104 protein-coding genes and 5 pseudogenes (1 of these 109 only partly in view) are annotated in these 110,526 nt (G+C 69.4%); 66 read left to right on the forward strand and 43 right to left on the reverse strand.

Features of this window, described 5'->3' with window-relative positions:
* Nucleotides 1-180: 180 nt before the first annotated feature.
* The 16 genes and pseudogenes from ACW7G5_RS11785 to ACW7G5_RS11860 all read left to right on the forward strand — a co-directional run bounded on the left by ACW7G5_RS11785 (nt 181) and on the right by ACW7G5_RS11860 (nt 10,249).
* Nucleotides 181-417, forward strand: coding sequence for a DUF6500 family protein (locus tag ACW7G5_RS11785; protein WP_457004765.1), 237 nt, complete (start codon nt 181-183; stop codon nt 415-417).
* A 554-nt stretch (nt 418-971) separates the two neighbouring features.
* The gene (crcB, locus tag ACW7G5_RS11790) at nt 972-1,349 is read left to right on the forward strand and encodes a fluoride efflux transporter CrcB (protein WP_457004767.1); all 378 of its coding nucleotides are present in this window, start codon (nt 972-974) and stop codon (nt 1,347-1,349) included.
* Between the two features lie 728 nt (nt 1,350-2,077).
* Nucleotides 2,078-2,770, forward strand: coding sequence for a hypothetical protein (locus ACW7G5_RS11795; protein ID WP_457004769.1), 693 nt, complete (start codon nt 2,078-2,080; stop codon nt 2,768-2,770).
* A gap of 57 nt (nt 2,771-2,827) precedes the next feature.
* A complete protein-coding gene (locus ACW7G5_RS11800) occupies nt 2,828-3,154 on the forward strand; it encodes a hypothetical protein (RefSeq protein ID WP_457004771.1) in 327 nt (108 codons plus the stop codon).
* Nucleotides 3,155-3,230: 76 nt separating this feature from the next.
* A complete protein-coding gene (locus ACW7G5_RS11805) occupies nt 3,231-3,677 on the forward strand; it encodes a hypothetical protein (RefSeq protein ID WP_457004772.1) in 447 nt (148 codons plus the stop codon).
* A 163-nt stretch (nt 3,678-3,840) separates the two neighbouring features.
* Nucleotides 3,841-4,137 carry a type II toxin-antitoxin system RelE/ParE family toxin gene (locus ACW7G5_RS11810; RefSeq protein WP_457004774.1) on the forward strand — a complete coding sequence of 99 codons (297 nt, stop codon included), beginning with the start codon at nt 3,841-3,843 and terminating at the stop codon, nt 4,135-4,137.
* 2 nt (nt 4,138-4,139) lie between these two features.
* Nucleotides 4,140-4,436 carry an addiction module antidote protein gene (locus tag ACW7G5_RS11815; protein ID WP_457004776.1) on the forward strand — a complete coding sequence of 99 codons (297 nt, stop codon included), beginning with the start codon at nt 4,140-4,142 and terminating at the stop codon, nt 4,434-4,436.
* Between the two features lie 149 nt (nt 4,437-4,585).
* Entirely contained in the window at nt 4,586-4,846 is a 261-nt protein-coding gene (locus tag ACW7G5_RS11820) for a DUF6429 family protein (RefSeq protein WP_457004778.1), read from the forward strand.
* Between the two features lie 1,054 nt (nt 4,847-5,900).
* On the forward strand, nt 5,901-6,455 hold the full coding sequence (locus tag ACW7G5_RS11825; RefSeq protein WP_457004779.1) for a DUF6933 domain-containing protein: 555 nt from the start codon (nt 5,901-5,903) through the stop codon (nt 6,453-6,455).
* A 158-nt stretch (nt 6,456-6,613) separates the two neighbouring features.
* Nucleotides 6,614-7,015, forward strand: a complete 402-nt coding sequence (locus ACW7G5_RS11830; RefSeq protein ID WP_457004781.1) for a hypothetical protein — start codon at nt 6,614-6,616, stop codon at nt 7,013-7,015.
* A 156-nt stretch (nt 7,016-7,171) separates the two neighbouring features.
* Nucleotides 7,172-7,429, forward strand: coding sequence for a type II toxin-antitoxin system prevent-host-death family antitoxin (locus tag ACW7G5_RS11835; RefSeq protein WP_457004783.1), 258 nt, complete (start codon nt 7,172-7,174; stop codon nt 7,427-7,429).
* Nucleotides 7,417-7,737 (forward strand): type II toxin-antitoxin system RelE/ParE family toxin, encoded by a 321-nt coding sequence (locus ACW7G5_RS11840; RefSeq protein ID WP_457004785.1) that lies wholly within the window; start codon nt 7,417-7,419, stop codon nt 7,735-7,737. The genes ACW7G5_RS11835 and ACW7G5_RS11840 overlap by 13 nt, the downstream gene beginning before the upstream one ends.
* Before the next feature lie 448 nt (nt 7,738-8,185).
* A pseudogene (locus ACW7G5_RS11845) lies at nt 8,186-8,296 on the forward strand (IS5/IS1182 family transposase); the annotation flags it as partial.
* Nucleotides 8,297-8,653: 357 nt separating this feature from the next.
* Entirely contained in the window at nt 8,654-9,139 is a 486-nt protein-coding gene (locus ACW7G5_RS11850) for a hypothetical protein (protein WP_457004786.1), read from the forward strand.
* Nucleotides 9,140-9,173: 34 nt separating this feature from the next.
* Nucleotides 9,174-9,692, forward strand: coding sequence for a hypothetical protein (locus tag ACW7G5_RS11855; protein ID WP_457004787.1), 519 nt, complete (start codon nt 9,174-9,176; stop codon nt 9,690-9,692).
* Nucleotides 9,674-10,249 carry a hypothetical protein gene (locus ACW7G5_RS11860; RefSeq protein ID WP_457004788.1) on the forward strand — a complete coding sequence of 192 codons (576 nt, stop codon included), beginning with the start codon at nt 9,674-9,676 and terminating at the stop codon, nt 10,247-10,249. Before ACW7G5_RS11855 ends, ACW7G5_RS11860 begins: the two co-directional genes overlap by 19 nt.
* A gap of 51 nt (nt 10,250-10,300) precedes the next feature.
* Here ACW7G5_RS11860 and ACW7G5_RS11865 read toward each other — a convergent pair whose 3' ends face one another.
* From ACW7G5_RS11865 to ACW7G5_RS11875, 3 genes are read right to left on the reverse strand one after another with little or no spacing between them, the layout of a single operon-like run.
* Complete coding sequence (locus tag ACW7G5_RS11865; protein WP_457004790.1) at nt 10,301-12,022, reverse strand: M28 family metallopeptidase; 1,722 nt, start codon at nt 12,020-12,022, stop codon at nt 10,301-10,303.
* A 31-nt stretch (nt 12,023-12,053) separates the two neighbouring features.
* Entirely contained in the window at nt 12,054-13,199 is a 1,146-nt protein-coding gene (locus ACW7G5_RS11870; protein WP_457005091.1) for a serine hydrolase domain-containing protein, read from the reverse strand.
* Between the two features lie 15 nt (nt 13,200-13,214).
* Nucleotides 13,215-14,009, reverse strand: a complete 795-nt coding sequence (locus ACW7G5_RS11875) for a rhomboid family intramembrane serine protease (protein WP_457004792.1) — start codon at nt 14,007-14,009, stop codon at nt 13,215-13,217.
* 146 nt (nt 14,010-14,155) lie between these two features.
* On the opposite strand from ACW7G5_RS11875, the gene ACW7G5_RS11880 reads away from it, so the two are divergent.
* Nucleotides 14,156-15,322 carry a class I SAM-dependent rRNA methyltransferase gene (locus ACW7G5_RS11880; protein ID WP_457004794.1) on the forward strand — a complete coding sequence of 389 codons (1,167 nt, stop codon included), beginning with the start codon at nt 14,156-14,158 and terminating at the stop codon, nt 15,320-15,322.
* Between the two features lie 66 nt (nt 15,323-15,388).
* Here ACW7G5_RS11880 and ACW7G5_RS11885 read toward each other — a convergent pair whose 3' ends face one another.
* Nucleotides 15,389-15,742 (reverse strand): DUF488 domain-containing protein, encoded by a 354-nt coding sequence (locus ACW7G5_RS11885; protein ID WP_457004796.1) that lies wholly within the window; start codon nt 15,740-15,742, stop codon nt 15,389-15,391.
* Between the two features lie 102 nt (nt 15,743-15,844).
* Between ACW7G5_RS11885 and rmuC the strand changes: the two genes are divergently transcribed.
* Nucleotides 15,845-17,167, forward strand: a complete 1,323-nt coding sequence (rmuC, locus tag ACW7G5_RS11890; RefSeq protein WP_457005093.1) for a DNA recombination protein RmuC — start codon at nt 15,845-15,847, stop codon at nt 17,165-17,167.
* A gap of 65 nt (nt 17,168-17,232) precedes the next feature.
* Here rmuC and ACW7G5_RS11895 read toward each other — a convergent pair whose 3' ends face one another.
* The 6 genes and pseudogenes from ACW7G5_RS11895 to ACW7G5_RS11920 form a co-directional block, all read right to left on the reverse strand.
* Nucleotides 17,233-18,375, reverse strand: coding sequence for an MlaA family lipoprotein (locus tag ACW7G5_RS11895; protein WP_457004798.1), 1,143 nt, complete (start codon nt 18,373-18,375; stop codon nt 17,233-17,235).
* Between the two features lie 17 nt (nt 18,376-18,392).
* Nucleotides 18,393-18,692 carry an STAS domain-containing protein gene (locus ACW7G5_RS11900; protein WP_457004800.1) on the reverse strand — a complete coding sequence of 100 codons (300 nt, stop codon included), beginning with the start codon at nt 18,690-18,692 and terminating at the stop codon, nt 18,393-18,395.
* A complete protein-coding gene (locus ACW7G5_RS11905; RefSeq protein ID WP_457004801.1) occupies nt 18,676-19,344 on the reverse strand; it encodes an MlaC/ttg2D family ABC transporter substrate-binding protein in 669 nt (222 codons plus the stop codon). Before ACW7G5_RS11905 ends, ACW7G5_RS11900 begins: the two co-directional genes overlap by 17 nt.
* Nucleotides 19,341-19,883, reverse strand: coding sequence for an outer membrane lipid asymmetry maintenance protein MlaD (gene mlaD, locus ACW7G5_RS11910; RefSeq protein WP_457004803.1), 543 nt, complete (start codon nt 19,881-19,883; stop codon nt 19,341-19,343). The genes ACW7G5_RS11905 and mlaD overlap by 4 nt, the downstream gene beginning before the upstream one ends.
* A gap of 137 nt (nt 19,884-20,020) precedes the next feature.
* A complete protein-coding gene (locus ACW7G5_RS11915; protein WP_457004805.1) occupies nt 20,021-20,770 on the reverse strand; it encodes an MlaE family lipid ABC transporter permease subunit in 750 nt (249 codons plus the stop codon).
* Nucleotides 20,771-20,847: 77 nt separating this feature from the next.
* A pseudogene (locus tag ACW7G5_RS11920) lies at nt 20,848-21,678 on the reverse strand (ABC transporter ATP-binding protein); the annotation flags it as partial.
* 209 nt (nt 21,679-21,887) lie between these two features.
* Between ACW7G5_RS11920 and ACW7G5_RS11925 the strand changes: the two are divergent.
* From ACW7G5_RS11925 to ACW7G5_RS11950, 6 genes are all read left to right on the forward strand, one after another.
* On the forward strand, nt 21,888-22,130 hold the full coding sequence (locus tag ACW7G5_RS11925; RefSeq protein WP_457004807.1) for a hypothetical protein: 243 nt from the start codon (nt 21,888-21,890) through the stop codon (nt 22,128-22,130).
* Nucleotides 22,127-25,558: an exodeoxyribonuclease V subunit gamma gene (recC, locus tag ACW7G5_RS11930; protein WP_457004809.1), complete on the forward strand. Its 3,432-nt coding sequence runs from the start codon at nt 22,127-22,129 to the stop codon at nt 25,556-25,558. Before ACW7G5_RS11925 ends, recC begins: the two co-directional genes overlap by 4 nt.
* On the forward strand, nt 25,555-29,244 hold the full coding sequence (locus ACW7G5_RS11935; protein ID WP_457004811.1) for a UvrD-helicase domain-containing protein: 3,690 nt from the start codon (nt 25,555-25,557) through the stop codon (nt 29,242-29,244). Before recC ends, ACW7G5_RS11935 begins: the two co-directional genes overlap by 4 nt.
* Nucleotides 29,245-29,348: 104 nt before the next feature.
* Nucleotides 29,349-31,157 (forward strand): exodeoxyribonuclease V subunit alpha, encoded by a 1,809-nt coding sequence (gene recD, locus ACW7G5_RS11940; RefSeq protein WP_457005094.1) that lies wholly within the window; start codon nt 29,349-29,351, stop codon nt 31,155-31,157.
* 144 nt (nt 31,158-31,301) lie between these two features.
* Nucleotides 31,302-31,511 (forward strand): hypothetical protein, encoded by a 210-nt coding sequence (locus ACW7G5_RS11945; protein ID WP_457004813.1) that lies wholly within the window; start codon nt 31,302-31,304, stop codon nt 31,509-31,511.
* Between the two features lie 5 nt (nt 31,512-31,516).
* Entirely contained in the window at nt 31,517-31,909 is a 393-nt protein-coding gene (locus ACW7G5_RS11950; RefSeq protein ID WP_457004815.1) for a barstar family protein, read from the forward strand.
* Between the two features lie 77 nt (nt 31,910-31,986).
* On the opposite strand, the gene ACW7G5_RS11955 is transcribed toward ACW7G5_RS11950, so the two are convergent.
* Nucleotides 31,987-33,426 carry a flavin-containing monooxygenase gene (locus ACW7G5_RS11955; protein ID WP_457004817.1) on the reverse strand — a complete coding sequence of 480 codons (1,440 nt, stop codon included), beginning with the start codon at nt 33,424-33,426 and terminating at the stop codon, nt 31,987-31,989.
* Nucleotides 33,427-33,872: 446 nt separating this feature from the next.
* On the opposite strand from ACW7G5_RS11955, the gene ACW7G5_RS11960 reads away from it, so the two are divergent.
* The 6 genes and pseudogenes from ACW7G5_RS11960 to ACW7G5_RS11985 all read left to right on the forward strand — a co-directional run bounded on the left by ACW7G5_RS11960 (nt 33,873) and on the right by ACW7G5_RS11985 (nt 38,515).
* Entirely contained in the window at nt 33,873-36,728 is a 2,856-nt protein-coding gene (locus ACW7G5_RS11960; protein WP_457004819.1) for a VIT domain-containing protein, read from the forward strand.
* 33 nt (nt 36,729-36,761) lie between these two features.
* A pseudogene (locus ACW7G5_RS11965) lies at nt 36,762-36,928 on the forward strand (DUF1905 domain-containing protein); the annotation flags it as partial.
* Nucleotides 36,929-37,119: 191 nt separating this feature from the next.
* Nucleotides 37,120-37,305: a hypothetical protein gene (locus ACW7G5_RS11970; protein ID WP_457004821.1), complete on the forward strand. Its 186-nt coding sequence runs from the start codon at nt 37,120-37,122 to the stop codon at nt 37,303-37,305.
* A gap of 88 nt (nt 37,306-37,393) precedes the next feature.
* Entirely contained in the window at nt 37,394-37,612 is a 219-nt protein-coding gene (locus tag ACW7G5_RS11975; RefSeq protein ID WP_457004823.1) for a polyprenyl synthetase, read from the forward strand.
* Nucleotides 37,613-37,635: 23 nt separating this feature from the next.
* Nucleotides 37,636-38,019 (forward strand): YchJ family protein, encoded by a 384-nt coding sequence (locus ACW7G5_RS11980; RefSeq protein WP_457004825.1) that lies wholly within the window; start codon nt 37,636-37,638, stop codon nt 38,017-38,019.
* Between the two features lie 19 nt (nt 38,020-38,038).
* Entirely contained in the window at nt 38,039-38,515 is a 477-nt protein-coding gene (locus ACW7G5_RS11985) for a hypothetical protein (protein ID WP_457004827.1), read from the forward strand.
* 202 nt (nt 38,516-38,717) lie between these two features.
* Here ACW7G5_RS11985 and dcp read toward each other — a convergent pair whose 3' ends face one another.
* The 4 genes from dcp to htpG form a co-directional block, all read right to left on the reverse strand.
* Complete coding sequence (dcp, locus tag ACW7G5_RS11990) at nt 38,718-40,871, reverse strand: peptidyl-dipeptidase Dcp (RefSeq protein WP_457004829.1); 2,154 nt, start codon at nt 40,869-40,871, stop codon at nt 38,718-38,720.
* An 88-nt stretch (nt 40,872-40,959) separates the two neighbouring features.
* Nucleotides 40,960-41,787, reverse strand: coding sequence for a type II toxin-antitoxin system RelE/ParE family toxin (locus tag ACW7G5_RS11995; protein WP_457004830.1), 828 nt, complete (start codon nt 41,785-41,787; stop codon nt 40,960-40,962).
* A 190-nt stretch (nt 41,788-41,977) separates the two neighbouring features.
* Nucleotides 41,978-42,412, reverse strand: a complete 435-nt coding sequence (locus ACW7G5_RS12000) for a DUF3597 domain-containing protein (RefSeq protein WP_457004832.1) — start codon at nt 42,410-42,412, stop codon at nt 41,978-41,980.
* Nucleotides 42,413-42,539: 127 nt separating this feature from the next.
* A complete protein-coding gene (htpG, locus tag ACW7G5_RS12005; protein ID WP_457004833.1) occupies nt 42,540-44,498 on the reverse strand; it encodes a molecular chaperone HtpG in 1,959 nt (652 codons plus the stop codon).
* 234 nt (nt 44,499-44,732) lie between these two features.
* On the opposite strand from htpG, the gene ACW7G5_RS12010 reads away from it, so the two are divergent.
* The gene (locus ACW7G5_RS12010; RefSeq protein ID WP_457004835.1) at nt 44,733-48,188 is read left to right on the forward strand and encodes an amidohydrolase family protein; all 3,456 of its coding nucleotides are present in this window, start codon (nt 44,733-44,735) and stop codon (nt 48,186-48,188) included.
* A 124-nt stretch (nt 48,189-48,312) separates the two neighbouring features.
* Here the strand turns inward: ACW7G5_RS12010 and ACW7G5_RS12015 are convergent, their stop codons facing one another.
* Nucleotides 48,313-50,211 (reverse strand): DUF885 domain-containing protein, encoded by a 1,899-nt coding sequence (locus ACW7G5_RS12015; RefSeq protein ID WP_457004837.1) that lies wholly within the window; start codon nt 50,209-50,211, stop codon nt 48,313-48,315.
* A gap of 167 nt (nt 50,212-50,378) precedes the next feature.
* Between ACW7G5_RS12015 and folE the strand changes: the two genes are divergently transcribed.
* Entirely contained in the window at nt 50,379-50,978 is a 600-nt protein-coding gene (folE, locus tag ACW7G5_RS12020; RefSeq protein WP_457004838.1) for a GTP cyclohydrolase I FolE, read from the forward strand.
* Between the two features lie 111 nt (nt 50,979-51,089).
* On the forward strand, nt 51,090-51,329 hold the full coding sequence (locus tag ACW7G5_RS12025) for a hypothetical protein (protein ID WP_457004839.1): 240 nt from the start codon (nt 51,090-51,092) through the stop codon (nt 51,327-51,329).
* Between the two features lie 10 nt (nt 51,330-51,339).
* Here ACW7G5_RS12025 and ACW7G5_RS12030 read toward each other — a convergent pair whose 3' ends face one another.
* The 5 genes and pseudogenes from ACW7G5_RS12030 to ACW7G5_RS12050 all read right to left on the reverse strand — a co-directional run bounded on the left by ACW7G5_RS12030 (nt 51,340) and on the right by ACW7G5_RS12050 (nt 53,545).
* Entirely contained in the window at nt 51,340-51,675 is a 336-nt protein-coding gene (locus ACW7G5_RS12030) for a hypothetical protein (protein ID WP_457004841.1), read from the reverse strand.
* 104 nt (nt 51,676-51,779) lie between these two features.
* The gene (locus tag ACW7G5_RS12035; RefSeq protein ID WP_457004842.1) at nt 51,780-52,196 is read right to left on the reverse strand and encodes a barstar family protein; all 417 of its coding nucleotides are present in this window, start codon (nt 52,194-52,196) and stop codon (nt 51,780-51,782) included.
* Nucleotides 52,193-52,468 (reverse strand): annotated as a pseudogene (locus ACW7G5_RS12040) (ribonuclease domain-containing protein); the annotation flags it as partial. The gene ACW7G5_RS12035 and the pseudogene ACW7G5_RS12040, both read right to left, overlap by 4 nt.
* A gap of 118 nt (nt 52,469-52,586) precedes the next feature.
* The gene (locus tag ACW7G5_RS12045) at nt 52,587-52,931 is read right to left on the reverse strand and encodes an I78 family peptidase inhibitor (protein WP_457004844.1); all 345 of its coding nucleotides are present in this window, start codon (nt 52,929-52,931) and stop codon (nt 52,587-52,589) included.
* Between the two features lie 128 nt (nt 52,932-53,059).
* Nucleotides 53,060-53,545 (reverse strand): MgtC/SapB family protein, encoded by a 486-nt coding sequence (locus ACW7G5_RS12050; protein WP_457004845.1) that lies wholly within the window; start codon nt 53,543-53,545, stop codon nt 53,060-53,062.
* Between the two features lie 208 nt (nt 53,546-53,753).
* On the opposite strand from ACW7G5_RS12050, the gene ACW7G5_RS12055 reads away from it, so the two are divergent.
* The gene (locus ACW7G5_RS12055) at nt 53,754-55,010 is read left to right on the forward strand and encodes a lytic murein transglycosylase (RefSeq protein ID WP_457005096.1); all 1,257 of its coding nucleotides are present in this window, start codon (nt 53,754-53,756) and stop codon (nt 55,008-55,010) included.
* A 9-nt stretch (nt 55,011-55,019) separates the two neighbouring features.
* Here ACW7G5_RS12055 and ACW7G5_RS12060 read toward each other — a convergent pair whose 3' ends face one another.
* From ACW7G5_RS12060 to ACW7G5_RS12080, 5 genes are all read right to left on the reverse strand, one after another.
* Nucleotides 55,020-55,235 carry a helix-turn-helix transcriptional regulator gene (locus ACW7G5_RS12060; RefSeq protein ID WP_449280116.1) on the reverse strand — a complete coding sequence of 72 codons (216 nt, stop codon included), beginning with the start codon at nt 55,233-55,235 and terminating at the stop codon, nt 55,020-55,022.
* Nucleotides 55,236-55,268: 33 nt separating this feature from the next.
* The gene (locus ACW7G5_RS12065) at nt 55,269-55,886 is read right to left on the reverse strand and encodes a hypothetical protein (RefSeq protein ID WP_457004846.1); all 618 of its coding nucleotides are present in this window, start codon (nt 55,884-55,886) and stop codon (nt 55,269-55,271) included.
* Between the two features lie 161 nt (nt 55,887-56,047).
* Nucleotides 56,048-57,493: an Hsp70 family protein gene (locus tag ACW7G5_RS12070; protein WP_457004848.1), complete on the reverse strand. Its 1,446-nt coding sequence runs from the start codon at nt 57,491-57,493 to the stop codon at nt 56,048-56,050.
* Nucleotides 57,494-57,626: 133 nt separating this feature from the next.
* Entirely contained in the window at nt 57,627-58,073 is a 447-nt protein-coding gene (locus tag ACW7G5_RS12075; RefSeq protein WP_457004850.1) for a hypothetical protein, read from the reverse strand.
* Nucleotides 58,070-58,663, reverse strand: coding sequence for an RNA polymerase sigma factor (locus tag ACW7G5_RS12080; protein WP_457004852.1), 594 nt, complete (start codon nt 58,661-58,663; stop codon nt 58,070-58,072). Before ACW7G5_RS12080 ends, ACW7G5_RS12075 begins: the two co-directional genes overlap by 4 nt.
* Nucleotides 58,664-58,768: 105 nt before the next feature.
* Here ACW7G5_RS12080 and ACW7G5_RS12085 point away from each other — a divergent pair, with 105 nt between their 5' ends.
* The 6 genes from ACW7G5_RS12085 to ACW7G5_RS12110 all read left to right on the forward strand — a co-directional run bounded on the left by ACW7G5_RS12085 (nt 58,769) and on the right by ACW7G5_RS12110 (nt 63,043).
* Nucleotides 58,769-59,095, forward strand: coding sequence for a hypothetical protein (locus ACW7G5_RS12085; RefSeq protein ID WP_457004853.1), 327 nt, complete (start codon nt 58,769-58,771; stop codon nt 59,093-59,095).
* Nucleotides 59,096-59,129: 34 nt separating this feature from the next.
* Nucleotides 59,130-60,026, forward strand: coding sequence for an aspartyl protease family protein (locus ACW7G5_RS12090; protein ID WP_457004855.1), 897 nt, complete (start codon nt 59,130-59,132; stop codon nt 60,024-60,026).
* A gap of 47 nt (nt 60,027-60,073) precedes the next feature.
* The gene (locus ACW7G5_RS12095; RefSeq protein WP_457004857.1) at nt 60,074-60,694 is read left to right on the forward strand and encodes a DUF938 domain-containing protein; all 621 of its coding nucleotides are present in this window, start codon (nt 60,074-60,076) and stop codon (nt 60,692-60,694) included.
* Between the two features lie 249 nt (nt 60,695-60,943).
* The gene (locus ACW7G5_RS12100; protein ID WP_457004859.1) at nt 60,944-61,852 is read left to right on the forward strand and encodes a hypothetical protein; all 909 of its coding nucleotides are present in this window, start codon (nt 60,944-60,946) and stop codon (nt 61,850-61,852) included.
* A gap of 54 nt (nt 61,853-61,906) precedes the next feature.
* Nucleotides 61,907-62,683, forward strand: coding sequence for a hypothetical protein (locus ACW7G5_RS12105; protein ID WP_457004860.1), 777 nt, complete (start codon nt 61,907-61,909; stop codon nt 62,681-62,683).
* A 123-nt stretch (nt 62,684-62,806) separates the two neighbouring features.
* A complete protein-coding gene (locus tag ACW7G5_RS12110) occupies nt 62,807-63,043 on the forward strand; it encodes a hypothetical protein (RefSeq protein ID WP_457004862.1) in 237 nt (78 codons plus the stop codon).
* A gap of 87 nt (nt 63,044-63,130) precedes the next feature.
* Here the strand turns inward: ACW7G5_RS12110 and ACW7G5_RS12115 are convergent, their stop codons facing one another.
* Entirely contained in the window at nt 63,131-66,835 is a 3,705-nt protein-coding gene (locus ACW7G5_RS12115; RefSeq protein WP_457005097.1) for an indolepyruvate ferredoxin oxidoreductase family protein, read from the reverse strand.
* A gap of 290 nt (nt 66,836-67,125) precedes the next feature.
* Here ACW7G5_RS12115 and ACW7G5_RS12120 point away from each other — a divergent pair, with 290 nt between their 5' ends.
* A complete protein-coding gene (locus tag ACW7G5_RS12120; RefSeq protein WP_457004864.1) occupies nt 67,126-67,764 on the forward strand; it encodes a tetratricopeptide repeat protein in 639 nt (212 codons plus the stop codon).
* A gap of 23 nt (nt 67,765-67,787) precedes the next feature.
* Here the strand turns inward: ACW7G5_RS12120 and ACW7G5_RS12125 are convergent, their stop codons facing one another.
* Entirely contained in the window at nt 67,788-68,441 is a 654-nt protein-coding gene (locus ACW7G5_RS12125) for an ankyrin repeat domain-containing protein (protein WP_457004865.1), read from the reverse strand.
* Nucleotides 68,442-68,537: 96 nt separating this feature from the next.
* Nucleotides 68,538-70,070 carry an Mbeg1-like protein gene (locus ACW7G5_RS12130; RefSeq protein ID WP_457004867.1) on the reverse strand — a complete coding sequence of 511 codons (1,533 nt, stop codon included), beginning with the start codon at nt 70,068-70,070 and terminating at the stop codon, nt 68,538-68,540.
* A 168-nt stretch (nt 70,071-70,238) separates the two neighbouring features.
* Between ACW7G5_RS12130 and ACW7G5_RS12135 the strand changes: the two genes are divergently transcribed.
* On the forward strand, nt 70,239-71,282 hold the full coding sequence (locus ACW7G5_RS12135; protein WP_457004868.1) for a hypothetical protein: 1,044 nt from the start codon (nt 70,239-70,241) through the stop codon (nt 71,280-71,282).
* 124 nt (nt 71,283-71,406) lie between these two features.
* On the opposite strand, the gene ACW7G5_RS12140 is transcribed toward ACW7G5_RS12135, so the two are convergent.
* From ACW7G5_RS12140 to ACW7G5_RS12150, 3 genes are all read right to left on the reverse strand, one after another.
* Entirely contained in the window at nt 71,407-72,195 is a 789-nt protein-coding gene (locus ACW7G5_RS12140; protein WP_457004869.1) for an ankyrin repeat domain-containing protein, read from the reverse strand.
* 54 nt (nt 72,196-72,249) lie between these two features.
* A complete protein-coding gene (locus tag ACW7G5_RS12145; RefSeq protein WP_457004871.1) occupies nt 72,250-73,914 on the reverse strand; it encodes a hypothetical protein in 1,665 nt (554 codons plus the stop codon).
* Between the two features lie 91 nt (nt 73,915-74,005).
* Complete coding sequence (locus ACW7G5_RS12150) at nt 74,006-75,493, reverse strand: AAA family ATPase (protein WP_457004873.1); 1,488 nt, start codon at nt 75,491-75,493, stop codon at nt 74,006-74,008.
* A gap of 109 nt (nt 75,494-75,602) precedes the next feature.
* Between ACW7G5_RS12150 and ACW7G5_RS12155 the strand changes: the two genes are divergently transcribed.
* From ACW7G5_RS12155 to ACW7G5_RS12200, 10 genes are all read left to right on the forward strand, one after another.
* Nucleotides 75,603-76,238: a nucleotide-binding protein gene (locus ACW7G5_RS12155; RefSeq protein WP_457004874.1), complete on the forward strand. Its 636-nt coding sequence runs from the start codon at nt 75,603-75,605 to the stop codon at nt 76,236-76,238.
* Nucleotides 76,239-76,283: 45 nt separating this feature from the next.
* Nucleotides 76,284-76,760: a SixA phosphatase family protein gene (locus ACW7G5_RS12160; RefSeq protein WP_457005098.1), complete on the forward strand. Its 477-nt coding sequence runs from the start codon at nt 76,284-76,286 to the stop codon at nt 76,758-76,760.
* A complete protein-coding gene (locus tag ACW7G5_RS12165; protein ID WP_457004875.1) occupies nt 76,751-77,371 on the forward strand; it encodes a YceI family protein in 621 nt (206 codons plus the stop codon). Before ACW7G5_RS12160 ends, ACW7G5_RS12165 begins: the two co-directional genes overlap by 10 nt.
* Nucleotides 77,368-79,260 (forward strand): phospholipase D family protein, encoded by a 1,893-nt coding sequence (locus ACW7G5_RS12170; protein ID WP_457004876.1) that lies wholly within the window; start codon nt 77,368-77,370, stop codon nt 79,258-79,260. The genes ACW7G5_RS12165 and ACW7G5_RS12170 overlap by 4 nt, the downstream gene beginning before the upstream one ends.
* A 131-nt stretch (nt 79,261-79,391) precedes the next feature.
* Nucleotides 79,392-79,601: a hypothetical protein gene (locus ACW7G5_RS12175; protein WP_457004878.1), complete on the forward strand. Its 210-nt coding sequence runs from the start codon at nt 79,392-79,394 to the stop codon at nt 79,599-79,601.
* Between the two features lie 75 nt (nt 79,602-79,676).
* On the forward strand, nt 79,677-80,111 hold the full coding sequence (locus ACW7G5_RS12180) for a hotdog fold thioesterase (RefSeq protein ID WP_457004880.1): 435 nt from the start codon (nt 79,677-79,679) through the stop codon (nt 80,109-80,111).
* Between the two features lie 47 nt (nt 80,112-80,158).
* A complete protein-coding gene (locus ACW7G5_RS12185; protein WP_457004882.1) occupies nt 80,159-80,959 on the forward strand; it encodes a lysophospholipid acyltransferase family protein in 801 nt (266 codons plus the stop codon).
* Nucleotides 80,956-81,948, forward strand: coding sequence for a YheT family hydrolase (locus ACW7G5_RS12190; RefSeq protein ID WP_457004884.1), 993 nt, complete (start codon nt 80,956-80,958; stop codon nt 81,946-81,948). Before ACW7G5_RS12185 ends, ACW7G5_RS12190 begins: the two co-directional genes overlap by 4 nt.
* Nucleotides 81,949-82,008: 60 nt before the next feature.
* Nucleotides 82,009-84,078 (forward strand): tetratricopeptide repeat protein, encoded by a 2,070-nt coding sequence (locus tag ACW7G5_RS12195; protein WP_457004886.1) that lies wholly within the window; start codon nt 82,009-82,011, stop codon nt 84,076-84,078.
* 31 nt (nt 84,079-84,109) lie between these two features.
* Nucleotides 84,110-84,724 (forward strand): YbhB/YbcL family Raf kinase inhibitor-like protein, encoded by a 615-nt coding sequence (locus tag ACW7G5_RS12200; RefSeq protein WP_457005100.1) that lies wholly within the window; start codon nt 84,110-84,112, stop codon nt 84,722-84,724.
* A gap of 149 nt (nt 84,725-84,873) precedes the next feature.
* Here ACW7G5_RS12200 and ACW7G5_RS12205 read toward each other — a convergent pair whose 3' ends face one another.
* Nucleotides 84,874-85,734 (reverse strand): META domain-containing protein, encoded by an 861-nt coding sequence (locus ACW7G5_RS12205; RefSeq protein ID WP_457004888.1) that lies wholly within the window; start codon nt 85,732-85,734, stop codon nt 84,874-84,876.
* A gap of 67 nt (nt 85,735-85,801) precedes the next feature.
* Nucleotides 85,802-86,599: an undecaprenyl-diphosphate phosphatase gene (locus ACW7G5_RS12210; protein WP_457004890.1), complete on the reverse strand. Its 798-nt coding sequence runs from the start codon at nt 86,597-86,599 to the stop codon at nt 85,802-85,804.
* Nucleotides 86,600-86,874: 275 nt separating this feature from the next.
* On the opposite strand from ACW7G5_RS12210, the gene glnA reads away from it, so the two are divergent.
* Nucleotides 86,875-88,284: a type I glutamate--ammonia ligase gene (glnA, locus tag ACW7G5_RS12215; RefSeq protein WP_457004892.1), complete on the forward strand. Its 1,410-nt coding sequence runs from the start codon at nt 86,875-86,877 to the stop codon at nt 88,282-88,284.
* A gap of 106 nt (nt 88,285-88,390) precedes the next feature.
* Nucleotides 88,391-89,146, forward strand: coding sequence for an N-acetylmuramoyl-L-alanine amidase (locus ACW7G5_RS12220; RefSeq protein ID WP_457004893.1), 756 nt, complete (start codon nt 88,391-88,393; stop codon nt 89,144-89,146).
* A 42-nt stretch (nt 89,147-89,188) separates the two neighbouring features.
* Here ACW7G5_RS12220 and ACW7G5_RS12225 read toward each other — a convergent pair whose 3' ends face one another.
* The gene (locus tag ACW7G5_RS12225) at nt 89,189-93,478 is read right to left on the reverse strand and encodes a polymorphic toxin type 46 domain-containing protein (RefSeq protein ID WP_457004895.1); all 4,290 of its coding nucleotides are present in this window, start codon (nt 93,476-93,478) and stop codon (nt 89,189-89,191) included.
* A gap of 182 nt (nt 93,479-93,660) precedes the next feature.
* On the opposite strand from ACW7G5_RS12225, the gene ACW7G5_RS12230 reads away from it, so the two are divergent.
* From ACW7G5_RS12230 to ACW7G5_RS12245, 4 genes are all read left to right on the forward strand, one after another.
* Nucleotides 93,661-94,746, forward strand: coding sequence for a two-component system sensor histidine kinase NtrB (locus ACW7G5_RS12230; protein ID WP_457004897.1), 1,086 nt, complete (start codon nt 93,661-93,663; stop codon nt 94,744-94,746).
* A complete protein-coding gene (gene ntrC / locus ACW7G5_RS12235) occupies nt 94,743-96,191 on the forward strand; it encodes a nitrogen regulation protein NR(I) (RefSeq protein ID WP_457004899.1) in 1,449 nt (482 codons plus the stop codon). Before ACW7G5_RS12230 ends, ntrC begins: the two co-directional genes overlap by 4 nt.
* Before the next feature lie 71 nt (nt 96,192-96,262).
* Nucleotides 96,263-96,799 carry a superoxide dismutase family protein gene (locus tag ACW7G5_RS12240; protein ID WP_457005102.1) on the forward strand — a complete coding sequence of 179 codons (537 nt, stop codon included), beginning with the start codon at nt 96,263-96,265 and terminating at the stop codon, nt 96,797-96,799.
* Nucleotides 96,800-96,814: 15 nt separating this feature from the next.
* Nucleotides 96,815-97,441 (forward strand): superoxide dismutase family protein, encoded by a 627-nt coding sequence (locus ACW7G5_RS12245; RefSeq protein WP_457004901.1) that lies wholly within the window; start codon nt 96,815-96,817, stop codon nt 97,439-97,441.
* Nucleotide 97,442: 1 nt separating this feature from the next.
* On the opposite strand, the gene ACW7G5_RS12250 is transcribed toward ACW7G5_RS12245, so the two are convergent.
* A complete protein-coding gene (locus tag ACW7G5_RS12250; RefSeq protein ID WP_457004902.1) occupies nt 97,443-98,372 on the reverse strand; it encodes a hypothetical protein in 930 nt (309 codons plus the stop codon).
* A gap of 77 nt (nt 98,373-98,449) precedes the next feature.
* Here ACW7G5_RS12250 and ACW7G5_RS12255 point away from each other — a divergent pair, with 77 nt between their 5' ends.
* The gene (locus ACW7G5_RS12255) at nt 98,450-99,727 is read left to right on the forward strand and encodes an acetyl-CoA C-acetyltransferase (protein WP_457004904.1); all 1,278 of its coding nucleotides are present in this window, start codon (nt 98,450-98,452) and stop codon (nt 99,725-99,727) included.
* A gap of 19 nt (nt 99,728-99,746) precedes the next feature.
* Here ACW7G5_RS12255 and ACW7G5_RS12260 read toward each other — a convergent pair whose 3' ends face one another.
* The 3 genes from ACW7G5_RS12260 to ACW7G5_RS12270 form a co-directional block, all read right to left on the reverse strand.
* The gene (locus ACW7G5_RS12260; protein WP_457004905.1) at nt 99,747-101,021 is read right to left on the reverse strand and encodes a heme biosynthesis HemY N-terminal domain-containing protein; all 1,275 of its coding nucleotides are present in this window, start codon (nt 101,019-101,021) and stop codon (nt 99,747-99,749) included.
* 82 nt (nt 101,022-101,103) lie between these two features.
* Entirely contained in the window at nt 101,104-102,165 is a 1,062-nt protein-coding gene (locus ACW7G5_RS12265; RefSeq protein ID WP_457004906.1) for a uroporphyrinogen-III C-methyltransferase, read from the reverse strand.
* A 22-nt stretch (nt 102,166-102,187) separates the two neighbouring features.
* A complete protein-coding gene (locus ACW7G5_RS12270; protein ID WP_457004908.1) occupies nt 102,188-102,964 on the reverse strand; it encodes a uroporphyrinogen-III synthase in 777 nt (258 codons plus the stop codon).
* A gap of 69 nt (nt 102,965-103,033) precedes the next feature.
* Between ACW7G5_RS12270 and ACW7G5_RS12275 the strand changes: the two genes are divergently transcribed.
* The 6 genes and pseudogenes from ACW7G5_RS12275 to ACW7G5_RS12300 all read left to right on the forward strand — a co-directional run.
* Nucleotides 103,034-103,492: a YiiD C-terminal domain-containing protein gene (locus ACW7G5_RS12275; protein ID WP_457004910.1), complete on the forward strand. Its 459-nt coding sequence runs from the start codon at nt 103,034-103,036 to the stop codon at nt 103,490-103,492.
* A gap of 31 nt (nt 103,493-103,523) precedes the next feature.
* Nucleotides 103,524-103,958, forward strand: a complete 435-nt coding sequence (locus ACW7G5_RS12280) for a hypothetical protein (RefSeq protein ID WP_457004912.1) — start codon at nt 103,524-103,526, stop codon at nt 103,956-103,958.
* 90 nt (nt 103,959-104,048) lie between these two features.
* Complete coding sequence (locus ACW7G5_RS12285) at nt 104,049-104,489, forward strand: rhodanese-like domain-containing protein (protein WP_343256070.1); 441 nt, start codon at nt 104,049-104,051, stop codon at nt 104,487-104,489.
* A 56-nt stretch (nt 104,490-104,545) separates the two neighbouring features.
* A complete protein-coding gene (gene secB / locus ACW7G5_RS12290) occupies nt 104,546-105,088 on the forward strand; it encodes a protein-export chaperone SecB (protein ID WP_457004914.1) in 543 nt (180 codons plus the stop codon).
* A 21-nt stretch (nt 105,089-105,109) separates the two neighbouring features.
* Complete coding sequence (locus ACW7G5_RS12295; RefSeq protein WP_457005103.1) at nt 105,110-106,138, forward strand: NAD(P)H-dependent glycerol-3-phosphate dehydrogenase; 1,029 nt, start codon at nt 105,110-105,112, stop codon at nt 106,136-106,138.
* 29 nt (nt 106,139-106,167) lie between these two features.
* Nucleotides 106,168-106,263: pseudogene (locus ACW7G5_RS12300) on the forward strand (DUF481 domain-containing protein); the annotation flags it as partial.
* A 17-nt stretch (nt 106,264-106,280) separates the two neighbouring features.
* Here the strand turns inward: ACW7G5_RS12300 and ACW7G5_RS12305 are convergent.
* From ACW7G5_RS12305 to ACW7G5_RS12320, 4 genes are all read right to left on the reverse strand, one after another.
* Nucleotides 106,281-107,015: a hypothetical protein gene (locus ACW7G5_RS12305; protein ID WP_457005118.1), complete on the reverse strand. Its 735-nt coding sequence runs from the start codon at nt 107,013-107,015 to the stop codon at nt 106,281-106,283.
* 565 nt (nt 107,016-107,580) lie between these two features.
* A complete protein-coding gene (locus ACW7G5_RS12310; RefSeq protein WP_457004916.1) occupies nt 107,581-108,147 on the reverse strand; it encodes an Ax21 family protein in 567 nt (188 codons plus the stop codon).
* 201 nt (nt 108,148-108,348) lie between these two features.
* A complete protein-coding gene (locus tag ACW7G5_RS12315) occupies nt 108,349-108,813 on the reverse strand; it encodes a tRNA (cytidine(34)-2'-O)-methyltransferase (RefSeq protein ID WP_457004918.1) in 465 nt (154 codons plus the stop codon).
* A gap of 51 nt (nt 108,814-108,864) precedes the next feature.
* Entirely contained in the window at nt 108,865-109,578 is a 714-nt protein-coding gene (locus ACW7G5_RS12320; RefSeq protein ID WP_457004920.1) for an SDR family oxidoreductase, read from the reverse strand.
* Between the two features lie 115 nt (nt 109,579-109,693).
* Here ACW7G5_RS12320 and ACW7G5_RS12325 point away from each other — a divergent pair, with 115 nt between their 5' ends.
* On the forward strand, nt 109,694-110,526 hold the start of the coding sequence (locus ACW7G5_RS12325; RefSeq protein WP_457004922.1) for a M16 family metallopeptidase. The gene runs 2,032 nt beyond the window's last position; 833 of the gene's 2,865 nt are visible here — the first part of the coding sequence; the start codon lies at nt 109,694-109,696; its stop codon lies beyond the right edge, outside the window.

A 110,526-nucleotide genomic window follows, 5' to 3' on the forward strand; every position in this document is an offset into this window, starting at 1 on the left:
GTGGTCGGATGCCCGGCAATGAGACGTATCCCGTCGTCGTTCACTGCTTATCTTATGGCAGCAATGCCTAACAATTCATTCAAGCCGACACCGCTTCGCGGCGCGGCTTAATTCTGGCGTTAGGCCTCATCCAAAATTTTGTGCGGCCCGCAGCCAAACCACAGGACCTGTCATAACAGCATGAATCATGCTTTGAGAGCTAAGATTATCCAAGTCTGCGATAGCAAGATCTTCGCAAAAGGGCCCAACGTTGGCCTGTCTTTCTACGCGTTTTTCTCAAACAAGAATGATGACCCCACCGCACTAATGGATGCTGCCAAGTGGTGGATACTTGAGAACAAGCTTGATCACTTTGAAAAAGCGGTCAAAATCCGGGCGCTGGCTATGGGCGACCAGCCACCATGCACTGAGGCCTAACAGTTCGTTCAAGCCGAAACCGCTTCGTTACGGCAAAGGCATGGCAGAAAAAGATTGCCATGCCTTTGCCTCCACTACGCAGTTCGGCTTAACTCGGGCGTTAGCGCCCATGGCATCTGCGGACTACATCGTGTTTCTTGGTCTCGTTGCAGGAGGGCTCTTCTTGATGCTCCTTCCGTGCTTCGTGGCACTGCTATTCGCCTGCCTCGGCCCTTTGCCAAGGAAGTTCCTGTTTGCTCTTGCTTGTGCCGTAGTGACATACGGCCTCACTGTAGTAGTTCTTGTCGTCCAAGCTCCGCTACTTGCGGCATCGACGCACTTGGCTCCGACCTGGGCACACTTGGGGCACCATCGCCTAGCCAACGCTGTTGGGGACTCTGCGCAGTATCTTGGCTACGCAACCACACTTGTTCCGGTCGTGCTTACAGTGCTGGTCCCCCTATGGCTCAGGAAGCATTGGGTGGCATTGCTCTCGGCGGTGGGCGCTAACAATTCATTCAAGCCGACACCGCTTCGCGGCGCGGCTTAATTCAGGCGTTAGGCCTCAAACACATATGAGCGCGTACTTGTGGGTAGGACTCGGCGGTTTCATCGGATCGGTGGCCCGTTACGCTGTGGCCGTCGGGTTAGGTGCTGCGCCGGCGGGGCGCTTTCCGTGGGCCACTTTCGCTGTCAATTGTTTGGGCTGTCTGCTGATCGGCCTGCTCGCAGGCATTCTTTCCAAGACATCCGTCTCTGAGCCGGTTCGCCTGTTCCTGGTCACCGGTATCCTCGGTGGCTTCACTACCTTCTCGGCGTTCGGGCTAGAGTCGCTCACCCTCCTGCGGCGCGGAGAAACCAGCCTTGCCCTGCTGTACATTCTTGGCAGCGTACTCGTGGGCATTGCTGCGGTCTGGCTAGGTCTTCGTTTCACCAGCGGAGCTGAGGCCTAACAATGCGTTCAAGCCGAAGCCGCTTCGTTCCACCAACCACATGGCAGGTAAAGCTTGCCATGTGGTTGGCTCCACTACGCGTCTCGGCTTAACTTAGGTGTTAGCTGCCTCGAGAGTTCCCTGTGACTTCATTTGAACTTCTAGACAAAGTGGCTGATTCATACACACCGTTGCTCGGTGTCGTCTGGCTCGCGCTCGTTAGCCAGTCGGCATTTTTTCGGCAATGGCGTCAGGCGTTCTGGCGACTTGCCCTCGGCTTGTTCGCGCTTGTTATCGCCTATTCCTTCATGTGGGCTGACAACGCGCTCTTGTGGTGGCCCTCCGTCGGACTCGATTACAGCACTCACTCCGCGGTTGCACTCGCTCTAGCAGCGGCTATTGGCACCAGCTCTCCTAGACTGCGGCTTCCTGTGGCTGCGACTTTAGTGGCGTACTTGCTTCTCATGCTCTATCAGCAGTACCACACAGTTGCAGACATCGCCTCCACATCGGCAGCGGTGGCTGTACCCCTTGCGGCTCTTGTGTATGTCCTGCAGGGTCGCGTTGAGGCAGCTAACAATTCATTCAAGCCGAAGCCGCTTCGCGGCTCGGCTTAATTCAGGTGTTAGCTGCTCAAACATATGCGCACTTTCCTAATCTTATTGCTCTTGTTCCTTCTCGCCGGAACGGCGTGTAGCCCTAGAGCACCTGATAAGGAAGCGGAGAGGGTGCTCTTTGTAGGCAACAGCTTGACCTACGTAGGAAATTCGCCTGCCGTCTATTCTGCACTCGCAACTGCGAACGGCCATCCAACTGAAAGCGACATGATCGTCCGCGGTGGAGCGACGCTTACTCAACGCGTGTCTGACGGTTCAGTAGAAAAGGCTCTGTCGCAACGGGCCTATGCCGTGCTGGTGCTTCAAGAGCGAGGAGGCGACTTTACGTGCTCGTTCGGTCCGGACTCATGTGTGGAGTCCCGCTCAGCGTTGGAAGAGCTAGTGAGCTTGGCGGAAAAAAAGGGGCTGAAGGTTGTTCTGCTTGGCACCTATCAACCTCATCCTAATTCATCAAAGAAAATTGTAGAAAAGGAGTCGGCGGCTGCGAATGAAGCCGGGATCGCCTACGCCGAGGTTTCTGAGAGGCTGCAGAGGCTGCGCGAGGCTGAGCCGGATCTCGGCTGGTTCGCTGAGGATGGGATGCACCCCGGAAGGGAGCTCGCGCTACTGAATGCAATGCTGATATATCAGGCATTACATGGCACCTGGCCAGCTGCCCAGCCACTGCAAGTTAAGAGTCCAATTTACGGGACCACAAGCGGGCTGGATGAGCGGCTGAGGCGAGCTGGAGATCCGGCTCCGCTGCCGGAGACACCCAGCGAGGTGACCTACTCATCTGATACGTTAAAGCGGTTGCTTCGCGTGATCAGTAGCGCAGGCAGCTAACAATTCATTCAAGCCGATGCTGCTTCGCGGCACGGCTTAATTCAGGCGTTAGGCCTCATGTTCAAGAAAATCGCACTCATAGTCATTGTGCTACTACTGGCATTGGCCCAGAGCTACTTCATTTACGCCGTTCAACACGGTGCTGGGGGCGCCTTCACTAGTGCGTGGAGTAGCTTCAATCTCACTCAATCAGGCTACTCGCAGCTTGTATTTCTTACCATCAAGTGGTGGTGGGCCTTGCCCGTGTTTTGCCTGGTTCTGGTCGGCATTGCCGTCTGGAGGCCCAAGATACGGCACGTCACTCTTGCGCTCACCTTCAGCTTTATTGGCACCATAGCTTTGTACTGGTCTGCATATGCCCCCTCTTTGCTCATCCGCGTATGAGGCCTAACAATTCATTCAAGCCGAACGCCACAAGTCGCGTCGGCTTAACTTAGGTGTTAGGCCGCTGAGGAACTACATGGCCAGTCCAACCAACAAGCTTCTGGTAGTCGGCGCCGCCCTTAGCGGGATCGCGGCGCTGATGCATCTGGCGTGCCTTGCAGTAGGCGCTCCGCTGTTTCGGCTGTTGGGCGCTGGAGAGCAAATGGCACAGCTGCACTTGGCCGGCCACTGGTATCCCACCGTCGTTACCCTGGTCATTGCTGCCGTCCTTGCTGGGTGGAGTGCTTACGCTCTCTCCGGTGCCGGTGTAATTCGCCAGCTGCCGTTGCGGCGTGCCATTCTCTCCGCAATCACGACCATCTACATTGTTCGGGGCGTCGCATTCGTGCCGGTCATGGCGCACTTCCCCGGAAACAGCATGACGTTCTGGGTTGTGAGTTCTTCCATCTGCCTACTGATCGGCCTCGTCCATCTTGTGGGCCTTCGGCAGTCTTGGGGCAGGCCTTCTGGCGGTGCGGCCTAACAATGCGTTCAAGCCGAAGCCGCTTCGTTCCGCAAAGCACATGGCAGATACAGCTTGCCATGTGCTTTGCTCCACTACGCGTCTCGGCTTAACTTAGGCGTTAGGCCTGACACCGAGCATCTTCGCAGCTTGACAGTACGTATCCGAAGGGATACGGTGCGCCATGAGCATATTCCTTCGCACGTCGGAGTTCGACGCGTGGCTGAAAGGGCTACGGGATCCGATGGCAACAGCTCGCATCGCGGCGCGCATCCGCTCCGCAGAAGGGGGCAATTTCGGTGACTGCGCCCCGGTTGGAGACGGCATCTCCGAGATGCGGATTCACGTTGGTCCTGGATACCGTTTGTACTACTGCCGGCGCGGCGATGTTACCTATCTGCTCCTCTGCGCAGGGGACAAATCGTCCCAGCCGAAGGACATCCTGAAAGCCAAGACTCTCCTCAAGAGTCTGGAGAACTGACCATGAAGAACATCGCCGCTTTTGATGCCGCCGACTATCTCGACAGCGACATTGTCATTGCTGAGTACCTAAATGCCGCGTTGGAAGATGAGAATCCCAACGTGTTTCTTCAGGCAATCGCTGACGTTGCAAAGGCTCGAGGTATGAGCAAGCTGGCCAAGGACACTGGGCTTGGTCGTGAGAGCCTGTACAAGGCTTTGGCTCCGGGCGCAAAGCCACGGTACGACACCGTACTCAAGCTGATTCGCGCGCTTGGTGTCGAGCTGCATACAACGCCGGCTCATGCAAGTCAGGCCTAAAAATGCGTTCAAGCCGAAGCCGCTTCGTTCCGCAAAGTACATGGCAGGTACAGCTTGCCACGTGCTTCGCTCCACTACGCGTCTCGGCTTAACTTATGCGTTAGGCCGGAGGCGTTGCGCGCCCTTCGAAGCAGGCTTAGTCTTCAAACATGGCTTACGATCAGTCCCGAATTGATGAGGCGATCTTGGCGCTTCTTGCAGCCCACCTCTTCGACACGAACAGTTCCTGGAAGGGTTATGACTTCAGCGTCATGGACCGCCTCCACGAGGCTGGCTACCTGTTCAATCCGGTGGGCAAGCAGAAGTCGGTGCAGCTCACGGAAGAAGGAATGGAGCGCGGGCTAGAGCTTGCCAAGAAGCTCTTCGGAACCGCTGAAGGTCAGAGCACTGGTCAGCACCCCGGTGCCTAACAATGCGTTCAAGCCGACGCCGCTTCGCGACGCGGCTTAATTCAGGCGTTAGCGCTCATGAGACAGTTCGCGATCCTTATATTGCTCTTCACAGCATCAGGCGTCGTACTTTCAGCTGAACGCTGTTCGGTCACAGAGCGGGAATTGATGGGCGCTTGGAGTAGGAGCAGCGATTCAGGCTTCTTCGAGGATTTTCTACTGGAGTCGGACGCTAGCGGACGCACCTTCAGTTCATGGCTTCACCAAAGACCAGAACTCTCTGGAGCCACATGGGGCCTAGAGGACTGCCGGTTAGTCGTCACTCCTCAACGCGGCGAGTTGGCCCCATTTCGGCTGAAAGTCCTTGCGCTCCAACGAGGCAAGTTGCGGTTGTATGATGAGTCAGATCACGTGGGGTCCATCTATGTACGTATCCCGGATGAGCCCTAACAATTCGTTCAAGCCGAAACCGCTTCGTTACACCAAAGGCATGGCGGGTCCAGCCAGATCCAGGCTGGCCTTACACACATCGATTCCTGCTGCCGTCATCCCGATTCTCCGCTACAGTCGAGTGGTCGAGAGCATCGCGCCCGAGGCCCACGCTTATCGGTTCGAGGGCAACCTCGAGCAACTGTTCGGGCGCAGGGCGCGAGATCCGGGTGCGGCCCCTGCTAAGTTACGGTGGTGCTACACCGAGGCGTTATCGGGCGCACACGCCGGGCTCTCGGCTCTTAGGCTAGGGGAAACTCAAGACATAAGGTGTTAGGCCCCACACCACACTTTCATTGGAAGCTCTACCAAAATGAAACTCAAGAGTTGCTTTACTGTGGTCGCTGTACTGATAGCTGGATGTTCTGTACTTCAAAACGGCGGGCCAACGGAGGGCCACGAGACTCATGGTGCTGGGCAAGGACATGAGAATTGTGAGCTGGCCAGAGAGCGATCCAACCAAATGGCTATCGACCTCTGGTGCAAGTAGATCGCTATTCGATCCGGCGGGCCCTCACAATTCATTCAATCCGAACCCGCTTCGCAGGTCGGCTTAATTCAGGCGTTAGGCCGTATATGACACGTCATGGCTGATCTAATCGTTACGCGCGCCATAGCTGCGAGAGCTCGTATCAAACGAGATCACTTGGGCGAAGCTCAGGCGACCGACGTGCCGCTTGGCAATTGGTACGTTACGTTCCTGCCAATGGCAGAGCGGAACGCCTTTGTGTATATGAGTAGTCGCACTCAGCTGAGCTTCCTCATGCTGGAGGGAGAGCGCCTCACGGCCGAGAAGCTGTTCATAAGCTTAGTTCGGGGCATTTCCCTAGTGCTTGAGCTCGCTGGTTATCCGGAGCATGTGCGGGAGCGAGTGATGAACGGGTATCGCTCTGTTGCTTTTGCGAGAGCGTCTGATCTTTCCAAGCTCGGCGTACTGACCAACTGCGCACTCGATTATGAGGGCTTCATTGAGCAGGATGGCGGCTTGAACCGCTGCAGTCTTGACCAGCTGGTAATTGACATGAACTCCCGCCCGGCCAAGAAGCTAGGGTTCAGTACGCCGCTTGAAGAGACCGCCAAGGCGCTTGGCGTGCGGCCTAGCAAATCATTCAAGCCGATGCCGCTTCGCGGCACGATTTAATTCTGGTGTTAGGCGCGCTCGAGGCCATGGAGGCTTACTTGAAGAACTCTTGTTTCAGAACAATTGCCACGGCTGCTCTGATAGTCGTTCTTGTTGCAGGCTGTAAGACTCGGCCTACGGTTGGAATGCAAATGGTTCTTCCTCCCATGGCGGAGGTCATGGATGTTCCGAAGGACAAGACCTTTCTTATGGCGTCCGCGGTGACACAGCCCTTGCCAGAATATCCTTCCGGGGTGCAGCGCGGCGCCAGTGCGAACGTATGCATAGAGTTCGTGATTGACGAGAACGGTGCCGTCGCCTCCGCAACCCCTCTCTATGATCTTCCCGAGTGTCCCGTACCACAGGAAGAACTAGACCCACATTTTATTGGCTCTGCCGTAGAGGCAGCAGGTCGCTGGCGGTTCCTGGCGGCAGCGATATGTACGTTCCCGGAAGGGGTTGAGGCGACGGATGATTGCTCTGGCGACCAGGTTGTAGTGACTACTGTTGCAATAAAGATTGCTTATGTATTTGCGTTCCAGAGTGGTGGGCGCGTCACTGTGGTCGCAAGGCGCGCCTAACAATGCGTTCAAACCGACGCCGCATCGGGGCGCAAACCACATGGCAGGTAGAGCGTGCCATGTGCTTCACGCCGCGCTGCGGCGCGGCCTAATTCAGGCGTTAGGCCTTTGCTCTCGGCTCTTGCGCAGCTCGAAGTGATACTATAGTGTCACTTTATGCGTACGGAACTCGTCACCACCCTCAAGCGCCAGGCGACCGAGCTCCTCTCTGATATCGAGCGGGACAAGAAGCCCATTCTCATCACGCAGCATGGCTTGCCGAGTGCATACCTCGTGGACGTTGAGAGCTTTCAGCTCATGCAGCAACGCATGACCGTGCTCGAGGGAATTGCTCGCGGCGAGCAGGCGATTGCAGAAGGCCGTGTTGCAACTCACGCACAAGCCAAGAAGCGCCTGGCCCGATGGCTGAAATAGTCTGGTCGGAGCCTGCGCTGAGCGACCTGGATGCTGTTGCCGACTACATTGCGCTGGAGGACCCAGTCGCTGCCTCGGAGCTGGTCAAACGCGTCTTCGCTCATGTCGAGCAACTTGCTGATCATCCAGAGAGCGGCAGCCGCCCCCCAGAGCTTGGGCGGTCACGGTATCGTCAGGTTGTGGAGCCGCTCTGTCGCGTCTTCTATCGCTACGATGGCCACAAGGTATTCATCCTGTACGTCATGCGTGCGGAACGATTGCTTCGTAAGGGGAAGCTGGCATCTCGTACTCGGCAGGCAAAGGCCTAACAATGCGTTCAAGCCGACACCGCATCGGGGCGCAAATCACGTGGCAGGTCCAGCTAGCCATGTGCTTCACGGCCCGCTGCGGCGCGGCTTAACTCTGGCGTCAGCGCTCAATGATTCGACTTGCTTGGCCTGCAACATTTGTTCTTGCCGCCGCCTTTCTCTTTGGGTGCGCGTCTGGTCCTGGAAGCCAAAGCGATGTACTTGCTACGCTACAACCCGGCGCGCCGTTCAGTCAGATAGCGGACACCCTTGAGAAATCCGGATGGAGTACGGACGGCTCGGAGATCACTTGTGGTCAAGGCTACGACGCAATCTGCTTCAAGTCCTTCGCGACAGAGAGTTCGGCTGTTTGCATAGTATTGAATCCCACACCAACCGAGCCGGAATTCGCCAGCTATTCGGCGGGTGAGTGCTAACAATTTCCTAGGGAAGGCCTCAAAAATTCCCTGTGTTCCTGGCGGAGATGGAAGAGGTGGTGCCCTGGAAGGGGCTCGTGAGGCTGATTGAGCCCTTCTACTGCGCTGCAGAACGGGGTCGCCGGCCGTATCCGCTGAAGACGCGGCGCGCTGCGGTAGCGATTGCCTCGGCATTGTTGCGGTCGTTCCTGGCCGAACGGTACTTTGCTCGTTCAAGCCGATGCCGCCTCGCAGTCCTGACGAGAGCGTGCTTCAGGCGCGGGTCGAGAGGGTTACCCGCTTCAAGCGGTCCTGCGGGCGCGGTGAGGCCATATTGGTCATGGCGATCGTCGTGTTGGTTGCGTGGCTGATCCATGCTCCGTCAAGTACTCTCGCGGATTCATTCTGGTGTCAGGCCGCCATGGAGGGCTGCGCGACTGTCTCGATTCGCATCGACTACTGAGTGCCCGGATCGAGCCATTTCCGCGATTTCCGCCGTGGCAGTCGTGTGTGGCGTTGTCTTGCTCCTCATCTTCGCCGACCAGGCTGAAAGAGCAAAAATTGGCACCGAGAGCGCATCATTGCAAGTCGTATGGATTGAGAGAGACGACGCTCCAGACAAAGCAAGCGAAATTCCTGCTTCTTCCGGAGCTGCGGATCGGGAAACAAGGCCTGAAGTGACGGGTCTGAAGGCGCAAGTATCGGCTGAACAAGGCTACGCAGGGATCGACGAGGTTGGTGAGTCAGTGGAGCAGAGCCAGCTCGATCTTTCCCTGCCAACGGCCACGATGGAGTTTCGCCACGGAGTGCTCGAGCGACCGGAGAGAATGGAAAGGGAGTCTGTGATCCAGGTTGTTTTCCAAGACCGCTCGCTCGGTGGCACACTGCAGAGAATGACGCATCGCGGGATATGCGGGGAGCTGAGCCGCGCTTTGATGAGTCAACCGGAGAGCTATGAGGCAATTGAGCGCTCGATGGTGCGACACAATTGCAAAGTTCAGAATTGACCAGCCTGTCAGGCAGCGGCCAAACGATGCATTCATGCCGGAGTTGCATCGCTACGCCGGCAATTCGGCAGGAAAGGCTTGCCATGTCGCCGGCTACGCGCTGCAGTTCGGCTTAACTCAGGTGTCAGGTTTCATGAAGAAAATCCGGCCATTTGTAGCAGTAGCACTTGTTCCGGGAGTCGTCTTGTTCCTGGCATTCGTGGGGTATACGGCGGGCGATGTCTACATGCGTGGCAATTGTGACCAACAGAAATTCGGGTGCCTTGGAAACATCCAGTTCGCTGCGTTCGCTGCTGGGGTCATGCTGATCTGTTCGTTTTCAGGTCATCTGCTCGTTTGTTCAATCTTGCGCAAGGCGGTGCGCGAGCTGCGGGGGCGGCGCCTCGTTTGGGTGGTGGCAACGCTAAGTCTTGGCCAAGGCGCGCTGATCGCTTCGGTCGATCGCTTCCCCGGCGGATCGGTCCCAGGCATGATGGCGGCTTGGGCGGCTATCTCCGCGTTCATGGCGCTCATTGCTCTTTCCGCAGCCCGTACATGGCCGCCTGCCGATTGATCCAGGCCGGCACCCGTTTCGCGGCGCAGCCGGCCCGGGTGACTGTCTGGCCGATGCCTGACAATGCGTCCAACCGGTCCAAAATGGGAAATTTCATGCACTTCGCAAAATCAGCTTCAATAGCCGCGCTTCTGCTGGCGAGCAACCTGGCGATTGCCGGTGAGTATTCCGAGCGTCTGTCAGGGTGTCTTGTGGCGTCCGTCACTGCCGAGGACAAGACCGCTCTTGTCCGCTGGATATTCGGCGCGGTCGCCAGTCATCCAGAGGTGGTGGATATCTCGGGATTGACGCCTGAGTCCTGGGATGAAATATCCAGAAGCAGCGCATCGGTATTCGAGAAGTTGATTGCCGACAAGTGCGCGAGTGAATCCCGCGACGCAATTCTCAATGAGGGAATGGCCGGGTACAAGAGTGCGTTCGAGACCCTTGGAGCAACGGCGGTAGGCGGGCTGATGACCGATCCTGCCGTTACAAAGGCAATGGCGGACCTGGACAGTCATCTGAGCGAAGAGAAACTGATGAAGGCGCTGATGACCGGGATACCACAGGGCGAGTGACGTGGTCCGCCCTGGGGCCGGGTGAGTTCCGTCGGGGTGAGCAGGAAGGCCCTATTGACCGGCGCGCTCGCCGGTCTTTTGCGCCGGGGTCCCGTGGGCCGCGTCGCGATGGCCGAAGAAATCGCCTTCGTTCCATGACGGTCGCTCATCGGCGGCCGCGATATGCCAGGCGGTGCGTGCCGACACGCGCGCCAGGCGGGCGGCGTCGTCGTAGTGGATCGGCAGGTCGGCCTGGTCGCAGGGGCGGTGGTAGCAGTTGCGCATGAACCAGGTGGCGGAGACCTTGGGATCGCGCTCGGGGTCGGCGGCTTCGATGCCGGCGTCGAGATAGACGGCGGGAATGCCTTCGCGCACGAAGGAGAACTGGTCGCTGCGCACGAACACGGCTTCTTCGGGGAAGGGGTCGGGTGAGACCTTCACGCCGATCTCGCGGGCGGCAAGGTCGACCACGGCCTTGAGCGACGAGTGCTCGACGCCGATCGGCACCACGTCGCGGCTGGGCGCGGTGAGCACGGGCATGTCGATGTTGATGTTGGCGACCAATGCATCGCGCGGGACGGTCGGGCGGCTGGCGAACCACTGCGAACCGAGCAGGCCCTGCTCTTCGGCGGTAACGGCGACGAACAGCTGCGAGCGGCGCGGTCGTGTGTCGCCGGCGGCGAGTTCGCGGGCGGCCTCGGTCATGATCGCGATGCCGAGGGCGTTGTCGATGGCGCCGTTGTAGATCGCATCGCCGTCGACTTCGATGCCAAGGCCGACGTGGTCGAGGTGGGCGGTATGCACCACGTATTCGTCGGCGAGGACGGGGTCGCTGCCGCGAAGCATGCCGACGACGTTGCGCGAGTCCAGGCGTTCGACCCGGGTTTGTACGGCGAGCGACAGCCGCACGGGGAGGTCGAAGCCTCCTGGCGTGCCGGTGCGGGCAGCGTTGGCGAGCTGGGCAGCGCTGCGCTCGCCGCCGGCGAACAGGGCGTCGGCGGCGGCGGCGCTGACGCGCGTCACCACGTCGAGGCCGGGCCAGGTGTCGATACCGTGGCCGTCGGCGTCGCGCAGGCGCATGGAGGGCCGCTCCCAGCCAGCGGCGCCGCGGGTCCAGGGCGATCGCACTTCGTCGGCGGCGGTGCCGACCAGGACCACGCCCACGGCGCCACGTTCGGCCACGCTGCGCAGCTTCTCGTGGAGGGAGCTGTTGAATGCGCGGCGGGTGTTGTCGAAGCGCTCCGGCGCGCCGCCGAAGACCACCGCGATCTTGCCGCGCAGGTCGAGCCCGGCGAAGTCGTCGTGGCCAAGCTCCGGCGCGTGGATGGCCTGGCCGACGAACACCGCCGGGGCCTCGATCGCGGCATCGGGGCGGTCGAAGTTCGCCATCGGCAGGAATTCGTCCTGGAAGGCCAGCGAGCGCGACTGGCCCTCGAGGTGGATCTCGAGCCGTGCGCCCTGGGAGGCGATGGTGGCGCGCAGCAGCGGCACGCGCTGGAACCAGCCGCCGTCTTCGCCGCCGGGGACAAGGCCGGCTTCCGCGAAGCGCGCGGCGACGTATTCCGCGGCAAGGTCGTGGCCCGGGGTGCCGGTCTCGCGGCCCTGCATGTGGTCGTCGGCAAGGGCGCGGACGTCGGCTTCGATGCGGTTGGCGGCGGGATCCCGCGAACGTTCGGCGGACGTTGTTGGCGCCGCGCCGGCATCAGGCGCCGGGTCGCGGTTGCAGGCCGGCAGCGCCAGCAGCAGGGTGAGGACGAGGGCGGCCGGCATCATGCGGCGGGCGTCGAAGGACATGGCGTGGCCTGTTGTTGCCGGGGGCGCAAGCCTAGCGCGTGGTGGCGGACCCGCGCAGCCAGGCGTCGCCGATCGCGCGGGCGGCGGCGTAGGGTTCGGGGCCGTTGCGGTTGGTCAGCATGAGCACGGTCAGGCGCTGCGCCGGCCAGCGCAGGATGACGTTGCGGGAGCCGATGGTCTCGCCGGAATGCCACATCAGGTCGCCGTCCAGGCGCCAGCCGTAGCCGTAGGCGGCGACGTTTTCCTCATCGGTGGGCGTGGTGGTCTGCGCGGAGAACGCCAGCGCGCGCGAGGTGTCGGACAGCAGGCGGTCGTCGTACAGGGCGGCGTCCCACTTGGCCAGGTCGTCGATGGAGGAATAGATGCCGCCGTCGCCGAGCACGGCGCTGGTGGTGGACTGGTCGGTGCGGGCCCAGCCGTCGCCGCTGGCGCTGTGGCCGTAGGCGCGGTTGGCGGGTGCGTTGACGCCGTTGACGAAGGCCAGGCTGCTATCCATGCCCAGCGGCGTGAAGATGCGCTCGCGGAGGAAATCGGGGTAGGACAGGCCGGAGGCCTTTTCGACCACGAGGGCGAGCAGGGCGTAGGCGCTGTTGCTGTAGCGGTAGGCAGTGCCCGCAGGGAAGTAGGGCGGGGCGGGGGTGACTGCAGCTGCGACCCGGGCTGCGCAGGGCGCGCCGGTGGCCAGCAGGCACGGCACGTCGGCATCGCGGACCTGGCCTTCGAAATCGGCGGCCATGATGTCTTCGTAGTCGTGCAGGCCGGAGGTGTGGCTGAGCAGGTGGTGCAGGGTCACGCCGTCGGCATTGGCGGGAAGCTCCGGCAGCCAGCGGCGCACGGGGTCGTCCAGGCGCAGGCGGCCGTCTTCGGCCAGCAGCAGCACGGCGGCGGCGGTGAACTGCTTGCTCAGCGAGGCCAGGCGGAAGTTGGTGGCGGGGGTGACCGGGGCGCCGGCGGCGAGGTCGCTCAGGCCGACGCCGCGGCGGACCACGGGCTCGCCGTCGCGCAGCACCAGCAGGGCGGCGCCGGGGACGTCGCCGGTGTAGGGCCGCAGCCGGGCGTCGACTTCGGCCATGGTCGTGTTCTCCGTGGCGTCGTTCGCGGCGGTGGCGGCCGTGGCGGTGGCGGTGGCGGTGGCGAAGGGCAGGATCGCCAGCAGGAAAAGAGTCGTGGGGCGGATGTCCATGCCCGGAGTCTATCGTCGATCGCGCGGCGGGAACTGCAGGATGGTGCCCTGCTCCGCTTCGGGCGACTCGGGACGATTCCACAGGACCGGTACGTCTTCGGGGGTGTCGGGCTCGAACTGTCCACGCTCGGCGGCGGCGCGTTCGGCGTCGGCGGCGGCCTGTTCTTCCTCAAGCTCCCAGCTGTAGCGCTTGCGCGGTGCGGCGGGATCGAGGCGACGGAACAGCCAGGCCGCGACGATGCCGCCGATGGCGCCGCCCAGGTGCGACTGCCAGGACACGCCGGGCTCGCGCGGGAGCACGGTCAACAGCATGCCGCCGTAGAACATGAAGCCGATCATGGTGGCGGCGATGGCGGCGCGGTCGCGGCGCAGCACGGCCAGCGTCATCACCAGGAACATCAGGCCGTGGGTCACGCCGCTGGCGCCCAGGTGGTACGAACCCGGCGCGCCCAGCAGCCAGGCGCCGAGGCCGGAGCCGAGCCACATCAGCGGCAGGCCGCGCAGGGTGGCGCGCGGGTAGACCCAGCCGGCCAGGGTGCCGAGGAACAGCACCGCGACGCCGTTGGCGACCAGGTGTTCCAGCGAGCCGTGCAGCAGGGGGGCGGTCAGCAGCCCGAACAGGCCGGCGGCGCTGCCGGGGGCGACTGCGAACGCGCGCGCACTGAAGCCGGCCTGGGCGGCGTAGACGATGGCCAGCACGGCGACGAAGAGTGCCGATGCTCCGGCGGCGCGGCGGAAGCGGCGCCAGTCGGCGACGCGCTGGGCAGCGGAATCGGGCGGATGGTCGTCGTGGGGCAGGTGCATGATCCGAAGCATGGCGGCGGATGGCGGCAACGCAAGGGCTGCGGGGAGCGTGGAGAGTGGAGACCCTTGTCCGCACATCGCCCGGCGGCGGTCCGGCAGCGGCGCGCCGGGGCGTCGCCATCGGAGCGACCCGGTAGAATCGCGCCATGAACGAAGCCCTCCCCGTAGTCCGCCTGCGCAACGCCTGGCGCTCAAGCCACCCGTGGATTTTCCAGAAGCTGGTGGAGAAGCCGACCCCGCGGCCCAAGCCCGGCACCATCGTCGACGTGGTCGGCATCGACGGCGAGTGGATCGGCCGCGGTTTCTACAATGGCCATTCGCGGATCGCGGTGCGGATCCTGGAGACGCAGCTGGAGGTGGCGGTCGACGCCAGCTGGTTCGCGCGGAAGATCGCCGAGGCGGTGGCGCTGCGGCGCGAGGTGCTTCGCCTGGACGAGGTGAGTGACGCCTGGCGCGTGGTGCACAGCGAGGGTGATGGGCTGAGCGGCCTGGTGGTGGATCGCTACGCCGACCTGCTGGTGCTGGAGTACTTCTCGGCCGGGATGTTCCGCCATCGCGAGTGGATCATGGCGGCGCTGCGCGAACAGTTCCCGGGCTGCCGCTTCCACGCGTTTGCGGACGAGCACGTGCAGAAGCAGGAAAGCTTCGACTTCCACGGCACGCCGGGCACGGAGCCCGCGATCATCAGCGAGCACGGCATCCGCTTCCGCGCCGATCCGGCGGGGGCGCACAAGACCGGCTTCTTCGCCGACCAGCGCGAGAACCGCGAGTGGCTGAGCCGGCAGGTCGCCGGCAAGCGCGTGCTCGACCTGTGCTGCAACACCGGCGGCTTCGCGGTGTATTCGGCCGTGCGCGGCGCCAGCGAAGTGACGGGCGTGGACATCGACGCCGACGTGATCGAACTCGCCAAGGGCAACGCGAAGTTGAACGGCGTGCGCCCGCGCTTCGTGCAGGCCGACATCTTCCCGTGGCTGCGCGACGCGTCCAACGCCGGCGAGCAGTACGACGTGGTGATCCTGGATCCGGCGAAGATGACCCGCGACCGCGAGCAGGTGATCCCGGCGCTGAAGAAGTATCTGGACATGAACAAGCTGGCGCTGTCGGTGGTCAAGCCCGGCGGGCTGCTGGCGACGTTCTCGTGCACGGGGCTGGTGGCCGAGGACCAGTTCCTGGACATGCTGCGGCGGGCGGCGTTCTTCTCCAACCGCACGGTGCAGGTGCTGAAGGTGTCCGGCGCCGGGCCGGACCATCCGTTCATGGCGAACGCGCAGGAGTCGCGATATCTGAAGGCGGTGTTCTGCCGGGTGCTGTAGGGCGCGACCACCCGGAAGCGCGTCCTGCAGGAGCAGCCATAGCTGCGGTCGCAGCTGTAGCTGCTCCTACGGGGATTTGCCGAGGTATTCGGCGAGGGCGACGGCGTTGTTGTGGGCTTCGTCCTTCGCGGCGTAAAGCAGGGTGGCGTTCTTCCCGTGGCCAAGGGCCTTGCGCAATTCGGCCAGTCCGTCGGGGTTGTCGTCGAGCTCGGCGAAGTAGCGGCGCTTGAACCCGGTCCATTTCGCCGGGTCGTGGTCGAACCAGTCGCGCAGCGCATCGCTCGGGGCGACCGATTTCACCCAGGGCACGCCGTCGAGGTCGGCCTTCGATTTGCCGCGCGGCCACAGGCGGTCGATGAGCACGCGGTGGCCTTCGTGGCTGCTGGAGTCGGCGTAGACGCGGCGGACGTGGATCTGCATGTGGCCTCCGTCGCAGGGGATGCGACCTGGCCCGGCTACACTGCTCCGATGGATGTTCAGACCTTGTTGATGCTGGTATTGGCGGCGGTGGCGGTGGCCATCGTGTTGCTTGTGGTGCTGTTGCTGCGGCGCCCGGAAGCGGCGCTGGTGGCGCTGCGCCAGGAGCTGGAAGAGGTGCTGCGGGCTGAGCAGCGCGACGGGCGCGGGGAGCTGCGGCTGCAGCTCGACAGCCTGGGCATGGCGCAGGGCCAGCGCATCGATGGCTTTGGCGCCCGGCTGACCGAGTTCAGCGCCCGCACCGACCAGCGCCTGGACGTGCTGCGCGAGGCGCTGGGCGAGGACGCGCGCAAGGCGCGCAGCGAGGGCGCGGAGGCGCAGCAGCGCTTCGCCGACCAGCTTGGCCAGCGGGTGACCGAGCTCACCCAGCGCAACGAGCAGCGCATCGGCGAGATGCGCGCCACGCTGGAGTCGCAGCTGAAGTCGTTGCAGGCCGACAACGCGCAGAAGCTCGAGCAGATGCGCGAGACCGTCGATGAAAAGCTGCAGACCACGCTCGAGGCGCGCCTGGGCGCGTCGTTCAAGCTGGTGTCCGAGCGCCTGGAACAGGTGCAGCGCGGCCTGGGCGAGATGCAGGAGCTGGCCGCCGGCGTCGGCGACCTCAAGCGCGTGCTGGGCAACGTCAAGACCCGCGGCATCTTCGGCGAGGTGCAGCTGGCGGGGTTGCTGGAGCAGGTGCTGACCATCGAGCAGTACGAAACCAACTGCGCCACCGTGCCCGGCAGCGGCGAGCGCGTGGAGTTCGCGATCCGCCTGCCCGGCTCGCAGCCGGGCCAGCCGGTGCTGCTGCCGATCGACGCCAAGTTCCCGCGCGATGACTACGAGCGCCTGCTCGACGCGCAGGACCGTGCCGATGCCGATGCCGCCAAGCAGGCCGCGACCGCGCTGGAGCGCCAGGTGCGCCTGGAGGCCAAGCGCATCCGCGACAAGTATCTGGCGCCGCCGCACACCACCGACTTCGCGCTGCTGTTCCTGCCCACCGAAGGCCTGTACGCCGAAGTGCTGCGCCGCCCTGGGCTGTTCGAAGCGCTGCAGCGCGACTTCCGCGTGACCATGGTTGGACCGACCACGCTGCTGGCGCTGCTCAACAGCCTGCAGATGGGCTTCCGCACGCTGGCCATCGAGCAGCGTTCAAGCGAGGTCTGGCAGGTGCTGGGCGCGGTGAAGAGCGAGTTCGGCAAGTTCGCCACGGTGCTGGAGCGCGCGCACGGGCAGCTGGACACGGTGCAGAACAGCATCAAGCAGGCCGGCGTGCGCACGCGCGCGATCGAGCGCCAGCTCAAGGGCGTGGAGTCGCTGCCGGGGGCGGCGGCGCAGGAGTTGTTGGGGGAGGAGATTGGCGCGAACGGGGACGATCCGGTGGCGTGAATCGCCGCTATAGCGGCTCCTACAAAAGCCGGGCCGGTCAACAGCCGGGCGAGTCAAAAGCCGGGTCAGTTCGGGGACGAGCCGGGAATGATGGGCATCACGTCCACGGGGACGGTGGGGTTGGCTTCGTCGTCGAGCAGGTAGTCGGGGAGGTCGTCCTGGCCCTCGCGGATGCGGTCGCCGTGGATCTGGTAGTTGCGGCGCTGCATCCAGGCGTCGCGCACCAGGGCGTACTCGTCCTCCGCGCCTTCGCGCAGGCGGTCGACGGCGAACAGCTGGGTGCGCAGGTCGACCAGCTGCAGGCCCTGCAGGCCGATGCGCACGGCGTCGTCGTCGACCTGGCGCAGCGGCGAGACCTGGCCATCGCCCACCAGGCCGAAGACGTCGCGCACGGTGCGCGGGCCGAACAGCGGCAGCTCCACGAAGCGCGAAGACTCCCAGCCCCAGACGCCCAGGGTCTGGCCGAAGTCCTCGCTGCGGTTGGGGATGTTCATGCGCGAAGCGGGGTCGAACAGGCCGGCGACGCCGAGGGTGGCGTTGACCAGGAAGCGGCCCAGCGACTGCCCGGCTTGCTTGGGCTTGCCCTGCAGCAGCGCGTTGAGAGCGCTGACCGGCTGGCCGAGGTTGTTGAAGAAGTTGCCGACGCCCAGGCGCACCGGACGCGGCGCCACCTTCATGTAGGCGCGCGCCAGCGGCTCGGCGACGGTGCGATCGATCGCCATGTTGAAGCCGTGCACGCGGCGGTTCCAGCCTTCCCAGGGGTCGTAGCTCGCGCCCGGAAGCTGCGCGGGCGTGGGCAGGGTCGGGTCGGCGATCGGATCGTAGACCTGGGTGCCGTACAGGGCGGCGTAGTCGAGTTCGGCCTGGGTGGGTGCGTTCGGAGTGGGGCCGTCGGCTTCGAAGCCGTCCCGGGCCGCGTTGACCGCGCCGGAATCGACATCGGAATTGGCACCCGGGGATGCGGCGGCGGCGTCGCGCGCGGCACCGTGGACGGCCGGCAGCCCGTCGCCTGCGGCCGGATCGGGCACGATTGCGGATTCCACCGGCGCTGCCGGTTCGACACCCGCCGCCGGCGAACCAGCGGCCCCGACGGCCTCGATTGGCGCGTCGGCGCGCGACGCCGTCCCGGCGCAGGCGGCCAGCATCGAGACGGCGAGTGCGAGCGCGATGGCGCGCAGTCGGTGATTGGATTGGCTGTCCGTGCGCATATGTGCTCGTCCTTTATTCAGGAGGCGAAGCCGAGCGACGCGTCCAGCCGATAGGCTGCGCGCAGGTCGGCCAGACCGGGCGGCGCGCCGGACACGTCGATGGCGCCGCCGTGTCCGGTGGCATGGCCCAGCGCGGACAGCAGGGCCAGCCCGGCGCTGTCGAGCCGGGTGACCGCTGTGATGTCCAGACTGCGCGCGCCCGCGACCTGCGCGGCCGCGGCGCGCCACAGGGCGGGCACGGCTTCGCGCACGACGGCGCCGCTGACGCGCAGCGCGTCGCCATCGCGTCGCACGCTGGCCTCAGTTGCTGCCGGCATCGGCCTGCACCCGGCCGGCGCTCAGGTCGGCCGCCACCGCGCGGATCGACTTGCGCGACAGCGGGGTGTCGAACTGCTGGCGGAAGGTCTGCACGAAGGACACGCCTTCGACCATCACGTCGAACACGCGCCAGCCGTCGGCCGTCTGGCGCATCAGGTAGTCGACTGGAATCGGCTCGCCGCCGGAGCGCAACATCTCGCTGGAGACCTTCACGCCCAAGCCGCGCGGCAGCGGCGTTTCCGACTTCAGCCGCACCCGGAGCTGGGTGTTGAAGTCGAGCAGCGAACTGCCGTAGCGGCGCATCAGGCTTTCGGCCAGCGCGTCGGCGAACACCTTGACGTCGGCGTCGCTGGCGCCGCGGCCGTGGCGGCCCAGCACCTGGCGCGCGGAGTAGTCGCGGTCGAACATCTGGTCGAATTCGCTGGTGATGAAGGCCTGCAGCTTGCCGCGGTCGGCGGTGAACTCGGCGCGGCGCGACTCAAGCGTCGACAGCACGCGCTGGCTGTTGTCGAGCACCAGCTTGCTGGGCGATTCGCCCTGGGTGGCGGCGGCTGCGGGCTTGGCGGCCGGGGCCTGGGCCAGCGCGGAAAACGGCGCCGTGGCGAGGATGGCCGAGGCCAGCACGAGGGGAAGCAGGGGGCGGACGGTCATGGGGTGGTCTCCGTGGGGGACGGGGTGTCGTCGGCGGCGGGTGCCGCGCCGGTGTCGCCACCGGCAGCGCCATCATTGCCACCGCCGCTGAACATGTACTTGCCGACCATCTGCATCAGGTCGACGGCGGGCTGGGTGTAGACCAGTTCTTCGCCGGGCAGGAACACTTCCATGTCGCCGCCGGGCTGCAGGCCAACGTAGCTCTCGCCAAGCAGGCCGCCTGTGAGGATCTGCGCCGAGGTGTCGATCGGGATCTCGTTGAAGCGGTTGTCGATCGCCAGGGTCACGATGGTGTCGAACTTCACCGGATCAAGGTCGATCGCCGAGACGCTGCCGATCGTCACGCCGCCGACCTTGACCGGTGCGTTGGGGCGCAGCTGGCCGAGATTGGTGAAGCGCGCGGTCAGCTCGTAGGTATCGCGTGCGAAGCCGAACTTGCCGTTGGTCGATGCGACCGCCAGCACCAGCACGGAGGCGAGCGCCAGCAGCAGGAAGGCGCCGACGGCGAACTCGAGTCTTGGGCCACGGGATGTGTTCATTGGGACACCTTTAAGAGCTTTTTTTTGCCACGGATTTACGCGGATGAACGCGGATTAAAAACAGAATCTCTGCATGGGCTTTTGCCTTATCCGCGTTCATCCGCGTAAATCCGTGGCAAATATGCTTTTCACGCGGCTCATCGGAACAGCAGCGCGGAGAGGACGAAGTTGAACATCAGGACCAGCAAGGAGGCGTTGACGACGGCGCGGGTGGTGGCGACCGAGGTGCCTTCGATGGTCGGTTCGGCGTGGAAGCCGACGTAGGCCGCGACCAGGGCCGCGGTGCCGCCGAAGACGGCCGACTTCATGAACGCGACCAGGAAGTCGGAGCGGAAATCGACCACGTCGCGCATGGTCTGCCAGAAGGTGCCGTTGTCGACGCCGAGGATCTGCACGGCTTCGAACCAGCTCGCGGTCAAGGCCAGGCTGACGAAGAACGCGGTCAGCAGCGGCACGCAGATCACCGCCGCCCAGAAGCGCGGGGCGACGGCTTTGGCGATCGGGTCGATGGCCATCAGGCCCAGGGCCTGGATCTGGTCGGTGGCGCGCATCAACGCCAGTTCCGCCGCGATCGACGAGCCCGCGCGGCCGATGAACAGGAGCGCGGTCAGCACCGGCGCGAGCTCGCGGTACAGGCCCAGGCCGATCAGCACGCTGACCTGGTTGGAGGCGCCGTAGGTTTCCAGCGCGCGGTAGCCGAGCAGCGTCAGCGACAGGCCGACGAAGGCGCCGCCGACGGCGATGATCGGCAGCGAGCGCGCGCCGATCTTGTAGATCTCGCGGACGAGTTCGGTGAAGAAGTCGCGGGTGGGCTTCGATGCCGCGATCACCGACAGCGAGAACAGGCCGGCGCGGCCCAGCGAGCGGGTGCTGGAGATGATGGGCATCAGCGGGCCTCGGCGTCGGGACGGGGCGTGGCGGGTGTCGCCGGCGAGGCCGACCCGGCGTGCGTGGCGGCCGGGTACGCGCTCGCCCTGTCCCTGCGTGCGGACGCTTGGTCGGACGTGGTCGAGGCCGGGTCGAAGGCGATCGGGCCGTCGGGCTCGCCGCGCAGGAACTGGCGCAGCAGGGGATCGTCGCTGGCCTCGAGTTCGGCCGGCGTGCCGGTGAAGACGATGCCGCGGTTGGCGGTCACCAGCACCTGGTCGGCGATCGGCAGGGTCTCGCGCACGTGGTGGCTGACGATGATGCTGGTCAGGCCGAGCGTGGCGTTGAGGCGCGCGATCAGGCTCATGATCACGCCCGAGGCGATCGGGTCGAGCCCGGTCAGCGGCTCGTCGTAGAGCATCAGCGGCGGGTCCAGCGCGATCGCCCGGGCCAGCGCCACGCGGCGCGCCATGCCGCCGGAAAGCTCGCGCGGATAGAGATTGGCGGCGGTGCGCAGGCCCACGGCGTGCAGCTTCATCAGTACCAGCTGCTCGATGACCGGTGGCGGCAGCTTGGTATGCGCGCGCAGCGGCAACGCGACGTTCTCGCCGGCGGTGAGGTCGGTCAGCAGGCCGTTGCCCTGCAGCAGCACGCCGATGCCCTTGCGCAGCTCGAGCAGTTCGCGCTGGCGGCGGGGCACCGGCTGGCCGAACACTTCCACGGCGCCTGCGGCCGGCACCAGTTCGCCGGTGAGTGCGGCGAGCAGGGTGGACTTGCCGCTGCCCGAGGGCCCGAGGATCGCAGTGATGCTGCCGCGCGGGACCACCAGGTCGATGCCGTCGAGGATCGTGCGCGCACCGCGGTCCAGGCGCACGCCGGAGAGGCGGACGGCGGGGACGGGCGATGGCGTGGGCGATGCTGGAGGCATGGGCTCGGGGCGGGGGACCGGGGACGGGTAAAACCCGTGAAGCTTCGCGTGCTGTGGCTGAACAGGGGCAGCACCGGGGCGGTCGGACATTATCGCCGATGCGGTCCGGGGGCGCGCGTGGACTCGGGCGCCCTCCGAGGCTCGCTCGCTTTTGTAGGAGCCTGCGACCAGGCTCCGGCATCATGGCCGCCTGGAGCAGGGGAGCTGGAATGGGCGAGCAGAGCCTGGTGGCACACCTGCGCAAGGAGTTCCGCCTCGACTGGGACGGCGTGCACGGCGCGGCGCACTGGGCGCGCGTGCGCTTCCACGGCGGATCGAACGGGCGTGGCGGTGGTCGACACGTGGGAGCAGGTATTGAGCCGGTACGCGCGAAGGGTTCCGCGCGCTGCGCTGCGGTGCCGTCAGGATCTCGCGCGATGCGACGCCATTGCGGCAGGATGGTCGGCCAATGACCGACACGCCCGACTTCCGCCTCTATCACTCCAATGCGCTGGATGTGCTGGCGGGGCTGCTGGCGGCCGAGCTGCGCACGCCGGCGCCCGGGCAGGGCCTGCTCGAGCCCGACGTCATCCTGATCCCGCAGCCGGCCATGCGCCGCTGGCTGCAGGCGACGCTCGCCCAGGCGCACGGCGTCGCCGCGAACCTGGAATTCCTGACCCCGGGCGAGTTCGTGCAGCGCGCGCTGGATGCCAACGTGCCGGGGCGCGGCGACGATCTTGATGCGGCCGCGCTGCGCTGGCGCATCCACGCTGCGCTGGCGGATCCGGCGCTGCTGCGTGAGCGCGCGCTGCAGCCGATGCGCGCCTACCTTGAAGCGTCGCCCGATCCGCTGAAGGCCTGGTCGCTGGCCGGCGAGCTCGCGCAGGCCTTCGAGAAGTACAAGGCCTGGCGCCGCGAATGGCTGCTGGCCTGGGAGGCAGGCGAGGCGCCGCGCGATCCGCAGGCCGCGCTGTGGCGGCGGGTGGCGGGCGGCACGGAACACCGCGCGCGGCGCATCGATGCCTATCTGCGCGGCTTTGCCGACGTCGATGCGCCGCCGCCGTCCGGACTGCCCAAGCGCCTGTTCGCCTTCGCCATCCTCAACGTCTCGCCCGACGTGCTGCGCGTGATCGCGACCGTGGCGCGCACCGGCACGCTGCATCTCTATGTGCCATCGCCGAGCCGCGACTACTGGGGCGACCTGCAGCGCGTGCGCGGCGGCGACCCGGATGCGGCCGCCGGCGAGAACCCGCTGCTGCGCGCCTGGGGCGCGGCCGGGCGCGACTTCATGGCGGTGCTGGGCAACTACGAAGTGGTGCATCCGGACGTCGAATTCCGCGGCGATGCCGATCCCGGCGAGGGCGGCGGCGCGCTGCAGGGCAGCCTGCTGCGGCAGCTGCAGTCGGACCTGTTCCACCGCCGCCCGTCGCCGCCGTTGGTGCCGACCGCGGACGATGCCCGCGCCCGGTTGCCGGCGCTGCGCCACGACGATCCCAGCCTGCAGGTGCACGCCTGCCACACCCGCCTGCGCGAGCTGCAGGTGCTGCACGACCAGCTGCGCGCGCTGTTCGAGGATCCACGCTTCGACCCGCCGCTGGAGCCGCGCGAGGTCGCGGTGCTGGCGCCGGACATCGATCCCTACCTGCCGTATCTGGATGCGGTGTTCGGCGGCCGCGGCCGCGCCGATTCCATTCCCTATGCCGTTGCTGACGCCAGCCCGCTGGCCGGCGAGCCGCTGGCCGAGGTGTTCCTGCGCCTGCTGGCGCTGCCGGTAGCGCGCTTCGGCCTGGTCGAAACGCTCGACCTGCTGGCCAGCCCGCCGCTGGCCGAAGCCGCCGCGCTCGATGCCGCCGCGTTCGCCCGCCTGCACGCCTGGCTGCACGCCGCCGGCGCGCGCTGGGGCCTGGACGCCGCACACCGCGCGCGCCTGGATGCGCCGGCCGACGATGCCTACACATGGGCCTTCGCGCTCGACCGCCTGCTGCTCGGGCACGCCACCGGCAGCGATGCCCCGATCATGAGCCCCGATGGCCAGGTGATCGCGCCGATGCCGGAGCTGGAAGGCAGCGCGCTGGACGCCCTCGACACCCTGGTGCGGCTGCTGCGCGTGCTCGCGCGCCATGCCCGCGTGCTCGATGAAACGCTGACCCCCGACGGCTGGCGCGAGCGCCTTCTGGGCCTGCTCGATGCGCTGCTGCCGCAGCCGCCGTCCTCGCCCGCGACGCGGCGCGCGCTGGACCGCCTGCGCAGCCTGGTCGACGACTTCGCCGCCGATGCGCGCCACGCCGGCGTCGACACCCCCGTGCAGGCCGAGGTGGTGCGCGCGCACTTCAGCGCCGCGCTGTCCGAAGCCGACACCCGCGCGCCGCTGCTCACCGGCGGCGTCAGCATCGGCCGCATGGTGCCGATGCGCCTGCTGCCCTTCCGGGTGATCTGCCTGCTGGGCATGGACGACGGCGCCTTCCCGCGCCGCGATCCCGCCGGCGGCCTGGACCGGCTCACCGCGGACCTCGCCAGCGGCCAGCGCCGCCAGGGCGATCGCTCAACGCGCGATGACGACCGCTTCCTGTTCCTGCAGCTGTTCGCCGCCGCGCAGGACGTGTTCTACGTGAGCTACCAGGGGGCGGACCCGCGCGATGGCAGTGCGCGCGAGCCATCGGTGCTGGTGGCGGATCTGCTGGCGGCCGCGGATGCGCAGCACGCGCCGGAGGCGAAGGCGGGTGAGGCGCTGGTGCTGCGGCATCCGCTGCAGCCGTTCTCGCCCGCCGCGTTTGGCAGCGATGAAGAGCCGCGGCGCTTCTCGTACCACGCGCAGTGGTGGCCGGCGGCGGCGCAGCCTTCGCAGAAGCGGGTAGCGCTGCCGGCGTGGTTTGGCGATCAGGCGCTGGCGGCGCCGGGTGCGGGCGACGACAGCGAGGACAGCAGCACGCTGGCGCTCGACCAACTGCGCCGCTTCCTGCAGGCGCCGGCCGAGGTCTTCCTGAAGCAGCGCCTCGGCCTGCGGCTGGCCGAGGTCGAACAGGTCGATGAGGACGTGGAGCCGCTGCTGGCGCCGGGCCGTGGCTTCACACGCCAGCTGCTGCAGAAGGCCGTGTTCGACGCCGTGCTGCGCGGCGATGACGATGCCACCACGCATGCGCTGCTGCGCGCGCGCGGGCTGCTGCCGTCCGGACCGCTGGGCCGCCGCACCCTGGAAGGTGTGCGCGGCCAGGTGGATGCGTATGCGGCGGCGTTCGGGGAGTGGCGCGGCGCCGCACAGCCCGATGCCCCGCGGCTCGAGGTCGCGATCGATGGCGTGACGCTGCAGGGCGGCGGTGTCGCTGCCGGCAGCCTGACTCTGCACGGTCGCATCGCCGATGCGTATCCGCAGGGCCTGGCGCGGGTGCGCTTCGACCCGCCCGCCGGACAGTCCGCGATCCGCAATGGCCTCGACTGGCTGCTGGCCAGCGCGGCGGGGCAATCCATGCCGCTGATCGAATTCCACGACGGCGGCGAATCCGGCGTCGGCCCGCACGTCCGTGCGCCGCTGGACCCCGAACAGGCACGCGACGTCCTGCGCATGCTGATCAACCTGCGCAGCAAAGGCCTGCGCCGACCGCTGCCGTTCGCGCCCTACAGCGGCTGGGAGCTGTTCCGCGCCGACCGCCTCGAACGCGGCCTGGATCTCGCCGCCAAGCGCTGGCACGGCAGCGACCGCAGCTGGGGCGAAGGCACTGGCGAGGCGCTGCGGCTCGCCCTGCGCGGCCGCGATCCGTTCACCGACGAGGCCACCCAGGTCGCGTTCGTGGACCTGGCGATGGCGATCTATTCCGCGGTGGTGACAGGCAACGTCTACGGCGGCACCGACGTCGGCGCGCTGCGCGACATCGCCGCCGCGCTCGACCTGGAGGACGCGGAATGAGCGCGGCGCGCGATCCCTACCTCGACCTCGCGCTCGACGGTGTCCACGCCATCGAGGCCTCCGCCGGCACCGGCAAGACCTTCACCCTGGCCACGCTGGTGGTGCGCCTGGTGGTGGAGCGCGGCCTGCGCGTGGGCCAGGTGCTGGCCGTCACCTTCACCGAAGCCGCCACGCAGGAGCTGCGCAGCCGCATCCGCGCGCGCCTGCTGCTGGCCGAGCAGTTGGTCGGCGCCACGCTGGCGGCGGATGCCTCGCCCGAAGCAAAGCTGACCCACGCCGTGCTCGAAGCGCACCTGGCGCACGGCAGCGAATCCGCCGACGCCCTGCGCCGCCGCCTGCACGCCGCCGCCAACGACATCGACCTCGCGGCCATCTTCACCATCCACGGCTTCTGCGCCCGCGTGCTGCGCGACCACGCGCTGGAAGTCGGCCAGGCCTTCGATGCGCCGGAGCTGCTCACCAGCGATACCGCCCTGTACGAGGCCATCGCCGCCGACCTCTGGCGCTCGCACGGCAGCGCCGCCGACGCCGCCGACGACCTGCTGGCGCTGTGGCCGGGCGGCCCGCAGGCGCTGGCCGTCGATCTCGCCCCGCTGGTGCGCGAACCCGTGCTGCGCCCGGCTTTGGCCGAACTGCCCGATGATCCGGCGCCGCGGCTGCACGCCAGCGGCGAAGCTCTGGCCACTGCATTCCGCGCGCACGGCGATGATTTCCGCGCGTCGCTGGTCGACGCCGTGGAAGGCAAGATCCTGCACGGCGGCAGCTACAAGACCGCCTGGATCGCCGAGCTGTTCGATGCCCTGCAGCAGTGGTGCAGCGCCGACCAGCGCGGCACGGCGTTCGAACACTCCAAGCTCCCGCAGCTGACCCGCGACACCCTGCTGCTGCGCACCAGCAAGGCCGGTGCCGGCCGCACCCCGGATTCGCCGATCTGCGATGCCGTGCCGGATTACCTTGAAGCGCTCACCGCGATGGCCGAGTGGAAGGACGCCCGCTGCGTCGAACTGCTGCACCGCCTGCGTGACGACGCCCGCCAGCGCGTGGCCCGCGCCAAGCAGCAGCAGCGCGTGCAGACCTATGACGACCTGATCGACCGCGTCGCCGACGCCATCGACGGCCCGCAGGCCGCGGAGCTCGTCGAACGCCTGCGTGCGCAGTACGCCGTGGCGCTCGTCGACGAGTTCCAGGACACCGATGCCCGCCAGTGGCGCATTTTCGACCGCGTGTTCGGCGCCGCCAGCGCCGCGCTGCACGGCCAGGCACCGGCGCTGTACGTCATCGGCGATCCCAAGCAGGCGATCTACGGCTTCCGCGGCGGCGACGTCGAGACCTACCTCGCTGCGCGCGCGACAGCCGAGGATGCGCCGCCGCTGTCGCAGAACTTCCGCTCGCGGCCTTCGGTGCTGCGTGCGGTGTCGGCGCTGTACGCGCAGGCGCAGGCGGCCGCCGATGGCGACACACAGACCGATCAAGCCAAGCGCATCCCGCCGCCCTTCATCGATAGTCGCATCGGCTTCCGCGAGGTCACGCCGGGCGGCGTGCGCAGCGACGACGATTTCCTGCGCCACGGCGCGCCGGCGCCGGCGCTCACCGTGTGGCAGGCGCCGCTGCCGCAGGACACGGACAGCAAGGGCAAGCTCAAACCCTTCAACGCCGGCCCTTCGCGCGAACTCGCCACCCGCGCCTGCGTCGCCGCCATCCACCGCGTGCTCACCGATGCGCGCGACGGCCACGCCAGCATCGAAGGCCGCCCCGTGCAGCCCGGCGACATCGCCGTGCTGGTGCGCTCGCACAACGAGGCCACGCGCATCCGTCATGCGCTGGCGATGGCCGGCATCCCCGCGGTCGCCGCCGGTAAGCAGAGCCTGTTCGCCACGCCCGAGGCGCGCGACCTGCACGCGCTGCTGCTCGCCCTGCTGCACGGCGCCGACGACGGCCGCCTTCGCATGGCGCTGTCCACGGTGCTGGTGGGCCTGGACGCCAACGCGATCGCCGCGCTGGATGACGATGGCGAAGCGCTGCGCGCCTGGCAGCTCACCGCGCTCGCCTGGCGCGACCGCCTGCAGCGCGGCGGCCCGCTCGCGCTCATCAATGAGCTGTGCGCCGAACACGCCGGCCGCCTGCTCGGCCTGCTCGACGGCGAGCGCCGCCTCACCAACACCCTGCAGTTGGCCGAGCTGCTGCAGGACGCGCAGGCGCGCGCGCTCGGCCTGCACGGCCTGGTCGACTGGCTGGCGAACGCCATCGCCGACGCCAATGCCAACGACGAGAGCCAGCTGCTGCGGCTGGAGTCCGACGCCAAGCGCGTGCAGGTGGTCACCCTGCACAAGAGCAAGGGTCTGGAATACCCGCTGGTGTTCATGCCGTTCGCGGCCATCGGCGCGCCCACGCGCAGCCCCGGGCAGCGCGCCGTGGTGAACGGCGAGGGCGGCCGCGCGCTGCACTGGAAGCTGCTGCCGTCGCGCTCCGGCTGGGAAGCCGCGAAAGATGCGTGGACCCTCGCGCAGCGCGCCGAGGACGCGCGCCTGCTGTACGTCGGCCTCACCCGCGCGCGCCACGCGCTGTGGCTGGCCAGCGGGCTCTTCAGCAACCACGACAAGTCGCCGTTGCTGCACATGGTGGCCAAGCCCGACGCGCTGGCCGCGGCGCTCGGCACCGCGGTCGCCATCGACGACAGCACGCCGCCGGCCACGCTGCCGTGGCTCGCGCCGCAATCCACCGACGCCGTGCCGCCCGCGCGCATCGCCACGCGCGCGCTCGCCAGCGACTGGTGGGTCTACAGCTTCACCCAGCTCGCCAACGCCGAAGGCCAGAGCGATGCCTCGGCCAGCGCCACCCAGCCCGCACCCGGCGGCCAGGACGAGCCTGCGGTGGATGCCGATGCCGAGCTTGCGTCGGGCGCCGACCCGGCCGCCGATGCCGACGTCTTCGACCCGCGCTTCGCCGGCACCCGCTTCGGCGTGGTGCTGCACGACGTGCTGGAACACACCGACTTCGCGCGCTGGTCCGCATGGACGCCCGGCGCGCCCGCGCCCGGCCCCGACGACGCCAAGCTGATCGCCGACCGCCTGCGCGCCGGCGGTTACCCGGCCGAGGACATCGACGACGGCATCGGCGTGCTCACCCCGCTCATCGGCCACACGCTCACCGTGGCCCTGCCCGAAGGCGTGCGCCTCGCAGACGTGCCCGCGGACCGGCGCCGCCCGGAGATCGAGTTCCAGTTCGCGCTCGCGCCCACGCGCGTCGACGCGCTGCTCGCGCTGCTGCACCGCCACGGCCTGCTCACCGCGCGCCAGGGCTTCGGCGCCCGGCGCCGGCTGGAGGGCCTGATGACCGGCCTGATCGACCTCACCTACGTGCACGACGGCCGCTGGTACGTGCTCGACTACAAGTCCAACCGCCTGCCCGGCTACGGCCCCGCGCAGCTGGAGGAGGCCATGGCACACAGCGAGTACGACCTGCAGGCGCTGATCTACACGCTGGCGCTGCACCGCTGGCTGCGGTTCCGGCTGGGTGACGGGTATGACTACGCGCGGGACTTTGGCGGGGCGCGGTACGTGTTCTGTCGGGGGCTGGATTCCTCTCGCGAAGACGAAAAGGGGGTGCAGGCGTGGCGGTTCACGCCGGAGCTGGTTGATGAACTTGATGCGTTATTTGCTGGCCAGGCCACGGAGGCTGCGGCATGAGTACGCTTCCGCTCTTTCCGGAGGGGCAGGCCGGCGACGCGACAGCCACCGCCCCTGACGGGCGCGATGCGCCGCCGCCGGAGCAGGCGCACGACACCCGTCGCTTGGGCCTGCTGCAACAACTCGCCAAAGCCGGCGCGCTGCGCACGCTTGACCACGCACTGGCACAGAGCCTGCGCCGCTTGGATCCGGACACGCAGGACAGCGTGCTCGCAGCGGCGGCGCTGGCCTCGCTCGCGGTCGCATCCGGCCACGCCGGCTTCGACCCCGCGAAGCCGCAGCGCCTGGTCGATGCCGCGATCGACTGGCCCACGCCCGAGGCCTGGACGGCGGCGCTCGAAGCCTCGCGCTGGGTCGCCCGCCCTGACGCTGGCGATGCCGAATCCGCCGCCGACGCCCCGCTCGTGTACGAACACGGCCTCGTCTACCTGCGCCGCTACCGCGAGTACGAGCGCCGCCTGGCCGACGGCCTGCGTCGCATCGGCCGCGCCGTGCCGCATGCAGGCGCGGCCGGCGATGGCGACGACGTGCAGGTCCCCACGCAGCTCGCGCCCCTCTTCGCCCAGCTCTTCCCCGAAGCCGCCACCAGCGACGACCCCCAGTCCCGCGCCGCCGCCGCCGCGCTCCGGCACAGCCTGCTGCTGGTCACCGGCGGCCCCGGCACCGGCAAGACCACCACCATCACCCGCATGCTGGTGCTGCTGGCAGCGCAAGCGCTCGAAGCCGGCGCCGCGCCGCCGCGCATCGCCCTGGCCGCGCCCACCGGCCGCGCCGCCGAACGCATGGCCGAAAGCGTCCGCAACGCCGTGCAGGCGCTGCCCGCGCTCGGCGTCGACCCCGCGCTGTGCGCGCAGCTGCCCACCACCGGCACCACGCTGCACCGCCTGCTCGGCACCATCCCCGACTCCCCGCGCTTCCGGCACCACACCGACAACCCGCTGCCGTTCGACGTGGTGGTGGTGGACGAAGCCTCGATGATCGACCTGCCGCTGATGGCCAAGCTGGTCGAAGCCGTGCCCGACGGCGCGCGCCTGGTCCTGCTCGGCGACCCCGACCAGCTGCCCTCGGTGGAAGCGGGCGACGTGCTCGCCGGCATTCTGCGCGCCGCCCAAGCCACTGCCCCCGGCGCTACCTTCCCGGCCCGGCACGTCCACCTCACCCGCGGCTACCGCCAGAGCGCGGCGCTCGACCTCGCGCCGCTGGCTGCTGCTGTGCGCGAAGGCGACACCGCCACTGCGCTGTCACTGCTGCGCGGCGATGAGCTTGCCGGCGTGCATTTCCACGAAGGCAACGCCGACCCGCTGCAGTCGCATCGCGAGCATCTGCTCGCGCACTGGGCCTCGCTCGCCGATGCCAGCGACCCCGCCGACGCCCTCGCACGTGCCGGCCGCCTGCGCATCCTCACCGCCGTGCGCGAAGGGCCGCAGGGCGCACGTGGGCTCAATGCGCGCATCGAGGAGATGCTGGCCGGCACGCGACGCGGCGCCGGCCCTGCGTCCGCCGCAAGCCGCTACTTCCACGGTCGATTGCTGCTGGTGACCGAGAACAGCTACCGGCATCGCCTGTTCAATGGCGACATCGGCATCTGCCTGCGCGACGGCAGCGGCACGCTGATGGCGTGGTTCCCGGGCGACGATCCGCAGAACCCACGACCGTTCCATCCGGCTGCACTACCCGCGCATGACAGCGCGTTCGCAATGACGGTGCACAAGGCCCAGGGGAGCGAGTTCGACGAGGTGTGGCTGGTGCTGCCGGAGCGCTTCAACCGCGTGCTCTCGCGGGAGCTGGTGTACACCGGTATGACCCGCGCACGTCGCCAGCTGCATGTGGCAGGGCGGGCGGACGTCATCACCGACGCGCTGGCGCAGCACGCGGGGCGGTGGTCAGGGTTGGGGTGGCGCTTGCAACATTAGTCCGTAGCGCGGCGCCACCGGTCGGGCCCGCTACGCGCGATATCACGTCTGCACAGGATCATCCGCCCGGGCTTGTCCGCTAGAATTCCAGCGTGCTCGCCAGACGGGGCCGGTGCTGCATCTTCAACGGGAAGCGGGGGATACATGCGCGTCAGGGAAAGCACTATCGAGCAGGAGCTGATCGAAAAGCTCGGCGAGCTCAAGTACACGCTGCGGCCGGATATCCGTGACCGCGCGGCGCTGGAACGCAATTTCCGCGAGAAGTTCGAGGCACTCAACCCCGTCGATCCGGTGCATTACTCTTCGATAGACCGAGGATGTCCAGCGATGGTTGCGCGAGATCAGGTTCTCTGATTCCCATGTCTGCATCGGTGACCCTCGACGGCAACCGCATCCACGACATCCCGTCGTTCTACGCCGAGATCAACCGTGTCTTCATGACCGGCGTCGACTGGCAACTCGGTCCCAGCCTCGACGCTCTGCACGATATGCTCCATGGCGGCTACGGCGTGCTCGAAGGCGAGGCGCCGGTGACGCTGGTCTGGACACACTTCGAGGCAAGCCGCGTTGCGCTCGGCATCGACACCACTCGCCAGTACCTGCTCGCAAAGCTCGAGCAACCGGGGCGCTTCGACTTCGACCGCATCCGTCGCCAGCTCGACGCGCTCGAGGCCGGGGAGGGCCAAACCTATTTCGAGATCGTGCTGGAGATCATCGGGGCGCATCCGAACATCACTCTGGTCACCGCTTGATGCCGTGCGCCGGCTGCCTCGCGTCGAGCGACTTCGCCGTGTGTCGGCTCAGGCGATGGTCCCACCCGACCGGTGGCTCACTTGGCTCGCACCACTTCACGACCGTGCTCGGCGCTGCCGCGGATCATGCGCATCCTCGGCACCTGCTTCACCTCTAGCTGGTCTTCCAACCCGCGCGAATCGTCAAGAAACGCCTGCAGCGAATCATCCATCGCCTCCATCCACCGCGTGTGGTGCCGCGGCGCCAGCGTGCCGGTGATCGTGGAGCGGTAGCTCTTGTCGCGGTAGTCGAGGATGCCGGCCTGCTTGTCGCGCTGCCACTCTTTGAGCATGTCGGCCATCTTCTCGATCGCGAACTCGGGGTAGTCGGTGCGGTCCACGAGATCGCGCACGTAGGCCGCCTGGAAATCGATGTCGTCGTCGGCGCCGGCGCATGCGTTCTCGCGCGCGAACCAGGCGTCGCTGTCGGCGCGCATGGCCTCGGTGTCGGGCAGCGCGGTGCGGCCCAGGATCGCATCGCGCGCAAGCCAAGCCTGAGCGTCGAACATGTTGAACGTGTAGTACTGGTCCTGCATGCCCAGGTAGACCAGCTTGGGGTTGTCGATCCAGAACACGCCCTTGAACAGCTCCCGCGGGTACAGGCGGTTGCTGGTGCGCAGGGTCAGGTCGTCGGGCAGGAAGGGGAAGTGGTGCTGGTAGCCGGTGCACAGGATGATCGCGTCCACGTCCTGGCTGCTGCCGTCGACGAAGTGAGCGGTATTGCCTTCCATCCGCGTCAGCAGCGGGCGCTCGCTGAAGGCCTCCGGCCAGTCGTGGCCCATCGGCGCGCTGCGGTAGCTGAAGGTCACCGACTTGGCGCCGTACTTGTAGCACTGGGTGCCGATGTCCTCGGCCGAATAGCTGCTGCCAACCAGCAGCAGGTCCTTGCCGGTGAACTCGCAGGCGTCGCGGAAGTCGTGGGCGTGCAGCACGCGGCCGGGGAACTGCGACAGGCCCTCGAACGCGGGCGCGTTGGGCGTGGAGAAATGCCCGGTGGCCACCACCACCCAGTCGAACTCCTCGCTCACCATGCGGTCGTCCTTGAGCTCGCGCACGGTGACGGTGAACTTGCCGGTCTCTTCGCTGTATTCGACCGCGTGCACGGCGGTGTTGAAGCGGATCTGGTCGCGCAGGCCGCTGCGCTCGATCCGCCCCATGATGTAGTCGCGCAGCACGGGCCGCGGCGGATACGAGGCGATCGGGCGGCCGAAGTGCTCCTCGAAGCTGTAGTCGGCGAACTCCAGGCACTCCTTGGGCCCGTTCGACCACAGGTAGCGGTACATGCTGGCGTGCACCGGTTCGCCATGCTGGTCCAGGCCGGTGCGCCAGGTGTAGTTCCACATCCCGCCAAGGTCGGACTGCTTCTCGAAACAGACGATCTCGGGGACGTCGGCACCCGCGCGGCGGGCGGCATCGAAGGCGCGAAGCTGGGCCAGGCCGCTGGGGCCGGCGCCGAGAACGGCGATTCGCTGGGTCATGCTTGGTGTCACTCCTTGGTGTGTCGCGCCGGCAGACAGGCACGCGGACGCCCGGTTGCAGCGGGCTGCACCCGATGGACCGCTGGAAGAAGTACGTCGGAGCTCCGACCGGAGCCTGGCTCCGTTCCTGCCGATACCGGGCATGGCGTTCGCGCGGGGGACATCGCCAATGGCGGCCCAAGTGGGCCGAACTTCGTCGAATACGAAGCTAATTGACGGCAAAATGCGCGAAACTGCGGCGATTCTAGCACAGCGCAGGGGCCACTCCCCGGCGCGAGTTGAAGCGCCTCGCCCGACGCGGCGTGGCGCAACGCGCATCACCTGGTCGATGCCATGGCGTTGTCGCCCCGAATTGCGCCGACCCCACCGGGTCCGGCTATTGTTGCGGCCAGCGCCACCCCGGAGGGCGCGGTCAACCGACCGCGCGGGGTAGGCAAGGGGATCGCATGCGGTACTTCGCGCTGTTCGTGGCCGTGCTCTCCGGGCTTTGCATCGGGTCATCGCCCGTGCAGGAACCCGTCCGTCGCATCGCGCCCATGGCCATGCAGGCCGACCATGCCGAGGTCCCGGTCCGGCTTGCGTCGGCGGCGATCGCGGTGGATGCCGCGGCCGGCATGGCGCAGACGACCATCGACATGACCTTCCACAATCCCAACGCGCGGGTGCTGGAGGGTTGGCTGGAGTTCCCGCTGCAGCCGGGCCAGAGCGTGGTCGGGTTCGCCTTGGACATCGACGGCCGGATGCGCGATGCCGTGCCGGTCGAGAAGGAGCGCGCCCGCCAGGTGTTCGAATCCATCGAGCGCCGCCAGGTCGATCCGGGCCTGCTGGAGCAGACGCAGGGCGAGTTCTTCCGGGTGCGGGTCTATCCGCTTCCGCCGCGTGGGGAGCGCCGCGTGCGGGTCATCGTGTCCGAAGCCCTCCGGCGCGACAGCGCGGGGTGGTCGACAACCGTGCCGCTGCAGTTCGCGCGCGAACTGCCGGAGGTGCAGGTCACCGTGCGGTCCGCTGAAGCGCCGGTTGTCACCGGCACCGTGCGCCCGGCGCGTGTCGCGAGCAGTGCCGGCGAGCACCGCATCGCGGTCGCGCGCGGCAACACGCGTCCCGGCCAGGGCATCACGCTGCAGTTCCCGGGCGCGGCCGCGCCGCGCTTCCACAGCCAGCGGCATGGCGACGGCACGTACTTCGTGGCCGAGGTCCCCGCCGGTGGCGCCGCGGTGGAACGCCGGCTGCCCGGCTCGGTCGGCCTGCTCTGGGATGCCTCGATGTCCGGGGCGCGGCGCGCGCATGATCTCGAGTTCGCGCTGCTGGATGCCTACTTCCGCAAGGCGGGCACGGTCGACGTGCAGTTGGTCCGGCTGCGCGATGTCGCGGATCCGGTCGAGCGCTTCCAGGTCCGCAACGGCGACTGGTCGGCATTGCGTCGTGCGCTGGAAGGCACGGTGTACGACGGCGCGACGCGTCCCGATGGCTGGCGACCGGATCCGGGCGTCGGCGAGTACCTGCTGTTCGGCGACGGCCTGTTCAACTACGGCGCGTCCGGATTCCCCAGCCTCGGTGCCACGCAGCGCCTGTTTGCCGTGCACGCGGGCGGCGGCGGCGACAGCGCACGGCTGCAGGCATTGGCCGAGGCCAGCGGCGGCGCCTTCATCGGCATCCGCGACAGCGCCGCACTGGCGGCGGCCGAACGCGAACTCCTTCATGACGCGCCCCGGCTGACGACCCTGGAGGGCCTTGGCGTGACCGACCTGGTCGCCGCGTCCATCCACGCGCGCGACGGGGTGTTCCGCATCGCAGGGCGCCTGGCCGACGCCCAGTCCGCGCTGCGACTGCAGGTCACCGACGCCGCGGGCCACCACCGGTCTGTGGACGTTCCGCTCGATACCCTCGTCGAGGGCCATCTCGCGGCGCGCGTCTGGGCGAGCTACAGGCTCGCCGCGCTCCAGTCCGACCCGCGCCGGCACCGTGCCGCCATTGCCGGACTGGGCAAGGACTTCGGCATGGTGACGCCGCAGACCTCGCTGCTGGTGCTCGACGACGTGGAGGACTACGCCCGTTACGACATCCAGCCTCCCGCGGAACTTCGCGAGGCGTTCGCGCGGCTGCAGGGCGAGCGGCAACGCACGCGTTCGGCGGGACGGCAGCAGCGGCTCGACGCCATCGCCGAGGACTGGAATGCACGCGTGGAGTGGTGGGAAGCCCCGTTCCCGAAGGACGGCCGGGGTCCGTCCAGCGCGTCGGCGGAGTCTGAAGAGCCGCCCGTGGTGTTCGACGACCCCTCGCCGGTCGACACGCCCGCGCCGCCGCCGGCCCCGTCCGCATCGGCCGCATCGTCGGTCCTCGATCGGATCGAAGTCACGGGCTCGCGGCTCGAAGAGGGCGACGAGGCCGCGTACGGCGCATCCATCACGCTGGCGCCCTGGCGCTCCGACGCGCCCGCGGCGCGACGCCTGCGCCAGCTCCCCGCCGACCAGGTGTATCCGCACTACCTCGACGAGCGCGCGCGCAACGCGTCGGGGACGGCGTTTTACCTCGACGTCGCCGATGTCCTGTTCGAGAAGAAGCAACCGGCGCTGGCACTGCGCGTGCTGTCCAACCTGGCCGAGATGGACCTCGAGAACCGCCACGTGCTGCGCGTACTGGCCTATCGCCTGATGCAGGCCGGGCAACCGAGCCTCGCCGTCGACGTGCTTGAGCGCGTGCAGGAGATGGGTGGCGAGGAGCCGCAGACGTACCGCGACCTCGGGCTTGCGTACGCGGCGGCAGGCCGACCGCAGGAGGCGATCGAGCGCCTGTACGAGGTCGTCGAGGGCGAGTGGGATCCGCGCTTCAGCGGAGTGTCGGAAATCGCGCTCGCGGAGCTCAACGGCATCGTCGCTACTTCCCGGTCGCCGCTCGACACGTCGTTCGTCGACCGCCGCCTGCTTCGCAACCTGCCGCTCGCACTCAGGACGGTGCTGAGCTGGGACAGCGACAACAGCGACATGGACCTGTGGGTGACCGATCCCGATGGAGAGAGGGCGTACTACGGCAACCGCCTGACCTACCAGGGCGGACGCATGTCGCAGGACTTCACCGGCGGGTACGGGCCCGAGGAATTCGCCCTTCGCAAGGCCAGGCGGGGCTCGTACAAGGTCGAGGCGAACTTCTTCGGTGACAGCCAGCAGCTCGTGACCGGCGCCACCACGCTGCAACTGTGGCTGTCCACCAACTTCGGACAGGCGAACCAGCACGACCGCACCGTGACGCTCCGGCTGACGGACGTGCGCGAGACCGTGCTGGTCGGGGAATTCGAAGTGGAATAAATTTTCGGCCAGAGAGAGGAAGGCGTGCTTGGCGCGAGCGCCAAGCTCCCGACCCGCAGCCAGGTAACGGTGGAGGGCACCTTCGCCTCGGCGCCGTTCCAGGCTACCTTGGAGCCGGATGGCCAGGACAGCCACTGGCTGAAGTCGACAAGGCACTGATCGAAGCCGCCGGGGTGCAGCCCGGCGACTCCGGCTCGCTCCACTAGGCGTCGTCGGCCATCGTCGCCAGCTTGCGGCCGATCACGGCGCAGTAGTGCAGCGGGTTGCCCTCGATCGAGATTCGGTTTGATGTTGAACGCGATCCAGCCGCCGTCGGCGATCAGGTTGAAGGCGCGGTGGAACGCTGCCACCAGGCGCCGACACACGCTTCGCCGACAACGGCGCCGAGCGCATGCAGGGGTTGGTCACCGAACCTTATGCCGCGTTCGCGAACCTGGTCTTCGAGGGCCTGTCGCAGGTCGAGGCGGGGACGCGTCCGGAGGACGTTGCGGACGCGGTGTGGCAGGCCGCGAACGATACGTCGGCGCGCCTGCATTTCCCGGCGGGTACCGATGCGGTGCGGGCACTGCTGGGCTGAGAGCCGCCAGAACGGCTCCGCCACCCGCCGCGTCGCCACTTCCGCGCATGCCTCACAATGCACCGTCCCACGCACGATCAGGAATGTCATGGACGTTGAAGCTCTCCTCCGCGCGGCCCTCTGCGAAGCCGGCTATGGCCCCGATGCCATCGGTTCCGCGATGCCGCAGATCATGCGGATCCTGCATGCAGAGGACGTACGCATCGAAGCCGGCCGCACTCTGTCGCGCAAGGAGCGCGATTACGTGCGCGTGCAGCTCGAGCTGGGCCTCGATGTGTCGGAGATCGTGGCCGGCCTCAAGCGCTGATTTGCGCGACCCCCCTACACACCATGTCCCAACCTTGCCCCTGCAACCCCTCGACGACCTACGCCGCCTGCTGCCAGCCCTCGCACGACGGCGCTCCCGCCGCCACCGCCGAGGCGCTGATGCGCTCCCGCTACAGCGCCTACGTGCTTGGCCTGCGTGATTACCTCGCGGCCACCTGGCATCCCGCCACGCGGCCGGATCCGTTCGAGCTGGACGACACGCCGGGCCTGCGCTGGCTGGGACTCGAGGTCAGGCGCCACGCCGCGCTCGGCGACGACACCGCCGTGGTCGAATTCGTCGCCCGCTACAAGACCGGTGGCGCACCCGCGCTGCGTCTGCACGAGGTGAGCCGGTTCGAACGGGTGGACGGGCGGTGGCTGTACGTCGACGGCGAGTTTCCGCAGTAGTCATTGGCCCAATCCGCGCATGCTGGTCGCGGTGGTCACCATGCCCGACGGGGAATGGCGGAGGGTCATGGTGGACGACACGTTGGTGCCACGCGCGGAGATCCCGGCAATGGATGATGTCCTCTGCACGGACGGGGTCTGCGGAGTGGAATTCCGCCCGAACCGGACATGGCAGGTATCCCTGGGCAGCTGGTGGAGCGCGGGGTCCTGGCGCATGCGGACCGTGACTTTTACGTTCCGGTTTGAAGGCGACTGCATGCGGCTGGTCGGCTATGACGAGAGGGATCTGCACCGGGGGGCCGGCGAGATCATGGAGACCAGCGTGAACTACCTCAGCGGTCGCGCGTGGATGCAGCCCGACCACATCGGTGGCGAGGAACCGGGTCCGAAGCAGTGGACCCGGCTCGCTTCCAGGGAGCGTGTCTGCATCGCCGACGTGGGCCATGGCCTGTCGTTCACGCCGGGCCTGCTGGAACCGGCGCGGATGCCGCAGTAAGACGCTGCCGGCTTCGGTCTAATGGTGTCTGAGCGTCGCGCCGCGTGGCTTCACCCACGGCCTGAAATACCTCATGGCGACAGAGTGATTCCAGCGGAGCCGGTACAGCACGCCGGTGATGTACCGGCTTCGTTGATCGCGGCTGTAGCCGCTCCCACAAAAGAAAAGGCCCCGGCCGGATGTTGCCGGGGCCGTGGGTGGCTCAGTTCAGGCCGCGGTGCTCGAGGAGGGGCTCCACGCTCGGCTCCTTGCCGCGGAACTCGCGGTAGGCCTCGGCCAGATCCCGCGAATGCCCGATCGACAGGATCTTCTCGCGGAACACCTGGCCGTTCTCGCGCGTCAGCCCGCCGTTCTCGCGGAACCACTGGAACGCGTCGTGATCCAGCACCTCGGCGCCGAAGTAGGCGTAATAGCCGGCCGCATAGCCGCCGCCCCAAATGTGGCTGAAGTAGTTGGTGCGGTAGCGCGGCGGCACCGCCGCCAGGTCCACCTTGTACTTCGCCAGCGCTTCCTTCTCGAACGCGTCGACGTCCTTCTTCGCGTCACTCGCCGGCAGCGTGTGCCATGCCATGTCCAGCAGCGCCGCCGACAGGTACTCGGTGGTCGCGTAGCCCTGGTTGAAAGTGCGCGCGCGCACCATCTTCTCCACCAGCGCCTGGGGCATCGGCTCGCCGGTCTGGTAGTGCTTGGCGTAGTTGGCGAACACCTTCGGATCCAGCGCCCAGTGCTCGTTGAACTGCGAGGGGAACTCGACGAAGTCGCGCGGCACGTTGGTGCCGGCCACGCTCGGGTACGTGGTCTTGGAGAAGATGCCGTGCAGGGCGTGGCCGAACTCGTGGAACAGCGTGGTGGTGTCGTCGAAGCTCAGCAGGGCCGGCTGGCCTTCGGCCGGTTTGGTGTAGTTCTCGACGTTGTAGATCACCGGGATGTCGCCGGTCAGGCCGTTCTGCTCGACGAAGTTGCCCATCCACGCGCCGCCCTGCTTGCTCTCGCGCTGGAACGGATCGAGGTAGAACAGCGCCAGCTGGGTGCCGTCGGCGTCGAAGATGTCGAACACGCGCACGTCGGGGTGGTAGACCGGGAGGTCCGTGCGCTCCTTCGCGGTGATGCCGTAGAGCTGCTCGGCGGCGAAGAACACGCCGTCCTTCAGCACGCGGTCGAGCTCGAAGTAGGGCTTGATGGCTTCGGCATCGAGGTCGAACTCGGCCTTGCGCACCTGTTCGGCGTAGAAGTCCCAGTCCGCCGCGCCGGCGGTGAAGCCGCCGCCCTGGGCGTCGACCAGGGCCTGGATCTTCGCAAGCTCGGCGTTGGCGCGCGCGGTGGCCGCGGGCACGGTGTCGGTCAGGAGCTTCAGCGCAACCTCGGGGGTGCCCGCCATCTGGTCGGCGATGCCGTAGGCGGCGTAGCTGGGATAGCCCAGCAGCTCGGCCTTGCGCGCGCGCAGTTCGGCCAGGCGCTGGATGGTGGCGCGGGTGTCGTTGGCGTCGCCCTTTTGCGCGCGCGCAAGGGAAGCGGCCATGACCTGCTCACGCACGCCGCGGTCGGTCAGCGATGCCAGCACCGGCTGCTGGGTGGTGTTCTGCAGCACCAGCAACCACTGGCCGTCCTTGCCGTCGGCCTTCGCGGCCTCGGCGGCGGCGGCGATCGTGGCCTCGTCCAGGCCGTCGAGCTTGGCGACGTCGTCCACCAGCACGCCGCCGGCCTTGGTCGCGGCCAGCAGCTTGTTGGAGAAGGCAGTGGTCAGCGAGGACTCTTCGCTGTTGAGCTTGCGCAGCTCGGCCTGCTTGTCGGCATCAAGCTCGGCGCCGGCGCGAACGAAGCTGTCGTAGGTGTGCTCAAGCAGGGTCAGCTGCTCGGTGGTGAGGCCGAGCTCCGCGCGCTGGTCATGCAGGGTCTTCACCCGCGCGAACAGCGCGGGATCGAGGTGGATGGCGTCGCCGTGCTCGGCGAGCTTCGGCGCCAGGGCTTCCTCGGCCGACTGCAGCGCCGGGTTGGTGTTGGCCGAGGTCATGGCGAAGAACACCGACGCGGCGCGCGTCAGCAGGGTGCCGCTGCGCTCCAGCGCCTCAATGGTGTTGGCGAAGTCCGGCGCCGCGGTGTTGTCGGCGATCCCGCGCACCTCGGCCAGGTGCTGGCGCATGCCTTCTTCGATCGCAGGCTGGTAGTGCGCGTCCTCGATGCGGTCGAACACCGGTGCCTGGAACGGCAGGGTGCTGGCGGCGAAAAGCGGATTCTCGCCCTGGGCGGGGGCGGCGGGCGTGGCGGCGGTAGTCGGCATCGGCGGCTCGGTGGCGGTGCGGTCGCAGGCGCTCAGGGCGAGGGCGATCGCGGAGGACAGCAGCAGTGTACGCAGCATGGAATGGTGCTCCGGAGGGGGCGGGACAAGGGTTTGCCCGCAAGAGTGTGCCTGCAGCGCCCGCAGGGGACGTGCCGTTCGGCATGGTTCACCGGTATGGGCCCGGCCCGCTCCAGAGCAGTTCGCCCTGCCGGTACACCCGATCCATGGTGATGACCTTGCGCGCATCGCCGATCTCCGCCAGCCCGGGATCGTCCGGTTCGACCAGGCGGCAGGGGCCGGATTCGCGCCGGAGCGCGGTTTCCAGCGGGCAGACCATGAGCCGGCGCGTGCCCGGCAGCGGCAGGTAGAGCTCGGTCATGCCGGCGTCGCGCCATTCGCGCAGCCTGGCTTCGCCCAGCAGGTCGTAAATCACCTGGAAGCCACCGGCTTCCATGTTGGTTTCGGCGGCGGACGCGTTGTACCTGCGGCCGCGGTCGGTGGCGGGGCTGCGCGCGGGGCCGGCGTTCACCGGCGCGTGGTGTTCGGGGAGCATCCCCGGCGGCTGGCCGCGGACGTGGCGGCGGGGACGCGGCGGCGCCGCGGCGCTGGCGGGAGGTTCCGCGGTCTCCCGCGTGGCCTGCGCATCCGGCGGCAGGGATTCGTCGGCCTGGACGACCCGGGTGACCTGGAGCGGCGAGGTGGCCGGGGGTCGGATCGCTTCGCGCGGCGGCACGGGCTCCAGCGGCGTCTCGGGCGGCGAGGGTGGCTGCTCGGGGGGCGACGGGATGGGGTCGGCCACGTCGATGAAGGTGACGTCGATCCGGCTGCCGCCCGCGCTGCCTTCGGGATTGGACATCGTGACCGGGGCGGCCGACATCGCAAGCAGGGCCAGCAACAGGTGCAGCAGCGCGCTCAGCAGCGCGGCGATCCAGGGCTGCAGGCGCTCGATGCGGGGCTCGGTCCCGGCGGCGGCCCGGCGTGACGTGTTGCTCATGCGGCCGGCTGTGCGACGGAGGTGCGGGCCTTCATGGGGAATCTGCAGGGCAGGGCGGGAAGGGCGGCATCGTAACGCGTCCGGCCGCGATGCCGCGGTCCGGTACGCAATGACGCCCCGACCGGGGCCGAGGCGTCATCGATGCCGGGCGGGCGCGCCGCGACGTGTCCGCCGCGGCGCGCCAGGTGGCTCAGTCCTTCAGCGAATCCGGAACCTTGCCGCCGTTCTCGGCCAGCTTGCGCATCACCGCCTTGTGCAGGGCCAGGTTCTGCTCGGCGCTGCCGTGTGCGCCGGCGTTGACGTCGAGTTCGGCGGCCAGCTCCTTGCGCGCATCCAGGTTGGAATCCAGGTCGAGCAGCTTCAGCAGGTCGACGATGGAATGGCGCCAATCGCTCTTGCCGCCCTTGCTCTCGGCCATGCCGGAGAGCACCGCCTCCACGTCGACCGGTGCGGCGGCCGGCGGGGCCGCGGCGGGGGTGGGTGCAGGCGGCGAGACCTTCGGGTCCTGCGTGCTGCCGCTGAAGATGACCGGTGCCGGCTTGTTGCCGGCGGCCGGAGCGGGGGTGGATTCCGGCGCGCTCTTGCGGCCGAAGATGCGTTCGGAAATCTTGGAAAACAGGCCCATTTCAACACTCCGCGGAAAAGAATGGTCGATTGTGCAGGCGGCAGGGGTAAGAGCGTATGAAGGCGCCGTCCGGACGGCAGAAGGCCCCGGCGCGTGCCGGGGCCCGGTCTGCGGCGCGCTGTTCCGCTCAGTCGACGAGCAGGCGGTTCATGCGCTGCACGAAGGCGGCGGGGTCGGGTAGCGGGGCGCCGGCGGCAAGCTCGGCCTGCTCAAGCAGCAGGGTGGCCAGGTCGGTGGCGCGGGCGTCGTCGGTTTCGCCCTGCAGCTTGCGCACCAGCGCGTGCTGCGGGTTGATCTCGAGCGTGGGCTTCTGCTCGGGCACGTCCTGGCCGGCTTCGCGCAGGAGGTGCGCGAGGTGCGGTGCCATCTCCCATTCCGACAGGGCAAGGCACGAGGGTGAGTCGGTCAGGCGTGCCGACACGCGCACGTCTTCGACGCGTTCGCCAAGCAGGCCCTTGATCCGCTCAAGCAGCGGCGCGGCGGCACCGGTGGCGTCTTCAAGCTTCTGCTTCTCCGCTTCGTCCAGCGGCAGCTCGCCCTTGGCCACGTGCTTCAGCGGCTTGCCGGCGTACTCGCGCAGCTGGCCCAGCATCCATTCGTCGATGCGGTCGGACATCAGCAGCACTTCGATGTCCTTCGCGCGGAAGGCTTCCAGCTGCGGGCTGCCGGTGGCGGCCTTGTAGCCGTCGGCGGTGACGTACCAGATGGCGTCCTGGCCCGGCGACATGCGGGCGATGTAGTCATCGAGCGCAACGGTCCGCGCGGCGCCCTCGCCCTTGGTGGAGGCGAAGCGCAGCAGCTTGGCGATGCGCTCGCGGTTGGTGGCGTCCTCGACGATGCCTTCCTTCAGCGTGTTGCCGAAGGCCTTGAGGAAGGCGGCGAACTTCTCCGGCTCGTCCCGCGAGAGGCGCTCGATCAGGTCGAGCACGCGCTTCACACAGGCGCCCTTGATGCGCTCGAGCTGGCGGTTGTGCTGCAGGATCTCGCGGCTGACGTTGAGCGGAAGGTCGTCGGCATCCACCACGCCGCGCACGAAGCGCAGGTAGTTCGGCAGCAGCTCTTCGGCGGCGTCCATGATGAAGACGCGCTTGATGTAGAGCTTCAGGCCCTTGCGCTCGTCGCGGCCGCCCATCATCAGGTCGAACGGCGGCTGCGCCGGCAGATACAGCAGCGTGGTGAAGCTCTGGCTGCCCTCGACGCGGTTGTGCGACCAGGCCGCGGCATCGTTGAAGTCGTGGCCGAGCGACTTGTAGAAGTTCTGGTACTCCTCGTCGCTGATCTCGGCCTTGGGGCGGGTCCACAGGGCGGAGGCGTCGTTGACGGTTTCCCATGTGGCCGCCGGCTTCGCCGAATCTTCCTTGCCTTCGTCGAGCTTGTCAGCGTCCGCCACGGCATCATCGCCGGTGCCGCTTGCGCCGTCGTCGCTATCCGCGCCCGCCGCCGCGTCCTTCGGCATCCGGATCGGGAACGCGACGTGGTCGGAGTACTTGTGCACCAGAGATCGCAGCTGCCAGGCGTCGAGGAATTCGTCTTCGTCCGCCTTCAAGTGCAGCACCACGGTGGTTCCGCGCCCGGGCAGTGTCACGTCTTCCAGCGTGTACTCGCCGCGGCCGTCGCTTTCCCACTTCACACCGGTTTCGGGCGCGGCGCCGGCGCGGCGGGTGAACACGGTCACGCGGTCGGCGACCACGAAGGCGGAGTAGAAGCCCACGCCGAACTGCCCGATCAGGCGCGCGTCGGCCTTCTGCTCGCTGCCCATGGCCTCGAGGAAGCGGCGGGTGCCGGAGCTGGCGATGCTGCCGATGTTGGCCACCACCTCGTCGCGGTCCATGCCGATGCCGGTGTCGCGCAGGGTGATCGTGCGCGCGTCCTTGTCCCAGCTGACGTCAATGCGCAGCTCGGGCTCGCCGGCCAGGAGCTCCGGGTTGGCGATCGACTCGAAGCGCAGCTTGTCGCAGGCATCCGATGCGTTGGAGATCAGCTCGCGCAGGAAGATTTCCTTGTGCGAGTAGAGCGAATGCGTGACCAGGTGCAGCACCTGGGCGACTTCGGCTTCGAACTTGCGGGTCTCGGTGGTCGTGGTCATGGAGCGTGTCCTTTGCAAAACGGCAGGCAGGCTGCGGATATGCGTGCCGCGGCGCCGAATTCAAGCTCAATGCGGAGAACGCCGGGCTTGACTCGGCCGGAGCGCGGCAGATCCCGCAGCGTCCGGGGGCACTGATCGCCAAAGGAAAGCCGGGCCGGACCGGGACTTTCGAGCGATGCCCCGCGCGGGCGCGGCGATTATCGTGGGTGGTTTGGCCCAGACGGATATCGCTGCATGACACGCAACGCCCTTGCCCTCGCCCTTGCCGGCGTACTCGCCACCTTCCCCGCGCTGGCCCAGAACCCGCCGCCGGCGCCGCCGGCCCCGGAGCGCACGCAGCAGCAGGACGACCGCACCGACACGCAGGACAGCGACCGCAGCGACAACGTCGAACTCGAGCAAGAGTCGCTTGACGCCGCCGGCGCCAACCAGGCTGAGGCGCCGCTGGACAGCGCCCGCGGCCTGCGCAAGGACGCCAACGGTGACGAAGAAGCGGCCAAATGGAACGTCGAGTCCACCCAGGGCACGCCGAAGACCGTCCGCTTCGAGACCAGCGAAGGCACCTGGATGGACGTCGACGTCTCGCCCGACGGCCGCCAGCTGGTGTTCGCGCTGCTCGGCGACCTCTACCGCATGCCGATCACCGGCGGCGCCGCCACCCGCGTCACCACCGGCCGCGCCTGGGACGTGCAGCCGCGCTGGTCGCCGGACGGCCGCCGCATCGCCTTCACCTCCGACCGCAGCGGTGGCAACAACATCTGGACCATCGCCGCCGACGGCAGCGATCCGCGCCAGGTCACCGAGGAGGACTTCCGCCTGCTCAACAACCCCACGTGGACGCCGGACGGCCAGTACATCGTGGCCCGCAAGCACTTCACCTCGACGCGCTCGCTGGGCGCCGGCGAGCTGTGGCTTTACCACGCCGCCGGCACCAGCGGCGGCATCCAGCTGGTGGAGAAGGCCAACGAGCAGCAGGACATCGGCGAGCCGACGGTCTCGCCCGACGGCCGCTACGTCTACTTCTCGCAGGACGTGAGCTCCGGCGGCGCTTTTGACTACAACCGTGACCCGCACGGGGTGATCTACGCGATCAAGCGCTTCGACCGCCAGACCGGCAAGACCGAGACCGTGGTCGCGACGCCCGGCGGCGCGGTCCGGCCGCAGGTGTCGCCCGACGGCAAGACCCTGGCCTTCGTGAAGCGCGTGCGCGACGCCAGCGTGCTGCACCGGATGGACATCGCCAGCGGCGAAGTGCGTCCGGTGTGGGACGGGCTGAGCCACGACCAGCAGGAAGCGTGGGCGATCTTCGGGCCGTACAGCGGCTTCGGCTGGACGCCGGACTCGAAGTCGGTGGTGGCCTGGGCGCAGGGCGGGCTGTGGCGCGTCGAGATGGCCAGCGGTGCCGCGTCGAAGATCCCGTTCACCGCCCAGGTGGAGCAGGTGGTGTCGCAGCCGCTGCGCTTCGAGACGACGCTGCCCGAGGGCCGCTTCAACCCGCGCATGATCCGCGACGTGGCGACTTCGGCCGACGGCGGCACCCTGGTCTTCCACGCGCTGGGCCAGCTGTGGCGCAAACCGCTTCCGGGCGGCACGCCGTCGCGCCTGACCGCCAACCGCGACGTCTACGAATACCAGCCCAGCTTCAGCGCCGACGGCCGCCAGCTGCTTTACACCACCTGGTCGGACGACGGCCTGGGCGCGATCCATGTGCGCGGCGCCGGCGGCACCGCCGAGGGCCGCAAGCTCACCGCGGAGCCGGGCTTCTACTACCACCCGCGCTTCTCGCCGGACGGGAAGCACGTGGTCTACAGCCGCAGCAGCGGCGGCGGCCTGACCGGCAGCCTGTGGGCGGGCGAGCGCGGCATCCACGTGGTGCCGGTGGGCGGCGGCAAACCGGTGCGCGTGGCCGAAAGCGGGCAGTCGCCGCAGTTCAGCCACGACGGCGCGCGCGTGCTCTACCTGGCCGGCAACGGCATGGAGAAGAAGCTGATGTCGGTGGGCCTGCACGGTGAGGACCCGCGCGCGCTGTTCGACCTGAAGTACGTCGACTCGGTTCAGATCAGCCCCGACGGCAAGTGGGTCGCTTTCACCGAACTCTTCAACGCCTACGTGGCGCCGATGCCCGAGGCCGGCCGCACCATCACCCTCGACCGCAAGACCAAGGCGCTGCCGGTGCGCCCGGTGAGCGCGGACATCGGCAGCTACCTGCACTGGGCGGCGGACTCGAAGTCGCTGCACTGGATGGTCGGCGACCGCTACCACTCGCGCCGCCTGGACCAGACCTTCGACTTCCTGCCCGGCGCGCCGGCGGAGATCGCGAAGCCGACGCCTGGCGGCGGCATCGCCGTGGGCCTGGACGCGCCCGTATACGCGCCGCGCGACGTGGTGGCCTTCACCAATGCGCGCATCGTCACCATGCGCGACGCGGAGAACGCCGAGGAGGTGATCGAGGGTGGCACGATCGTGGTCGACGGCAACACCATCACCGCGATCGGTAGCGCGGGCACGGTGCAGGTGCCGTCGGGCGCGCGCGTGGTCGACGTGGCCGGCAAGACCGTCATCCCCGGCATCATCGACGTGCACGCGCATGCCTCGAACTTCGGCCAGGGCGTGGTGCCGCAGCAGAACTGGGCGTACTACGCCAACCTCGCCTTCGGCATCACCACGCTGCACGACCCGTCGGCGACCACCGAGTTCGTGTTCTCGCAGTCGGAGCTGCTGCAGGCCGGGCGCATGGTCGGCCCGCGCATGTTCTCCACCGGCACGATCCTGTACGGCGCCGATGGCGGCTTCAAGGCCGAGATCGACTCGCTCGACGACGCCCGCAGCCACTTGCGCCGGATGCAGGCGAACGGTGCGTTCTCGGTGAAGAGCTACAACCAGCCGCGGCGCGCGCAGCGCCAGCAGGTCGACCAGGCCGCGCGCGAGCTCGGCATGCTGGTGGTCGAGGAAGGCGGCTCGACCTTCCACCACAACATGACCATGATCCTGGACGGCGTCACCGGCATCGAGCACAACCTGCCGATCGCGCCGCTGTACGCGGACGTGGTGAACCTGTGGAAGGAAACCGACGTGCGCAACACGCCGACGCTGGTGGTGAGCTACGGCGGCTTGTCGGGCGAGTACTGGTGGTACGCGCGCGACAACGTCTGGGAGGACGCCAAGCTCAACCGCTTCTTCCCGCGCGAGACGCTGGACGCGCGTTCGATCCGCCGCGAGACCGCGCCGGACTGGGACTACCACCACATCGAGGTGGCGAAGTCGCTGAAGACGCTGCGCGACGCCGGGGTCAAGGTGCAGGTGGGCGGGCATGGCCAGCTGCAGGGCATGGCCACGCACTGGGAGACCTGGATGCTGACCCAGGGCGGCTTCAGCAACTTCGAGGCGCTGCGTGCGGCGACCATCGACGGCGCGGACTACCTCGGCATGGCCTCGCAGCTGGGCTCACTGGAGGTCGGCAAGCGCGCCGACCTGGTGGTGCTGGACGGAAATCCGCTGGACAACATCCGCCATACCGCGGACACGCGCTATGTGATGGTGGACGGGCGGCTGTTCGATGTCGCGGCCGACATGGCGGAGATCGGCAACCAGGCGGTGCCGGCGCCGACCTTCTACTGGCAGCACCATGGGCACGGCCAGGCGTTCGGCGAATCCTTCGGACCGACGTCGGTGTGCCACGGCGTGCACTAGGTATCGCGGGAAACTGTAGGGGCGGCTATAGCCGCTCCTACAAAAGCTGCAGCCCCCGCAAGGGCTGTAGTGTCCAAAAAAGATGCTGCAGCCCCATAGGGCTGCAGCACTTCCGGGAGGCCGCTCAGCCGGCCTTCTTCAAGGCGATCCAGCGGTCCACGCGCTGCTCCAGCAGGTCCAGCGGCATGGCGCCGCCGCCGAGGATGGTGTCGTGGAAGCCGCGGATGTCGAAGGCGTCGCCGAGTTCGGCTTCGGCCTTCTTCCTCAGCTCCTGCATGCGGATCATGCCGATCTTGTAGGCGGTGGCCTGGCCCGGGAACACGAGGTAGCGCTGGATCTCGGAGCGGATCGCGGCGTCGGGCACCGAGCTGTTCTCGCGGAAGTAGGCGACCGCCTGCTCCTCGGTCCAGCCTTTGGCGTGCATGCCGGTGTCGACCACCAGGCGGATCGCGCGCCACATCTCCGACATCAGGCGGCCGTACTCCGAGTACGGGTCCTGGTAGGTGTCGGGCATCTCCTTGGCCAGCCACTCCGAGTACAGGCCCCAGCCCTCGTTGTAGGCGGTGTCGAAGACCTGCGTGCGGAAGGTCGGCACGCCGGTCAGCTCCTGCGCGATCGAGATCTGCATGTGATGCCCCGGCAGGCCCTCGTGGTACGCGATCACCTCAAGCTCGGTCTTCGGCATCGCGTTCATGTCGGAGAGGTGCGCGTAGTACACGCCCGGGCGCTTGCCGTCCGGTGACGCCGGGTTGTAGTGCTGGGCGGCGCCGTCCTGTTCGCGGAAGGCTTCCACGCGCTTCACTACCAGGTCGGCCTTGGGCAGCAGCCCGAAGTACTGCGGCAGGTGCTGCTTGATGTTGTCGATCGCCTTCGTGGCGTCGTCGATGTAGGCCTGGCGGCCGGCGTCGGTGTCCGGATACAGGCGCGCCGGGTCGGACTGCACGTGCTTGAAGAAGTCCTGCAGGTCGCCCTCGAAGCCGATCTGCGCCTGCACCGCCTCCAGCTCGCCGCGCAGGCGCGCGACCTCGGACAGGCCGAGCGCGTGGATCTGGTCGGCGGTCATGTCGGTGGAGGTATTCTCGCGCAGCTGGTAGGCGTAGTAGGCGGCGCCGTTGGGGTGCGTCTGGCCGACGCCGGTGGGGTTCTCGGCGGCCTTCGGCAACTCTTCGGCGGCGAGCGCGAGGATGCGTTCATAGGCCGGCTTCACGTCGTCCACCAGGGCCTTGCGCGCCTCTTCCTTCAGTTCGGCGGCCCGCTCGGCGGTGACCTTGCCGGACTCCGCCAGCGCGTCGGCCTTGGCCTGGGCATCGGCCCAGAACGCGCTGTCGGGGCCGTCGTCGAAGGGCGCCCCGGCGATGATCTTGCGCGACTGGTCGGCCACGCCTTCCCAGGCGAACCTGGGCGGGCGGATGCCCTGCGCCGCCGACGCGCGCGTGCGTTCAAGCAGGATGTCGAAGGTCGCCGGCAGCGCGCGCAGGCGCGCCACATAGGCCTGGAAATCCGACTCGTCGTCGACCTTGTGGAAATTGATCATGAAGGTCGGCGCCATGCTGTGCATGCCGTTCATCTGGTCGAACGAGTAGCCGTCGAGCAGGAACGGCATGCCGTCGCGCGCGCTTTCGTACTGCTTCTTCCACAGGTTCCAGGACAGCTGCGCCTCGGGCTCCAGGCGGTCGTAGTCGAACTGCGCCTCCATGTCCTTCACCGAGGCCTCCATCCAGTCCAGCTGCCTGCGGATCCCGGCCTCGGAGACATCGTCGATCCGGTCGTAGAGCTCCTTGCGGCCGAGGAAGGTCAGCTGGACCGGGCTGAACTGCAGCTGCTCCTCGTACTTCTCCTCGAACCAGGCATTGAGGCGCGCCGTCTCGGCTCCGGGATCGGCCACCGTCGCGTTCGTGGCGGCCGTCGTCGCCTGGTTGCCGGCGGCCGCGGCGGTGCCGGGGTCGTTGCAGGCGGCCAGGCCGAGGGGAAGGACCAGCGCGAGGGCGATGGCGAGGGGCGAGCGGGCGGAAGCGGTTCGCATCTGGGGCTCTCCGGAGGGAGGGAGGGTTGGGGTGCCGAGGCAGGATCGTGGCCCGACTTTCCCATGAATGCGGGTGCCGGGTCAGGGCCATTGGTCCGGGGCCTGCGTCCTGGCCCGCCGCCGCGGCGCGGTACCATGGCGGTTTTCAGGCGACAGGAAGCAGGGCGATGGCCAATCCGGACGATCAGCGCAACGGCGTGGGCCGCGACGAGGCCGAGGCCGCTGTCCGCACCCTGCTGCGCTGGGCCGGCGACGACCCGGCGCGCGAAGGCCTGCTGGACACCCCCAAGCGCGTGGCCAAGGCCTACGGCGACTGGTTCAGCGGCTATGCCGACGATCCACGCGAGTACCTCGAGCGCACCTTCGAAGAAGTCGCCGGCTACGACGAGATGATCGTGCTGCGCGATATCGAGTTCGAGAGCCACTGCGAGCACCACATGGCGCCGATCATCGGTCGCGCCCACGTCGGCTACCTGCCCGACGGCAAGGTGGTGGGCATCAGCAAGCTCGCGCGCGTGGTCGACGCCTATGCGCGCCGCTTCCAGGTGCAGGAGAAGATGACCGCGCAGATCGCCGCGGTCATCCAGGACGTGCTGAAGCCGCGCGGCGTGGGCGTGGTGGTCGAGGCCAGCCACGAGTGCATGACCACCCGCGGCGTGCACAAGCGCGGCGTGAGCATGGTGACCTCGAAGATGCTGGGCGGCTTCCGCGACGACGCGCGCACGCGCTCGGAGTTCCTCCGCTTCATCGGCGACCCGCGGGCCTGATCGACGGAGCGTCGCGGGCCCGGCACGGCGGCGGGTTGCAGGCGCGAGCGTCTTGCGGACCGCGGGGATCCTCGTGCAGGCTGGACTGCCGATACGCCCGAGGAGAGTCCCATGCGCGCGATGTGCTTCGCCTTTGCCGCCGGTGCCGCGGCGCTGCTGCTCGGCGCCTGCGCCGCCACGCCCGAGTACTACGACACCAACGCGGCGGTAGACGCCAACCCACTGTGCGCCAGCAGCAGCGATCGCCCCGGCGAGCCGGTCTCGCGCGACTGCGTTCGCGACAGCGGCGCCACGATCAGCAGCGACCGCCCAAGCCAGCCGATCGACTTCCGCAAGGGCGGCGACGACTGAAGACCGCGGCTCAGTCCGTCGGTGGCTCGTTGGCCATCGGCGAATCGACCGGCGGTGGCGGCTGCTGGGTCTCGTCGATCGGCGGCACGGTGGGGTTCATCGGCGGCGTGGCGGGATCCACCGGCGGCAGGCTGGGATCCACCGGGGGCGGAAGTGCCGGGTCGACGACGGGTGCCGGGGCAGGCATGGCATCGTCGGCCGGCAGCGCGCCGGGTTCCGTGCGCTCCGCGGCCGGGGTCTGCGCCGAAGGCAGCTCATCCACGGGGGTGTAGGCCTGGCTCGGGTCGCTGCAGGCCGCGAGTGACAGCGCCAGTGCGGCGCCGGTGATCGGGAGGAGTCGCTTCATTGCAGTTGTCCACGGTCAGGGGCTCGCGGCCCAGTGTCCGCGTGTGGACGTATGCGCGGTGTCCTTTTTTCGCTAAGACCGTGTGTACGGCGTATGCACGCCGGTCACGGCGCCGACACCGGCAGCAGCGCCCAGAACGGCACGCCCGCGCGGGCGTGGTGGCGTGCGGCTTCGTCGAGGATGTCCAGCAGGGTGGCGAAGTCATCGCCGGCGCCCTCGCGCAGGCCGCCGCAATGATCCAGCAGCAGCAGGTAGCCCGGTGCCGGCAGCCAGGACAGGTCGCCCAGGCTGTCTGCCAGCGCGTCCCAGTTGCCGCCGAAGGTCGACGGGAAGTCGAGCGCCGCGGCGAGTCCGTCGAGCAGGGCGGCCTTGTCGTCGGCGAACTCCAGGTCCACGGCGCGCACCGCGAAGTCCAGCGAGGTGGCTGATTCCACCAGCGCGGCACGATCGTGGATATCGACGAAGTAGGCCGCCGCCTGGCTGGCATCGGCCAGCATCGCGCCAAGCTCCAAGCCGTTCATGGCCGGTCCCCGCGTTCGAAGGCGCGGAAGCTCCGGTAGTGATCCTCGGTGTAGTACCACTCCGCGGGCGGGTCGCCGCCGGTGACGATGCGGCGCGCGCCGCGGTCGCGCGAGCCCGGGGTATCGACGGTGAATTCGCGGTAATGGCCGCGCGGTCGCTGCGGCAGCAGGCGTTCCCGGTTCTGGAACACGCCGCCGTCCTGGCGATGCGGATACGGCCCGCCGCGGTCGATCAGGGCCAGGGTCGCCTGGGCTTCGGCAGGCAGGAAGGCGAGCGCCGGACCGTCCTGGCGTTCCAGCACCTGCCACATGCCGACCAGCAACAGTGCCGCGACCAGCCAGATCCAGCTGCGCGGTGCCCGCTTCCCCCGGTTGCGGCGTGCCATGGGCCTAGCCGCAGCTGACCTTGATGATGCGGCGGTCGTCGTCGATCTCGATGTTCAGGCGCCCGGCGCGGTAGTCCATGGTCACCGCCATGCCCGGGCGGATGACGCGGACGCCGCGCGCGCCGGCGGCGGCCTTTGCGCGTTCGCCCACGGCTTCGTCCAGCAGCTGGCCGACGAACTGCTCAGCCGCCTTGGCGTCGCAGCTGCCGCCAAGTCCGCCATCGACGATTTTCGGGGGTGCACCGTTCACTGGCGTGGGCTCGCGTGCGGGCGAGCAGGCGACGACGGCGAAGGCCAGCGGCGCGGCCAGCAGCACGGCAAGATGGCGAGCGGAGTGGAAGCGGGACATGGGCGGTTCCTCATGGTCATGGCGGGATCATGCCGCATGCGCGGCGGGGGTGTTGCGGACGGGCGTGCTGTGACGGGCGTGGGATGGCCGGACGTGCGGTTGGCGGATATTCCGGCGCAGGTATGCGGTCATGACTTTTCGGGCTTCGGTTCATCGGTGCCAAGCCGTGACTCGAGCCGCCGGAACACGGCCAGTACCACCACGCACAGCAGCGAAGCACCCAGCGCGAGCAGGTAGCTGCCGAGCCCGGCGGCGATGCCGATCGCGGCTGCCATCAGCAGCGAGCTGGCGGTGGTCAGCCCACGCACCTGCTGGTCGCCGCGGGCGCGGAGGATGGCACCGGCGCCGACGAAGCCGACCGCGGCCACCACCGATTCGATCAGGCGACCGGGGTCGATGCGCAGCAGGTCGCGATACTGCTCCTGGGTGAAGTGTTCGGCCACGACATCGCCCAGGCCGACGATCAGCGCCGCGGCGCCGGCGATCATCATGTGCGTGCGCAGGCCGGCGGCGTGGCGGCCGAGCTCGCGCTCGATGCCGAGCACGCCACCAAGCGCCATCGCCGCGGCCACCCGCGCGAGGATCCAGAGTTCGGTGTTCTGCAGTACGTCCATCGTGTGTCCCTGTCGTGCGGCCCCGCCGATGACAGCGCAGCGGCGGTCTGCCGGCCGTGAAGTCGCCTGTTCATCGCGCGTGGCGCATGCCGAAGCGGCGCGTGCCTACAATCCGGCGAGTCGAACACGGAGTTTCCGGATGCGCCTGATTCCCCCGCTTGCCACGCTGGTCCTGGTCCTGGTCCTGGCCCTGCCGGCCGCCGTTGCAATGGCGCAGCCGCAGGGACCGCTGCAAACGACACAGGCAGCGCCCCAGCTACCCGCGCAGACCTTGCCGGCTCCGCCCGCCCAGCCCGGGCCAACGGCTGCCGAGCTCGCCACGTTCAAGGGCTGCATGGTCAAACTGCGCGGCGCCGCTGCGGGCAAGGGCGTCGCGGCCGGCAGCTTCGACCGCCTGACCGCCGACCTGGTGCCGGACATGAGCGTGCTGCCGCTGCTCAGCCAGCAGCCCGAGTTCAGCACGCCGATCTGGGACTATCTGGCCGCGCTGGTCGACCAGCAGCGCATTGACGACGGCCGCGCCATGCTCGCCGCGCACGCCGCGACGCTTGCGCGCGCGCAGGCGGAGTACGGCGTGGACCCGGCCACGGTGGTGGCGGTGTGGGGCGTGGAGAGCGACTACGGCCGGAGTTTCGGCAAGCGCCCGCTGCTGGTCTCGCTGTCCACGCTGTCCTGCTTCGGGCGGCGGCAGCCGTTCTTCCAGGGCGAGCTGGTCGCCACGCTGCAGCTGCTGGCGGGCGGGGACCTGGTCGATCCAGGCATCACCGGATCCTGGGCAGGTGCCTTCGGGCACACGCAGTTCATGCCCAGCACCTACCAGCGCATCGCGGTGGATTTCGACGGTGACGGCCGCCGCGACCTGGTGGGCAGCATCCCGGATGCGTTGGGATCCACCGCCAATTACCTGAAACGATCCGGCTGGCGCACGGGCGAGCCCTGGGGTTACGAGGTGCAGCTGCCGCAAGGCTTCAACGCCGCGCAGGCAGGTCGGACAAATCGCAAGCCGCTGTCGGAATGGGTGAAGCAGGGCGTCAGGCGCGTGGATGGAAGCGCCGTCGGTGGAGTGGCCGCGGACGCGCGTGCCGCGGTGATCCTGCCTGCCGGCGCCAAGGGCCCGGCGTTGCTGGTGTTCAAGAACTTCGACGCGATCTATTCCTACAACGCGGCGGAGAGCTATGCCCTTGCCATTGCGCACCTGGCCGATCGACTGCGCGGAGGCGCTGCCTTTGCCACTGCCTGGCCCACGGACGACCCCGGCATCGGGCGCGCGGAGCGGCGGGAGCTGCAGGAACTGCTGCTGGCGCGCGGGCACGCGATCGGCGAGGCGGACGGCATGGTCGGCACGCTGACGCGGCGGGCGATTGCCGCCGAGCAGGCGCGACTGGGCTTCACGCCCGCCGATGGGCGCGCGGGGTTGCGCATCCTGACGGCGCTGCGGGATGAACAGGCCCCTGCAGCGCAGTGAGGCCGAGGCTCAGGGCGTCTTCCAGCGGAACACGTCCTCCACGCCCACGCCGAACGCGCGCGCCAGCCGGAACGCCAGTTCCAGCGACGGTGCATAGCGCCCCGCCTCCAGCGCGATGATGGTCTGCCGGGTCACCTGGCAGGCATCGGCCAGCTGCTGCTGGGTCATTCCGGCGCGCTCCAGGCGCAGGCGCCGGATGTCGTTTTCCAGCGGAGTGCCGGTCATCGCGTCAGCACCCCGCCAATGACGGCAGCGGCATCAGCGGCGGTCCCGCCAGTAGGTGAGCGCGATCGCCGCAGCCTCGACCAGCCAGCCGATCATCAGCACGAAAACCAGGATGTTGCCGATCGCGAAGTGCGTGGCCCACTGCAGCTTGTGCTCCGGCGACAGGCCCAGCGTTACCGCGAGGAAGATCACCCCGACCACGAGCGCGCCGCGACCCCAGGCGGCGCCGCGTGTTTCGATCTCGCGGTCGCGCTCGTCCTGCTGCACGCGGTCCTTCCAGCGCGAGGCCATGAGCCGCGACAGCACGGTCCACGCCACCAGCAGCAGCACGAGATTGGTCGCCACGCGCCGCGCCGCCGCGCGATCATCACCGCTGAACGCCTCGGCGTGCAGGACGAAGTAGAGGGTGGCCGCCAGCATGAAGGCGAAGCCGATCCAGGCCTTCCACTCGCCGGGTGAGGCGCCTTGCTCGAACTCGCCGCGCGGCATCGAGGACACCGCGTACAGCGCCACCCACGTACAGCCGATCAGCAGGGTCATGCCCAGACCGCCGATGTCGTGACCGAACACACGTCCGCTGCCCAGCAACAACCACAGGCCGGTGCCCGCCACGGCCAGCAGTCCGATCCAACCCCAGCGCCCGATCGTCACGACAGTTCTCCCTCAGCTTGATGTAAACAAGTTTTTACATTGCGATGGGGTCGTGTCAAGTATTTTTTACATGTTGCCGGTCGGGGCGAGGGCGCGAGTTCCGCGAGGTGCGCGCGGCCCGCGCATTGCAACGCGCGCGTTTTCGCCGCGGAGCCGGGCCCTCAGGCCGCGGCCGCGCGGGCAAGCCCGGTGACCACGCCCAACGACGCATCGCCGCGCACGATCTCGACGCCCGGAAACACTTCGCCGACCAGCGCCGGCACGTACGGCGAACGCGACATGCCGCCGGTGAGATAGACCACGTCCGGCGCCTCGCCGGCGCCGGCGCCGGCTTCGCGCATCAGCGCGCGCAGCTGCATCAGGAACGGGCGGTCGGCGGCGGCTTCGAGGTGCGCGTGGTCGATGTCGCAGCCGAGGCCGTGTTCGATATAGCCGAGATCCAGCGCCACGCGCTCACTGCCGCTGAGTTCGATCTTCGCGCGCTCGACGGCGCGGTTCAGGCGCACCGTGTGGCCGGCCTGCTGCAGCGCCACCAGGCGCTGGCGATAGGGCGCCTCGACGTCGTCGAAGCTGGCGCTGCGGAAGTTGCCCTGCCGCTGCAGGTCCTGCACGTGCGAGGCCTCGTAGAAGCGATGCACGGGCGTCCTGGTCACGTTCTTCCCGAACAGCGGCATGACCGCGCGCATGCTCAGCTCCAGGTCGACGTCGGTGCCGCCGACGGGCTCGCCCCACGCGCCATGAACGACGGGCGCCGGCGCATCGCCCCCCACCAGCGCCAGCGCCATGTCGGTGGTACCGCCGCCGATGTCGAGGATCATCGTTCGACGGACTTCGCGGCTGCGACGGTGGTAGTCGTAGGCGGCCGCGGCCGGCTCTTCAAGGAATTCGATGGTTTCGAAGCCCGCGGCGGACGCAGCGTCGGTGAGGATCTCCAGCGCCTGCTCGCCGCCGGCCTCCTGCATCGAGCTGCGGAAGCGCACCGGCCTGCCCATGACCGCCGAACGCACGTCCGCGCCGAGCTGCGACGAGGCGGTGGTGCGGATGTGGCGCAAGACATGGGTGGCGATGCCCAGCAGCACGTCGCGTGCATGTGCGTCGAGCCTGTAGCCGAGCATCGACTTGGGTGAAACCACCAGATGCCCTTCACCCGCGGACAGAAATGCATCCACCGCCTCGTCGCCGTAAAGCGCGTCGTCCAGATCGGCCTTGGCGTCCATTGCGTCGCGCACTTCCGCTGCCGCCCAGTTGCGGCGCACGGCGGCGATCGCCGCGCGGCGGAGTTCATCGTCACTGCGCCGGCGCATGGTCGGGACCTGGGCCAGCGCGTCCGCGCGCTGCTGCACAGGTAGCGCCATGGCCGCCTGCCGAAGGCCTTCCAGGCGCGCAAGTTCGCGGGTCTGCTCGCCCTTGGCACTGCTCATCCAACGCGCCACGTCGCCCTGCAGTGCATCGGTCAGCTCGAACTTGTGGAGGTCCGGCAGTCGCTGCGGAAAAAATGCCGTGGTACGGAACTGCTCCTGGTCGCCGAAGCGGATCAGTTGCACCTGGCCATCCACCACGGCGCCCGCGGCCGAATAGCTGGTGCCGAAATCAACTCCGATCCGCATGTCCAACGCCCTGCACGAAATGTCGCGGCCGCCATTGTGCCGATGCCGCGCCATCCATGCCGGGCGTGGGTCGCGGTCGACAACGCCGCCGCCATCGCCTCGGCCATCGAGATCGCGCGCCTGCTGCAGGCGTTCAGCGCCTCGGGGTCATGGGCGGGAGCGCGTGAAGCCGGCGGATCTGGCCGGATATCCAGTTGAGGGCGATGCAGATCCCGGCGGCCGCGAGCCACGGCATCGCGTCGGTGGCCAGCGCCTGGCGGAGCGCGTACCACGCCGCGTCGGCGTAGAGCGCCGCCGCCATGATCGATGCGGTGGCAAGGATCAGAAGCAGGCTGCGAGCCAGGATCGGCTCGAACCTCGGGTCGCGGATGCCGACCCTGGCCGCGACCGCCGCGGCGAAACCGGGCGGCGGCTGGCTGCGTGGGGCGGTTGTTACTGCCGTGGCCACGAGACGGTAGCAGTGGGCCACGGCGTCGGCGTCGGCCGGCCCGTGTCCATTGCCGCGTGCGACTCGCAGCCCCTGTTCCTGGGCCTCCCATTCGCTGGCGTCGACCTTGGGGGGCGTATCTTTCGTGGTCATGGCGGAACTCCCATGCGTGATTCCAGAAGGCTGCGCAGCCGCTTGCGTGCGCGGAACAGATGGCTCTTGATGGTGCCTTCGGCGAGGCCCGTGACCTCCGCGATCCCGGCGATTGGCATCTCTTCCAGATGGTAGAGCGCAAGCAGGCTGCGCTGCAGCGGCGGCAGCATTTCGATGGCGCGGTGCAGCCGCCTGACGGCCTCCGCGTCCGATGCCGCGGCCTCCAGGTCGAAGCCGTCGCCGATCCGCTCTTCCAGGGGCGGGTCGTCGTCATCGGGATCGGCGATCGGGATGCGCTTGCGCTCGAGATGGCGTGCGGCCACCGACCAGGCGACCTGTGCGATCCACGATTTCAGCGCGCTCTCGCCGCGGTACTGGTGCAGCGTGCGGTGGATGCGCAGGAAAACCTCCTGGCAGAGCTCGCGGGTATCGTCCGGATGGCGGACCAAGCGGTCGACGACGTGCCAGCACAGGCCCTGATAGTCGCGGACCAGGCGCTCGAAGGCACCCGGGGCGTCGGACAGCACGGCCTGCACCAGCGCGTGGTCGGCGTCGGCGGCATCGTCGGAAGATGGACTGGCTTGAAGCATCGAGGACAGGGATACGGGAATCGGCGCGCCGGTTGCAATCGGCGTAGTGCAACCGCCGTGTCGCCGGGCGTATCTCCTTGGTCAACCAACCGATGCAGGCACGCCATGAACTTCGACATCCTGATTCCCATCTCCCTTTTCGCCGCCGTCGCCTACTCGATCAAGGTGACGGTGGAAGCCTATGCGCGCCGCCGGATCTTCGAGGCCCGAGGCTCGGAAGAACTGGTGCGCGCGCTGCTCGAAGGCGAGGCGAGCCGTCGCCGCCAGTCTTCCCTGCAGTGGGGCGCGGTCCTGGTAGCGCTGGCCATCGGCTTCGGCCTGGTGGAACTGATCGGGGCGCGCGAGGTCACGCCGGGCGTGGCAGCGCTGCTGCTTGGTGCGACGGGCCTGGGCCACCTGGCCTACTACCTGCTTGACGGCCGGAAGCGGTGAGGGCGCCCGTCTTCAATCGTGCACCGGGATCCGGATGATGCTCCTTGCAGTGATGCTCATGGCGGCCCTCGGCGACGCCGGCAACGTGGATGCCGGGGCGCGGTCCGATGCCTGTGCCATCGGGGAAGCGGCGCGCAGCGACTTCGACGCGCAGGTGCCCTTCGAAGTTGTCGATGGACGCATCTATGTCCAGGCCCGGGTCAATGGGCGGGGACCGTTCCGCTTTGCTGTCGATACGGGAGCGAGCGGCAACGGCCGCGCCGACGCCGCCCTGGTTGCCGTGCTCGGGCTGGAGGTCCATGGACGCGCAAGCACCTCCGACGGCCTGGAAACCGCGGCCGTGGACACCACGCGCCTGGACTCGCTGAGCCTGGGCGGCCTGTCGCGACACGACCTGGACGTGATCACCCGCGACTACAGCCGCCTGATGTCGCCGGAGGCGCCATTCCTGGGGATCCTTGGCCGCGGGTTCTTCGAAGACGGCCTGCTGGTCATCGACTATCCGCGGAGGATGCTGTCCTTCAGCCGCAGCCTTGCCCTGCCGGCCGGCGGGGATTCGATCCTGGAGTACGAGCGGCCTTTTCGCGTCTCCGTGTCGATCGGCGATGTCCGGACGGAGGGCAACATCGATACCGGCGCGAACGTGGCATTCGTCATGCCGCAGGCGCTGTATGGCCAGCTCGAGGGCACCCCGCTGGAACCCGCCGGTGCGGGAGGGCTGACCAACGGACGGATCGAAACCATGCGCGGCGTGGTCCGCGGGCCCGTCAGGATCGGTGCGGCGAGCATCGAGGATGCCGAAGTGCGGGTGTCGGATCGCTATCCGGAACTCCTGGTCGGCGCGCATGCGCTCCAAGGCTTCGTGATCCTTGTCGACCAGCGATCGAAGCGGGTCGCACTGTGTCCGTCCGCCAGCCCCGGAAAAGCCTGACGGCTGCCTGGCGCAACAGCCGCTGCGGGATCGGTCAGACTGGCCCGATGAAACCACACGCCTCCGCCTGCGATCGCAACCGCGATCCGATCCTCGCGGTCCTGCGCGAGCGCCTCGCCGGCCATCACCGGGTGCTCGAGATCGGCAGCGGCACGGGCCAGCACGCGGTCCATTTCGGCGCGGCCATGCCTTGGCTCAGCTGGCAGTGCTCCGAGGTCGCGGACAAGCTCGCCGGCATCCGTTCCTGGCTCGACGAAGCCGCGCTGCCCAACACGCCGGCGCCGATCGCGCTCGACGTGGCGCAGGGCCCCTGGCCTGCCGCAGGCGGCTTCGATGCGGTGTTCACGTCCAACACCCTGCACATCATGGGCTGGCCCGAGGTCGAAGCCTTCTTCGCCGGCGTCGGCGAGGTGCTGCGCGATGCGCCGCGCGGCACGCTGGTCGTCTACGGCCCGTTCAACTACGGCGGTGCGTACACGAGCGCCAGCAACCGCGACTTCGACGCCTGGCTGAAAGCCCGCGAGCCGCGCTCGGCCATCCGCGACTTCGAAGCGGTGGCGGCACTGGCATCCGCAGTCGGCCTGGATATCGCGGCTGATGTCACGATGCCCGCCAACAACCGCTGCCTGGTGTTCTCGCGCAGGGCGCCCGGCCACTCGACACCGTGATCATCGACGCTTGAACCGGCTGTCCATCGCGCGGCGGCGCGTTCGCAGACCTGGCGCCCGAGCGCTTCGGCGGCTACTACGCCGGCTGGTGGGAAGCGTGCACGACGGCGCGGAATCCGACTGAAGCGCCGGAGGCACTGTCCGGTGGGTGCATCGGGTGGCGTATATCTCCGGGACCCGCTCGGCTGGCTTCGCCACGCGAACGGAACTTCTCTTCATGCCCAGGAAAGGATGCCGCCGATGATGCCCATGCGCCCACTGTTGTTCGCCTGCCTGCTGAGCACGGGTTCCCTGTCCTTCGCAGCGTCGGAGCCGGCGCCGCCTGCCTGGGCCAGCGCTGCGGGCTTCAGCGCCGTCGATGTCGAAGCCGTTGAAAACTCCGGGTATTACAGCGCGGAGCGCTTCCCGGGGCAGGGCGCGTCGGCCTTCAATCCCGATGCCGACCTGGCGCCGCCGGTGCGGGCGCTGCTGCTGGTCGAACACCGGGAAGGACTGCTGCCGCATGCGCGTTACCGGGTCACCTGGCACGTTGCGCCCGATGCGCAGGCGCCGGACCGGAACCTGGACTACGTCGAAGTGCAGCGCTTCAATCTCGGGCCGGCACGGCACCAGGACCTGCGCGGATCGGTGCCGGAAGAGCACCTGGCCGATGTCTCCGAATTCGGGGTCGGGCCGGACGTGGCCTGGCGATTCGTGATGGCACCGCGGCAGGGGATGCGCGCCGGGGTGGAAGAGGCGGCGCGCAGGGAATTGTCCGCTGATGAATCGATCGCGGTGGACTGCCTCGGGTCTCCCTGCGCTGCGCTGGCAGGTCCTGCCGAACCCGAAGGCGAATGGTTCGCGCGTGATGTTTCCGCGCCGTCGGATCGCTATGCGACCAGAGCCGGGGACGGAAGCCCGCATCCGGCGCGCGTCGCCGAGGACCTGGTCGCGGCGATGGGCGAGGAGGCCGATCGCGCAGCGCCGTTCAACCCCGCTACGCCGCGCTTCGTGTTCGTGATCTCCGCCAACGCGGATGGCCAGGACCTTGCGACCACGGCGCTTGCGCGCGACGCGATGGTGTTCGATGACGACATCGGCACCATCTGGACCCGCTGGCACCAGGTGTCCGATGCGACCGCTGAATCGGCGCTGCTGCACCAGTCGCGCAATCGCTGATCCATCCCCGATCCATGACGAACCCGCGAGTGATCGCGGCAGGAGATCCGTGCCATGCACAAGCCTTTCCATCGGTACCGCCAGCGGTCTGTCCGCCCCTCCCTTGTTCCGGTCGCGTCCGCGGCCACGCTTGCGTTGTTGCTGGCCGGCTGCGGCGGGGATGGCCCGACCGTGGCCGGGAGCCCGGGTGCCGGTGGGACGCAGGCGTCGACCGCGGCCTCGGCGAGGTTCGATCCTTCATTGCGGGACTCACCGTGCAGCGTGGTCACGGTCGACACCGTGGCGACCGTCTTCGGCCTGCCGGCGGGCGAAATCGAGCAGCACGAATCCTCGGGCATGTGCCTGTACAACTGGAAGGGAGAAGGCATGGTCATGGACGCCACCATCCATGTGACCCGGGTTGCGGACGATGCCAGGGCCGCGGCGGAACACTTCGCCAACGTCACCCGTGGAATAAGCGGTGCCGAACTCGACAAGGCGATGGACGGCGTCCGCGAGCAGGCGCGTGAAAACGCGGGGCCGGACAGCGCGGCGGCCGACGCGCTGCTTGGAGGGGTCGCTGACGCCACGCGCAGTGCTTCGCGCGGAATCGAGTTCAGCGACGTCGACGGGGTCGGCGACCAGGCCCGCATGCTGGTCGGGCGCGGTGAACTGAGCGTGCTGGTCGACAACCTGCATTTCAGCGTCACCGCCCATCACGGCAAGCGGATGACGGCGCCGCCCGACCTCAAGCAACTGGTGGCGGCCAGCAGGGCCTGGCACCAGACGACCCTGGCCGAGCGCGAAGAACAGTCGATCGCGGTCGCGCGGGCTGCAGTCGCGGCGCTTTAGCCACTGCGCGGGAGCCCGGTTCCCGTTCTGCGCGCGGTTTGACCTGGATCATCGCGGGCGCGCCGCAGGCGGCGCAGCATGGGGCCATCGGCGCCGTGCGCGCCGCCACAGCAGGAGTCGACGATGGAGTTCCATGTCCGCGCGTCGCGGCCGCTGCCGCCGCTGGTGGTGATCGAGGACGCGCTGCTGGCCTTCGATCCCGCCGCGGTGGTCGATATCGACCCGGCGCACGGCCTGCGCGTGAACGCGGCGATCGACGCCGCCCGGCTGGCGGCCCTGATCAACGAGGTCGGCGGCGACGTGCAGCCGGCCGAAGTCGAGCAGCAGCCCTCGGTGTGCTGCGGCGGCTGCAGCGGCTGACGCCGGCACCGATCCGCCCCACGGACCTGTAGGAGCAGCTGTAGCTGCTCCTACAGCAGCGGCCCTGCGGCTTGGGGCTTCGTGGCGTCAGGCCGCCTGCACGATGCGCAGCGGATTGGCCCACTCGCGCAGCAGGTCGGCTTCGCGTGCCTTGGCCTTCTCCAGGTGCGCGTGCTTGACGTGGCCGTAGCCGCGGATGTGCTCGGGGATCGATGCGATTTCCGCCGCCAGCGCGACGTTGCCGGAGTCCAGCGCGTCCAGCAGGCCGCCGACCGTGAGCTCGTAGCCGTCGATCAGCGCGCGCTCGGTGCGCCGCTCCGCGGTGTAGCCGAACACGTCCAGCGGCGTGCCGCGCAGGCCCCTGAGCTTCGCCAGCACCTTGAACGCGCTGAACACCCACGGGCCGAAAGCCTTCTTGCGCAGCCGGCCCTCGGCGTCGCGCCTGGCCAGCAGCGGCGGCGCGAGGTGGAACTCGAGACGGTAGTCGCCCTCGAACTGCTGCTCCAGCTGGCGCTTGAACTCGCCGCTGGTGTACAGGCGCGCGACTTCGTACTCGTCCTTGTAGGCCATGAGCTTGAAGAAATAGCGGGCCACGGCCTCGCTGAGATCGGTGGCGCCGGGCGCACGGGCTTCTTCGGCGGCGCGCACGCGGGCCACGAGCTCGGTGTAGCGCCGCGCGTACTTCGCGTCCTGGTAGTCGGTAAGGAAGGCGCTGCGGCGGGCGACCAGTTCGTCGAGGCTGCGTGAAAGGCGGGCGTCGTCCAGCGGCAGGAACGCGATGCTGTCCGCCCCTTCGGGCAGGTGGCGCAGCTGGTCTTCGGTGCGCTGCGGCTTGGGCGCGCTGGTGGCGCCCCATTCGTTGCCTTCCCAGTCGCCCGGGGGCAGCGCGTCGAGCAGCGACGGCGTGTCCTCGGCGGCGGTGCGCGTGTTGCGCACGATGCCGGCGGCTTCGTACACCGCTTCGATATCGACCGCGGCCAGGCGGCCCCAGGCGAAGGCGGTCTTGTTCATTTCGATTGCGGCGCCGTTGAGCTCCACCGCGCGCATCAGCGCGTCCAGCGACAGCGGCACCAGGCCGCGCTGCCAGGCGTAGCCGAGCATGAACAGGTTCGCGGCGATGGCGTTGCCGAGAAGCGCCGTGGCCAGCTGGGTGGCATCGACCACGTTCAGCGCGCGCGCGGCGCGGGCCGCGGCGTCGGCCACGTCGTCGCCGGCCAGCGCCGTGCGCACCGCGCTGATGATGTCGGTCGCCGGGAACTGCATGTCCGGCCGGGTGGTGAACGTGCCCGGCATCGCTTCGTAGCTGTTGATCACCACCTGTGAACGGCCGGCGCGCAGCTTGGAGAGCGTCCAGTAGTCGTTGACCACCACCATGTCGCAGCCCAGCACCAGGTCGGCCTCGCCGGCGGCGATGCGCACGGCGTGGATGTCCGACGGTGCGCCGGCAATGCGGATGTGGGTGGTGACCGCGCCGCCCTTCTGCGCCAGGCCGGTCTGGTCGAGCACGCTTGCACCGCGGCCTTCCAGGTGCCCGGCCATGCCCAGCAGGGCGCCGATGGTGACCACGCCGGTTCCGCCCACGCCGGTGATCAGGATGTTCCAGGGCCGCGAGCCGTCGCTGGCGAACACCGGATCCGGCAGGTTCGCCAGGCGCGACAGCCCGGTGGCCGCCTTGCCCTTGCGCGGCGCACCGCCGTGCACGGTGACAAAGCTCGGACAGAAGCCCTCGACGCAGCTGAAGTCCTTGTTGCAGGCGGACTGGTCGATCTCGCGCTTGCGCCCGAACTCGGTTTCCTTTGGCAGCACGGAGACGCAGAACGACTTCACGCCGCAGTCGCCGCAGCCTTCGCAGACCAGCGAATTGATGGCCACGCGCTTGGCGGGGTCGGCGATCTTGCCGCGCTTGCGGCGGCGGCGCTTCTCGGTGGCGCAGGTCTGGTCGTAGATGAGGATGCTCGTCCCCTTCACTTCGCGCAGGCGCTTCTGCACGGCGTCGAGCTCGCGGCGGTCGTGGAACTCGACGCCCGACGGGAAGATCGAACGATCGGACCACTTCTCGATCTCGTCGCTCAGCACGACGATCGCCTGCACGCCCTCGCTCCTCACCTGGTGCGCGATCTGCGGCACCGACAGCGTGCCGTCCACCGGCTGGCCGCCGGTCATCGCCACCGCGTCGTTGTAGAGGATCTTGTAGGTGATGTTGACGCCGGTCGCGACCGACTGGCGGATGGCCAGCGTGCCCGAGTGGAAGTAGGTGCCGTCGCCGAGGTTCTGGAACACGTGCTGCGTTTCGGTGAACAGCGCCTGCCCCGACCAGGTCACGCCTTCGCCGCCCATGTGGGTGAAGGTCTCGGTGCTGCGGTCCATCCACGTGACCATGTAGTGGCAGCCGATGCCCGCCATCGCGCGCGAGCCCTCGGGCACCTGCGTCGAGGTGTTGTGCGGGCAGCCGGCGCAGTAGTGCGGCACGCGCGGGAACTGCGCGCGCGGCAGCGCCAGCGCGCCTTCCTTCTCCTCCATCCAGCGCAGCACCTCACCAATGTGCGCCGAGTCGCGGGCGTCCATCCGGATGCCGCGCTGGTGGGTGCCGCCGTGGAGCCGGCGCCCGATCACGCCGGCGATGGTGGCGGGCGTCAGCTCGCCGGTGGACGGCAGGATCCACTCGCCGGCCTCGTCATACTTGCCGACGATCGACGGGCGGCGGCCGCCGTCCAGGCCGAAGTCGAAGTTGTAGAACAGCTCCTTCATCTGGCTTTCGATGAAGGCGTGCTTCTCCTCCACCACCAGGATGTCCTCGAGCCCGCGCGCGAACGCGCGGATGCCCATCGGCTCGAGCGGCCAGGTCATGCCGACCTTGTAGACGCGGATGCCGATCCGGGCGCAGGCGTCGGCATCGAGGCCGAGGTACTCCAGCGCCTGCAGCACGTCGAGGTAGCTCTTGCCGGTGGTCACGATGCCCAGGCGGGCCTGCGGCGAATCGATCACCACGCGGTCGATGCGGTTGGCGCGCGCGAAGGCTTGCGCGGCCTTGACCGCGTAGCGATGCAGGCGCATCTCCTGGTCCATCGGCGGGTCGGGCCAGCGGATGCCGAGGCCGCCGGGCGGCATGTCGAAATCGTCCGGGGTCACGATCTCGATCGCGAACGGATCGACGTCCACCGACGCGGACGACTCGACCGTTTCGGCGATGGTCTTGAAGCCGATCCAGCGCCCGGTGTAGCGGCTCATCGCCCAGCCCACCAGGCCCATGTCGAGGATGTCCTGGACGCCGGCCGGGTTGAGGATCGGCATCAGCGCGCTGGTGAACTCGCCTTCCGAGCCGTGCGGCAGGGTCGACGAGCGACAGGCGTGGTCGTCGGCGGCCAGCGCCAGCACGCCGCCATGCGGCGAGGTGCCGGCCGCATTGGCGTGCTTGAACACGTCGCCGGAGCGGTCCAGGCCCGGGCCCTTGCCGTACCACATGCCGAACACGCCATCGACCTTGGCGCCCGGGAACAGGTTGGTCTGCTGCGTGCCCCAGACCATGGTCGCGCCGAGGTCCTCGTTGAGGCCCGGCTTGAAGTGCACGTTCGCGCCTTCCAGGTGCTTGCGCGCGCGCCACAGCTCCAGGTCGAAGCCGCCCAGCGGCGAACCGCGGTAGCCGGACACGAAGCCGCCCGTATCCAGCCCCGCCGCCTGGTCGCGCAGGCGCTGCATCATCGGCAGCCGCACCAGCGCCTGCACGCCGGACAGGTAGATGCGGCCCTGCGTGCGGGTGTACCTGTCGTCCAGCGTGTAGTCGTGGTCGGTCACGCCACGGGTCAGGCCGATGCGGGCGGAGGCGGGAGAGGAGAGTTCGGCGGTGCTGGTCATGGCGGGGCCCTGTGGCGTGCGTGGACGCTGGCGGAGGGGCGCGCCGGCCGTCGCACGGCTGCGCGAGAGCGCGGAAGCGCGGAAGTGCGGAAGCGGCGCGGATTCTAGCAGCGGGCGCGCCCCGCAAGCGCCCGCCGGGGCGCCGGTGCGGCGACGGAGGCTGAATCCACGCGGTGCAGCCGGTACCATGCGCCCCGGAGTACAGGGGCTCCGCCAATCCAAGTGACGCCATGAACCGCTTTGCCACGCGCCTGATCGGCGCCCTCGTGCTTATCGTCCTGCCGCTCGGCCTCTGGGCCCAGGGCATCCCCAGGCCAAAGGAATTCTATTTCGAGGCCGACACCGAGGTGACCCGGCGGCTTGAGCTGTATCCGGCGGCGGATGGTGAAGACGTCGTCCCGCGCCTGCTCCAGGTACGCGACCGCGGTCGCCGCGACGCGGCGCTGGCCGCGGCGCAGCTGGCGCACATTTCCTATGCCACCGGTCGCGCCGACACCGGCGCCGCGCTCTACGCCGAGGCCTTGCAGCGCGCCGAAGGCGCACGCCAGCGCGACGCGATGCACTGGAACCATGGCTGGGACCTGTACCGCCACGGTGATTTCGCCGGCGCGCTCGAGCAGTGGCGCATGGCCGGCGCCGAGCGGCTCAAGGGGCCGGCCTGGCTGCCGCCGACCCTTGCCCTGGGGCTGTGGCGGCTGGACCGCCGTGACGAAGCCGTGCGCTGGTACGCCGCCGCCGTTCGCACCGAACCGCAGCTGTGGCAGTCGCCCGACCTGGCGCGGCTGCTGCCGGACTGGACCGCGGCCGATCGCGCGCTGCTGGCCGAGGTGGCCGCGGCCTGGCGCGTGGCGCCGCCGAGCTGGCCCTGATCGCGGCGGATCGACGCCGGCGGCTACTCGCCGACGCCGGCCTCGAGCGGCACATCGTGCGCCCGCAGCCAGTCGATGACCGCCTGGCGCTCGCCACGCGCGCGCTCATTGAGCAGTGATTCGCTGAGCTGGAAGTAATACGGCTGGAAGGTGTCGCCGGCGGAGTTGGTGGCGTGCGCGGGCGCGCCGGACGCCAGGAGCAGCATCACCACCGCACCGGCGTTGATCGAGCCGGCCGCGTGCAGCGGCGTGGCGCCGTTGTCGTCGGCGGCGCCGGGGTCGGCGCCGGCATCCAGCAGCATCTTCACCTGGGCGTCGCTGCGGCCGAGGATGGCGCGCACCAGCGGGGTTTCACCGGTCGCGCTGTTGCGCAGGTCGGGGTCGCCGCCGTGGTCGAGCAGGGCGCGCAGCAGGGTCGGGTCGTCGCCGAAGGCGGCCGCGTGCATCGGGCCGCCGCCGCCCGGCGACTGCCGGTTGGGGTCGGCGCCGGCATCGAGCAGCGCAGCGACGGTCGCGGGCTGTCCGGCGGCCACGGCCAGCTGCAGCAGGCTGGTGCCGTCCTTGCCGGGCGTGTCCGGGTTGACCCCGGCCAGGCCTGCACGCAGCGTGTCGGCGTCGCCGCGCAGCGCCGCGTCGGCGAGTGGGGCGAGCTGCGGGTCAGTGAAAGGATGGTCCATGGTCGGCGGTCCGCTGCATGCGGCCGCGCTTGCCGCCAGGAGGAGGATCAGGGCACTGGTGCGCATCCCCGGGGATGGTGCCATAGCGGCGCGCGGTCAGCGGAACCAGTTGCGCACGGTCTGTGCCGCACCGCCGAGCAGGTCGGCGGCCTTCTCGACCACGTTGCCGCCGAAGTCGGCCACCGCCTCGACCGCGCGGCCGCCGCTGGCGACCACGTCCGCGGCGACGTCGCTGACCGGACCGTCGAAGCGGTCGTCGATGCGCTGGGCCAGCGATTCGGCGCCGTGGCGCAGGGTGTCGCCGGTGGAGTTGAAGACGCCTTCGGCGACATCGCCGGCAATGCGGAAGCCGCCCTGCACGCCGTTGCCGTGGGCGAAGTCGGTCTCGACCACGTCGATGATGTCGCCGGCGAGGTCGTGGGTGTTGCGCGCGAAGTCGTCCTGCAGCGCATCCGGGACCAGGTCGACAAGCGTTCCGGTGGTGCCCTGCGGCGGGTTCTCATAGCCGGGCTGCCAGGGCTGCTGCTGGATCATGGCGTCGGTGAGCAGTTCCGGGCTGTGGCTGACCGCGCCGCGCACCAGGCTGGCGACATCGCCCAGCACCGGGACGTTCAGGCGGTCCAGCGCTTCCAGGCCGGCGCCCAGGCCGATGGCGACCGGCGTCGGCAGGCCGGTCTCGAGGGCCAGGCCGCGCGGCACCAGGGTCAGGTCCTGCACACCCTCGGGTTTGACCACGATCTGCGTGCCCAGGGCATCGGGTGCGGCAAGGGCCAGCGGACTCGACTCCTGGGCATTGGTCAGCAGGTCGTCGGCCAGGGAATAGCGCCGGATCAGGCCGCCCTCGGCCATGTCGCGCGCGGCCTGCGGGTCGATGCCCATGCGGTCCAGGGTGTTGGGATGGATACCGGACGCGTCGAACGTGACCGCGGCTACGCCCGAGGCCAGCGAAGCCACCGATGCCAGGCCGCCGCCCTGCGAGTGGCCGGTGATGGCCAGGTTGGTGGCGTTGCCATCGGCATCCGGGGTGCCGAAGCGGCGCTCGAACTCGACCGCGGTGCGGGTGGCCAGGCCGCTGAACTTGTCGATTTCGTCGTTGGTGGTGAAGCCGGTGCCCTGGCGGAAGTTGTTCATCCAGTCCGCGCCGCTGCCGTCGGTGCCGCGGTAGGCGAGCACGAAGTTGCCGTCGCAGTCCTGGTAGATCTCGGCCTTGAAGTGCTGGGCGACGAGCTGGTCGCCGCCCTCGAGGTACTGCGTGCGCCAAGCGGCAGGATCGTCGATGCCGCGGGCGGTGAGGTCGGCGTCGGTCACGGCCGACCAGCCGGCTGGCGGTGCGGGACGGCCCTCATAGACTGCCGTGGCCAACTGGGACAGCACCACGTCGAATTCCTGCGCCTGCTGGCCGCCGGCCACCGCGGAGAGTTCCCCCGGGCCCACGCCGCCGGGGGCGCATTGCGGGGCGGCGTTGGGCGCCAGCGCGGACATCTGGGGGTGGTATGCGGGTTCGTGGCGGCCCTGCAGTGGCTGTGCGGCCGGAGCGTTCGCGGCGTCCGCTGCGGGCGGCGGCGCCTGCCGCAGCTTGTGCAGGTGGACCGCAGAGGCGGAATCGTTGTCCAGGCGCATCAGCTGCATGACGGCGGTCCGGCGGGAGTCTGCACCCAGTGGACCGTCGGTCGCGGCCGCGTTCAATCGGGGGCGCACCCTAGGTCGGGTTCGCCAGGCTTGGCGCGTGACGCCCCGGACCGCATTCACCAACGCGCGGATATGCTGCGCCGATCGACCACGCTGATGGAGCCGCACATGCGCATCCGCTTCCTGTTGCCCCTCCTGCTGCTGCCGGCGCTGGCCGCGCCCGCCCTTGCACAGATGCCTTCGGAGCCCGCGCCCACGGAAGCCGAGCTGCAGCGTGCGCAGCAGCGCGCCGAGGCCTGGCAGGCCTATGGTCTGCGCGTGGCGACGGCGTTGGGGCGTTCGGACGGCGCCCGCGACCTGGCGCTGGCCACCCTGCTGGAAGCAATGGCGCAGCCGTATGACGAAGGCGGACGCGTCGCCGCCGGCGTGGACGCCTCCCGCTGGCGCTCGGGCGCGGAGGCCAAGGGCGCCGGCGACACCATCACCCAACAGCTGCTGCTGGCCGCGGGCACGGTGGCTGGCGAGCAGGCCGCGGCCACCGCCGCCGCGCGCCGCTGGCAGGCGCTCTCGCCCGGCAACCTGGCGCCGCTGCTGCACCAGGGTCTCGGACCCGAGGCACTGCTTTCCGCCGCCGCACAATCCTCCCGCAACGCGCCCGATCCGTACCCGATGCTGCGCTGGGTCGCCGACGCGCTGGCCAGGCATTCGCCCACGCGGGCGGAATGGGCGACGTTCGGGGAGGGTACGCAGCCATCGGCGGCAGCGCATGCCGCGGTCTGGGCGTCGTCGCTCCACGGGGTGCTGTTGCCGGACTACCGCGAGGTGCTGGCTGCTTGCACGGGGCGCCAGCTGCGCGCGACGGGCCGCCCGGATGCGTGCCGTCACATGGCCGATGTGCTGCTGGCCCGACCGCAGACGGTGCTCGACGAACGCATCGGCCTGTCGATGGCGCGCGCGCTGACCCGCAGCGCTGCCGAGCGCGCGCCGCTGGATGCACGCCGCCGCGGGGTGGACTGGCGCCAGGAGCAGCTGGCGGAGCTGTCAGGGCGGGAGGAGGCCGGTACGGGCGATGCGGAGCTGCTCGCCCGCCTGCTCGCCGATCCCGCGATCGATACCGAAGACGCGCTGGTCAGGCGCACCTTGGCCGAGGCCCGTCTTGCGCAGGAGCCACCGGCAGGGTGGCGGGCGCCGTGGCAGCAGCCGCGACGCTGACGGCGGTCAGCTGGGCCCGTGGCCGTAACCGCGCCCTTGTGGGAGCGGCTATAGCCGCTCCCACAGGGTCGGAGCGAGGCCAGCAGGGTCGGTGCGAGGCCCAGGCAGCTCCCTCGCCGCGGCTTCAGCTGCGCGGCGTGACCGCGACGCCGTTGGCTTCGAGCCAGGCGTCGATCTTTTCGAGGTCGCGGCGGGTGGCGACGTTGAGCAGCTTGGGGTCGCCGCGGAACAGGTAGTCCTGGAACGTGGCGCCGGTGCGGTCGGTGGCACGCGGGTCGGCGCCGCCTTCGAGGAAGCGCAGGACGGCGCCCGAGTCCTTGACCAGGGCCGCCTGGTGCAGCGGCGTGGTGCCGTTGCGATCGGCCACGTCCAGGCGGGCGCCGGCACCCAGCAGCAGCGCGATGTTGTCGTCGCTGCCGGCGCGCAGCGCGTCGAACAGCGGCGTGGCGCCGGTGGTGGTGTTCGGGGTATCCGGCGACATGCCGTGTTCGAGCAGCACCTCCAGCCAGCCCTGGGTCTTGCCCATCGCCGCCAGGTGCAATGCGGTGCGGCCGTCGGCGTTGCCGAGCGCCGGGTCCGCGCCAAGCGCGAGCAGCAGGCGGAACGCGCCGCGGTCGCCCTGCTTCATCACCCATTGCAGCAGCGGCTGGCCCTGGTCGTCGACGCTGTTCGGATTGGCGCCCGCGGCGAGCAGCTCGCGCGCGAGCGCTTCGTCGCCGCCGGTCACGGCGTCGGCAAGCTGGGCGTTGCCGGGATTGTCGAAGCCCTTTCCTGGAGTCACGTCTGTCCCTTGCCGGGCGCAGCCGGCGGTGGAGGCGAGCATCAGCGACGCGGCCAGCAATGCGCGAACGCAGCGCGGCGCCATCCTGCGGGAGGGCGCCGCGAGCGGGAGCACGGGGGCTGCGTCGGTCATGCGGGTCACGTTACTACGTCACGGCTGCAGCTTGCGTGGCGCCGGTCCGATGGCTCAGAACCAGTTGGTCGGGTTGAGCTTCTCGCCCAGCCATTCCACGCCGTCCGAAGTGGCCTGGCCAACGTCGCCGACGAAGTCGGACACCACCTCGACGCCGTCGCCGATCACGTCGGTGACGGTGTCGATGACGTCGCCCGCGCCGTCGGCGATGTCGCTGACAACCTTGCCGGTGCCCTCGACGAACCCGGCCACGGCGTCGAGCGGAGCGTCGAGGCCGGTGGCGTCGCCGATGTCACGCAGCAGGCCACCGCCGGCATTGGCGAGGTTCTGGGTGGTGTCGCCAACCAGGCCCAGCGCGCCGTCGGCGATGTCGCCGACGCTGTCGATGGCGAAGTCGAGCACGTCGCCGACCACCTGCGCGGTGCCGTCGACGTGGTCGCCGTTGGCGAAGGCCTCGCGCCCGGCCTCGCCGATGCCGTCGATCATCTCGGCGCCGTTGTCCCAGAGGTCGCCGACCACGTCCTGGCCCTGGCGGATCACGCTGCCAAGCTGGTTGAGGTTGTACTCGCCCACGCGCTCGAGGCCGTCGCGGCCGATGTTGCCGACCACGCCGATGGTGCCGCCGGCGATGTCACCACCGACGTCAAGCGCCTGGTCGATGGCCCAGCCGAGGATGGGCCGGCCGCCTGCGGACAGGGCGTCGTTGGCGAAGTCGCCAAGCCGGTCGAGGCCGCCGTCGACGGCGCTTCCGGCGCGCTCGGACAGACTGGGACGGGTAGAGGGATCGTAGGCGGTGTTCTGCTGCAGGGCGTCGACGTAGGAGGCGTTGTCGCCACCGCCGCCATGCAGGGCGGCAAGGTCGCCGATGCCGCCCATGCCGGCGGGCGGATCGATGCGCAGCTCATGCCCGACCGCGTTGGGCGGCGACATGCCGAGGATCGGGATGATCGGCAGGTCCTGCTGCGCGCCGTTCAGCGGATCGCCGTTGACGATGTAGCGGCGCAGCTGGCCGCTGTCGGCGGCGTCCTCGCGCACGGCGTTCGGATTGAATCCGAGCGATTCGAGGGTCTGGTCGCTCAGGCCCGACGCGTTGAAGGTCACGCCCGGCACGCCGGTGGCCAGCGACGCGGCGGAGGCAAGGCCGCCACCCAGCGAGTGTCCGGTGAATGCCACGTTGCCGTCGCCGAAGACGCGGTTGGCGGCCTCGGCCAGGGCCACGGCGTCCTTGTACTGGCCGCTCTCGAAGCCGAGGCCCTGCTGCGCGTTGTCGTCGGCATCGCCGGACGGCGCCAGGCCCCAGTCGTCGGTGCCGCGGTAGGCGACCACGTACTGGCCCTGGTCGTTCTGGTAGATCGAGGCGTCGAAGCCTTCGGACGTGCTGAGCAGCGCCGGATCGATCGGGATCTCGTTGCCCTGCGCGTCGACCAGCGAACTGCCGTCGGCGCTGGGCTCGAGCGCGGTCCAGCCGGCGTCGGTCAGGGCCTGCTCGGTCTGCGGGTTGTCGGCCGCGTAGACATCGTTGGCCATCATCGCCATCTGCAGGTCCAGGTCCGGCTGCGGCTGGGTGCCCGCGACCTGGCCGGCGAAGCTGCCATCGCCCTGGGGATACTGGTTGGCGACCTGCTGCAGCTGCGGCGGCGGCTGCAGGGCGACTGCAAAGCGGTTGTCCAGGCGCATCTGCTGCGCGATGGACATCTGGCTGGATACCTGGAAGCTCATGGCTGACTCCACGGATCGATGCCATGAAGCCTAGCCAGCCCGGCCGGCGGCGCCAGCTGGGAGTGACCCTAGTGAATGCGGCCCCAGGCGCTCAGTCGGCCGGCACCGTCCGCCCCAGCGCCCAGCCGCGCAGTGCATCCACCTGCTCGGCCATCACCACCGACAGCGGCCGCGTGCGCTTGAGCTCGGCGCGCAGCAGGAAGTCGTTGAGCGGCGTGCCGGCTGCGTGCGCGGCATACAGGCCGGAGACGATGGCCTGCTCGATCTCGGCGCCCGAGAACCCTTCGGCGGCCGTGGCCAGGCCATCCAGGTCGAAGCCCGCCGGATCCAGCCCGCGCTTGCCCAGGTGCAGCGCGAACAGTTCGCGCCGCGTCTCCACGCCCGGCAGGTCGACGAAGAAGATCTCGTCGAAGCGCCCCTTGCGCAGCAGCTCCGCCGGCAGCTCGTGCACCTGGTTGGCGGTGGCGACCAGAAAGACGTGCGACTTGCGTTCCGCCATCCAGGTCAGCAGGTAGCCGAGCACGCGCCGTGAAACCCCGCCGTCGCCGTCACCGGTGGATGAGGCCAGGCCCTTCTCGATCTCGTCGATCCAGAGCACGCAGGGCGCCAGCTGTTCGGTCGATTCAAGCGCGGCGCGCAGGTTCTTCTCGGTCTCGCCGTGGAATTTGTCGTAGAGCGTGCCGAAGTCCAGCCGCACCAGCGGTACGCCGAAGCCGCCGGCGATCGACTTGGCCAGGAGCGATTTGCCGCAGCCCTGCACGCCCAGCAGCAGCACGCCCTTGGGCGGATCCAGCCCGGGCGGCGCGTTGCCGGAGGTGAACACCCCGCGCCGCTGGTCGATCCAGCGCTTCAGCGCACGCGCGCCGGCGACGTCGGCGAATCCCGCGGTGTCGTATTCGTAATGCAGGTGCCCGCTGCGGTTGAGCAGCTCGAACTTGAGCTTCGCCAGCTGCGGCAGGTCGTCGTGGCCGAGCGCGCCGTCGTTGAAGATCAGCTGGCGGGCGATCCGCCGGGCGTCGCCCAGGGCCAGGCCCTGCAGGTTGCGCACGATCAGCTTCACCGCGTCGGCGTCGGCCTCGACCCGGCGGCCGCCGTGCTCGGCCTGGTAGCGCAGGGCCTCCTCGCGGACCAGCTTGAGCAGGGCGTTGGCGTCCGGCAGGCGGATGCCGAAGCGCACCGCCTTGGCTTCGAGCTCCGCCGGAAGCTCCACCTTGTGGCCGACCAGAACCAGCACGTGCGGCTGGCAGCCGCGGCGCTGGACCAGGTCGCGGAGCATGCGCTGGGTGCCGGCGTAGCCCAGGTAGGGGTGGAAATCGAGCAGCAGGTAGACGCCGCGTTGCTCCGCGCCATGGATCGCGCGCAGGGTGCTGGTGGCGTCGGGGGCGTCGTCGGTGGGGTCCTCGCCGTCGAGGTCCAGGCGGCGCAAGCCTTCGGTGATGGTCCAACGGTACAGCGCGCGCCAGACGTGCAGCAGCGACTGCCGGAACAGTTCGACCACCCGCGGCTCGTCCGGGGTTTCGACGATGATCAACGGTGTATCGGCGCGGATCAGCGCAGCCAGGTCCTGCAGGTCGCTCATCGGGTGCGTGGTGCCAGTGCTCGGGAGTCGGTGCATTCTAGGTGCGCGATGTCGTGTCGGGCGGTGTACCCTCGACTGCCGTACGTTGGCGGACGTGACCGGAGAGCGCATGAAGACGGTGCTGGTGGCCAGTTCCAAGGGCGGTGCAGGCAAGACCACGATCGCAACCCACCTCGCCGCGCATGCGGCCGTCGACGGCCTGCGAACGGTGATCATCGACGCCGATCCACAGCAGTCGTCCACCCGCTGGGCCGAGCGCCGCGCCGGGCTGGAAAGCGCGGTCCTGCCGATCGCCGGTGCCAGGCGCGCCGGGACTGCCTGGAAGTCGCTGCCGGAAGACACCCAGCGGGTCGTGGTGGATGCGCCGGCCGGCGCCATGGCGGACGACCTGGGGACCTGGCTGGAACATGCCGACGCCGTAGTGGTGCCAGTGCTGCCCTCGGCGCTCGACCTCGACGCCACCGTGCTCTTCCTCAACTCGCTGGCACAGCACGCAAGGGTCCGCCGCGGCGACCTGCGCGTGGGCCTGGTCGCCAACCGCATGAAGCCGTGGACCAACGCGTCGCAGGCCACGCTCGACCTGCTGGGGCAGTGGCCCTACCCGGTGGTGGCCTCGTTGCGCGACAGCCAGGCCTATGTGCTGCTGGTGGGCCTGGGGCGCAGCTTGTTCGACTACCGTTCCGCCCAGGTACGCAACCATCAGGCGGACTGGGCGCCGCTGCTTAAATGGCTGCGCAAGGCCTGAGCCGTTCGCGGCGGACAAATGGAGAATCGACCGATGGCAACCGACGTGAGGGACATCCTGCTGCTGCGCCACGCCCATGCCGAGGCGGCGGGGCCGGGACAGGCCGACCTCGATCGCCCGCTTTCGCCGGAGGGCCAGGCCGAGGCCGAGGCCGCCGGGCGCTGGCTGCTGGAGCACAGGCTGCTGCCCGACCAGGTGCTGTGCTCGCCGGCGCGGCGCACGCGCGAGACGCTTGAAGCCGTGTTCGGCGTGGTCGGCTACGTCGAGCAGCGCCTGGAACCCTCCATCTATGACGCCACCGCCGGCACGCTGGCGGCGCTGGCCGACCAGCATCGCGATGTCGGCCGGCTGATGCTGGTCGGCCACAATCCGGGGTTGGAGCGCCTGGTGGCGCTGCTGCACAGCGGCCAGTCGGGGGAATACCGCGGCATGCCGCCGGGCTCGATCGCGATGCTGCAGCTGCCGGTGGGCGCCGAGGTCGAGCCTGGTGCGGCGCGCCTCATCGACTTCTGGTGGCCGTGAGGCGTGTCCCGGTCGCTGCCTGCGCGTTCCTGGTCGCCCTCGTCGCCGCCATCCTGCCGGCGGCCGTTCCGGTCCGCGCCGCGGACGTCGACACCGCGACCTCGGAAGTCGGCTTCAGCCTGGCCACCCGCTGGGGCGACGTGGTCGAGGGTCGCTTTCCGGTCTTCGAAGGCCGCCTGACGCACCTGGCCGATGGCCGCCAGCAGGTGCGCCTGTCGCTGTCGACGACCGACGTGGAGATCCTCGGCAGTCGGCGCCATACCTATCTCACCCGCGGCAGGGGCTTCTTCGACGCCGAGCGCTATCCCTGGCTCAGCTTCGTGTCCGACCCCTTCGATCCGCGACTGCTGGTGGACGGCGGCGCGCTGCCTGGCGTGCTCAGCATCCGTGACGTGCAGCACCGCGAGGCGTTCACGGTGCTGCCCTCGACATGTGCGCGGCCGGCGCTGGACTGTCCGGTGCTGGCGGCGGGCCTGATCGATCGCAGCCACTACGGAATGACCCGTTGGAGCGTTGTGATCGGGCGCAAGGTCCGCTTCCAGCTGCGTATCCGGGCGATGGGGGACAACAGTGGGAATGCGGAACCGCCCGGGGCGGGGGGCGTGGGATGAAGGTGCTGTTGCGCTTGTTGTTGCTGGCCGCCGCGCTGGCTGCCGGCGGCTGCGCCACGCTGACGCCGGAACAGGCCGCGGCCGCGGCACGCGTGGCCGGGCAGGCGCGTCCGGTGCTGGTCGACTGCCTGCGCGACGATGCCTGCGCCACGCCTTCGGCGCTGCGCAGGCTGGGGCTCGACGCCATGGCCGACAGCGCCCCCGGCGCGCCGCGCCACCACGCGCTGATCCTCGACTACGGGCAGGATGCGCTGCTCGCGCGCTTGAGCATGGTGCGCTCGGCGCAGCGCACCATCGACGTGCAGACCTACATCTTCGACGAGGACGACGCCGGCCATCTGTTCCTTGACGAGCTGCTGGCCGCGGCGCGGCGCGGCGTGCGGGTGCGGGTGCTGGTGGACCAGCTGTCGGCGCTGCGCGAGGTCGAGACCCTGGCCGCGCTGGCCGGGGCCCACGCCAACTTCGAGATGCGCATCTACAACCCGGTGTTGGGACGCGCGCGCATCAGCTATCCGCAGTACGTGCTCGCCGCGGCCTGCTGCTGGCGGCGGCTCAACCAGCGCATGCACAACAAGCTGCTGCTGATCGACGGCGTGGCCGGGGTCACCGGCGGGCGCAACTACCAGAACAGCTATTACGACTGGGACCCGGAGTACAACTTCCGCGACCGCGACCTGTTCGTGGCCGGCCCGGTGGTGGCGGAGATGGCGGCAAGCTTCGAGGACTACTGGGGCGCGCGCCTGACCCGCGCGCTGCCGGGCCTGGCCGATGTCGGCCGCCTGCTGCTGCGCGATGGCGTGCCGCGGCTCCCGCACGCGCCCTTCCAGCTGCCGGCGCGGGTGGAGCGGATCTCGCGCGACGCCGACGACGCTGGTCTGGTGGATGCGCTGGCGGCGCACGCGCTGCCGGTTGGGGCCGTGGAGTTCATTTCCGACCCGCCGCAGAAGCATCGCCGCGACTACGAGGGCGTGGCGCCTTCCACTCGCGGCCTGCGCGAGCTGATCGAGGGCGCGCGCGAGGAGGTGCTGTTGCAGACGCCCTACCTGGTGCTGTCGCCGGTGGCGCAGGACCTGTTCCGCGAACTGCACGGGCGCGAGGATCCGCCGCGGGTGCTGGTGTCGACCAACAGCCTGGCCGCGACCGACGCCTTCATCACTTATGCGCTGTCGTACAAGTACAAGCGCCGGCACCTGCGTGAATTCGGCTTCGAGATCCACGAGTTCAAGCCCTTCCCGCAGGACGCGCCGATCGACGTCGAGGCCACCGGCACGGTGGAGCTGGATGGGGACGGCGTCGCCGGCACGTCCGCCGGCGGCGACGGGGAGCGTGCGCGTATCCGGCCGCTCGAGCGCGAGTACTCGGCGCTGCGCTGGTCGGGCTTCTCGGCGCACGAGCGCGTGCCGCTGCATCGCGGCGGCGTGCGCTTCGGCCTGCACGCCAAGTCGCTGGTGGTCGACGAACGCATCGGCGTGATCGGCACCCACAACTTCGATCCGCGCGGTGACAACTACAACACTGAAAGCGCGGTGGTGATCGAAGACGAGGCGTTCGCGCTCGCACTCGCCGCCAGCGTCCGCCGCGACATGGCGCCGGCCAATTCCTGGACCATCGCGCGCCGCGACCGCCCGTGGCTGCTGCCGGGCCTGGACTACTCGCTGGGCAAGGTCTCCGAATCGCTGCCGGTGTTCGATCTGTGGCCGACGCGCTACGCCACCAGCTACGAGTTCCAGCCGGGGCCGGGCTGCGTGGAGCCGCCGCCGCCGGGCGACCCGCGGTTCCGCGCCTGCCACGAGCCGGTGGGCGACTTCCCCGAAGTGCGGGTCGGCCTGCGCGGCCTGTTGACCCGCATCTTCACCGCCTTCGGTGCCGGGCTGGCCCCGATTCTCTGAGTGTTCCTCTGGACGACCGTTTGTCGGCAAGAACGCCGAAACGGGCTGCCGTGACTTTTTACCTATTGCAGTAGGATTGTGGTGTGGTACTTTACCAGCACACCGAGTCACAACCCCCAGAGGACACCGCCATGTATCGCACCGACGCCAACGTTTCCTTCGCCGCCCACCACGCCGCCGCGAGCGCCAACGGCGCCGCGAAGTCGGGCAGCGCCGCGGGCCAGGTGCCGCGCTACCGCTCACGCGACTTCGGCACCGGCTACGGCAGCAGCAGCGGCTACGCCGCCGCCCGTCGCTACGCCCCCGGCAGCCAGCCGACCTCCCGCTTCCGCCTGGTCTGATTCTCGATTGACCCCGGGGGAACCCGGTCCTAGGCTGGCGCGCCGCGGCGTCAGCCCGGGACCACTGGAGCCTCCATGACCGTCCCAACGTCGATATTCCGCCGCGGCCTTGACCTGGCCGCGCTCAATGCCATGTCCAAGGGCACTGCGATCGAGGCCCTGGGCATCGAATTCGTCGACATCGGCGATGACCACCTGGTCGCGACCATGCCCGTGGACGCCCGCACCCGACAGCCCTACGGCTTGCTCCACGGCGGCGCCTCGGTGCTGCTGGCCGAAACCCTGGGCAGCAGCGCCGGCAACATGTGCGTGGCCGAGGGCGAAGTCTGCGTTGGCCTGGAGATCAACGCCAACCACGTGCGCGCCGCCCGCGAGGGGGTGGTCAGGGGCACCGCGCGCGCGCTGCACATCGGCCGCAGCACCCAGGTCTGGGAGATCCGCGTCGAAGACGCCCGCGGCCGCCTGGTCTGCATTTCGCGCCTGACGCTGGCAGTGGTCCCCGCAGCCTGATCGGCGGCAAGCTACCCGGGCCGGAAGCCATCCGGTATCGTTTCGCGATGCGTTCCCCCACCGTTCCCACCGCGCCCGCCAGTGGCTCCCTGGCGCGCGCGGGCCGTTATGTCCTGCGCGTGCCGATGCTGCTCTGGCACGCGCTCGTCCACCTGCCACTGGTGATGATCGGCCTCGCGCTGCCCACCGACCGGATCGGCTTCGGCGGCGAAAGCCTGCGCCACCGCCTGGCCAGGGCCTGGCAGGGCGGGCTGCTGCGGGTGTTCGGCCTGCGCATGCGCCGCGTCGGCACGCCGCTGCCGGGCGGCACCCTGTTCGTGGCCAACCACGTCAGCTGGATGGACATCTCGGCCCTGCACAGCCAGCGGATGATGGGCTTCGTCGCCAAGCGCGAGATCGACGGCTGGCCGCTGGTCGGGCGCATGGCGCGGCGCGGCGAGACCATCTTCCACCAGCGCGGCAGCCAGGAATCGCTGGGCGGTGTGCTCGACGTGATGGTCGAGCGCCTGCGCAGCGGCCGTTCGGTGGGCGTGTTCCCGGAGGGGCGCACCCGCGACGGCGTCGAGGTCGGACCGTTCCATGCCCGCATCTTCACCGCCGCGGTCGAGGCCGGGGTGGCGGTGCAGCCGGTCGCGCTGCGCTACGGCGCCCGCGCCGAGGGCCAGAGCGTGGTCGCGTTCCATCCTCGCGAAAATTTCGTGCAGAACTTCCTGCGCCTCCTCGGCGAGCCTTCGCGCGTGGTCGACGTGGTGTTCCTCGACCCGGTGCTGCCGGGCCAGGCCGAGGGCCGCGCCGCTATCGCGAAGATCACCCGCGAGCGCATCGTCGGCGCCCTGCGGGAGCCGTGAGCCCGGTCACGACCAGTCCCTACCGGCCGCCGCGCTGGTTGCGCAGCGCGCACCTGCAATCGGTGCTTGCCGGCAGCCCCCTGCGCCGTCGCCGCGGGCTGGCCGCGCTCGCCGCCAGCGGCGCGGTGACCCGGGAGGTCGTGGTCGATGGCGGCGGGGATGTGCGCCTGCTCGGCCTGCACAGCGCGCTTCCCGGCGTGGAGCCGCGCGGCATGGCGCTGCTCCTGCACGGCTGGGAGGGCAGCGCGGAGTCGGCCTATGTCTGCCTGGTCGCGGCCGGGTTCCTGGCGCGTGGTTACGACGTGTTCCGGCTCAACTTCCGCGACCACGGTGGCAGCCACCACCTCAACCCCGACATCTTCCATTCCGCGCGCATCGACGAAGTCGTGCGCGCCGCGCGTGACGTCGCCGGACGCATGCCGCGGCCGCGCCTGGTGGTCGCGGGGCATTCGCTGGGCGGCAACTTCGCGTTGCGCCTGGCGCTGCGTGCGCCCGCCGCTGGGCTGTCGCTGGACGGGGTGGCCGCGGTCTGCCCGGTGTTGGACCCGGCGCGGACCATGGACGCGATGGAGCGGGGATTCCCCCTGTACATGCACCACTTCGAGCGCAGCTGGCGGCGCTCGCTGGTGCGCAAGCGCGCGCTGTTCCCCGATCGCGTGGGCTTTGACGACGCGGTGCTGCGCCTGCGCATGCGCGCGCTCACCGAATGGCTGGTGCTGCGGCACACCGACTTCGGCAGCCTCGAGGCGTATTTCGACGGCTATTCGATCGCCGGCGATCGCCTGGCTGGGCTCGCGGTGCCGGCCTCGATCCTGACCAGTGCCGACGATCCGGTGATCCCGGTGGATGACTTCCATCGCCTGGTCCTGCCTGCACCGGCGCGGTTGGAAGTGGCCGGTTGGGGAGGCCATTGCGGCTTCATCGAGGGACCGCGGCTGGATGGCTACGCCGAGCGCTGGGTGGTCGGACGCCTGGCCGGCGAAGGCTGAGCGAGACGGGCGGCTACAATCGGGGTTTTCGGCGCGCCGCGCCGGCAGGACGGCCTTCCCATGCAAGAAAAGATTCTCGACGCGCTGCGCCGCGGAGACACCCGGACCGCGCTGGATGCGGCGCGCACCCATGCAGCGCAAGCGCCCGGCGACGTGGACGCCCAGCGCCTGCTGGCGCTGGCGCTTCGTAGCAGCGGCGACCTCGACGGCGCGCGCGACGTGATCCTGGCGGCGATCGAACTGGCTCCCGATGCCGCCGAGCTGCACATGGAACATGCCACCCTGCAGCTCGGCATGCGTGACCTGGAGGCGGCGCGGCAGGCGATGGGCGCGGCGGCAGGCGTCGACCCGAACCACTTTGCCGCCTACGCCATGCGAGCACACCTGGCGCTGGCGGGAGGGGACATCGCCGAAGCCGAGCGCCAGCTGCGCCTGGCCGAGCGGGTCGAGCAGGATCATCCCGAACTGCAGGCGCTCGGCGGCATGATCGCGCTGCGCAAGGGCAACAGCGGCGCCGCCATCGCGCAGCTGTCGGCCGCGCTGCAGCGGGTACCCGACGATCCGCTGACCATGCAGGCGCTGGCGTTCGCGTACTTCAAGGAGGAGCACTTCGCCTTCGCCGAACAGGCCTTCCGCAAGCTGCTCGATTTTCCGCCGCTGGCCAATGACGCGCGCCTCATGCTCGCGCTCACGCTGGCCCGCCAGCGGCGCCCGGTCGATGCCATCGACGAACTTGCCCCGCTGCTGGCCGACCAGGCCACGGCCACGCTGCAGGTGCGGCGTTTCGTCGGCGAGCTCGAACTTTCGGCGGGCCGCCCGGCGCGTGCGCTGCAGCACCTGCGCGAGGTGTTCGCGGTGCAGCCGGGCGAACTCCGGGTCACCACGGCGATCGCCGAGGCCTGGCGCCGGCTTGGCGCGACCGACGAAGCGCGGAACATGCTTGATGCGGCGCTGGCTACTTCGCCAGGAATCGATCTCCTGTGGTACGTGCGCCTGGTCTTCGATCCGCTTGGCGACGTTGCCGCCGGGCTGATCGAGCGCTGGCGCCAGCACAGCCCGGAATCGATCGATGCCCTGGAAGCGGAGATGAAGCTCCACGCCATCGAAAACCGCCCTGCCGGGACCGAAGCCGCGGCGCGGGCGCTGCTTGAACTCGAGGCGGACCACTTCGACGCCGGAATGAAGCTGGTGGACGCGCTGCTGGTGACCGACCCTGCCGAGGCGCTGCGGCGCATCGAGTCGTTGCTGGCGCGGGAAGACCTGCACCCGGACGCCAGGGCGACCCTGGAAATGGGGCTGGGCCTGGCACGGCACCGCGCAGGTGACTTTGCCGGCGCGCTGGATCACTGGACCCGGCGCATCGCGGCGGGACCGGGCAATCGCCTGGCATTGCCCAGGGCCACCCCGGCACCGGCCGAGTGGCCCGAAGCCGCGGCGCCGGTCGCCGACGCGCCTCCGGCGGTATTCCTGCTCGGCCTGCCGGGTGCGCTGGCCGAGCGCGGCGCGCGGCTGCTGAAGGTCGTGCCGGCGTTCCGCGACGACCGCGTCGGTGCCAAGCCGCCGGCCGACATCTTCCAGGACATCGGGTCGTGGGCGAACGTCGCTTCGGGCAAGTTCGATGCGCCTGCGGTGATCGCCACCTGGCGCAAGGCCCTTCCGGGGCGCGGCATCCATGACGCGGTGATCGACTGGATGCCGTGGTGGGACAACAGCTACACCGCCGCGGTGCGCGCGGCGCTGCCCGAAGCGCAGCTGTTGGTCATGCTGCGCGACCCGCGCGACATGCTGATGGACTGGATCGCATTCGCCGCGGGTACGCCGTTCGCGGCGGAATCGCCACGGGTCGCGGCCGGCTGGCTTGCCGCCGCGCTCGACCAGATCGCCACCCTGCACGAGCAGAACCTGGTGCCGCACCGCCTGCTTCGTGTCGATGACGTCGCCGACGACCCTGCCGGAATGGCCGCCCTGATCGGCAGCGCGCTGGGCAGCAACCTGCCGCCGCCGCCAGCCGGCCTGTTCGGTACCCCGCGCTTTGCCGCCGGTGACTGGCGCCGCTATGCCGACCAGCTTGCCGGCCCGTTCGCGGCGCTGGCGCCGGTCGCGCGCCGCCTCGGCTATCCCGAAGCCTGACCACGAGGACATCACCATGACCGCCACCGCCATGCACATCGCCAGCGAAAGCTTCGACCACGGCCAGCCGATTCCCGCCGGGTTCGCCTTCGGCACGCCCGACGGCCTCGGCGGCAACCGCAACCCGCAGCTGTCCTGGGGCGGTGCGCCGGCAGGCACGCGCGCGTTCGCGCTGCTTTGCATAGATGCGGACGCGCCGACCGATCCGGCGCTGGTCGCCAATGACAAGGTCGACATCCCGGTCGAACATCCGCGCGGCGATTTCATGCACTGGGCGATGGTCGACATCCCGCCACAGGTCACCTCGATCGAGGCCGGCAGCTGCAGCGACGGCGTCACCAAGGGCGGCAAGCGGACGCCACCGGGGCCGTCGGGCACGCGCCAGGGCCTCAACGACTACACCGGCTGGTTCGCCGGCGACCCGGACATGGGCGGCGACTGGTCCGGCTACGACGGCCCGTATCCGCCGGCACACGACCTGCGCCTGCACCGTTACTTCTTCCGCGTGTTCGCCCTGGACGTCGAGCGCCTGGAGCTGCCCGGGCGCTTCACCGCCGGCGACGTGCTGCGCGCGATGCAGGGCCACGTGCTGGCCGAAGCCGCCACCTGGGGCAGCTACGGCCTGCATCCTTCGCACACCGCGTAAAGGCGACATGGCCGCGATCCGCGGCCCACGAACCCGCCGCCCACGAACCCGCCGCCCACGAACCTGTAGGAGCAGCTATAGCTGCGACCAGCAACCGGTGAATGCCGTGTCGCGGTCGTGGGCTTGGCGTGTCGCGGTTATAGCCGCTCCTACTGGGGTTTTGCCTGCTCGGTGCGGGCGACTTGCTCGCTCTCCACCACCATGTCCAGCACGTTCACGATGGAAGAAGCGTCCGCGGGCACGTCCTGGCGCCGGAAACGGTCCACGCGCAGCACGTTGCGGACGCCGGGCTGGTGTTCGTAGCCCTCGATCTCCTCGTACAGCGGGCCCCATTCGCCGGTGCCGCGCTTGAGGCCATCCGCGTCGTACTCCAACTCGCGGACCTCGAGGCAGCGGTGGTCGGGCATCAGCGGGTGGTGGCAGTCGATGCGCTCGGCGGCGACCTCCAGGAACACGCGCTCCGGTTCGCCACCGTGGCGGGTGCGCGCGTTTGGCGCGCCGCTGAAGGCCAGCGTATCGCCCAGGGCATTGACCAGCCGCAGCCGCGGCGCCTCGCCGGCTTCGATGGCGAGCGCATGGCTGCCGGCCAGGCGGGTATGGGTTTCGCGTTCCATCGCCATCAGCGGCTCGGCGCAGGCCATCTGCGTGCTGATCATCGGCCCCAGCGTGAGTTCGCCGGCGGCGAGGTTGAAGTCCGCGCCCATGCCGTTGCATGCGTTGGTCACCGAGACCCGGCCCTCGGCGAAGTCGAGCTGCAGCGGGGCCTCGGCATTGCCGAACAGCGCGTCGATGCGGGCGCCGTCGGCGGCGGTGGCCGAGTCCAGTTGCCAGTGGTAGCCACCGAGGGTGGTCGCGACGTCGGGGGCAGGTGCGTGGCCTGCCGGTGCCGGAGCCGTTTCCGATGCCGGCGCGACGGCCGGCGTGGAGGCGGACGGGTCGTCGCCCGTGCCGGGCGAACAGGCCGCGAGCGCGAGTGCCAGTGGCAGGGCGAACAGGGACGGGTGCTTCATCGGTGACCTCCAGGGGCAGGGATCCGGGCGAACGCGCGACGGGGCCGGACGGGGTCGGGCGCCGGCGTCATTCGCCCATCGGCAACCACAGCAGCAGTGCCGCGCCCAGCAGGATGCGATACACGGCGAAACCGGTGAACCGGTGGTGTTCGATATACCCCAGCAGCCATTTGACCACCATGAAGCCGGTGATCGTGGCCGCGGCGAAGGCGATGCCGACGTCGGCCCAGGCTTCGCCGCCCAGACCGCCGTCCATCGCCAGCTCCATGAAGGTGTATGCGCTGGCCGCGAACATGGTCGGGATGCCGACCAGGAACACGAACTCGGCCGCGGCCGTGCGCCGGCTGAGGCCGAACAGCATGGCGATGAAGATCGCCGCCGCCGAGCGCGAGGTGCCGGGGAACACGCCGGCCACCACCTGCGCCAGTCCGACCAGTACCGCGATCGTCCACGTGACCTCGGTGCCGTCGGGGCTGCGGCGCTCGGCCACGCGCTCGGCGACGATCATCCACACGCCGCCGATGATCAGCGCCCAGGCGATCGGGCTCACGGTTTCCGGCAGCTCCCAGCCCAGCAGGCGCACGGGCAGTCCGACGAGTGCGGTGACCAGGAAGGCGACGGCCAGCTTCATCGCGTAGTCGCGGTTGCGGGCCTCGCCCAGGCCGGTGACCAGGCCGGTGATGCGCTCGCGGAACACGAGGGAGATGGCGAGGATCGCGCCGGCCTGGATGACGATGTTGAAGAAGTCCGAGCGCGCACCCAGCCAGTGCTGCGCGATCAGCAGGTGGCCGGTGCTGGAGATCGGGAGGAACTCGGTCAGGCCTTCGAGGATGCCAAGAAGCAGGGCGGCCAGCGGGTCGGTCATCGGCGGGGATCCAGCGGTGGGTGCGGATGGATGATGCGGGAGCGGGGCGAAGAGGACAGGAGCCACGCAGCGCGCATGAACGAGCGCGGCAGCATAGCGGATTGCCATCTGCACCAGATTGGCGCGCCAGGCTGTAGAGATGCACCATGAAGGTGCGTGTCGCGCCATCTACCGCGGTGAATTCACGCCAGATCAGGGGCTTGTGTGGTGGCATGGCACTTGCTCAAGCATAACGACGCCCGGTTCCCCGGGCCCCTGACCAATCCGGAGCGAGCATGTCCATCGAAACCGTCGAAAAGCTCATCAGCGACCATCGGGTCGAATTCATCGACCTGCGCTTTTCCGACATGCGCGGCGTGCAGCACCACGTCACCTATCCGGCCTCGATCATCGAGCCGGCGCTGTTCGAGGACGGCAAGATGTTCGACGGCTCCTCGATCGGCGGCTGGCGCGGCATCCACCAGTCCGACATGGTGCTGCTACCCGACCCCGAGACCGGCTTCCTCGATCCGTTCACCGCCGATCCGACCCTGGTGCTGACCTGCGACGTGCTCGACCCGACCACGATGCAGGCCTACAACCGCGACCCGCGCGGGATCGCGCGCCGCGCCGAGGCCTACCTGAAGTCCAGCGGCATCGCCGACCAGGCCTTCTTCGGCCCCGAGCCCGAATTCTTCATCTTCGACTCGGTGCGCTACGCCAATGACATGGGGCACACCTTCTTCCACGTCGACTCGGAAGAGGCCGCGTGGAACTCCGGCCGCGAATACGAAGGTGGCAATACCGGCTACCGCCCGGGCGTGAAGGGCGGCTACTTCCCGGTGGCACCGCTGGACTCGCTGCACGACATCCGCGCCGAGATGTGCAAGACCCTCGACGCCATGGGTATCGAGACCGAGGTCCATCACCACGAGGTCGCCAACGCCGGCCAGTGCGAGATCGGCACCCGGTTCAACTCGCTCACGCGCAAGGCCGATGAACTGCTGACCACCAAGTACGTGGTCAAGAACGTCGCCCACCGCAACGGCAAGACCGCCACCTTCATGCCCAAGCCGCTGGTCGGCGACAACGGCAGCGGCATGCACGTGCACCAGTCGCTGGCCAAGGCCGGGGTGAACCTGTTCGCCGGCGACGGCTACGGCGGCGTGAGCCAGACCGCGCTGTGGTACATCGGCGGCGTGTTCAAGCACGCGCGCGCGATCAACGCCTTCTCCAATGCCAGCACCAACAGCTACAAGCGCCTGGTGCCGGGCTTCGAGGCGCCAGTGATGCTGGCCTACTCGGCGTCCAACCGCTCCGCCTCCTGCCGCATCCCGTACGTGAGCAATCCGAAGGCGCGCCGCATCGAGTTCCGCTTCCCGGACGCGATGAGCTCCGGCTACCTGCTGTTCACCGCGCTGATGATGGCCGGGCTTGACGGCATCAGGAACCAGATCGATCCGGGTGGCCCCAGCGACAAGGACCTCTACGACCTGCCGCCGGAAGAGGCCAAGGGCATCCCGACCGTCTGCCATTCGCTGGACCAGGCGCTGGAGGCGCTCGACGCCGACCGCGAGTTCCTCAAGGCCGGCGGCGTGATGAGCGACGACTTCATCGATGCCTACATCGCGCTGAAGATGAAGGAAGTCACCGCGTTCCGCTCGGCAACCCATCCGCTCGAATACCAGATGTACTACGCGATCTGACAGCGAGCACTTGCGGGAGCCGCCATCGCCGAACACTTGTGGGAGCAGCTATAGCTGCTCCTACTGTTGCGGTTGCAAATCTGGCGGGTGGCGGGTGGAATGGGGCATGCGCACCAGAACGATTTTCGCAGCCATCTGCCTTGCCCTGCTTGTCGGCTGCGTGCACCAGCCGGCGCGCAACCCGATCGCGCAGTGGGTGCCGTCGCCCAACCACGACGAACGCCGCCCCGTCATCATCGTGTTGCACTACACCGAGCAGGACTCGGTCGAACAGAGCCTGCGCACGCTGAGCACCCGCAACAGCGGCGGGCCGGTGAGTTCGCATTACCTGGTCGGCGACGACGGCGCGATCTACCAGCTGGTCGCCGACTCGCGGCGCGCATGGCATGCCGGAGGCGGACGCTGGGGCACGATCACCGACCTCAACTCGGCGTCGATCGGCATCGAGATCGACAACGACGGTCGTGAACCCTTTACCGAGCCGCAGGTGCAGGCCCTCCTGCGCCTGCTCGAAGACCTGACCGCGCGCCTGCGGATTCCGCGCAGCCAGGTGATCGGCCATTCCGACCTCGCGCCCTCGCGCAAGATCGATCCCGGTGCGCTGTTCCCCTGGAAGCGGCTGGCCGCGGCCGGCTTCGGCATCTGGCCCGCCGATGATGCGCCGCCGGCGCCGGAAGGCTTCGATGCCATGCGCGCGCTGCGGCTGGTCGGCTATGCCGTGGACGATCCCGCGGCGGCGATCCGGGCCTTCCGCCTGCGCTTCCGCGGTGATGCGCTGACCACGCTGGACGAGGAAGACCTGCGGATCCTGCACGCGCTGACGCTGCCCGGCGGTGCCGGCCTGCTGGACCCGGCCGGCTGAGCTGCCTACGCGGGCGCTGGAGCGCCCGCGAAGCCGCCGCCGCTACGGAGTGGACCCGCCCATGAACCAGTTGCCGGGCCAGGTGGGACCCTCGGGATCGGGCGCGCGCGTGGTCCATTCGCCGTTGGCCGGATCGATGTACAGGGATCCGACGTCCGGGTCGATCTCGGGCACGCCGTCAGGGAAGCGCTTGGCGAACCCCTCCTGCAGCGCGGCGGTGCCGTGCCCGAAGGGGAAGTTGGCCGGCAGCCCCTCGCGATGCCCCAGCGCACTGGGCATGCCCGGGACGCGGTCCTGGAGCAGGGTGAGTTCGTCGTTCCTGACGATGTAGGCCCGCACCAGGCCGCCTTCGCCTGCGTAGTACGGCGCCAGCTCGCGACCGTTCGCGAAGCTGCCGCCCTCGGCCGCATGCTGGACGCCACCGCCGTCCTGGAACAGCGGGTTCTCGCGCGCGAGGTTGCGCGGATGCACCGCGGCCGGGTTGAACACGATCGCCGGCAGGTGCCCGGCGCCAGCGGCCATCGCGGCCTGCGAGGCCAGTCCACCGCCCAGTGAGTGCCCGGTCAGCACGAGGTTGTCGCCATAGGCGGCATGGGCCTGGCGCGTGAGCTCGACCGCATGCGTGTACTGCCCGCTCGGGAAGCCCAGGCCCTGCACGACGTCGGCCTTGATGTCACGCAGCGACGTGGGCGAAGTGCCCTTGAACGCAAGCACGAACTGGCCATCGCCATTGCTGTAGATCGCGGCACGCAGTCCGGATGGATGGTCGAGGTCGGCCGCGCTGATGCCGGGTGGCAGGTCGGCCTCGGCGAGCTGGCGGAAGCCGCCTTCAAGCGGAGTGCCGTCGGCCTTGTACACGTGTTTGGCGATCTGCAGGAAGTCGCCGTCCAGGCGGTGTGGCTGGGTGCCAAGCACGTCGTCCGCGAAGGTCCGGCCGGACGGCACGGCGTACGCGGGGGCCGCGCCTGATGGTGGCGCCGCCACCGGCGGCTCCATCGCCTTGAAGACGTGGCCGTCGCCGGTGTAGATCTGCAGCCGGCCACCTTCGGTCGGGATGGACGTCATCGAGCGGTCGGGGATGGCCCAGGTGTCGTCGACCTGGCGCGCGGTCGATACCAGCACATCGGTGTCGCGCGTCACCACGTAGGCGACGCGCGTCTTGTCGACGATCCCGCCGGGCGTGACCTCGATGGCATGGCCGGGGTCCATGCCGCTGTAGGTGCCGTCGGCGTTGCGGGCCGGGGTCGGGGCCTGTGGATCGATGTTGCGGAGCACCTCGGACACCTTGCCGTACACCTCGGGCCGCACGCCCACGCTCGAGATGCCGATGTCGGTCGGACGCGCGCTGGGCGAGGGCGAGAAGTAGCTGCCCTTGGGCGCGCCCGGCGCCTGCCACTGGTAGACCACCGTGCCTTCGCGCAGCGTCTGCACTTCCACCGGGCGGCTGAAGTCGATGCCGCCGAGGTGCGCGGGGTCGGCCGGGCGCCCGGTCGCGCGCTCGTAGAACGCGGCCGCGGTGGCCTGGCGCTGGGCGAGGAGCTCGGGCGTCGGCGCGGCTTCGATCGCCAGGCGCGGCGGCGGAGCCTCGATGCCCTGGCGTGCCGCGGTGCCGCCCGGGGGCGCCGCGTCGGTGATCGTGTACGCGCCGTCCGGACCCGCCGTGGCGAGCCGCGGCTCGGTCGCCGGCGCGTTGACCGGTCGCCCCTGCTGGTCCACGTAGCGCGCCGTGGCCAGGTTGTCGGCGGCGCCGGCGATGTTGTCGGCCGCGCCCGCGCCTCCGGGCAGCCTGATCTTGGGGATCTTGACCGGGATCAGCATCGACGCGACGTCGAAGGTGATGTTGCCCAGGGCCTCGCCGTAGCGGCCGTCGCCCCAGGCCGCGCCGATGTGCGAGAACATGTGCGGAAGGCCTTCGATCATCGCCTTGCCGGTTTCCTGTCCACGCTGCGCACTGGGCAGGAAAGCGGGACCGTCGCCGCCGGTGACCATGTCGCTGATGACGCCGGCGCCGGACAGGTCGTAGGACGTCCGGGCCAGTACGCCCAGCCCGACCACGAAGCCCACGCCGGCGTCCTTGACGCCGCCGCCGAAGCCCTGCAGCTGGCCCATGAAGCTGGTCTCGCCGTTGCCGCGTATGCCGGTGATCACGTCCCGCATTTCGGGAGTGAATGCCTGGTTGCCCTCGGTGGCGCGGTCGATGATGCCGTCGCGCAGCCAGTTCAGGCGCGCATCGGGATCGGTCTCGACGACCTGGCGCATCAGCGCCGCCTGGCCTTCGGGGTCGAGCTTGGCCATTTCGGTCACCAGCGCCTGCACGCGCTCTTCCTGGTTGTCGACCATGAAGCGGCGCACGCCGGCGTCCATCACCCGGTCGCGCGCCGACAGCACGTCGTCGCGGGAATCGGCCGCGGTCTCCAGGCGGTTGCCCATCAGCACGTCATGGGCCGCGGTGTCGATCCCGACCACGCCGGCATCCTTGTAGAGCGACAGTCCGGTGTCCTTCGCCTCGGCCAGGGTCTCGTCGCTCAGGAAGCCCTCGACGAAGGCATCGCCGTGCATGCGCTCGTACAGCGCGACAAACCGGGCCTGTGCCTGGGGGTCACCGGCGCGCGCGTCGTATTCGGTCATGAAGGCCTGCAGCTGGCCGGCCTGCTGCTCGTCGCCGGTGGCCGCGTACTCGCCGTATTCGCCGGTGTATTCGCCGGCGTCCACGTCCAGCTCGTGGATGGTCCTGATCGCCTCCAGGTCGTCGGCGGTGGTGCCGGGCACGCCGGTCATGATGTCGAGGCCGCCGCCGTCAAGCAGCGCCAGTTCGTCGGTCTTCAGGTTTTCCAGGATGCCCGTGCGGAACCAGGACTGGCCCATGCCCGGGTCCTGTTCCTGCAGGGCGCCCAGCACCATCTGCTGCGAGACCGGGTCGAGGTCCTGCAGGGTTTCGAGGGCATAGAGCAGGCGCTTCTCGTAGTCGTCGCTCCACAGGCGGCGGACGCCGACGTCGAGGATCTCGCTGGCAACCTCGTCGGCGCGGGCGGCGTCGATGCGCTCGCCCTTGAGCGAGCCGACTTCCTGGACGGTGGCGCCATTGGTGTCGATCTCGCGGATGCCCAGGGGTTCACCGTCGGCGTTGTACTCGGTCACCACCTGGCTGCCATCGGCGGCGGTGACGGTTTCGCGGCTGGCGACTTCCGGCAGGCCGTCCAGCGACTCGCGGGTGACGGTCTGCAGCAGGGCGCCGTCGGCGCCGTAGGCGCGGGTGCTTGCCAGTTGGCCGTCGGTGCCCAGGTTGTAGACGGTGCGGCTGCCGTCGGCCGCGGTGTCGGTGACCTGCAGGTCGCCCTGCGGGCCGGTGGCTTCGGTCCGGGTCACGCCGGTGGCCTCGAAGACGACGCTGCCGTCTTCGGTGGTCAGCGTCTGCGAGAGCATCGCGTCCGGCACGCCTTCGCTGCCGGCAGGCGCCGCATGGATGGCGTATTCCATGCGCATGCCGCTGTCGTAGGCGTGGGTCACGGTCGATACGCCGGACTGCCCGGGCACGGGCGTGGACGACACATGGCTGACTTCGCCGGTATCGAAGGCCACCGTGCCGTCCGCGGCGATCTCGCGGATGCGCAGCGCGGGCGGGACGTCGGCGTCCGCGCCACCCTCGAGCAGCGTCACCGACTGGACCTGCTGGCCACCGTCGGCGGCCGGCAGGACGACGTGGCGCACCACGCGCTCGGGCGCACCGGGCGTATCGCCCCAGGTGTCGGTGATTACCGTGCCCTGGCCGTCGGCGGCCTGCTCGACGCTGCGTTCCGGCAGCCCGCTGGTGGTCGACGTGCCGTTGGCGACCACGGTGCGGCTTTCCAGCGGCACCTGGCCCGCGGCGCCGGTCGCGCCGGCGTCGAACACCTGCGTGGTGGCCACGGCATTGCCGCGCGCGTCCATGCCTTCGGCCTGCACGATCCGGGTGCCATCGGCGTGCGTCGAGGTCCGGATGCTGCTTCCGTCCGCCGCCTGGCCGGTGCTGGTGTCGACCGCCTGGCCGGACTGGTGCTGGTAGGCGATGTCACCGGCGTCGAGGCGTGCCAGGGCGTGGTCGAAGGCGGTGTTGATCGTGCTGATGTCGCCGCCGCGGCCTTCCTGCATGGCCTGGTCGATCGCCGCCTGGCGGCTCTCGGCGAGGTTGGCCTGGGTGTCCGCATGCGTGGCGCCGTGCACGCTGCCACCGTGGTCGTGCCCGGCCTGCGCGAGGGCGTCCTCGGCCTTTTCGATCTTTGGCGGCGGGGGCGGCGGCGGCGGCGGGGGCGGCGGGGCGACGCAGGTGTATCGATCAGAGACGGGGTTGTTCATGGTGGCTCTCCAGGCCCTGCGCCGGCGTAGCGGAGCGGGCGAAATTCGGGCGGCACCGTCCGCCGGGCCGATGCCATGCGGGTGCGCGGGTACGAGGGTTGCATTGCCGGCCCGACGGCTCAATACGGGATAACCCCATGCGCCGCTGTCGCGATGCCCGCCTCTTGCACTAGATTGGTGCAATGTCGCTGCCCGCCCACGACTTCGAATGCCTCGGCACGCCGGTCCTTGTGGCTGCCGGCGATGGGACCGTGATTGCCGCCAATGCCGCCTGCGCGCAGTGGCTGGTGGTCAGTGCGCGGCGCCTGGCGGGCGTGCCGTTGGCCTCGCTGGAGTTCGAGGGGGATGCCCTGGCGCGCGCGCTGGAGGCCGCGGAGCCGCGCGAATCCAGGCGCCTTCAGCGGCTGGCGCTGGCGGTGCCCGGCGCCGCGCCGCGCTTCGCGGACGCGTGGCTGGGCCCCCACGGCAGCGGCTGGCTGCTGGAACTGCACCCGGTGGACGAATTCCCCGGTGGCGATCCGGTCGCGGCCCTGCCGCTGGCGCTGTCGGCGGCGTTCAGGGGCCTGGCGCATGAGCTGCGCAACCCGCTGGCGGGCCTGAAGGGCGCCGCGCAGCTGCTGGCGCGCCGCATCCCCGGTGACGACGCCCCGGCGCGGGAGCTGCTGGAGCTGGTCGATTCCGAGGTCGCGCGCCTGGCGCAGCTGGTCGACCGCATGCTCGACCCGGCGCCGCCGGTGCCGCACGCCCCGCTCAACGTGCACATGGTGCTGGAGCGCGTGCTGCGCCTGGCCGAGGCCGACGCCGGCTGGGCGGTGAAGCTGGTGCGTGACTACGACCCCAGCCTTCCGGAGTTCGACGGCGGCCATGACCGCCTGGTGCAGGCGGTGTGGAACCTGGTGCGCAACGCGATCGAGGCCGGCGCCGGCGAAGTGGCGCTGCGCACGCGCGCCGAACACGGCGTGCGCATCGGCAGCGGGCTGCATGCGCTGGCGCTGCGCCTGGACGTTGTTGACGACGGCCGCGGCGTGCCCGACGAGCTGGCCGAGCAGGTGTTCGTACCGCTGGTCTCCGGCCGCGCCGAGGGCAGCGGCCTGGGCTTGGCGCTGGCGCAACAGGTGGCGCGCGAGCACCGCGGCAGCCTTGCCTACCGCTCGCGCCCGGGACATACGGTGTTCACGCTGTTGCTGCCGTATCCACCGGCCTCCGCCGCGCCGGCCGGGGTCGCCGCGAACAACGCTGCCGCCGTGGGCGGTGGGGACGCGCCATGACACGCAGCGAGGGCCCGCGCATCTGGGTGGTGGACGACGACCGCAGCGTGCGCTTCGTGCTGGCCACGGCGCTGCGCGATGCCGGCTACGAAGTCACCGGCTTCGAATCGGCCGCCGACGTGCTGTCCACGCTCGAACGGGGCGCCGCGCCGCCGCGGCTGCTGTTCACCGACGTGCGCATGCCCGGTGACGACGGCCTGCGCCTGCTCGATGCGCTCAGGCAGCGGCTGCCGGCACTGCCGGTGGTGGTGATGAGCGCCTACACCGATGTCGCCAGCACCGCCGGTGCGTTTCGCGGCGGTGCCAAAGATTTCCTGCCCAAGCCCTTCGACCTCGACGACGCCGTGGCGCTGGCCGCGCGCGCGCTGGGCAGCGCCGGCGCCGGCGTCGCGCCTGGCGATGGCGTCGGGCCCGAAGCGGGCGCCGGCGCCGCGCCCGACGACGACGCGCTGGTGGGCGACGCGCCCGCGATGCAGCAGCTGTTCCGCGCCATCGGCCGGCTGGCGCAGGCGCCGCTGTCGGTGCTGGTCACCGGCGAGACCGGCACCGGCAAGGAGCTGGTGGCGCGCGCGCTGCATCGCGAATCGCCGCGTGCGCGCATGCCCTTCGTCGCGCTCAACACCGCGGCGATCCCGTCGGAGCTGCTGGAGAGCGAACTGTTCGGCCACGAGGCCGGCGCCTTCACCGGCGCGAGCCGGCGCCACGTCGGCCGCTTCGAACAGGCCGACGGCGGCACGCTCTTCCTCGACGAGATCGGCGACATGCCGCTGCCGCTGCAGACCCGGCTGCTGCGGGTGCTGGCCGAGGGCGAGTTCTTCCGCGTCGGCGGCCGCGAGCTGATCCGGGTCGACGTGCGCGTGGTGGCCGCCACCCACCAGGACCTGGAGGCGAAGGTGCGCGACGGCGGCTTCCGCGCCGACCTGCTGCATCGCCTGGACGTGGTGCGCCTGCGCCTGCCGCCGCTGCGCGAGCGGCGCGAGGACATACCGCGGCTGGCCGAGCGCTTCCTGCAGCGCGCGGCCCGGCGCTTCGCGGCGCCGGTGAAGCGCCTGTCGCGCCTGGCGCTGGAGCGCCTGCAGGCGCATCCCTGGCCCGGCAACGTGCGCGAACTCGAGAACCTCTGCTGGCGGATGGCCGCGCTGGCGTCGGGCGACGTGGTGGATGTCGCCGACCTCGACGAGGCATGGGGACCGCGGGGCGCGCAAGGCGACGTGGCGCCGGGAGACGAAGGCGGTTGGGAGGCCGCGCTGCGCGGCTGGACGCTGGCACGGCTGGCCGCCGGCGCCCGGGGCATCCACGCCGAGGCCCGCGAACGCCTGGACCGGGTGCTGCTGGAAACCGCGCTCGACCAGGCCGGCGGCCGCCGCAGCGAGGCCGCCGCATCGCTCGGCGTCGGCCGCAACACGCTCACGCGCAAGCTCGGCGCGCGCCGTCCCGCGTCCTGAACGCCGGACTCACGCACCCGATACCGGACGGACGCTACGCTATGGCGCTTGCCCATCCAGTCGTGAGCCGCATGCGTCGCCTGACCGCCCTGATCTTCGCCACGGGAGTGCTCGCCGGCTGCGCCGGCATGCCACCGGCGACGCGCGAACCGCCACCGCCCCCACCGCGGGCAGACGCCGGGACGGCGGCCACCGCGCACGCCAACCTGACCGCGGCCTCGGCCACGCTGGCCAGCGGCCGCGTCGTGCTGCGCGCCGAGCCGGGCGGGGTCCGCCTGTCCGGCGACGTCGGCGGTCTGACCCGCAACGGCGCCCACGTCCTGCAGGTGCACGCGCGCGGCGACTGCAGCGCGATCGACGCCTCCAGCGCCGGGCCCTATTTCGATGCCAGCGGCAGCGGCGCGCTCGATGGCGGCAGCGACCGCATCATCGCCAACGAGCGCGGCGTGGCCCACGTCGACCAGCTTGTCCGCGGTGCCGTGCTCGGCGGCGCCGCGGCCAACGACATCGCCGGCCGCTCGCTGGTCGTCCTCGGCTCCACCGCCGGTGCGACCGGCGCGCGGATCGCCTGCGGCGTCATCACCATCGCGCCCGTGGGCGCGCCCTAGGAAGGAGTACTACCCATGCGCACGATCCCCATGACCCTGCTCGCCGCCTCGCTTGTGCTCGGACTTGCCGCCTGCGGCGACAACCGCCAGGACGCATATGACGATGCCGCGACCCCGCCGGCGGCACCGGCCACCCCGGCCGACCAGGTCGACCAGGCCGGAGCCGCCGACATGACCACCGCGCCTGCCGCCGGCACGATGGCGATCCTCGCCGCGACCGAGGGCAATTCGGTCACCGGTGAAATCACCTTCGCGGCCGTCGACGGCGGCGTCGCCATCACCGGCCAGGTCAACGGCCTGCCGCCCAATACCGAGCACGGCTTCCACGTGCACGAGACCGGCGACTGCAGCGCGCCGGACGGCACCAGCGCCGGCGGCCATTTCAATCCGACCGACAGTGCCCACGGCCGCGTCAGCGCGGGCGAGCACCATGTCGGCGACACCGACAACATCAGGGCCGACGACACCGGCGTGGCCCGGGTCGACACCCGCCTTGACGGCGCCACGCTGGCCGATGGCGCGCCGACCGACGTCCTCGGCCGCGCGGTGATCGTGCATGCCGATCCCGACGACTACGCCACCCAGCCCACCGGCAATGCCGGCGCACGCCTGGCCTGCGGCGTGATCACCCAGGCGATGTGATTCAGCGCGCGGGCGGGGCCTCGAGCTCCGTCCGCGCGTCGCCCTGGCAGTGGATGAACTCCACGGCCACGCCGTGCGCGCGCAGCAGGCTGGTGAACTGGCGCTGGCGCGCTTCGAAATGGGCGTACAGGCGCGCGAGGCCATTGCGCGCCTGGTCGTCGGCGTCGTCTTCCGTCGCCGGGGCGTGCGCTGCGTAACGCTCACGCCATGCGGCGGGGGTGAACATCGCCATCCGCGCGGTGCCGTCGGCGTAGTGCAGCAGGGGTTCCGGCGGCGCATCCAGCCAGGCTTCGCGTGCGGGCGACAGCAACGCGGCTTCAAGAAGCGGCCACAGCGGCGCAAGGCCGGCGTGCTCGTACTGCATCGCGGTCAGCGCGCACAGGTCGTGCACGGTGAGATGGCGCGCGTGCTCCACGCGCATGCCGAACGCGTCCTGCATCGCCAGCGCGGTGCCGGCGCCGGCCATGCCTTCTTCCATCAGGTCGGCTTCGCAGCGGGCCGCGACGCGCGCGACCGTGGCCGGGTCGCCATCCAGTACGTAAGGCAGCAGCCGCAGCGGGCCGCCGGAATACTCCGGCGCGGGCGACAGCGCGCCGGGCAGCCGGCCTTCGTGGCTGCCGAAAGCGAGGATGCGAGGACCGCCGCCGGGCGCGCGCGGCGCCTTGGCCGCGAGCTGCCACAGCTCCTGGTGCAGGGGCCAGCCCGGGCGCAGCAGCTCCACCGGGTCGAAGTGCGCGGCGACCAGGCTGCAGTCCAGGCTGGCGGCTTCGGGTGCGAACTTCGCCAGGTCGGCGGCGACCAGCGCGGCGATTTCGCCGGCATCGGCCTGCGCCACCGCGTCGCGCGCGGCGCTGCTGCCCGGCACGAGTTCAATTGCCAGCGCGCCAAGCACGCGGTTGGTCCGGGGATTGTTCTCTGCGGTCTTGTTCATTGGCCCTGCGCATGGGCGGCGCTAAACTCGTTGCATTATGCCTGCCACGGTCGGTGGGCAGCCTGCGAGGTCCCCAGATGCTGCATGGTCGCCCGGTCGCCGTCCTCGGCGGTGTTCGCATTCCCTTTTGCCGCCAGAACACGGCCTATGCCGATGTCGGCAACCTCGGCATGTCCGTGCGCACCCTGGGTGCGCTGGTGGAGAAGTTCGGCCTGCACGGCCAGCGCCTGGGCGAGGTCGCGATGGGTGCGGTGATCAAGCACTCCAGCGACTGGAACCTCGGGCGCGAGGCGGCGTTGTCGTCTGGGCTGTCCCCGCTGACGCCAGGCATCACCCTGCAGCGCGCCTGCGGCACCTCGCTCGATTCGATCATCACCATCGGCAACAAGATCGCCGCCGGGCAGATCGACAGCGGCATCGGCGGCGGCAGCGACACCACGTCCGACGTGCCGATCGTGTACGGCAAGTCGCTGCGCAGGCGCCTGCTGGCTGCCAACGCGGCGAAGACCACCAAGGACAAACTGGCGCAGTTCAGGGGCTTCCGCCTGGGCGAACTCAAGCCCGACTTCCCGGGGGTGGCCGAGCCGCGCACCGGCAAGTCGATGGGCGACCATTGCGAGGACATGGCCAAGGAATGGAGCATCTCGCGCGATTCGCAGGACGAACTCGCCGTGGCCTCGCACCACAAGCTCGCCGCGGCCTACGAACGCGGCTTCTTCGATGACCTGGTCGTGGCCTTCCGCGGCGTCTCGCGCGACAACGTGCTGCGTGCCGAGACGTCGCTGGAAAAGCTGTCGACGCTCAAGCCGGCTTTCGATCGCAGTTCCGGGCTTGGCACGCTGACCGCCGGCAACTCGACGCCGCTTACCGACGGTGCCGCCGCCTGCCTGCTGTCCACCGACGAGTGGGCGGCCGCGCATGGCCACGAAGTGCTGTGCCACGTCCGCGACGCGCACGTGGCCGCGGTCGACTTCGTGCATGGCGAAGGCCTGCTGATGGCACCCACGGTTGCGGTCGCCGAGATGCTCGCGCGCAATGGCCTCACGCTGCAGGACTTCGACATCTACGAGATCCACGAAGCCTTTGCCGCGCAGGTGCTGTGCACGCTGCGCGCCTGGGAAAGCGAGGACTACTGCCGCACGCGCCTGGGCCTGGACGCGCCGCTGGGCCGCATCGATCCGGCGAAGATCAATCCCGTCGGCTCGTCGCTGGCCACCGGGCATCCGTTCGCCGCCACCGGCGCGCGCGTGGTCGCGACCGCCGCGCGCCAGCTGCAGGAACGCGGCGGCGGCCGCGCCCTGATCTCGATCTGCACCGCCGGCGGCATGGGCGTGGTGGCGATTCTGGAGCGCTGATGCTGGTGGCGATGTGGCTTCAGTCGCGGATGCGGGGGAACCCGTGCTCGTCGCGGTCCTCGATCCCTGCGCCGCCCTCGATCACACCACTGTTCGGGATGTCCTGGATGTCCTGGCGCGAGTCACGGTCTGGCAGCGGCTCCGTGGCTTCACCGCGCAGCGCGCGCAGCGAATTGGCATAGGCGATCCGGGCGCGGGCGTCATCGCCCATCGCGGCGTGGCCGTCGCCCAGCTCTTCCCAGGCTTCCGCGCCCGCGCCCTGGGCCAGTGCCCGGTGCAGGTGGTCTTCGGCCTGCGGCCACTGGTCGCGCGCCCGCGCCAGTCGCGCCAGGGTAAGCAGCAGGGCAGGGCTGCCCGGATGCTGCTGCAGCCAACGGGTCGCGTGGGCCTCGCGGTGTTCGACGCGGTCGATGGGCAGGCGGCCGTAGCACGCAGCAAGGCCTTCGTCCCAGCGCGTGTCCAGGGCGTGTTCGATGCTGGAGGTGGCGGCGTCTTCCCAGCGCAGGGCGGCGGCGCGTTCGGCGTAGGCCGACACCACCGCGGGCTCGCTGCGCAGTGTCTTGGGCACGCTCTCCCAGCGATCGGCCAGGGCGTTGGCGTCGGGCGCCTCGTCGAGGGCTTGCGCGGCCCAGCTGCGTTCACGCTCGGCCAGTGCCGCTTCCGGCAGCGCCTGCTGCTGGCGCAGGGCGCCGAGCAGGGCATAGGCATCGCCGGCCTGGCGCGAGGCGGCCAGGGCGTCGGCGCGCAGGGCGAGCCCGCGCGGTGACAGCGGCTGCGCGGCGGGGTCGTCAAGTGCGACCAGGGCGTCGGTTGGGCGATGTTCGGCGAGCGCCAGTTCGGCGCGGCCGATGGCCCGGGTCAGGGCGTGGCCGGCGTCGATCGAATCAAGATGGCTGCGCGCGGCGGCGTGGTCGCCCCGGGCCATGGCGGAGCGTGCGGCGGCGAGGCGCGCGATCGCGGCATCGCTTTCGTCGCCGGCCTGCGGCAACAGCTTCTCGGCGCGCGCGTAGTGGCCCTGGTGCAGCGCTTCGAGGCCCGAACCAAGGCGGGCGCGCGACTGCTGGTCGCGGCGGCGGCGGAAGGCGCGCAGCGGCAGCGCCACCAGCGACCACAGCAACCAGAGCGCGAACAGTCCTGCGACCACGGTCACCGAGACCCAGAGCAGGTTGGTGGTGTAGTCCCAGCCGCGGTAGCGCACCAGTACGTAGCCGGGGTCCTGGGCCAGGAGGTGCCAGGCCAGGGCGCCGATGATCGCCAGCAGGATCCAGACAAGCAGGGTGCGGAACAGGTTCATGGCAGGTCTCCAGATGCTCGCACCACCGTAGCCGCGCGCGTGTCGCGGCCGTGTTCATGTCGCTTCGCGTGCGGCACCCGGTTCAGTTGGACGCGTCCAGGGCGGCGTCGGGAAATGCGTCCGCAGCCGCGTCCGGAGCCGCGGCTGCGTCATTGCCGCGGAGCCTCCGCAGCTGTTCCAGCGAAGTGCCGAGCTCGGGCAGGGCGAGGGCGAGCGGCAGCGCGGCAATCGCTTCGAGCTCGCGCGCCAACGCCTCGCGCGCCGGCGAAACAGGTCGAAGCCGCGGCAGCCACGCCGATGCGCGTGCCAGCGCCGCGGCGTGGCCGTCCGCGTCCCGACGCTCGGCGGCGGCGCGCGCAAGCGTGAGTTCCAGGCGCAGCGCGGCATGGCCCGCAGCCTGTTCGCCTGAATCCACGGCCAGGCGATCATCGCTGGGGCGTACCTCGACGATGCGCCGTGCCAGGCGTCGCCACCAGGCCACGCCGGTGCCCTGCGCGGCCTCCGCCTCCGTCTCGAAGACCCCTGTCGGGCCGGCCTCGAAACCTGCTTCGAAGGCATCGATGCGCTTGATGGCGCGGACCCGCGGATCCTCGCCCAGGGCATCGAGCACGGCCCGCTCCTGGCCCAGTGCCTGGCGCAGGTCGATGTCGTCGGGGGCCGTCAGCGAATCGGCCAGGCGCGCGGCCAGGGCGTAGGCACGGCGTGCGCCACCGAGATCACCCGCCACCAGCAGGCGCTGCTGGCCCTGGGCAAGCAGCAGCTCGATTTCATCGATGCGCAGCGCCCGGGCGACATCGTGCGCCGGGTCCGCCAGCCGCTGCACGCTGTCTTCAAGCAGGGCTGCGCGCTGGCCCATGGCCAGCAGCTCGTCGCGCAGCAGGCGATTGGTGGCCTCGGACTGCTGCATGCGCTTGCCTTGGGCCTGCTGGTTGTCGCGCATGACGGCGACTCGCTGCGTGAGGGCGTCCAGGCGCTGGGTTTCCTCGGCGTCGGCGCTGCGGCGGGCGTCGACTTCGGCCTGCCAGGCGCGCCAGCCCAGGGCGCCGGCGATCGGCACCATGACGAGCAGCAGCAGCCAGGCGAAACCGGAGGTGCGGCGCCGCGGTGCGGGCGCAGGGGGCTGGGGCGGGTTCACGGTGCGCAAGGACGGTGTCGGAGCGCCCATGTTAGGGCTTTGCCGCCGCTCCGACGCAGGCTGCGAGCATCGCTGAAGGCCGTGCGCTGGTAGCGACCGCGGCCACCCGCAGGCCTTGTTCCCGGGCAAGGTCGCCCAGGCGCTCGCTGGCTGCGATCACCGGCGTGTCGCGCAGCCTCGCCAGCGCGTCTCCGGCCACTGCGGAAAGCACGTGTTCCAGGGCCTCGCCGCTGCTCAGCAGCAGCCATGCCGGCGCCGCCAGCGCGCGCAGCGCGGCCAACGATTGCGGCGAAGGCCTGACCGGCACGCGCTCGTAGACGTTCGCGCGCAGCACGCGCGCACCGCGTCCGGCAAGGGTGGCGGCGATCACGCCGCGGCCGCCCGGTGCGGTCACCAGGCCGATGTCCAGCCCGTGCACCTCGCGCAGTGCGGGCATCGCCAACAGGCCTTCGCTGTCCATGCGCTCCGGGGATGGGATGTCGCCGGCGCCTGCCTGGGCAAGCGCCAGCGCCGAGCCCGCGCCGACCGCGACCCAGGCCTGTCCGGGCTTTGGCCGCAGTGGTTCAAGCGCCGCCGCGGCGGTGACCGCGGCAGGGCTGGTGAACACCACGCGCGGTGCCGCAAGCGCGCGACGCAGGCCGGTGCGTGCGTGGTCATCATCGAGCCCAGCGATGCGCCACGGCGAAAGCGCGAGCGTGCGCGCACCCAGCGCGGCCGCAGCGCGGCGCACCGGGCCGTGGCCGCCGACCGGACGCAGCGAGATGACGTAGCATCCGGACAGTGGCCCGGTGGAGGCGTGCGCAGGCATCGCGCAAGCTTGGTGCCTCGCGCCGGCGCCGGCAAGGCGCCGGTCCCGCAACCCGTATGGAATGGCTGCATGCAACTGGACGACGACCTTCGCGCGCTGGATGCGCACTACCGCTCGATGCCGCCGGTCGCGGCCATGGACATCACCATCGCCGGCCGCGAGGGCGACACGCTCGGCCTGCGCGCGCCGCTGGCGCTCAACGTCAACGACAAGGGCTGCGCCTTCGGCGGCAGCCTGGTGTCGCTGATGACCCTCGCCGGCTGGGGCCTGGTGACGCTGCGCTGCCGGCAGCTGGGCATCGACGCCGACGTCTACGTGGCCGACAGCGAGATCCGCTACCTGGCGCCGCTGTACACCGACCTGCAGGCCACCGCCGCGCTTGCCGACGGCAGCGGCTGGGCACCGTTCGATGCGGCCCTGCGCAGCCGCGGCCGTGCCCGGGTGCGCATCGCCGCCAGCGTGCCGCTTCCCGACGGCGGCATCGCCACCACCCTGCGCGCGGGTTACGCCGCCATCGCCAAGGGTTAGCATGGCCGCCGACGTTCCGCGGACACTGCCCATGCGACTGACGCGCCACCGCACCGCCCTCACTTTCATCCTGCTGATTGCCTGCGCGCTGCTGTTGCCCGCCTGCGCCAGCGGTGCCGGCAAGGGCGAGGCCCTGCATCGCGCCCAGTACGCCTGGTCGGCGGCCATCCGCTGGGGCGACTTCGAAGGTGCATGGAACCTGGTCGATCCCGGCTTCCGCGAAAAACACCCGCTGAGCGAGGTCGAGTTCGAGCGCTACAAGCAGGTCCAGGTCTCGCACTACCGCGAACTGGGCGCGGCGCAGGTGGCGGGCGATACCGCGCTGCGCGACGTCGACATCGGCGTGATCAACCGCCACACCATGGCCGAGCGCGGCATGCGCTACCAGGAGGCCTGGCGCTACGACGAAGAAGCCCGCACCTGGTGGATCACCGGCGGCCTGCCGGACTTCTGGCGCGGGGAATAGCACGGCGCCGCGCGCGGCCCGCCGATGCGGCTTTGCGCCACCGCCGGCGCTGGGCCACAATCGCTGCCCGCCGCCAAGCAGCCAAGCACCGTGAATCCTGAAGAACTGTGGGCCTTCCTGGGCCGCAACCCCATGCTTTCGCTGGCCTTCGCCGGCATCCTGGTGGCCCTGGTATATACCGAAGTCGCGCGCCTGTTCCGCGGCTTCAAGAGCCTGCGCCCGGCCGAGCTGACCGCATTGATCAATCGTGAAAACGCGCTGGTGGTCGACCTGCGCCCGGCGGCGGAATTCGAGAAGGGGCATATCCCGGGCTCGAAGAACGTGCAGATGGCCCAGTTCGACCCCGAGAACAAGGCACTCGCCGGCGCGAAGGCGCTGCCGGTGGTGGCTGTGTGCAAGGCCGGGATGACCGCGATGGATGCCGCCAAGCGCCTGCGCAAGGCCGGCTTCGAGCGGGTCCATGTGCTCGACGGCGGCATCGGCGCCTGGCAGCAGGCGGACCTTCCGCTGGCCAAGGGGCGCGGCAAGTAGCCACGACCGACGTGCGATAATCCCCTCTTAACCGAATTCCGCTGGAGTTGACCCAGATGTCCGAGCAAGAAGCCACGAACGCGAACGGCGCCGCCGGTGCCGCCCCCGAGCAGCCCGCGGGCGCGCAGTTCACCGTCGAGAAGATCTACGTCAAGGACGTCTCGTTCGAATCGCCGAAGTCGCCGCAGACGTTTTCCGAGCAGGGCCAGCCCCAGCTGCAGATGAACCTCAACCAGCGCGTCAACCGCATCGCGGACTCGGCCTTCGAAGTGGTGCTGGGCATCAACCTGACCTGCAAGCTGGGCGAAGACCAGGTCATCTACCTGGTCGAAGTGCAGCAGGCCGGCCTGTTCAACATGGCGGGCTTCGACGAGCAGTCGCTTGACGCGATGCTCGGCACGCACTGCCCGGCCATCCTGTATCCGTATGCGCGCCAGCTCGTCGGCAGCCTGATCCAGGCCGGCGGCTTCGCTCCCTTCGTGCTGCAGCCGATCAACTTCGACGCGCTGTATGCCGAAGGCCTGCGCCAGCGCTCGGCCCAGGGCCAGCAGCCCGGCGGCACCGACCTGGCCAGCAGCGAGACCGGCGGCAACGCCTGACCCGTGGTGACGCAGCCTTACATCGCACCGCCGGGCAAACCGGCGGTCGCGGTGCTCGGCGCCGGCTCCTGGGGCACGGCGCTCGCGGCGCTGATCGCGCGCCACGGCCACGCGACCCTGCTCTGGGGGCGTGACGCCGACGTCGCGGCGGCGGTCGATTCCCGACACGAAAACCCGCGCTACCTCCCGGGCATCGCGCTGCCGGAGTCGCTGCGCGCAACCACCGACCTCGCCACGGCGCTGGCCGGCGCCGACCTGGTGCTGGTGGTGGTGCCGTCGCACGCCTTTGCCGACACCCTGCGCGCGCTGGCGCCGCTGCGTCCTGCCCACGCCGGCGTGGCCTGGGCGACCAAGGGCTTCGAACCCGGTTCCGGGCGCTTCCTGCACGAAGTGGCCGGCGAGGTGCTGGGCGCCGACGTGCCCCTGGCCGTGGTCACCGGCCCTTCGTTCGCGAAGGAAGTCGCCGCCGGCCAGCCCACCGCGGTCACCGTGCACGGCGATGACGAGGCTTTTGCGCAGGCGGTTGCCGACATCCTGCATGGCCCCGCGTTCCGCGCCTACACCGGCAACGACATGCGCGGCGCCGAACTCGGCGGCGCGATGAAGAACGTGCTGGCGGTCGCCACCGGCGTCGCCGACGGCATGGGCCTGGGCCTCAACGCCCGCGCCGGCCTGATCACCCGCGGCTTGAACGAAATGCTGCGCCTGAACATCGCCATCGGCGGCCGGCCTGAAACCCTGATGGGCCTGGCCGGGCTTGGCGACCTGGTGCTGACCTGCACCGGCGACCTGTCCCGCAATCGTCGTCTGGGCCTGGCCCTGGGCCGTGGCCAGAGCCTGGACGATGCCGTGCGCGAGATCGGCCAGGTGGTGGAATCACTGCAAACCGCCGACGAGGTGATGCGCCAGGCCGACGCCCACGGCGTCGAGCTGCCGATCTCCAGCAACGTCCGCGACGTGCTCCATGGGGGCATCACTCCGGCGGAGGGCCTGGCCCGCTTGCTCGCCCGTGAGCAGAAGGCCGAGTACGCCGGCAAGCTGATCGGCTGACCAGCCCGTCGGCTGGCACCGTGTTCGGCAACAGGCTGCTGCTCGAAGCGGGCAGCGACAACACCTTCGCCCAGAACGACTTCGGCGTGGCGGTGGCGATGAACGAGGCCTTCGCGCTGAAGGCCGGCGCGGCTGGAAAAGGCTATCTGAACTGGGTTGGAGCGTCGAAGACGCCGAGAATCTTACTGGCAGGCCCGCCGAAATACTGGTTCGGCTCTACCGCGCCGAGCTGCAGCATCCCATCCCCGGTCACGCCTTCCAGGCGAATGACGGTTCCGGGCGGCGGCTGTTCCGTCCGTAAGTGATAGACAGTGATGGGATCTTCGTAGGGTTGATACAGAAAAAGAAGCGTGGCCTCCGGAAGAACGTCACCATCCGGGTACTGTGGCCGTTCAACTGGAGGCGAGAGCTCGGTCACTCCAACCAGGGTGCCGGCGTCTTTCCATCGCCAGCTAACCACGCTCGCGTCCTTGATGATGCTGTGTATAAGGGGCACTTCGGCCACCAGCGCTCCATCAGGCGCATAGATCCCGTAGTGTCCGGAGCCGAAATAGACAAGCAGGTCGTCTGCTTCGGGGGCGCGACGTACGCTTTGGAGCGGGCGATCATGCGTTCCTTCAAGGATGATCCTACCGTCCTCTCGCGACAGGCCGCCATTTGCGCCTCGACTCAGACGCCATCCTTCAGGCGGAAGATCCTCGATGAGAGTCGGTGAGCTAACCGGGATCTCTACCAGATTCAGGGTGGGAATGGCACTCGGAAGGTGGTCGGCTTGAGACGTTCGGATTGCGGCTGAATGTGTTTCCGTTGGGCTGCAAGAGGAAGTGAGAATCGTGAAAACAATGCTCAGCAGGGATGTTTTCAAGTCCATGGTCATGGCTGCCGCAACAAATCACCAAGCAAAGCACTTGCAAGCGCGATCGCTATGGCATCCTGGTTCGCTTCTGCACTCTCCCCGGAAATCAAGTCTCGCTCCACGTCAGGATTCGTGATGAATTCAATTTCTGCCAGACACGCGCGCGAGTTTGGGCGAGCACTTGGTCTTCGGCGTAGTTCACATTCCAATCCGCTGTAGTCTCGATCAGCGTTTCCAAAGCTGGTCGCGTTGTTGGGACTGGAGGCCCCTACGCTCGTTGCTCCTCCATGCCCCGGATCAATCACGATGATGCCCGGCACTTCCAGATCAATCAGCTCCTCGCGGGCGATCGTTGCGCGGTGATGTGGCGGGTGTCAAACCAGCCCGCGCCGGCGCAACACCGCTCCAGCTGTCACGTCAGCATCCCGGATGCCTCGAGAAGAGCCAGCCACAACGCCGGGCCGGCCATACGCCTCTCCCTCAGTCGGGAGATGATCAAAAAAAAACCCCGGCTTTTCAGCCGGGGTCAGCATCGCGGATCGGGGAGAGAGTCGGCCGCGGTGTGTCTGTCGTGCGGGGCGCGCGCTTACCAGCGGAAGCGCGGACCCACGAACCACTCGGTCACGTCGCCGTTGAACTTGACGTCACCGTTGATGCCCCAGTTGGCGTTGAAGCTCACGTTGGCGCCCAGGCGGCCGTAGAAATCGCCGTCGATGCCGCCGTCGTAGTCTTCGTAGCCGACCAGCGCGTAGCCGTCGAAGTTGTTGGCGAGCAGGCCGCGCACGCCGACCTCGGTGCTCCAGCCGTCGAAGTCGAGGTCGTTGCCGAGCACGGTGCCGGCGTCGAGCTTCTGGTAGGCGACGCGGGCCAGCAGGTCGGCGCGCGGCGAGATCTCGAGGTTGTAGCCGAGGCCGATGTTGTACTGGTCGACGTCGAAGCGCGTGTTGTCGATCTCCTGGCTGCCGAAACCGCCGAAGACGTGGAAATTGTCGTGGAACGCGAACGAACCGCGCGCCGCGTAGCCGTCGGCGTCCAGGTCGCCGTTCGAAGCCGCATAGCCGGCTTCAAGGTAGTTGTAGGAGACGCCTTCGGCCGCATTGGCGGCGAACGGCGCCGTTGCCGCCAAAGCAATGGCGATCAGGGTGCGCTTCATCAGGGGGAATCCTCTGTTTCTTCTGGTTCTGGGAAGAGGACCGGCCACGGGAAGCAGGGGAGGGAGAGAACCGATCGGGGAAATCGGATACCGCCCGTGGCCGGTAGACGCATTCTCACCCCGCGAGAGCAACCTCACCTGAATAGTGAACCCGGGAGTGCAGGAACTTTTCCGGGAATCGCCTTTACAGGGGCCGTCGCTTCATGCCGATCCCGCGAAACCCAGCTGCCGCCAGGCCTCGTAAGCCACCACCGCCACCGCGTTGGAGAGGTTGAGGCTGCGGTTGTCCGGACGCATGGGCAGTTGCAGCCGATGGTCGGCGGCGACGGCATCCAGTACGTCGCCGGGCAGGCCGCGGGTTTCGCAACCGAACAGGAAGGCGTCGCCGGTGGCGTAGCGGGGCGCGTCGTAGCGCACCTGGCCGCGTGCGCTGAGCGCGAACAGCCGCGGCGGCGCGATCGCTGCCAGGGCGCCATCCAGGTTGTCGTGTACCGCCACCCGCGCGTACTCGTGGTAATCCAGCCCGGCGCGCCGCAGCTGCCGGTCGTCCATGTCGAAGCCCAGCGGCCGCACCAGGTGCAGGCGGGCACCGGTGTTGGCGCACAGGCGGATCACGTTGCCGGTATTGGGCGGGATTTCCGGCTGGTAAAGGATGATGTCGATCATCGCGGGCTGGGGGTCGGGTCTGGCGGCGTGCAGGATATCCGGCCGTGCCGGCTACCAGGCGATCGTCTTGCCGTCGGTGCCGAGGAACCGCCCGCTGTCGCCTTCGCCCAACGCGTCGACCTGGCGCAGCATGCCGGCCACGGCGTCTTCGGGCGCGACGTCGGCGTCGCTGCCGCCCATCTCCGTGCGCACCCAGCCGGGGCTGAGCGCGATCACCACGATCCCGCGTTGGGCCAGCGCCTGTGCCGACAGCACCGTCGCCATGTTCAGCGCCGCCTTGCTGATGTTGTAGCTCGGCGTGCCGAAGCGTTCGGTCAGGCCGATCGACCCCAGGCGCGAGGACACGTTTACCACCCGGGCGCCTTCGGCCAGCAGCGGCGCCAGCGCCTGGGTGAGCAGCAGAGGGCCCATGGCGTTGACCCGGAAGCTGTGCTCCAGGTGGGCCTCGCCCAGCGTGCCGAAGCGCTCGCCGGAGTGCAGCACGCCGGCGTTGTTGAGCAACAGGTCGATGCGCCCGCCATCGCCCAGGACCAGCGGCAGCTCGGCGGCGAAGGCCGCGCGCGAGCGGGCGTCGGCGACGTCCAGCGGCAGCACGTGCAGGCGGCCCGGATGCTCCCCGGCCAGGGAATTGAGCGCGGTGGCGCGCCCGGGCTCGCGGCAGGCGGCGACGACGTGGTCGCCGCGGGCCAGCAGCTGGCGGGCGAATTCGAGGCCCAGGCCGCGGTTCGCGCCGGTGACCAGGGTGGTGCGGGAGGGGCTGTCCATGCCGGCAGCATGCACCAGGCAAGGTCACGCGGGCGTTTCGACCGGGACCAATGGCCCGCTCCCGCCCGCCGCGCGGCACCGTACCATCGGGGGCTGACCCGCTAAGGAAGAGCCCATGTCGACGTCCAAGACCCTGCCGCGCCGCGGCACCCTGCTTGCCCTGGCGCTTGCCGCCGCGCTTGGCACCGCCGCCCCGCTGGCCTGGGCCGAGGCACCGCCCGCGGCCGCGCAGGCCGGCGTCGACATCGCCTACGAAGAATTCACCCTCCCCAACGGCCTGCGCGTGGTGGTGCACACCGACCGCAAGGCGCCGATCGTGGCGGTCAACATCTGGTACCACGTCGGCAGCAAGGACGAGCCCTCCGGGCGCAGCGGCTTCGCGCACCTGTTCGAGCACCTGATGTTCCAGTCGTCGGAAAACCACGCGGGCGAGTACTTCGCGCCCTTCACCCAGGTGGGCGTGACCGACCAGAACGGCACCACCAACACCGACCGCACCAACTATTTCCAGAACGTGCCCACCACCGCGCTCGACACCGCGCTGTGGATGGAATCCGACCGCATGGGCCACCTGCTGGGCGCGGTCGACCAGGCGGCGCTGGACGAGCAGCGCGGCGTGGTCCAGAACGAGAAGCGCCAGAGCGAGAACCAGCCCTATGGCCAGGCCTGGGAAAAGCTGATGAAGGCGCTGTATCCGGCCAGCCACCCGTATCACCACTCGGTGATCGGCTCGATGAACGATCTCGACGCGGCCTCGATCGAGGACGTGCACGCCTGGTTCCGCGCCTGGTACGGCCCCAACAACGCGGTGCTGGTACTGGCCGGCGACATCGACCTGGCCACGGCGAAGGACAAGGTCGCGAAGTACTTCGGCCACATCCCCGCCGGGCCGGACATGGCGCCGCCAAAGGTCGACGTCGCGCGCCGCCCCGAAGCGACCCGCGAAAC

This window comes from Luteimonas sp. A501 (genome assembly GCF_054052085.1).

What these genes read in the sequence shown, in the direction of transcription:
- ACW7G5_RS11785 (WP_457004765.1), top strand. Translation starts at nt 181, where the DNA reads ATGAATCATGCTTTGAGAGCTAAGATTATCCAAGTCTGCGATAGCAAG.
- crcB (WP_457004767.1), top strand. Translation starts at nt 972, where the DNA reads ATGAGCGCGTACTTGTGGGTAGGACTCGGCGGTTTCATCGGATCGGTG.
- ACW7G5_RS11800 (WP_457004771.1), top strand. Translation starts at nt 2,828, where the DNA reads ATGTTCAAGAAAATCGCACTCATAGTCATTGTGCTACTACTGGCATTG.
- ACW7G5_RS11805 (WP_457004772.1), top strand. Translation starts at nt 3,231, where the DNA reads ATGGCCAGTCCAACCAACAAGCTTCTGGTAGTCGGCGCCGCCCTTAGC.
- ACW7G5_RS11810 (WP_457004774.1), top strand. Translation starts at nt 3,841, where the DNA reads ATGAGCATATTCCTTCGCACGTCGGAGTTCGACGCGTGGCTGAAAGGG.
- ACW7G5_RS11815 (WP_457004776.1), top strand. Translation starts at nt 4,140, where the DNA reads ATGAAGAACATCGCCGCTTTTGATGCCGCCGACTATCTCGACAGCGAC.
- ACW7G5_RS11820 (WP_457004778.1), top strand. Translation starts at nt 4,586, where the DNA reads ATGGCTTACGATCAGTCCCGAATTGATGAGGCGATCTTGGCGCTTCTT.
- ACW7G5_RS11825 (WP_457004779.1), top strand. Translation starts at nt 5,901, where the DNA reads ATGGCTGATCTAATCGTTACGCGCGCCATAGCTGCGAGAGCTCGTATC.
- ACW7G5_RS11830 (WP_457004781.1), top strand. Translation starts at nt 6,614, where the DNA reads ATGGATGTTCCGAAGGACAAGACCTTTCTTATGGCGTCCGCGGTGACA.
- ACW7G5_RS11835 (WP_457004783.1), top strand. Translation starts at nt 7,172, where the DNA reads ATGCGTACGGAACTCGTCACCACCCTCAAGCGCCAGGCGACCGAGCTC.
- ACW7G5_RS11840 (WP_457004785.1), top strand. Translation starts at nt 7,417, where the DNA reads ATGGCTGAAATAGTCTGGTCGGAGCCTGCGCTGAGCGACCTGGATGCT.
- ACW7G5_RS11855 (WP_457004787.1), top strand. Translation starts at nt 9,174, where the DNA reads ATGCCGGAGTTGCATCGCTACGCCGGCAATTCGGCAGGAAAGGCTTGC.
- ACW7G5_RS11860 (WP_457004788.1), top strand. Translation starts at nt 9,674, where the DNA reads ATGGCCGCCTGCCGATTGATCCAGGCCGGCACCCGTTTCGCGGCGCAG.
- ACW7G5_RS11865 (WP_457004790.1), bottom strand. Translation starts at nt 12,022, where the DNA reads ATGTCCTTCGACGCCCGCCGCATGATGCCGGCCGCCCTCGTCCTCACC.
- ACW7G5_RS11875 (WP_457004792.1), bottom strand. Translation starts at nt 14,009, where the DNA reads ATGCACCTGCCCCACGACGACCATCCGCCCGATTCCGCTGCCCAGCGC.
- ACW7G5_RS11880 (WP_457004794.1), top strand. Translation starts at nt 14,156, where the DNA reads ATGAACGAAGCCCTCCCCGTAGTCCGCCTGCGCAACGCCTGGCGCTCA.
- ACW7G5_RS11885 (WP_457004796.1), bottom strand. Translation starts at nt 15,742, where the DNA reads ATGCAGATCCACGTCCGCCGCGTCTACGCCGACTCCAGCAGCCACGAA.
- ACW7G5_RS11895 (WP_457004798.1), bottom strand. Translation starts at nt 18,375, where the DNA reads ATGCGCACGGACAGCCAATCCAATCACCGACTGCGCGCCATCGCGCTC.
- ACW7G5_RS11900 (WP_457004800.1), bottom strand. Translation starts at nt 18,692, where the DNA reads ATGCCGGCAGCAACTGAGGCCAGCGTGCGACGCGATGGCGACGCGCTG.
- ACW7G5_RS11905 (WP_457004801.1), bottom strand. Translation starts at nt 19,344, where the DNA reads ATGACCGTCCGCCCCCTGCTTCCCCTCGTGCTGGCCTCGGCCATCCTC.
- mlaD (WP_457004803.1), bottom strand. Translation starts at nt 19,883, where the DNA reads ATGAACACATCCCGTGGCCCAAGACTCGAGTTCGCCGTCGGCGCCTTC.
- ACW7G5_RS11915 (WP_457004805.1), bottom strand. Translation starts at nt 20,770, where the DNA reads ATGCCCATCATCTCCAGCACCCGCTCGCTGGGCCGCGCCGGCCTGTTC.
- ACW7G5_RS11925 (WP_457004807.1), top strand. Translation starts at nt 21,888, where the DNA reads ATGGGCGAGCAGAGCCTGGTGGCACACCTGCGCAAGGAGTTCCGCCTC.
- recC (WP_457004809.1), top strand. Translation starts at nt 22,127, where the DNA reads ATGACCGACACGCCCGACTTCCGCCTCTATCACTCCAATGCGCTGGAT.
- ACW7G5_RS11935 (WP_457004811.1), top strand. Translation starts at nt 25,555, where the DNA reads ATGAGCGCGGCGCGCGATCCCTACCTCGACCTCGCGCTCGACGGTGTC.
- ACW7G5_RS11945 (WP_457004813.1), top strand. Translation starts at nt 31,302, where the DNA reads ATGCGCGTCAGGGAAAGCACTATCGAGCAGGAGCTGATCGAAAAGCTC.
- ACW7G5_RS11950 (WP_457004815.1), top strand. Translation starts at nt 31,517, where the DNA reads ATGTCTGCATCGGTGACCCTCGACGGCAACCGCATCCACGACATCCCG.
- ACW7G5_RS11955 (WP_457004817.1), bottom strand. Translation starts at nt 33,426, where the DNA reads ATGACCCAGCGAATCGCCGTTCTCGGCGCCGGCCCCAGCGGCCTGGCC.
- ACW7G5_RS11960 (WP_457004819.1), top strand. Translation starts at nt 33,873, where the DNA reads ATGCGGTACTTCGCGCTGTTCGTGGCCGTGCTCTCCGGGCTTTGCATC.
- ACW7G5_RS11970 (WP_457004821.1), top strand. Translation starts at nt 37,120, where the DNA reads ATGCAGGGGTTGGTCACCGAACCTTATGCCGCGTTCGCGAACCTGGTC.
- ACW7G5_RS11975 (WP_457004823.1), top strand. Translation starts at nt 37,394, where the DNA reads ATGGACGTTGAAGCTCTCCTCCGCGCGGCCCTCTGCGAAGCCGGCTAT.
- ACW7G5_RS11980 (WP_457004825.1), top strand. Translation starts at nt 37,636, where the DNA reads ATGTCCCAACCTTGCCCCTGCAACCCCTCGACGACCTACGCCGCCTGC.
- ACW7G5_RS11985 (WP_457004827.1), top strand. Translation starts at nt 38,039, where the DNA reads ATGCTGGTCGCGGTGGTCACCATGCCCGACGGGGAATGGCGGAGGGTC.
- dcp (WP_457004829.1), bottom strand. Translation starts at nt 40,871, where the DNA reads ATGCTGCGTACACTGCTGCTGTCCTCCGCGATCGCCCTCGCCCTGAGC.
- ACW7G5_RS11995 (WP_457004830.1), bottom strand. Translation starts at nt 41,787, where the DNA reads ATGAGCAACACGTCACGCCGGGCCGCCGCCGGGACCGAGCCCCGCATC.
- ACW7G5_RS12000 (WP_457004832.1), bottom strand. Translation starts at nt 42,412, where the DNA reads ATGGGCCTGTTTTCCAAGATTTCCGAACGCATCTTCGGCCGCAAGAGC.
- htpG (WP_457004833.1), bottom strand. Translation starts at nt 44,498, where the DNA reads ATGACCACGACCACCGAGACCCGCAAGTTCGAAGCCGAAGTCGCCCAG.
- ACW7G5_RS12010 (WP_457004835.1), top strand. Translation starts at nt 44,733, where the DNA reads ATGACACGCAACGCCCTTGCCCTCGCCCTTGCCGGCGTACTCGCCACC.
- ACW7G5_RS12015 (WP_457004837.1), bottom strand. Translation starts at nt 50,211, where the DNA reads ATGCGAACCGCTTCCGCCCGCTCGCCCCTCGCCATCGCCCTCGCGCTG.
- folE (WP_457004838.1), top strand. Translation starts at nt 50,379, where the DNA reads ATGGCCAATCCGGACGATCAGCGCAACGGCGTGGGCCGCGACGAGGCC.
- ACW7G5_RS12025 (WP_457004839.1), top strand. Translation starts at nt 51,090, where the DNA reads ATGCGCGCGATGTGCTTCGCCTTTGCCGCCGGTGCCGCGGCGCTGCTG.
- ACW7G5_RS12030 (WP_457004841.1), bottom strand. Translation starts at nt 51,675, where the DNA reads ATGAAGCGACTCCTCCCGATCACCGGCGCCGCACTGGCGCTGTCACTC.
- ACW7G5_RS12035 (WP_457004842.1), bottom strand. Translation starts at nt 52,196, where the DNA reads ATGAACGGCTTGGAGCTTGGCGCGATGCTGGCCGATGCCAGCCAGGCG.
- ACW7G5_RS12045 (WP_457004844.1), bottom strand. Translation starts at nt 52,931, where the DNA reads ATGTCCCGCTTCCACTCCGCTCGCCATCTTGCCGTGCTGCTGGCCGCG.
- ACW7G5_RS12050 (WP_457004845.1), bottom strand. Translation starts at nt 53,545, where the DNA reads ATGGACGTACTGCAGAACACCGAACTCTGGATCCTCGCGCGGGTGGCC.
- ACW7G5_RS12055 (WP_457005096.1), top strand. Translation starts at nt 53,754, where the DNA reads ATGGCGCAGCCGCAGGGACCGCTGCAAACGACACAGGCAGCGCCCCAG.
- ACW7G5_RS12060 (WP_449280116.1), bottom strand. Translation starts at nt 55,235, where the DNA reads ATGACCGGCACTCCGCTGGAAAACGACATCCGGCGCCTGCGCCTGGAG.
- ACW7G5_RS12070 (WP_457004848.1), bottom strand. Translation starts at nt 57,493, where the DNA reads ATGCGGATCGGAGTTGATTTCGGCACCAGCTATTCGGCCGCGGGCGCC.
- ACW7G5_RS12075 (WP_457004850.1), bottom strand. Translation starts at nt 58,073, where the DNA reads ATGACCACGAAAGATACGCCCCCCAAGGTCGACGCCAGCGAATGGGAG.
- ACW7G5_RS12080 (WP_457004852.1), bottom strand. Translation starts at nt 58,663, where the DNA reads ATGCTTCAAGCCAGTCCATCTTCCGACGATGCCGCCGACGCCGACCAC.
- ACW7G5_RS12085 (WP_457004853.1), top strand. Translation starts at nt 58,769, where the DNA reads ATGAACTTCGACATCCTGATTCCCATCTCCCTTTTCGCCGCCGTCGCC.
- ACW7G5_RS12090 (WP_457004855.1), top strand. Translation starts at nt 59,130, where the DNA reads ATGATGCTCCTTGCAGTGATGCTCATGGCGGCCCTCGGCGACGCCGGC.
- ACW7G5_RS12095 (WP_457004857.1), top strand. Translation starts at nt 60,074, where the DNA reads ATGAAACCACACGCCTCCGCCTGCGATCGCAACCGCGATCCGATCCTC.
- ACW7G5_RS12100 (WP_457004859.1), top strand. Translation starts at nt 60,944, where the DNA reads ATGCGCCCACTGTTGTTCGCCTGCCTGCTGAGCACGGGTTCCCTGTCC.
- ACW7G5_RS12105 (WP_457004860.1), top strand. Translation starts at nt 61,907, where the DNA reads ATGCACAAGCCTTTCCATCGGTACCGCCAGCGGTCTGTCCGCCCCTCC.
- ACW7G5_RS12110 (WP_457004862.1), top strand. Translation starts at nt 62,807, where the DNA reads ATGGAGTTCCATGTCCGCGCGTCGCGGCCGCTGCCGCCGCTGGTGGTG.
- ACW7G5_RS12120 (WP_457004864.1), top strand. Translation starts at nt 67,126, where the DNA reads ATGAACCGCTTTGCCACGCGCCTGATCGGCGCCCTCGTGCTTATCGTC.
- ACW7G5_RS12125 (WP_457004865.1), bottom strand. Translation starts at nt 68,441, where the DNA reads ATGGACCATCCTTTCACTGACCCGCAGCTCGCCCCACTCGCCGACGCG.
- ACW7G5_RS12130 (WP_457004867.1), bottom strand. Translation starts at nt 70,070, where the DNA reads ATGCAGCTGATGCGCCTGGACAACGATTCCGCCTCTGCGGTCCACCTG.
- ACW7G5_RS12135 (WP_457004868.1), top strand. Translation starts at nt 70,239, where the DNA reads ATGCGCATCCGCTTCCTGTTGCCCCTCCTGCTGCTGCCGGCGCTGGCC.
- ACW7G5_RS12140 (WP_457004869.1), bottom strand. Translation starts at nt 72,195, where the DNA reads ATGACCGACGCAGCCCCCGTGCTCCCGCTCGCGGCGCCCTCCCGCAGG.
- ACW7G5_RS12145 (WP_457004871.1), bottom strand. Translation starts at nt 73,914, where the DNA reads ATGAGCTTCCAGGTATCCAGCCAGATGTCCATCGCGCAGCAGATGCGC.
- ACW7G5_RS12150 (WP_457004873.1), bottom strand. Translation starts at nt 75,493, where the DNA reads ATGAGCGACCTGCAGGACCTGGCTGCGCTGATCCGCGCCGATACACCG.
- ACW7G5_RS12155 (WP_457004874.1), top strand. Translation starts at nt 75,603, where the DNA reads ATGAAGACGGTGCTGGTGGCCAGTTCCAAGGGCGGTGCAGGCAAGACC.
- ACW7G5_RS12170 (WP_457004876.1), top strand. Translation starts at nt 77,368, where the DNA reads ATGAAGGTGCTGTTGCGCTTGTTGTTGCTGGCCGCCGCGCTGGCTGCC.
- ACW7G5_RS12175 (WP_457004878.1), top strand. Translation starts at nt 79,392, where the DNA reads ATGTATCGCACCGACGCCAACGTTTCCTTCGCCGCCCACCACGCCGCC.
- ACW7G5_RS12180 (WP_457004880.1), top strand. Translation starts at nt 79,677, where the DNA reads ATGACCGTCCCAACGTCGATATTCCGCCGCGGCCTTGACCTGGCCGCG.
- ACW7G5_RS12185 (WP_457004882.1), top strand. Translation starts at nt 80,159, where the DNA reads ATGCGTTCCCCCACCGTTCCCACCGCGCCCGCCAGTGGCTCCCTGGCG.
- ACW7G5_RS12195 (WP_457004886.1), top strand. Translation starts at nt 82,009, where the DNA reads ATGCAAGAAAAGATTCTCGACGCGCTGCGCCGCGGAGACACCCGGACC.
- ACW7G5_RS12200 (WP_457005100.1), top strand. Translation starts at nt 84,110, where the DNA reads ATGCACATCGCCAGCGAAAGCTTCGACCACGGCCAGCCGATTCCCGCC.
- ACW7G5_RS12205 (WP_457004888.1), bottom strand. Translation starts at nt 85,734, where the DNA reads ATGAAGCACCCGTCCCTGTTCGCCCTGCCACTGGCACTCGCGCTCGCG.
- ACW7G5_RS12210 (WP_457004890.1), bottom strand. Translation starts at nt 86,599, where the DNA reads ATGACCGACCCGCTGGCCGCCCTGCTTCTTGGCATCCTCGAAGGCCTG.
- glnA (WP_457004892.1), top strand. Translation starts at nt 86,875, where the DNA reads ATGTCCATCGAAACCGTCGAAAAGCTCATCAGCGACCATCGGGTCGAA.
- ACW7G5_RS12220 (WP_457004893.1), top strand. Translation starts at nt 88,391, where the DNA reads ATGCGCACCAGAACGATTTTCGCAGCCATCTGCCTTGCCCTGCTTGTC.
- ACW7G5_RS12225 (WP_457004895.1), bottom strand. Translation starts at nt 93,478, where the DNA reads ATGAACAACCCCGTCTCTGATCGATACACCTGCGTCGCCCCGCCGCCC.
- ACW7G5_RS12230 (WP_457004897.1), top strand. Translation starts at nt 93,661, where the DNA reads ATGTCGCTGCCCGCCCACGACTTCGAATGCCTCGGCACGCCGGTCCTT.
- ntrC (WP_457004899.1), top strand. Translation starts at nt 94,743, where the DNA reads ATGACACGCAGCGAGGGCCCGCGCATCTGGGTGGTGGACGACGACCGC.
- ACW7G5_RS12240 (WP_457005102.1), top strand. Translation starts at nt 96,263, where the DNA reads ATGCGTCGCCTGACCGCCCTGATCTTCGCCACGGGAGTGCTCGCCGGC.
- ACW7G5_RS12245 (WP_457004901.1), top strand. Translation starts at nt 96,815, where the DNA reads ATGCGCACGATCCCCATGACCCTGCTCGCCGCCTCGCTTGTGCTCGGA.
- ACW7G5_RS12250 (WP_457004902.1), bottom strand. Translation starts at nt 98,372, where the DNA reads ATGAACAAGACCGCAGAGAACAATCCCCGGACCAACCGCGTGCTTGGC.
- ACW7G5_RS12255 (WP_457004904.1), top strand. Translation starts at nt 98,450, where the DNA reads ATGCTGCATGGTCGCCCGGTCGCCGTCCTCGGCGGTGTTCGCATTCCC.
- ACW7G5_RS12260 (WP_457004905.1), bottom strand. Translation starts at nt 101,021, where the DNA reads ATGAACCTGTTCCGCACCCTGCTTGTCTGGATCCTGCTGGCGATCATC.
- ACW7G5_RS12270 (WP_457004908.1), bottom strand. Translation starts at nt 102,964, where the DNA reads ATGCCTGCGCACGCCTCCACCGGGCCACTGTCCGGATGCTACGTCATC.
- ACW7G5_RS12275 (WP_457004910.1), top strand. Translation starts at nt 103,034, where the DNA reads ATGCAACTGGACGACGACCTTCGCGCGCTGGATGCGCACTACCGCTCG.
- ACW7G5_RS12280 (WP_457004912.1), top strand. Translation starts at nt 103,524, where the DNA reads ATGCGACTGACGCGCCACCGCACCGCCCTCACTTTCATCCTGCTGATT.
- secB (WP_457004914.1), top strand. Translation starts at nt 104,546, where the DNA reads ATGTCCGAGCAAGAAGCCACGAACGCGAACGGCGCCGCCGGTGCCGCC.
- ACW7G5_RS12305 (WP_457005118.1), bottom strand. Translation starts at nt 107,015, where the DNA reads ATGACCATGGACTTGAAAACATCCCTGCTGAGCATTGTTTTCACGATT.
- ACW7G5_RS12310 (WP_457004916.1), bottom strand. Translation starts at nt 108,147, where the DNA reads ATGAAGCGCACCCTGATCGCCATTGCTTTGGCGGCAACGGCGCCGTTC.
- ACW7G5_RS12315 (WP_457004918.1), bottom strand. Translation starts at nt 108,813, where the DNA reads ATGATCGACATCATCCTTTACCAGCCGGAAATCCCGCCCAATACCGGC.
- ACW7G5_RS12320 (WP_457004920.1), bottom strand. Translation starts at nt 109,578, where the DNA reads ATGGACAGCCCCTCCCGCACCACCCTGGTCACCGGCGCGAACCGCGGC.